At 54.0% G+C, this 115,343-nt stretch carries 104 protein-coding genes (1 of these 104 running past the window's edge); 49 read left to right on the top strand and 55 right to left on the bottom strand.

Going from position 1 to position 115,343, the window contains the following annotated elements; genetic code table 11:
• From cydD to QMZ30_RS16175, 3 genes are all read left to right on the top strand, one after another.
• On the top strand, positions 1–94 hold the final stretch of the coding sequence (gene cydD, locus QMZ30_RS16185; RefSeq protein WP_283228158.1) for a thiol reductant ABC exporter subunit CydD. 1,667 nt of this gene lie to the left of the window's left edge; 94 of the gene's 1,761 nt are visible here — the last part of the coding sequence; its start codon lies beyond the left edge, outside the window; it ends in the stop codon at positions 92–94.
• Positions 91–1,737: a thiol reductant ABC exporter subunit CydC gene (gene cydC / locus QMZ30_RS16180; RefSeq protein ID WP_283228157.1), complete on the top strand. Its 1,647-nt coding sequence runs from the start codon at positions 91–93 to the stop codon at positions 1,735–1,737. The genes cydD and cydC overlap by 4 nt, the downstream gene beginning before the upstream one ends.
• A 111-nt stretch (positions 1,738–1,848) precedes the next feature.
• Entirely contained in the window at positions 1,849–2,019 is a 171-nt protein-coding gene (locus QMZ30_RS16175) for a YlcI/YnfO family protein (protein ID WP_071885740.1), read from the top strand.
• Positions 2,020–2,559: 540 nt separating this feature from the next.
• Here QMZ30_RS16175 and QMZ30_RS16170 read toward each other — a convergent pair.
• A complete protein-coding gene (locus QMZ30_RS16170) occupies positions 2,560–2,862 on the bottom strand; it encodes a hypothetical protein (RefSeq protein WP_283228156.1) in 303 nt (100 codons plus the stop codon).
• A gap of 243 nt (positions 2,863–3,105) precedes the next feature.
• Between QMZ30_RS16170 and QMZ30_RS16165 the strand changes: the two genes are divergently transcribed.
• Positions 3,106–3,765: a DUF1345 domain-containing protein gene (locus QMZ30_RS16165; RefSeq protein WP_283228225.1), complete on the top strand. Its 660-nt coding sequence runs from the start codon at positions 3,106–3,108 to the stop codon at positions 3,763–3,765.
• On the opposite strand, the gene QMZ30_RS16160 is transcribed toward QMZ30_RS16165, so the two are convergent.
• Positions 3,762–4,070: a hypothetical protein gene (locus QMZ30_RS16160; RefSeq protein WP_058972737.1), complete on the bottom strand. Its 309-nt coding sequence runs from the start codon at positions 4,068–4,070 to the stop codon at positions 3,762–3,764. The two genes, QMZ30_RS16165 and QMZ30_RS16160, sit on opposite strands and share 4 nt — an antisense overlap.
• A 109-nt stretch (positions 4,071–4,179) precedes the next feature.
• Here QMZ30_RS16160 and QMZ30_RS16155 point away from each other — a divergent pair, with 109 nt between their 5' ends.
• Complete coding sequence (locus QMZ30_RS16155) at positions 4,180–4,458, top strand: VF530 family protein (RefSeq protein WP_058972738.1); 279 nt, start codon at positions 4,180–4,182, stop codon at positions 4,456–4,458.
• Between the two features lie 180 nt (positions 4,459–4,638).
• The gene (locus tag QMZ30_RS16150) at positions 4,639–6,069 is read left to right on the top strand and encodes a purine-cytosine permease family protein (RefSeq protein WP_283228155.1); all 1,431 of its coding nucleotides are present in this window, start codon (positions 4,639–4,641) and stop codon (positions 6,067–6,069) included.
• Positions 6,070–6,106: 37 nt separating this feature from the next.
• Here the strand turns inward: QMZ30_RS16150 and QMZ30_RS16145 are convergent, their stop codons facing one another.
• From QMZ30_RS16145 to QMZ30_RS16130, 4 genes are all read right to left on the bottom strand, one after another.
• Positions 6,107–6,658, bottom strand: coding sequence for a YbhB/YbcL family Raf kinase inhibitor-like protein (locus QMZ30_RS16145; RefSeq protein WP_283228224.1), 552 nt, complete (start codon positions 6,656–6,658; stop codon positions 6,107–6,109).
• Between the two features lie 77 nt (positions 6,659–6,735).
• Positions 6,736–8,835: an FUSC family protein gene (locus QMZ30_RS16140; protein WP_283228154.1), complete on the bottom strand. Its 2,100-nt coding sequence runs from the start codon at positions 8,833–8,835 to the stop codon at positions 6,736–6,738.
• 350 nt (positions 8,836–9,185) lie between these two features.
• The gene (locus tag QMZ30_RS16135) at positions 9,186–10,301 is read right to left on the bottom strand and encodes a lactonase family protein (protein WP_283228153.1); all 1,116 of its coding nucleotides are present in this window, start codon (positions 10,299–10,301) and stop codon (positions 9,186–9,188) included.
• 248 nt (positions 10,302–10,549) lie between these two features.
• Positions 10,550–10,789 (bottom strand): helix-turn-helix domain-containing protein, encoded by a 240-nt coding sequence (locus QMZ30_RS16130; RefSeq protein WP_283228223.1) that lies wholly within the window; start codon positions 10,787–10,789, stop codon positions 10,550–10,552.
• Positions 10,790–10,928: 139 nt separating this feature from the next.
• Here QMZ30_RS16130 and curA point away from each other — a divergent pair, with 139 nt between their 5' ends.
• Positions 10,929–11,960 (top strand): NADPH-dependent curcumin/dihydrocurcumin reductase, encoded by a 1,032-nt coding sequence (gene curA, locus QMZ30_RS16125; protein WP_283228152.1) that lies wholly within the window; start codon positions 10,929–10,931, stop codon positions 11,958–11,960.
• Between the two features lie 50 nt (positions 11,961–12,010).
• On the opposite strand, the gene QMZ30_RS16120 is transcribed toward curA, so the two are convergent.
• From QMZ30_RS16120 to QMZ30_RS16060, 13 genes are all read right to left on the bottom strand, one after another.
• Positions 12,011–12,160 (bottom strand): hypothetical protein, encoded by a 150-nt coding sequence (locus QMZ30_RS16120; protein ID WP_283228151.1) that lies wholly within the window; start codon positions 12,158–12,160, stop codon positions 12,011–12,013.
• Between the two features lie 110 nt (positions 12,161–12,270).
• Entirely contained in the window at positions 12,271–13,152 is an 882-nt protein-coding gene (gene rluF / locus QMZ30_RS16115; RefSeq protein WP_283228150.1) for a 23S rRNA pseudouridine(2604) synthase RluF, read from the bottom strand.
• 169 nt (positions 13,153–13,321) lie between these two features.
• Positions 13,322–14,227 carry a metallophosphoesterase gene (locus QMZ30_RS16110; RefSeq protein ID WP_283228149.1) on the bottom strand — a complete coding sequence of 302 codons (906 nt, stop codon included), beginning with the start codon at positions 14,225–14,227 and terminating at the stop codon, positions 13,322–13,324.
• A 12-nt stretch (positions 14,228–14,239) separates the two neighbouring features.
• Positions 14,240–15,058 carry a carbohydrate ABC transporter permease gene (locus tag QMZ30_RS16105; protein WP_283228148.1) on the bottom strand — a complete coding sequence of 273 codons (819 nt, stop codon included), beginning with the start codon at positions 15,056–15,058 and terminating at the stop codon, positions 14,240–14,242.
• Complete coding sequence (locus tag QMZ30_RS16100) at positions 15,055–15,966, bottom strand: carbohydrate ABC transporter permease (protein ID WP_283228147.1); 912 nt, start codon at positions 15,964–15,966, stop codon at positions 15,055–15,057. Before QMZ30_RS16100 ends, QMZ30_RS16105 begins: the two co-directional genes overlap by 4 nt.
• 10 nt (positions 15,967–15,976) lie before the next feature.
• The gene (locus QMZ30_RS16095) at positions 15,977–17,254 is read right to left on the bottom strand and encodes an ABC transporter substrate-binding protein (RefSeq protein WP_283228146.1); all 1,278 of its coding nucleotides are present in this window, start codon (positions 17,252–17,254) and stop codon (positions 15,977–15,979) included.
• Positions 17,255–17,281: 27 nt separating this feature from the next.
• Entirely contained in the window at positions 17,282–18,385 is a 1,104-nt protein-coding gene (locus tag QMZ30_RS16090; protein WP_283228145.1) for an ABC transporter ATP-binding protein, read from the bottom strand.
• A 202-nt stretch (positions 18,386–18,587) separates the two neighbouring features.
• Positions 18,588–19,553 (bottom strand): sugar-binding transcriptional regulator, encoded by a 966-nt coding sequence (locus QMZ30_RS16085; RefSeq protein ID WP_283228144.1) that lies wholly within the window; start codon positions 19,551–19,553, stop codon positions 18,588–18,590.
• A gap of 107 nt (positions 19,554–19,660) precedes the next feature.
• Positions 19,661–20,518, bottom strand: a complete 858-nt coding sequence (locus QMZ30_RS16080) for a phosphogluconate dehydrogenase C-terminal domain-containing protein (protein WP_039328639.1) — start codon at positions 20,516–20,518, stop codon at positions 19,661–19,663.
• Between the two features lie 5 nt (positions 20,519–20,523).
• Positions 20,524–21,333, bottom strand: coding sequence for a sugar phosphate isomerase/epimerase family protein (locus QMZ30_RS16075; protein WP_283228143.1), 810 nt, complete (start codon positions 21,331–21,333; stop codon positions 20,524–20,526).
• Positions 21,333–22,106 carry a triose-phosphate isomerase family protein gene (locus tag QMZ30_RS16070; protein ID WP_283228142.1) on the bottom strand — a complete coding sequence of 258 codons (774 nt, stop codon included), beginning with the start codon at positions 22,104–22,106 and terminating at the stop codon, positions 21,333–21,335. The genes QMZ30_RS16075 and QMZ30_RS16070 overlap by 1 nt, the downstream gene beginning before the upstream one ends.
• 2 nt (positions 22,107–22,108) lie before the next feature.
• Positions 22,109–23,854, bottom strand: a complete 1,746-nt coding sequence (locus QMZ30_RS16065) for a dihydroxyacetone kinase family protein (protein WP_283228141.1) — start codon at positions 23,852–23,854, stop codon at positions 22,109–22,111.
• Position 23,855: 1 nt separating this feature from the next.
• The gene (locus QMZ30_RS16060; protein ID WP_283228140.1) at positions 23,856–25,190 is read right to left on the bottom strand and encodes an MFS transporter; all 1,335 of its coding nucleotides are present in this window, start codon (positions 25,188–25,190) and stop codon (positions 23,856–23,858) included.
• Positions 25,191–25,632: 442 nt separating this feature from the next.
• On the opposite strand from QMZ30_RS16060, the gene QMZ30_RS16055 reads away from it, so the two are divergent.
• From QMZ30_RS16055 to lplA, 3 genes are all read left to right on the top strand, one after another.
• Positions 25,633–26,091, top strand: coding sequence for an RpiB/LacA/LacB family sugar-phosphate isomerase (locus QMZ30_RS16055; RefSeq protein ID WP_039328632.1), 459 nt, complete (start codon positions 25,633–25,635; stop codon positions 26,089–26,091).
• 30 nt (positions 26,092–26,121) lie between these two features.
• Complete coding sequence (gene tkt / locus QMZ30_RS16050; RefSeq protein WP_283228139.1) at positions 26,122–28,113, top strand: transketolase; 1,992 nt, start codon at positions 26,122–26,124, stop codon at positions 28,111–28,113.
• Positions 28,114–28,322: 209 nt separating this feature from the next.
• Positions 28,323–29,339, top strand: coding sequence for a lipoate--protein ligase (gene lplA, locus QMZ30_RS16045; protein ID WP_283228138.1), 1,017 nt, complete (start codon positions 28,323–28,325; stop codon positions 29,337–29,339).
• A gap of 24 nt (positions 29,340–29,363) precedes the next feature.
• Here the strand turns inward: lplA and QMZ30_RS16040 are convergent, their stop codons facing one another.
• The 3 genes from QMZ30_RS16040 to QMZ30_RS16030 form a co-directional block, all read right to left on the bottom strand.
• A complete protein-coding gene (locus QMZ30_RS16040; protein ID WP_283228137.1) occupies positions 29,364–29,585 on the bottom strand; it encodes a hypothetical protein in 222 nt (73 codons plus the stop codon).
• Positions 29,560–30,192: an Ssp6 family T6SS pore-forming effector gene (locus tag QMZ30_RS16035; protein WP_283228136.1), complete on the bottom strand. Its 633-nt coding sequence runs from the start codon at positions 30,190–30,192 to the stop codon at positions 29,560–29,562. Before QMZ30_RS16035 ends, QMZ30_RS16040 begins: the two co-directional genes overlap by 26 nt.
• Before the next feature lie 175 nt (positions 30,193–30,367).
• A complete protein-coding gene (locus tag QMZ30_RS16030) occupies positions 30,368–31,072 on the bottom strand; it encodes a pirin family protein (protein WP_283228135.1) in 705 nt (234 codons plus the stop codon).
• 227 nt (positions 31,073–31,299) lie between these two features.
• Between QMZ30_RS16030 and QMZ30_RS16025 the strand changes: the two genes are divergently transcribed.
• Positions 31,300–31,863: a TetR/AcrR family transcriptional regulator gene (locus QMZ30_RS16025; RefSeq protein ID WP_283228134.1), complete on the top strand. Its 564-nt coding sequence runs from the start codon at positions 31,300–31,302 to the stop codon at positions 31,861–31,863.
• Positions 31,864–31,865: 2 nt separating this feature from the next.
• On the opposite strand, the gene QMZ30_RS16020 is transcribed toward QMZ30_RS16025, so the two are convergent.
• The 4 genes from QMZ30_RS16020 to QMZ30_RS16005 all read right to left on the bottom strand — a co-directional run bounded on the left by QMZ30_RS16020 (position 31,866) and on the right by QMZ30_RS16005 (position 38,319).
• A complete protein-coding gene (locus QMZ30_RS16020; protein WP_283228133.1) occupies positions 31,866–32,459 on the bottom strand; it encodes a TetR/AcrR family transcriptional regulator in 594 nt (197 codons plus the stop codon).
• 122 nt (positions 32,460–32,581) lie between these two features.
• Positions 32,582–34,006 carry an efflux transporter outer membrane subunit gene (locus tag QMZ30_RS16015; RefSeq protein WP_283228132.1) on the bottom strand — a complete coding sequence of 475 codons (1,425 nt, stop codon included), beginning with the start codon at positions 34,004–34,006 and terminating at the stop codon, positions 32,582–32,584.
• 1 nt (position 34,007) lies between these two features.
• A complete protein-coding gene (locus tag QMZ30_RS16010; protein ID WP_283228131.1) occupies positions 34,008–37,169 on the bottom strand; it encodes an efflux RND transporter permease subunit in 3,162 nt (1,053 codons plus the stop codon).
• A 1-nt stretch (position 37,170) separates the two neighbouring features.
• Positions 37,171–38,319, bottom strand: a complete 1,149-nt coding sequence (locus tag QMZ30_RS16005; RefSeq protein WP_039328622.1) for an efflux RND transporter periplasmic adaptor subunit — start codon at positions 38,317–38,319, stop codon at positions 37,171–37,173.
• Positions 38,320–39,053: 734 nt separating this feature from the next.
• On the opposite strand from QMZ30_RS16005, the gene QMZ30_RS16000 reads away from it, so the two are divergent.
• From QMZ30_RS16000 to QMZ30_RS15890, 23 genes are all read left to right on the top strand, one after another.
• The gene (locus QMZ30_RS16000; RefSeq protein ID WP_283228130.1) at positions 39,054–41,360 is read left to right on the top strand and encodes a type VI secretion system Vgr family protein; all 2,307 of its coding nucleotides are present in this window, start codon (positions 39,054–39,056) and stop codon (positions 41,358–41,360) included.
• Entirely contained in the window at positions 41,360–43,654 is a 2,295-nt protein-coding gene (locus tag QMZ30_RS15995) for a DUF2169 family type VI secretion system accessory protein (RefSeq protein ID WP_283228129.1), read from the top strand. Before QMZ30_RS16000 ends, QMZ30_RS15995 begins: the two co-directional genes overlap by 1 nt.
• 3 nt (positions 43,655–43,657) lie before the next feature.
• Positions 43,658–44,743 carry a pentapeptide repeat-containing protein gene (locus QMZ30_RS15990; protein WP_283228128.1) on the top strand — a complete coding sequence of 362 codons (1,086 nt, stop codon included), beginning with the start codon at positions 43,658–43,660 and terminating at the stop codon, positions 44,741–44,743.
• Complete coding sequence (locus QMZ30_RS15985; RefSeq protein ID WP_283228127.1) at positions 44,730–45,338, top strand: DUF3540 domain-containing protein; 609 nt, start codon at positions 44,730–44,732, stop codon at positions 45,336–45,338. Before QMZ30_RS15990 ends, QMZ30_RS15985 begins: the two co-directional genes overlap by 14 nt.
• A gap of 12 nt (positions 45,339–45,350) precedes the next feature.
• Complete coding sequence (locus tag QMZ30_RS15980; RefSeq protein WP_283228126.1) at positions 45,351–45,731, top strand: DUF4150 domain-containing protein; 381 nt, start codon at positions 45,351–45,353, stop codon at positions 45,729–45,731.
• A 76-nt stretch (positions 45,732–45,807) separates the two neighbouring features.
• On the top strand, positions 45,808–46,311 hold the full coding sequence (locus tag QMZ30_RS15975; RefSeq protein WP_283228125.1) for an SH3 domain-containing protein: 504 nt from the start codon (positions 45,808–45,810) through the stop codon (positions 46,309–46,311).
• Positions 46,311–46,799, top strand: coding sequence for a type VI secretion system lipoprotein TssJ (gene tssJ, locus QMZ30_RS15970; RefSeq protein WP_283228222.1), 489 nt, complete (start codon positions 46,311–46,313; stop codon positions 46,797–46,799). Before QMZ30_RS15975 ends, tssJ begins: the two co-directional genes overlap by 1 nt.
• Before the next feature lie 19 nt (positions 46,800–46,818).
• Positions 46,819–48,162 (top strand): type VI secretion system baseplate subunit TssK, encoded by a 1,344-nt coding sequence (gene tssK, locus QMZ30_RS15965; RefSeq protein WP_283228124.1) that lies wholly within the window; start codon positions 46,819–46,821, stop codon positions 48,160–48,162.
• 21 nt (positions 48,163–48,183) lie between these two features.
• Positions 48,184–49,407, top strand: a complete 1,224-nt coding sequence (locus QMZ30_RS15960) for a DotU family type VI secretion system protein (RefSeq protein WP_283228221.1) — start codon at positions 48,184–48,186, stop codon at positions 49,405–49,407.
• Between the two features lie 11 nt (positions 49,408–49,418).
• On the top strand, positions 49,419–53,012 hold the full coding sequence (gene tssM / locus QMZ30_RS15955; protein ID WP_283228123.1) for a type VI secretion system membrane subunit TssM: 3,594 nt from the start codon (positions 49,419–49,421) through the stop codon (positions 53,010–53,012).
• 90 nt (positions 53,013–53,102) lie between these two features.
• Positions 53,103–53,774, top strand: coding sequence for a type VI secretion system-associated protein TagF (gene tagF / locus QMZ30_RS15950; RefSeq protein ID WP_283228122.1), 672 nt, complete (start codon positions 53,103–53,105; stop codon positions 53,772–53,774).
• 11 nt (positions 53,775–53,785) lie between these two features.
• Positions 53,786–54,820, top strand: coding sequence for a type VI secretion system protein TssA (tssA, locus tag QMZ30_RS15945; RefSeq protein WP_283228121.1), 1,035 nt, complete (start codon positions 53,786–53,788; stop codon positions 54,818–54,820).
• Positions 54,821–54,846: 26 nt separating this feature from the next.
• Positions 54,847–55,419: a type VI secretion system contractile sheath small subunit gene (tssB, locus tag QMZ30_RS15940; protein ID WP_052206217.1), complete on the top strand. Its 573-nt coding sequence runs from the start codon at positions 54,847–54,849 to the stop codon at positions 55,417–55,419.
• Positions 55,412–56,911, top strand: coding sequence for a type VI secretion system contractile sheath large subunit (tssC, locus tag QMZ30_RS15935; RefSeq protein ID WP_283228220.1), 1,500 nt, complete (start codon positions 55,412–55,414; stop codon positions 56,909–56,911). The genes tssB and tssC overlap by 8 nt, the downstream gene beginning before the upstream one ends.
• A gap of 63 nt (positions 56,912–56,974) precedes the next feature.
• Positions 56,975–57,457 carry an Hcp family type VI secretion system effector gene (locus tag QMZ30_RS15930; protein ID WP_034823617.1) on the top strand — a complete coding sequence of 161 codons (483 nt, stop codon included), beginning with the start codon at positions 56,975–56,977 and terminating at the stop codon, positions 57,455–57,457.
• Between the two features lie 178 nt (positions 57,458–57,635).
• The gene (tagH, locus tag QMZ30_RS15925; protein WP_283228120.1) at positions 57,636–59,249 is read left to right on the top strand and encodes a type VI secretion system-associated FHA domain protein TagH; all 1,614 of its coding nucleotides are present in this window, start codon (positions 57,636–57,638) and stop codon (positions 59,247–59,249) included.
• The gene (locus tag QMZ30_RS15920) at positions 59,249–60,025 is read left to right on the top strand and encodes a PP2C family protein-serine/threonine phosphatase (RefSeq protein WP_058969993.1); all 777 of its coding nucleotides are present in this window, start codon (positions 59,249–59,251) and stop codon (positions 60,023–60,025) included. Before tagH ends, QMZ30_RS15920 begins: the two co-directional genes overlap by 1 nt.
• Positions 60,026–60,035: 10 nt before the next feature.
• Positions 60,036–60,902 (top strand): hypothetical protein, encoded by an 867-nt coding sequence (locus QMZ30_RS15915; RefSeq protein WP_283228119.1) that lies wholly within the window; start codon positions 60,036–60,038, stop codon positions 60,900–60,902.
• Entirely contained in the window at positions 60,902–61,453 is a 552-nt protein-coding gene (tssE, locus tag QMZ30_RS15910) for a type VI secretion system baseplate subunit TssE (RefSeq protein ID WP_283228118.1), read from the top strand. Before QMZ30_RS15915 ends, tssE begins: the two co-directional genes overlap by 1 nt.
• The gene (tssF, locus tag QMZ30_RS15905) at positions 61,450–63,321 is read left to right on the top strand and encodes a type VI secretion system baseplate subunit TssF (RefSeq protein ID WP_283228117.1); all 1,872 of its coding nucleotides are present in this window, start codon (positions 61,450–61,452) and stop codon (positions 63,319–63,321) included. Before tssE ends, tssF begins: the two co-directional genes overlap by 4 nt.
• Complete coding sequence (gene tssG / locus QMZ30_RS15900; protein ID WP_283228116.1) at positions 63,318–64,352, top strand: type VI secretion system baseplate subunit TssG; 1,035 nt, start codon at positions 63,318–63,320, stop codon at positions 64,350–64,352. Before tssF ends, tssG begins: the two co-directional genes overlap by 4 nt.
• Positions 64,353–64,463: 111 nt before the next feature.
• A complete protein-coding gene (gene tssH, locus QMZ30_RS15895; RefSeq protein WP_283228115.1) occupies positions 64,464–67,085 on the top strand; it encodes a type VI secretion system ATPase TssH in 2,622 nt (873 codons plus the stop codon).
• Complete coding sequence (locus tag QMZ30_RS15890) at positions 67,078–68,490, top strand: serine/threonine protein kinase (protein ID WP_283228114.1); 1,413 nt, start codon at positions 67,078–67,080, stop codon at positions 68,488–68,490. Before tssH ends, QMZ30_RS15890 begins: the two co-directional genes overlap by 8 nt.
• Before the next feature lies 1 nt (position 68,491).
• Here QMZ30_RS15890 and QMZ30_RS15885 read toward each other — a convergent pair whose 3' ends face one another.
• Both QMZ30_RS15885 and QMZ30_RS15880 read right to left on the bottom strand, forming a co-directional pair.
• Positions 68,492–68,890 (bottom strand): hypothetical protein, encoded by a 399-nt coding sequence (locus QMZ30_RS15885; protein ID WP_283228113.1) that lies wholly within the window; start codon positions 68,888–68,890, stop codon positions 68,492–68,494.
• A 217-nt stretch (positions 68,891–69,107) separates the two neighbouring features.
• Entirely contained in the window at positions 69,108–69,746 is a 639-nt protein-coding gene (locus QMZ30_RS15880) for a glutamate racemase (RefSeq protein WP_283228112.1), read from the bottom strand.
• A gap of 109 nt (positions 69,747–69,855) precedes the next feature.
• Here QMZ30_RS15880 and QMZ30_RS15875 point away from each other — a divergent pair, with 109 nt between their 5' ends.
• Both QMZ30_RS15875 and QMZ30_RS15870 read left to right on the top strand, forming a co-directional pair.
• Entirely contained in the window at positions 69,856–70,488 is a 633-nt protein-coding gene (locus QMZ30_RS15875) for a LysE family translocator (RefSeq protein WP_283228111.1), read from the top strand.
• Positions 70,485–71,039 (top strand): AAA family ATPase, encoded by a 555-nt coding sequence (locus tag QMZ30_RS15870; protein WP_349306834.1) that lies wholly within the window; start codon positions 70,485–70,487, stop codon positions 71,037–71,039. Before QMZ30_RS15875 ends, QMZ30_RS15870 begins: the two co-directional genes overlap by 4 nt.
• Positions 71,040–71,118: 79 nt before the next feature.
• On the opposite strand, the gene QMZ30_RS15865 is transcribed toward QMZ30_RS15870, so the two are convergent.
• Positions 71,119–73,479 carry a membrane-bound PQQ-dependent dehydrogenase, glucose/quinate/shikimate family gene (locus QMZ30_RS15865; protein WP_283228110.1) on the bottom strand — a complete coding sequence of 787 codons (2,361 nt, stop codon included), beginning with the start codon at positions 73,477–73,479 and terminating at the stop codon, positions 71,119–71,121.
• Positions 73,480–73,826: 347 nt separating this feature from the next.
• Here QMZ30_RS15865 and QMZ30_RS15860 point away from each other — a divergent pair, with 347 nt between their 5' ends.
• Positions 73,827–74,024: a hypothetical protein gene (locus QMZ30_RS15860; RefSeq protein WP_283228109.1), complete on the top strand. Its 198-nt coding sequence runs from the start codon at positions 73,827–73,829 to the stop codon at positions 74,022–74,024.
• A 257-nt stretch (positions 74,025–74,281) separates the two neighbouring features.
• Positions 74,282–75,229 carry a GT-D fold domain-containing glycosyltransferase gene (locus QMZ30_RS15855; RefSeq protein ID WP_283228108.1) on the top strand — a complete coding sequence of 316 codons (948 nt, stop codon included), beginning with the start codon at positions 74,282–74,284 and terminating at the stop codon, positions 75,227–75,229.
• A 54-nt stretch (positions 75,230–75,283) separates the two neighbouring features.
• Here the strand turns inward: QMZ30_RS15855 and QMZ30_RS15850 are convergent, their stop codons facing one another.
• Both QMZ30_RS15850 and QMZ30_RS15845 read right to left on the bottom strand, forming a co-directional pair.
• Complete coding sequence (locus tag QMZ30_RS15850; RefSeq protein ID WP_283228107.1) at positions 75,284–76,546, bottom strand: Fic family protein; 1,263 nt, start codon at positions 76,544–76,546, stop codon at positions 75,284–75,286.
• Between the two features lie 205 nt (positions 76,547–76,751).
• Positions 76,752–77,384 (bottom strand): DapH/DapD/GlmU-related protein, encoded by a 633-nt coding sequence (locus tag QMZ30_RS15845; protein WP_283228106.1) that lies wholly within the window; start codon positions 77,382–77,384, stop codon positions 76,752–76,754.
• A 135-nt stretch (positions 77,385–77,519) separates the two neighbouring features.
• Between QMZ30_RS15845 and QMZ30_RS15840 the strand changes: the two genes are divergently transcribed.
• Positions 77,520–78,422 (top strand): ParB/Srx family N-terminal domain-containing protein, encoded by a 903-nt coding sequence (locus tag QMZ30_RS15840; RefSeq protein WP_283228105.1) that lies wholly within the window; start codon positions 77,520–77,522, stop codon positions 78,420–78,422.
• Here the strand turns inward: QMZ30_RS15840 and QMZ30_RS15835 are convergent.
• Positions 78,412–79,308, bottom strand: a complete 897-nt coding sequence (locus QMZ30_RS15835; RefSeq protein ID WP_283228104.1) for a LysR family transcriptional regulator — start codon at positions 79,306–79,308, stop codon at positions 78,412–78,414. The two genes, QMZ30_RS15840 and QMZ30_RS15835, sit on opposite strands and share 11 nt — an antisense overlap.
• A gap of 93 nt (positions 79,309–79,401) precedes the next feature.
• Between QMZ30_RS15835 and QMZ30_RS15830 the strand changes: the two genes are divergently transcribed.
• Positions 79,402–80,640, top strand: a complete 1,239-nt coding sequence (locus QMZ30_RS15830; protein WP_283228103.1) for an MFS transporter — start codon at positions 79,402–79,404, stop codon at positions 80,638–80,640.
• A 180-nt stretch (positions 80,641–80,820) separates the two neighbouring features.
• Here QMZ30_RS15830 and QMZ30_RS15825 read toward each other — a convergent pair whose 3' ends face one another.
• On the bottom strand, positions 80,821–81,915 hold the full coding sequence (locus tag QMZ30_RS15825) for an oxidoreductase (RefSeq protein ID WP_283228102.1): 1,095 nt from the start codon (positions 81,913–81,915) through the stop codon (positions 80,821–80,823).
• A gap of 105 nt (positions 81,916–82,020) precedes the next feature.
• Between QMZ30_RS15825 and QMZ30_RS15820 the strand changes: the two genes are divergently transcribed.
• Complete coding sequence (locus QMZ30_RS15820) at positions 82,021–82,902, top strand: LysR family transcriptional regulator (RefSeq protein ID WP_283228101.1); 882 nt, start codon at positions 82,021–82,023, stop codon at positions 82,900–82,902.
• A 71-nt stretch (positions 82,903–82,973) separates the two neighbouring features.
• The gene (locus QMZ30_RS15815) at positions 82,974–83,519 is read left to right on the top strand and encodes an NUDIX domain-containing protein (protein ID WP_283228100.1); all 546 of its coding nucleotides are present in this window, start codon (positions 82,974–82,976) and stop codon (positions 83,517–83,519) included.
• Positions 83,520–83,667: 148 nt separating this feature from the next.
• Here the strand turns inward: QMZ30_RS15815 and QMZ30_RS15810 are convergent, their stop codons facing one another.
• Both QMZ30_RS15810 and QMZ30_RS15805 read right to left on the bottom strand, forming a co-directional pair.
• Complete coding sequence (locus QMZ30_RS15810; protein ID WP_283228099.1) at positions 83,668–86,061, bottom strand: glycoside hydrolase family 31 protein; 2,394 nt, start codon at positions 86,059–86,061, stop codon at positions 83,668–83,670.
• Between the two features lie 15 nt (positions 86,062–86,076).
• Complete coding sequence (locus QMZ30_RS15805) at positions 86,077–87,378, bottom strand: MFS transporter (RefSeq protein ID WP_283228098.1); 1,302 nt, start codon at positions 87,376–87,378, stop codon at positions 86,077–86,079.
• A 377-nt stretch (positions 87,379–87,755) separates the two neighbouring features.
• Here QMZ30_RS15805 and uxuA point away from each other — a divergent pair, with 377 nt between their 5' ends.
• The 4 genes from uxuA to uxuR all read left to right on the top strand — a co-directional run bounded on the left by uxuA (position 87,756) and on the right by uxuR (position 92,847).
• Positions 87,756–88,934: a mannonate dehydratase gene (gene uxuA, locus QMZ30_RS15800; protein WP_283228097.1), complete on the top strand. Its 1,179-nt coding sequence runs from the start codon at positions 87,756–87,758 to the stop codon at positions 88,932–88,934.
• A gap of 148 nt (positions 88,935–89,082) precedes the next feature.
• On the top strand, positions 89,083–90,564 hold the full coding sequence (locus QMZ30_RS15795) for a fructuronate reductase (RefSeq protein WP_283228096.1): 1,482 nt from the start codon (positions 89,083–89,085) through the stop codon (positions 90,562–90,564).
• Positions 90,561–91,979, top strand: a complete 1,419-nt coding sequence (gene uxaC / locus QMZ30_RS15790) for a glucuronate isomerase (RefSeq protein ID WP_283228095.1) — start codon at positions 90,561–90,563, stop codon at positions 91,977–91,979. Before QMZ30_RS15795 ends, uxaC begins: the two co-directional genes overlap by 4 nt.
• A gap of 85 nt (positions 91,980–92,064) precedes the next feature.
• The gene (gene uxuR / locus QMZ30_RS15785; RefSeq protein ID WP_283228094.1) at positions 92,065–92,847 is read left to right on the top strand and encodes a Uxu operon transcriptional regulator; all 783 of its coding nucleotides are present in this window, start codon (positions 92,065–92,067) and stop codon (positions 92,845–92,847) included.
• Here the strand turns inward: uxuR and QMZ30_RS15780 are convergent, their stop codons facing one another.
• From QMZ30_RS15780 to QMZ30_RS15720, 13 genes are all read right to left on the bottom strand, one after another.
• Positions 92,848–94,035, bottom strand: a complete 1,188-nt coding sequence (locus QMZ30_RS15780; RefSeq protein WP_283228093.1) for an aminotransferase-like domain-containing protein — start codon at positions 94,033–94,035, stop codon at positions 92,848–92,850.
• A gap of 207 nt (positions 94,036–94,242) precedes the next feature.
• On the bottom strand, positions 94,243–95,346 hold the full coding sequence (locus QMZ30_RS15775) for an NADH:flavin oxidoreductase/NADH oxidase (protein ID WP_283228092.1): 1,104 nt from the start codon (positions 95,344–95,346) through the stop codon (positions 94,243–94,245).
• Between the two features lie 750 nt (positions 95,347–96,096).
• Positions 96,097–97,389 carry a PQQ-dependent sugar dehydrogenase gene (locus tag QMZ30_RS15770; RefSeq protein ID WP_283228091.1) on the bottom strand — a complete coding sequence of 431 codons (1,293 nt, stop codon included), beginning with the start codon at positions 97,387–97,389 and terminating at the stop codon, positions 96,097–96,099.
• On the bottom strand, positions 97,386–97,808 hold the full coding sequence (locus tag QMZ30_RS15765; RefSeq protein WP_283228090.1) for a DUF2231 domain-containing protein: 423 nt from the start codon (positions 97,806–97,808) through the stop codon (positions 97,386–97,388). The genes QMZ30_RS15770 and QMZ30_RS15765 overlap by 4 nt, the downstream gene beginning before the upstream one ends.
• A 132-nt stretch (positions 97,809–97,940) precedes the next feature.
• Positions 97,941–99,056, bottom strand: a complete 1,116-nt coding sequence (locus tag QMZ30_RS15760; RefSeq protein ID WP_283228089.1) for an ABC transporter substrate-binding protein — start codon at positions 99,054–99,056, stop codon at positions 97,941–97,943.
• A 320-nt stretch (positions 99,057–99,376) separates the two neighbouring features.
• On the bottom strand, positions 99,377–100,012 hold the full coding sequence (locus QMZ30_RS15755) for an RpiB/LacA/LacB family sugar-phosphate isomerase (RefSeq protein ID WP_283228088.1): 636 nt from the start codon (positions 100,010–100,012) through the stop codon (positions 99,377–99,379).
• Positions 100,013–100,223: 211 nt separating this feature from the next.
• The gene (locus tag QMZ30_RS15750; protein WP_283228087.1) at positions 100,224–100,727 is read right to left on the bottom strand and encodes a protein disulfide oxidoreductase; all 504 of its coding nucleotides are present in this window, start codon (positions 100,725–100,727) and stop codon (positions 100,224–100,226) included.
• Positions 100,724–101,449: a DsbA family protein gene (locus QMZ30_RS15745; RefSeq protein ID WP_283228086.1), complete on the bottom strand. Its 726-nt coding sequence runs from the start codon at positions 101,447–101,449 to the stop codon at positions 100,724–100,726. Before QMZ30_RS15745 ends, QMZ30_RS15750 begins: the two co-directional genes overlap by 4 nt.
• Positions 101,446–103,446, bottom strand: a complete 2,001-nt coding sequence (locus QMZ30_RS15740; protein WP_283228085.1) for a protein-disulfide reductase DsbD family protein — start codon at positions 103,444–103,446, stop codon at positions 101,446–101,448. The genes QMZ30_RS15745 and QMZ30_RS15740 overlap by 4 nt, the downstream gene beginning before the upstream one ends.
• Before the next feature lie 48 nt (positions 103,447–103,494).
• Complete coding sequence (locus QMZ30_RS15735) at positions 103,495–103,845, bottom strand: hypothetical protein (RefSeq protein ID WP_039329113.1); 351 nt, start codon at positions 103,843–103,845, stop codon at positions 103,495–103,497.
• 217 nt (positions 103,846–104,062) lie between these two features.
• Positions 104,063–104,857, bottom strand: a complete 795-nt coding sequence (locus tag QMZ30_RS15730; RefSeq protein WP_283228084.1) for an SDR family NAD(P)-dependent oxidoreductase — start codon at positions 104,855–104,857, stop codon at positions 104,063–104,065.
• Between the two features lie 94 nt (positions 104,858–104,951).
• Positions 104,952–106,121 carry an MFS transporter gene (locus tag QMZ30_RS15725; protein WP_283228083.1) on the bottom strand — a complete coding sequence of 390 codons (1,170 nt, stop codon included), beginning with the start codon at positions 106,119–106,121 and terminating at the stop codon, positions 104,952–104,954.
• Complete coding sequence (locus tag QMZ30_RS15720; protein ID WP_283228082.1) at positions 106,118–106,258, bottom strand: hypothetical protein; 141 nt, start codon at positions 106,256–106,258, stop codon at positions 106,118–106,120. The genes QMZ30_RS15725 and QMZ30_RS15720 overlap by 4 nt, the downstream gene beginning before the upstream one ends.
• Before the next feature lie 112 nt (positions 106,259–106,370).
• Here QMZ30_RS15720 and QMZ30_RS15715 point away from each other — a divergent pair, with 112 nt between their 5' ends.
• Together QMZ30_RS15715 and QMZ30_RS15710 are read left to right on the top strand one after the other, a co-directional pair.
• Positions 106,371–107,261 (top strand): LysR family transcriptional regulator, encoded by an 891-nt coding sequence (locus QMZ30_RS15715; RefSeq protein WP_283228081.1) that lies wholly within the window; start codon positions 106,371–106,373, stop codon positions 107,259–107,261.
• A gap of 86 nt (positions 107,262–107,347) precedes the next feature.
• Positions 107,348–108,205: an NAD(P)-dependent oxidoreductase gene (locus QMZ30_RS15710; RefSeq protein WP_283228080.1), complete on the top strand. Its 858-nt coding sequence runs from the start codon at positions 107,348–107,350 to the stop codon at positions 108,203–108,205.
• On the opposite strand, the gene QMZ30_RS15705 is transcribed toward QMZ30_RS15710, so the two are convergent.
• The 7 genes from QMZ30_RS15705 to QMZ30_RS15675 all read right to left on the bottom strand — a co-directional run bounded on the left by QMZ30_RS15705 (position 108,178) and on the right by QMZ30_RS15675 (position 113,034).
• Positions 108,178–108,762, bottom strand: a complete 585-nt coding sequence (locus QMZ30_RS15705) for a P-loop nucleotide/nucleoside kinase family protein (protein WP_283228079.1) — start codon at positions 108,760–108,762, stop codon at positions 108,178–108,180. The genes QMZ30_RS15710 and QMZ30_RS15705 overlap by 28 nt on opposite strands.
• On the bottom strand, positions 108,759–109,196 hold the full coding sequence (locus QMZ30_RS15700; protein WP_283228078.1) for a PTS sugar transporter subunit IIA: 438 nt from the start codon (positions 109,194–109,196) through the stop codon (positions 108,759–108,761). The genes QMZ30_RS15705 and QMZ30_RS15700 overlap by 4 nt, the downstream gene beginning before the upstream one ends.
• A 9-nt stretch (positions 109,197–109,205) precedes the next feature.
• Positions 109,206–109,475: a hypothetical protein gene (locus QMZ30_RS15695; RefSeq protein WP_058969957.1), complete on the bottom strand. Its 270-nt coding sequence runs from the start codon at positions 109,473–109,475 to the stop codon at positions 109,206–109,208.
• Between the two features lie 63 nt (positions 109,476–109,538).
• The gene (locus tag QMZ30_RS15690) at positions 109,539–110,381 is read right to left on the bottom strand and encodes a class II fructose-bisphosphate aldolase (RefSeq protein ID WP_039329126.1); all 843 of its coding nucleotides are present in this window, start codon (positions 110,379–110,381) and stop codon (positions 109,539–109,541) included.
• Entirely contained in the window at positions 110,368–111,735 is a 1,368-nt protein-coding gene (locus tag QMZ30_RS15685) for a PTS sugar transporter subunit IIC (RefSeq protein ID WP_283228077.1), read from the bottom strand. Before QMZ30_RS15685 ends, QMZ30_RS15690 begins: the two co-directional genes overlap by 14 nt.
• A complete protein-coding gene (locus QMZ30_RS15680) occupies positions 111,728–112,042 on the bottom strand; it encodes a PTS sugar transporter subunit IIB (RefSeq protein WP_039329129.1) in 315 nt (104 codons plus the stop codon). The genes QMZ30_RS15685 and QMZ30_RS15680 overlap by 8 nt, the downstream gene beginning before the upstream one ends.
• Positions 112,043–112,053: 11 nt before the next feature.
• Positions 112,054–113,034, bottom strand: a complete 981-nt coding sequence (locus QMZ30_RS15675) for a 6-phosphofructokinase (RefSeq protein ID WP_058969955.1) — start codon at positions 113,032–113,034, stop codon at positions 112,054–112,056.
• Positions 113,035–113,469: 435 nt separating this feature from the next.
• Between QMZ30_RS15675 and dld the strand changes: the two genes are divergently transcribed.
• Entirely contained in the window at positions 113,470–115,164 is a 1,695-nt protein-coding gene (gene dld / locus QMZ30_RS15670) for a D-lactate dehydrogenase (protein WP_283228076.1), read from the top strand.
• The last annotated feature ends 179 nt before the right edge of the window (positions 115,165–115,343 follow it).

The raw sequence follows: 115,343 nt of genomic DNA, 5'->3' as shown, positions 1-115,343 counted from the left end.
TCGAATGGTCGAATCGGGTACGCCGCAAGCATTGCTCGACCAGGCTGGCGTATTCGCTGAGCTTGAGCGGCTGCAAAAAGGAGCGCTCTCATGAATGATCTCTGGCATCTCTTGCGCCTTGCGCGGCCATGGCGTTTTCGCATGGCGATGGGCGTTTTGCTCTCAGTCATTGTAATTATTTCCAACGTTGCGCTGCTCGCTTTGTCTGGTTGGTTCATTGCTTCTATGGCGCTTGCTGGCATAGGCTCACTGGCGCTGGAGTTCTTTACTCCAGCAGCGGCGATCCGTGGTCTTGCCGTATTACGCACCTTCGCGCGATATCTGGAAAGACTGGTCACGCATGATGCCACACTGCGGCTGTTATCCGTGTTGCGCGTCTGGTTCTATCAACAAGTGGCTCCGCTGGCACCAGCACGATTACAGGATTTTCGTGAAGGGGATGTTCTTACGCGTTTCCGCTCAGATATCGATAGTCTCGATAATTTCTATCTGCGCATCTTAACGCCGGCTATCTCTGGGTTCATCTCTGCCATCATTATTCTGGCGGGGCTGTACTGGTTTTCACCCACCGTAGCCCTGATTGATGGCGTGGTGTTGAGCCTCGCCGGGGTGATTGTGCCTTATATCGTCGCTTCGTTAACCAAAAGCAGTGGCAACCAGATTGCACTGGGCCGTTCGGCAGTGCAGGCGGCTTCAACCGATTTGATGCGTGGTCTGGGAGAGTTGCAGGTTGTCGGGGCTGTCAGTCATCAAACCGGCCATTTGCGTCAACTTTCTCAGCAATTAATTGGCGCACAGCGTCAACAAGCGTGGGTCAGTGCCAGCGGCGGGGCGATCTGCGCATTGATGGGACAACTTGGGTTATTCATTGCCTTCGTGCTGTTATTCGCTCCCGGACAGGCGGGCGGTCTGACTCCCAGTGAGATCGTCATGTTGCTGTTCACGGTGCTCGCCAGCACTGAAGCGGTGGCCGGATTGCCTGCGGCCTTCGCGGCACTGGGCACGACACGTGAAGCAGCGCGCCGTTTGTTCTCGATGACGGAACTGACACCCGCGATCGCATTACCGGAAACCAGCTCGTTGCCAGAAAGCAGCGAGTTGACCTTTGCATCGGTGACCATGCGCTATGCGCCTGAGTCACCAACGGTATTGGATCAACTAAGTTTCACGGTGCCCGTTGGCCACTGTCTGGCCGTTCTTGGCCCGAGCGGCGCTGGCAAAACTACGATTCTGAATCTGGTGCAAGGATTCTGGGACACCACAGACGGTGAGGTGTTGATAGGTGGGCATCCAGTCAGGTCGCTCTCTGAAGAGACATTGCGTCAGATGATCTCCGTCGTCAGCCAGAAGACCTATCTGTTCAATGCCTCTATCCGTGACAACCTGCGACTGGTTTCGCCTGATGCGGATGATGATGCGTTGTGGGATGCACTGACTCGCGCCGCTTTAGCTGATGAAATCCGTCGATTCCCGCAGGGACTGGACGCCATGGCAGGGGAATTAGGTGTCCGTCTATCTGGCGGTCAGACTCGCAGAATGGGAATTGCCCGCGCGTATCTTTCAGATGCACCGATTGTCCTGCTGGATGAACCGACCGAAGGGCTGGACGCGGTAAATACCGAATTAGTCCTGAACAGTTTAAAAGAGTTGATTAAGGGTAAAACCACGCTGTTGGTGACCCATCAGATTCAGCCGCTGTCGCTCGCCGACAGTCGGTTACTGCTTGATATTCAATAACAAGGGCAGGGATCTGAAGTTTGTAAGATTGAATGTTTGCTCGGGGGAGACCCGAGCCATTTTCGTCAATACAACAATAAATTTTGTGAGACAACTGACAAGGGATAAATCATGGATAAAATGACCAATGCCAAAACCCGACGAAAACATATTCGTTTTCCTCATCTGCTGATTGATCAGATTGAAGAGAGTATGAAGCTGGAGAACAGCCAAAACTTTTCAGCCTGGGTGGTGGAAGCCTGCCGGCTGAAAGCACGGGAAGCCAATAGCGGAAAGAAGTAATTAAATATTTTCCCATCAGTGGCACGTCTTTATCGCGAGAGGTGTTGCTGATGGGGGGATCGTGTGAAATGTCTGCTTCAATAGGTAGCCTAAAGCGGCCAGGGTTGCCATTTCGCCCGGAGGCGTTTTCATCTGAAATTGGGTTCCCGTTGCTAAGGACGCGAATGAACCTGATGTCATCACCGATATGGTCGTCGGGAGAGGACGAGTGCCAGGGCTGCGAAGCAAATATATCAACACCAGAATGAAAGTGAAAGGCGGTTCAGCTCTTTGTTCGACATGGTCACCAGCATCAGCAGAGATCTCCCAGAAAAGGTGGCAAACGCGCCGCATCTGGGGATAACAACATAACCAGTCCAGGCAAACATCCGCATCTCCAGAACGGCCAGGTCAGCTTTGCCTCTATAATTTAAGTGCGCATAATCATGATTATGTTAAATAAGATATCTGGTACGCACTAATCATGGGCTCACGACATTCCCTGCCATCACTGACTTCCGACCTTCAGCTGTCCTCTCTTCTTTCTGACACCACTCGTCATCATCTGAACCCCTCCGTAATATCCGTCAACCACTTCCCGTAACGCCGTATTCGTTCGATGGTCGTTTCCAACACGATGGCATATCGTGGGCGTTCAACAGGTTTAACGCAATTGATCCCTCTTTCCGTTAGCGCCTTCCAGGCTGCTAATCTCACTTGAAAGACATAATCATTTTTCGCCAGATATTGTAATGCCTCAATGCTGCGTGTATCAGAGCATGTCTTTATTTCCTTTATGAGATTCAACCGCTTATGGAAATCTGTCTTATCTTTCAGAATGGTTTCCACTTCATCAAACTGCACAGCTACCTTCTCTAAAAGTCTATAAAAACAGCGTCGCTACGCCAATCCTTGCGGGTTAAGTCTCACGTTTATCTACAGAATTCACGTAGACGCGTCTCAAATGAGGCCTATTTATTTATCACTCGTTTTGTCAGATTTCGCCGTCACGTCATGTTCGCCACCAGAATCGAGCCCGCGTTAACCTGGCTAAGCCAACAATCGTCTACAGTTAAGATACTCAATCTCTGGGAAATTATGCCCTCCATGCCCTTTTCTCTTATGCCTCATCTTTTCGCGCGCCTGCGACTGCTGATCTCGGTTGCGGCCGGGATCATCTGCTATTTGTTACTCCCTGCACAATTGGGCGAAATGCAGCGACTACTGATTGGCTGGAATGTGCTAGCCTGGCTCTATTTATGGTTTCTTTGGTTTCGGATGTTGCGCACTGACTCGGGGGAAATCAAACGTATTGCCAGGATGCAGGACCAAAGTGCGACGCTGGTACTGGGCATGGTGATCTTGGCTTGTATGGTCAGTATTGTGGCCATTATGAGTGAGTTGCCCACGCTGAAAAGCCTGCATGGCACGCCCCGAGTTATGCATCTGGTGCTGACAGCAATGACGCTGATTGTTTCATGGGCGTTGCTACCCAGCTCTTTCGCCATGCATTACGCCCATCAACATTACCTAAGAAAAAGTGACAGCGTCACCCCAATAATCTTCCCTGAAAAGCCTGATGACCCTAATTACTGGGATTTTCTCTACTTCTCCTTCACCATTGCGGTCGCCTCACAAACCGCCGATGTGGCAACGGGCACCACTGAGATGCGCAAACTGGCGCTGCTTCAATCCGTGATCTCGTTTATCTTCAATCTGGCCATTCTTGGATTATCCGTGAATGTCGGCGCCGGGTTACTGAGCTAACGGCGGCCCTTAATCACCGAGGCTGACCAGTTGAAATCATTAACTTCACTCGCCGATTGTGCTTCCGGTTTTTTACGGCGAGTGGGCGTTTTCTTTGCTTTGTCTGCTTTCGCTTTCTCTTTGGCCAGTTTGAGGGTCATAACCTGTTGGCGCGCCTCTGCGGTGTACTCTTTTTCTTTCTTCGCGTCAGGCTCTTTACCGCTGCGCAGGCGATGTTTTTGCATCAGCCCTTTGAAAATCTCATCCACTTCTCCTCGCTCAGCCTCATTAAACTGATCGATTGAAATCATTTTCTTATCGCTCATCGCGTCTCTTCCTGTATAAATGGCCCGACTTCAGTTTACATCATTGCTGCACGCTCGGCTTTCTTGTAACCTTGCCCGCCAATCTCTCGCCTGTAAACAAGGATTCATCATGACCGCACACCCTTCTAAAGATCCGCTGCACGGCGTGACGCTGGAAATGATCGTGAATGCACTCGTGGCCCGCTATGGTTGGGATGAACTCGGCAAGCTAATTAATATTAACTGTTTTAAAAACGACCCCAGCGTCAAATCCAGTCTGAAATTTTTGCGCCGTACGCCGTGGGCTCGCGCGGAAGTTGAAGCGCTGTATCTCGATTCACTGGATCAGCCCGCAGACAACAATGCGGAAGCGCCAGGATTTAACCCATGGACTGAAGGACGTAAATAACGCAAGGCCATTCGATTAACAACCTTGCCAGCGTCATCACATTTTCCAATGACCCCTCGCCTTGTAACTTCACATCTCGCATGACAATATCGGTACATGTATATACATGTATCTTCAATTGCATTCACACCACACTAACAATAAAGCCCCTGTCGTGTTCATTGTTTCAGCGAGGAAACCATGTCAACCGAATCACCTGCAGCAGATTACACAGGCACTGACAAACAACGCCTGACAGAAACCCGTTCGATCGATTACATCCCGTTGCACGAACGTCATGGCCACCCTTTCAGCCAGTTCACACTCTGGTTTGGTGGTAACTTACAAATCACCGCCATCGTCACCGGTGCGCTGGCCGTGGTGCTGGGCGGCGATGTGGTGTGGTCGCTAATAGGTTTGCTGGTTGGGCAGATCGTTGGTGCAGCCATCATGTCATTGCACGCCGTTCAAGGCCCACGCCTCGGTTTACCGCAAATGATCACCAGCCGCATGCAGTTTGGCGTGTTTGGCGCAGTGATTCCGTTGGTCCTGGTGTGCATTATGTATGTGGGCTTTTCCGCTAGCGGAACCGTGTTAGCTGGGCAAGCATTAGCGAAGCTGATCAACGTCAGCAATGCGGCTGGCATGATCCTGTTTAGCGCCATTATCGTCGTGATTGCGGTGCTGGGTTATCGCGTAATTCACAAGCTGGGGAAAGTGGCCAGTGTGATTGGGGTGCTGGCTTTTGCCTACCTGTTTATCACCCTGCTTTCTTCGCATGATTTGTCAGCGGTGTGGCAGAATCAGCACTTCACCCTCGCCAATTTCCTGCTGGCCGTTTCGCTGTCATCCTCCTGGCAAATCGCCTTCTGCCCTTATGTCTCTGACTATTCGCGCTACCTTCCGGCCGATGTCTCAGCCAGGAAGCTGTTTAGCTCCGTGTTCTTGGGCACCGTATTGGGTACTCAGGCGTCCATGAGTTTGGGCGTGATTGTTGCCGCGATTGCCGGGAAGGCGTTTTCAGGTAACGAAGTGGGCTACATTGTCGGCTTGGGGAGTACGGCCACCATGGCGATGGTAATTTATTTCGCCATTTGCTTTGGCAAAATCACCTTTACCACGCTTAACGCTTACGGAAGTTTCATGTCACTCACCACCATTGTTTCTGGCTTCCGCCAGCAAACCTCGCTCAGCCGGGGGAGCCGCATACTGTTTGTGGTGCTGATGGTGACGGTGGCTTGCATCATCGCGCTGATCAGTGAACCGGCGTTCCTGAAATCCTTCACGCATTTCCTGTTGTTCCTGCTCGCTTTCTTCGTGCCATGGAGCGCGATTAGCCTGACCGATTTCTATCTCATCACCAAAGGCAAGGTCGATGTCCCCGCGTTGTCACAGCCCAATGGCCGTTACGGCCGCTGGAACTGGACGGGTATCGCGATTTACTTCCTGGGCGTGCTGGTGCAATTGCCTTTTATCGACAACCCCTTGCACCATGGTTCGTTAACCTGGATTTTTGCTGGCAATGATGTGTCGTGGATTATCGGTTGGTTTGTAACAGCACTGCTGTGGCTGGCGGCGAGTCGCTGGGACCGTCGTGGGAAATTAGTACGTTCAATCTACCCGTTTGAGTGACATTGTCACGGCCGCCCAATGTGGCGGCCGTTCTGCATTACTTATCGTTGGTAAACTTGCCAACCAGCGTTGCTCCACCTAATGCATGCCCCTTCAATTTCGCTATCAGCTCATCATGCGTCAGGCCAGCCGGTAACTGATTGACGGGCAAATCGGTCGCAACCAGCACAAAGTTGTAGTTATGCATACCGCTCCCTTCCGGTGGGCAAGGTCCATAATAGCTTGTGGTGCCGGGTGAGTTTTTACCTCCGGTATAACCCACTCCTTTGCTCAATTCACCTTGCGCAAACTGACTGCGATCGGCCGCAATGTTATAGGCTACCATGTGCGTCACCCCCAACCCTTTACCGCCTACCGGGTCCGTGAGCATCAGAGCAAAACTGCGGGTTCCCGTCGGCACATTTGACCAACTCAATGCCGGAGACACATTGTCGCCGGTGCAGGATGGATTGTTTTTGTTGTTGCCCGCGAAGGTCTTATTTAGCACCGCACTGTCATTAAAATCTGACGATTGCAGTGTAAACACCGGGGCAGCCAGCACGGCTCCCGGTAGTAGCGCCAACAATAAAATCGGTTTCAACCTAACCATCATTCACTCCTGTTGATGAAAAAATCAGTCACGGGAACAAGTATATAGCCTGGTTGTGTCGCTGCTGCGTTTATCGCTTAGTAGGCGCGCTGGCGATAGTCCTGCAGTTGCATCATCTCGATTTGGCGTGGCGTTGCCACCGGCCACGGCTGTTGCGGGAACAGATAAAGCCGGATGCTGAACAGATGGAAAAGTGGCGTCAGCAAGCTGTCATCGCGTTTCGCCAGCCTCTCCAGCAATAACAGTAGAAGATCCAATTCATCCAGCAGATCCTGGTGCGGCGGGGTTTGCAAAGATTTGAGACGACGTTTAAGAAACAGTGCCAGCTCATGAAACATCTGGCCACTGTCCAACTGGTATTTAGCCAACAGATCTTTATGGCGTGCGTAATAATCGAAACTGTTTACCCCCAACCAAACCTCGGTGAGTAACATGCCAGCAGTTGACATGTCGGGCTGCGGATCGAGTCGCAGGCGTGGTAGAACCACATTGACCTTGTCCAACATCAGGCTGATAAATCGTTGCCGTCCAAGCAGCGACGAACCATTACGTTCCAGCTCTTTAATGAAACGCAGCAGCTCGCGTAATCCCTGACGCACTGCACGTCGCGCCGTCCAGGACGGCCGTTTGTTACGCATTAGTACCGTGACAATGACAGCGAACAGTACGCCTGTTAAAGAAGCGATGGCATTGTTGACCAACAGAACCAAGTCAGGCTTAAGATGATGCCCTAAACCGATAAAGCCGGGGATTTGAATTGCCACGCTAATCCCAATCATGTTGGTTGAGGGGCGCGCAATCATCAGCCCTAACACTAATAATCCCGGCGCGAGACAAATGATCAATGCTTCAAACGAGGTCGCCTGCGGTATCAATAACGCCACGTAAATTACGCTGATAAAAATGGCGACGATGACACCCCGCACAAATAACTTCATCGAGGTTAGCGGAGTGTCCATGCTGGCGAACAGCGAACTTAAGATCGCTGCCATCACCGGTGCGGAAGCACCATCATGCCAACCCGTGCCGATCCACAGCAGGCATGATCCAAAGATGGCGCAAAAAGCCGTTAATGCAGACAGCCGTATCAGCCCTTTATCATAGAAGCGATGGGTTCGCTTGCCGCGAGCTGGCGTGGTATCTCCTGAGAGATCGCTGACTAGCCCGCCAACACTTTGATAAGCACCGGCAATGCGCACGAAATCGGCCATGCGCTCCAGTAGCCCGGTTAACAGCATGCAGTGTTCAATCGGCAATTCACCGTTGCGCCAGGCGGCGTTGATATCACTCTGGCAACGGCTGAGTTCCAGTTGAATACCGTTGGTTTCGCCCACCGCTTCACCATCGTTGAGCCAATGCAAAAACAGCCTGAAAGCCACGGCTACGTTGTCTGGGAACGCAATCTGCTGCGCCGACAACCGCTGCAGGCGCATTTCAATCGCCGTCAGGGTTGGGATCAAATAGGACAGATGCTGATACTGCACGCTAACAAGACGGATCAATCGCCTTGCTGCATCACCTTCATACACACAGTGGGTGATCAGCATTTCCACCTGCTGGGGATTAGTGGCCATGCGCGTCAGAATCTCATCGCGCTCTGGTGATTTATCGCTGGGAATTCCTGAGAACAGGTCGTTGCAGAGCTTGCGCGCATTGAGATACCACTGGCTGACGCTCTGCTCCAGCAAACTGCGCATCGAGACCGGGAACAGTAAGGCATGTACCAGGCTGCTGCACAGCGTACCCACGGCAATCTCTTCGATACGGGATAACACGGTATTAGTGATCGCCATCGGCGTCATGACTTCAGGAAAACCCATGATGGCGGCACTGTAGCCGGCCAGCATAAAGACATAGCTTTTGGGCGTGCGGTCATGCAACGACAAATAGAGACAGACACTCACCCACAGCGAAATACACAGGCTAAACAGCAGCGGATGTTCAACGGTGAGCGGGAACACAAAGAAGACAAATACACCACCCAGCAAGGTGCCAAGCATACGGAACAACGATTTAGAAATCGTCGACGCCGAGTAGAGTTGGGAGGCAATAAATACGGTGGTAATCGCCCAAGCTGGTTTATCCAGATTGAGTTCCAGTGAAAGATACAGTGCCAGAAAGGCAGCCAGACAGGTTTTTACAGCAAAAAAAACGGCGTTTTTTGAAAACCACGGCATGACAGTATTGAGACCAAACCAGCTTAAGTGCGGCGTATCCTGACAGAATAATATTTCTGCTCACGGCGATAAATATGTCAAATTATTACATCATCGAAAATGGTGTTTTAACCTTGCAATCGATATCAGGATAATTATTAAGGTTTACTTATGTTCTTCAATCTAAAAAACACTAATTATTGGAAAATCCGCTGATTTATATAGGCTTTTTAGTTCTGACTGTTATCAGAGCCATAAATGTGTTCTGGATCACACTTTTAAAAATAACCCTAGCAATAACAACGGCTCCATAAAAACATTTCGCGCAATCTGGCACGGTTTGCTGCGCCAGATCATCGCGGAATCGCCATTCAGTCACTGACTACTGTCACCCAGTTCGCATCGCCGCCTGCCGGTGCTTCACCAACGCGTTTTAGCGCCCCGCTTTCGGCATCGATGGCGTAACTGCCGGTCACCTGACTTTTCTCACCGCTGGCAACAAGCCAACGCCCATCCTGGGTAATCGCAAAGCTACGTGGCTGTTTTTCTACTGGCCAACTGCCAATCAGCGTGAGTTTTCCATCCGCGCTATTCACTCGATACCCGGTTAAGGTGCTACTGGTACGTTCGCTGACATAGAGAAAACGCCCGTTGGGAGTGAGATGAATATCCGCCGACCAAATACGTGGCTTGGTGTCACTGTATCCAGCTGGACGTTCGCGACCGTGTTGCAATTTATACTCTGCGGCCACAGCATTAGGTGTTTCACCGACTTTCGACAGCTCACCCTGCTCATTACGGCGGAACTGCGTGATGATGCCGCCCATTTCACCCACGTTATAGAGGTATCGTTGGTCCGGTGATAGCACCGAGTGACGTGGGCCGTTTTCTGCTTCAGTTTTGACGTAACCATTAGCCAGCGCGCTGAGTTCACCCTCGGCACTCAGTTTTAACTGCAGCACGCGATCGGTACCGAGATTGCCGACATAAGCGGTTTGCCCGGCATCATCAACAATCACGGAATGCGCTGCATGGCCCGTTTTATAACTGCCCACCGGTGGCGCAATGACCTTGCCATCTTTTGCCAGGCGATAGACATGCACTACATCGCCGTCATAAGAGGCACCGAGTAAAAAACGCCCTTGTTTGTCGGTGCTGATATAGGGATAGCTGGCTGCAGCAGCCACTTCGCCGGTTTTACTGAGATCGCCCGTTACGTGATCGATGTGCCAGCTCACCAGTTTTAACGGCTTACTGCGAATAGCGGCGTATAAATGCTGCTGGTCAGCGCTGAGCGCCATCGGCATGACTTTGCCCCCTGCTGGCGTACGACCAAGCAGCTGCAGTGCGCCAGTTTGTTCATTCAAGTCATAACGCGCGATAGTGCCGTCATCCGCTTCTGAAACATAGACAAAGGTTTTAGCCAGCAATGGTGTGCTGAGCGTCATCGCCGCCAATATAGTCGCGGCCTGTAAAGCTTTCTTCATTTCATCCTCTCCACGCACCGGTATTGGCACCGCAATAGGTATAGTCAGCTGATTTAAAAGCCGTTATGTGAGATTGCCTGAGACCGGCTGTGCGCTTGTACAAGCCTTGAAGTTATTCAATGAGTTATGAAATTTGGCGTAGAGAAGTTTAGTGTGGGTTTGTGCGCTGGCTCACTGGGAAGAATGATGTTTCCCAGTGTGTTCAGAGTAAGGAATCTGTCTTGCGTTTTTTTGGGCGTTTTACATCATCAGTCATCGCTAAACAACGCCTCTAGTTCATCTAACTGCGGAATGCCCGCTGACTGCACGGTAAGCTTTAACCCAAGTGTATTGAGGTATAAGGTCAATACTTTCAAAGATCCTGAGTAAAGGCCATTTTCTATCTGAGAGATAACCGTTCGGTGTATCCCCGCATAGGCTCCAGCTGTGGCTTGTGTCCAGCCGTTGGCCTTTCGCTTCTCTTGGCACTTCTTCCCGATTTCACGCATACCTGGCAACATAGGCCCTCAAATGTTGTTATATAGCAACATAAAGCCAATAATGAACCTTTTGTTATTATATGGCAACATTACGATCTGACTTTGCATCAACTACACTTGCCTTATCGAACACTACAATGAGGTTTACATGCCACAACCAACACAGGTCAGTCACGCTTGGCTACTCGCCTCACGCCCTCACGGCGAACCGACAAAAGAGAATTTCAGGCTAGTTGAACAGCCCATCCCTGCCTTAAAACAGGGTGAGATGCTGCTGCGTACCACGTATTTGTCACTTGACCCTTACATGCGTGGACGCATGGATGACAGCAAGTCTTATGCGGCTCCGGCGCAACTCGACCAACCTATGGTGGGCGGCACAGTGTCTCAGGTGACGGAATCACTGCATCCTGATTTCAACGTTGGCGATTGGGTCGTGGCAGGCAGCGGCTGGCAGAGTTATGCCGTGTCCGATGGCAGTGGCGTGAGCAAAATCGGCGACCTTCCCCATCCTTCCTGGGCGTTAGGGATTCTGGGTATGCCCGGATTTACCGCGTATATGGGGCTAATGGACATTGGACAACCCAAAGCCGGTGAAACATTGGTGGTGGCGGCGGCAACCGGACCCGTTGGCGCCACCGTTGGACAGCTTGGGAAATTAAAAGGCTGCCATGTAGTGGGTGTGGCGGGTGGTGAAGAGAAGTGCCGCTACGCAATTGAAACCCTCGGTTTCTCGGCCTGCCTTGATCATTATCGAGATGATTTCGCTGAGCAGTTGGCAGCTGCTTGTCCTGATGGCATCGATATCTATTTTGAAAACGTTGGCGGTAAAGTGTTTGATGCGGTCTTCCCGTTACTTAATACCGCTGCGCGCGTACCAGTTTGTGGGCTGGTTTCGACTTACAACACTCGTAACGCTCCGACGGAAGGCCCCGATCGCACCCCACAGATCCTCGGCAGCATATTAAAACGCCGCATCCGCCTGCAGGGATTCATCATTTTTCAGGATTACGGTGATCGATATCCGGAATTTCTACAGGCGATGACGCCTTTAGTTGAGCAGAAAAAAATTCACTATCGCGAACACATGATTGAAGGCCTGGAGAATGCGCCGCAGGCGTTTTTCGATATGCTGAAAGGTAAGAACTTCGGCAAAACGGTGATCAAGGTTGCCGGTTAGCAGCGATGAAAGCCAGTTGATCCTGAAGCAACAACTGGCTTAATCGACATTCACTGTTGTTTGGTCTGTGGCATCAGCAGTTCAGATAAGATTTTAATGCGCTGCTGGGTGGAGAGCCAAAACAGGCGTGGAACCCAAGCGGGCCGTGGTTGAACCGCGTAGAGGCATTGCATTTCTTTTAACCATTGTGCGTTATTCATTGTTTCCTCCTTTGTTATGAAAAGTATGGAGGCATAAACCCGGAACAAATAGTGAGGTGTTTATAATTACTGTTCCGGGTTTATGTATTCAATCAAATAACACTGAGAAACTAGCGCCCTTTCTTTTTACGACCAGGTTGGGTGAAGCGCTGACGTCCAGCAGGCTTGCCCGCCGCTTTCTCGCTCTGTTTAGGTCCGTTAGAGGCCGGTTTCTTCGCCGCCGTGGACGGTTTCTTCTTGGCCTGACTTTTCTGTGTTTTTTGATCTTCTGAAGAGGAGTCTTCAATCAGCTTAAATAAGTCAATCAGCTCATCATCAGTAAGATCGCGCCACTCACCCAGCGGAATCCCCTTGAGGCTGACGTTCATGATGCGCGTGCGCTCAAGTTTGGTCACTTCAAAACCAAAATGCTTGGTCATACGGCGTATCTGGCGATTTAAACCCTGTACCAAAATAATGCGGAACACAAAGGTCGACTCTTTCTTCACTTTGCATTTTTTGGTCACCGTACCCAGCATCGGCACACCGGCTGCCATCCCGGCGATAAATTCATCGGTGATAGGTTTATCAACCGTGACCACGTACTCTTTTTCGTGATTATTGCCCGCACGCAGGATTTTATTGACCAAATCACCGTGGTTGGTCAGGAAAATCAGGCCCTGCGAATCTTTGTCCAGGCGCCCAATCGGGAACACGCGTTTACTGTGGTTAACGAAATCACCAATATTATCGCGCTCGCCTTCTTCCATGGTGGTAATAATGCCCACCGGTTTGTTAAGCGCGATCAGTACCAGGTCTTCTTCGTTGCGCGGTTCGATCAACTGCCCGTTAACCTTCACCTCATCCCCGGCGAACACCTGCGCACCCACGGTGGCGCGTTTACCGTTAATAAAAACGTTGCCTTGTTCGATGTAGCGATCGGCGTCACGGCGTGAGCAGATTCCGCTCTCGCTGATATATTTGTTCAGGCGCGTGGATGAGTTGGGCAGCATGGATCCTCCGAAAAAAAACGGACTATACAGCAACCTTAGACGTTGTGTAAGCCACTGTTAACCATCAGCGCATTGATGAGGATGATTTGCAGCAGTTATTGCAGCGAGCAGAAGAGATCGCCAGACGCCGGCAGCAGCAAGGTGAATAATTGTAGGGGCCGGGCGCGCATCACGCCCGGCTGATTTCACCCCCAAATCCGCTAATACTTACCCGTTCTTCGCTTATTTCCACAACGGCAAACGGGACGTTGCTGGGGTCATCCAGCATCCCTTTCATGGTATAAAAGCCTGTCTTACCGATACGAGCAACGTTGCCGCGATGGTCATGGCCAGAGAAGCAGAAACGTATGTTGTAACTAGTCAGAAGTTCCACCAGCACACTGCTGTTCATCAGGGTATGTTTCGTCAGTGGCGCCAGCGGATAGTGGCCAAATACCCCAACATTTTCGCCCTGCAACTGCGCTTCAATGAGCTGCTGCTCAATCCACGTTAATTGCTGCTGCCCTACAGCACCATTCCACGGCTGGGCCTGCGGTTGTCGTTGCGACTGTAACTCAGCCAGCAAGGTCTCGGCTTGATAATAATCATCGCCATTCAACGCATTGCAGTAGAGACTGACATCATTTCCGTCATAAACAATAAAACGCCACCCGCTGAAGCGAAATGCGTAATAGCTTTTCGGCAAGGCCGCACGAGTGCGAAGATGCTGCGCAATGGTCTGAGCATCATGATTACCCAACACCACCGCGTGCGGGTGCTCCAGCCGATCGTACAGCGGCAAAATAGCGCTATAGCTCTCCCAACCGCGGTCCACGATATCCCCCAACGTGACGACAAAATCCAGAGGCTGTTGATTCAGTGCCGCTATCGCTTGCGGCAGCTTTTGCAGCGCGTGCCGATAGTAAAGATTTTTGGCGATATTCGGGGCCACATCGGCATACTGCGGATCGGCAATCAGGCCAAAGCGCAGCGTGCTGTTTAATGGATTAGCTCGCAAATCAGGCATGGCATAGAGTTCGGCAACATCACCCAACAGTTCGCGCTGTAATGAGGTTAATGGATGCGGATTTGTCACGGAAAGCACTCCTTAGCGAATACCGGCACGCATAAATGACTGAATAAATTGACGCTGAAAAATCAGGAACAGCACCAGCAATGGCAAGCTGGTCATCAGCGTCGCCGCACCAATTAGCGCCCACTGCACGCCCTGCTCCGGCGCGGAAAATAACTGTAATCCCACGGTCAGTGGTCGCACATTAACCGAGTCGGTAATCACTAACGGCCACAGGAAATCATTCCAGTGGAAACTGATCGACACCAGAGCAAAGGCGATATAAATAGGCTTTGCCAACGGCATATAGATTGTACGCAGAATATAAAAGCGACTCGCCCCCTCCACTATCGCCGCCTCTTCCAGCACCAGCGGGATGCCTTTGAACGTCTGACGCAGCAGAAAAATAGCAAAAGCAGAGGCAAAATACGGGAGAGCAATGCCGGTTAGCGTATCGCGTAAACCCAGCGCGCCGATGGTTTTGTAGTTATTCAGAATCAATACATCGGGGCTGATCATGAGTTGCAGCAAAATCAGCGCGAAGATAAAACCTGAGAGCTTCATTTTGAAGCGCACCAGTGCGTATGCCGCCATGGTTGCCAGAATCAGTTGCACCACCACAATCATCATTACCAGCAGCGTGGTATTGAGGAAGTAGCGCGCAAAAGGTGCGGCATGCCACGCATTGATAAAGTTATCAAATGTCAGAGGGGATAATAGCGAGAAACTGGCCTGTTCCGAGGCGGGATGAATTGCCACCCATAATGCCACCAGTATCGGCAGAAACCACAGTAGCGCGGCCAGCCAAATGACCAGGTTCAAACACTTGCCACCCAACGAATCTGTCTTCTTCATTGATAGTGAGCTCGCTTGTCCAGCAGGTTAAATTTAATCAGCGCAATCGCCGCCAGAATCACCAGTAGCACTACAGTCATCGCAGCAGCGGCTGGCATATCCCAGAAGCTGAACGCGGTGCGATAGATATAGAACAGCAGCAAACTACTGCTGTTGTTAGGCCCGCCGTTGGTCATCGCAATGACCTGATCAACAATGCGGAAGGCATTCATCGATGCATTGATCAACACAAACAGCGTGGTGGGCATCAGCAGTGGCCACTGCACGCGTCGGAAAAAATACCCGCGCGACGCCCCTTCAATCTCTGCGGCTTCACTGAGACGCGGATCGATCTGCTGCAGTGCGGCAAGATAAAAGATCATAAAGAATCCCGCCTCACGCCACACCGACACTGCCATCAAGCAATATAGAGATGTACCAGGTTCACCAAGCCAGTTCACCGCAGGCAACGAAAACAGCGCCAGCAACTTATTGAGTAATCCTAACTGAGGTGTATAGAAAAACAGCCACAGATTCGCGATGGCAATCATGGGCAGCAGCGAAGGAATAAAGAACGCAGCACGCACCAGTGAGTTGCCCGCCAGCCGCCGATTCACCGCCAGCGCCATCAGCAAGGCAAGAATGACGGCCAGAGGAATGGTGATCAGCGCATACAGCAGATTGTTCCACAGTGACTGGATGAAAATATCGTCATCCAGCAAGGCCAGGTAATTATCCAGCCCGACAAAATGGGCTGGATGGTTACTCCGCGAAGCACTGAACAGACTCTCCCAAACGGTTGCTACCGCTGGATAGTGAGTGAACAGCAGCAAAAAACACAGCGCCGGTAGAATTAACAGATATCCATAAAGTTGCATCGACCATAAACGCGGGCGATGCAGCGGCGTACTGGTGAGAGTCGTGCTCATAGCGCTTCCGTTACTGATACGATTTTAACAGGCGATCGGCTTGCTTCTGCGCACCTTCCAGCGCTTCAGCAGGGGTTTTGGCCTGCGTCACTGCGGCTTCTACTGCGTGATTGAGTGCATCCTGAATCTGCACGCTGTTATAAGTAGAGAGTTCTGGCTGGGCATATTTCAACTGTTCACGTGCTACCAGTGCCTGAGGTACCTGTTTTACGTAATCCTTCATCACAGCGGTGTCCCATGCAGCTGGAGACGTTGCGACGTAACCTGTTGCGATACTCCAACGTGCAGCCTGTTCAGGCGACGTCACCCAACGGATAAACGCCATCGCTGCTTTTTGCTGCTCAGGTGAACCATTTTTGAAGACGTAAAGGTTGCCACCCCCGGTTGGGCTGCCGCGCTGGGTTTTCTCTGGCAGCATTGCCACGCCAAACGGGAATTTAGCGTTATCACGCACGTTGGTCAGATTGCCAGTAGTCGTCACCATCATGGCGGTTTTCCCGCTGATGAAATCCTGCGGCGTTGTGCCCCAGGCGATTGCGCCTTTCGGCGAGACTTCTTCTTTCTGACCCAGGTCGGTCAGCCACTGCAGGGTCTCAATGTTGCCTGGCGTATTGAAATTGACCGCAGTGCCCTTGCCATTATCCAGGCGACCGCCATTGGTGGCAGACAATCCCTGGAAGGTCCAGTAACCAATTGGCGTTGAGGGGATTTCGATGCCCCACTGACTCACATCATTGCCATTTTTGATGGTCAGCTTCTTACCAAAATCGACCACTTGCTGCCAGTTGGCAGGCGGAGTGTCAGTATTCAGACCGGCTTTCTCAAACGCCTGCTTGTTCCAGAACATCACGATAGTCGATCGCTGGAATGGCACGCCCCAGACCTTGCCGTCAATATGACGCAGGAAAGCCGGATAGAAACCTTCGATCCACTTTTTACCCTCATCACCGGTGGCCAGATCGCTGGCGGCAACAATCGCGCCCGCATCGATCAGCGAATAGGCTTCGATGTCACCGATCACCGCCAGTTGTGGCGCATTACCGCCACGGAAGGCGGTCAGTGCTTTGGTGACTGTCGTCGAGTAGTCACCGGTGTATACCGGTTGAATGCTCACTTCCGGATGCACTTTTTCGAAATCAGCTACCAGCGCGTCAACGGTATGGCTGACTTTGCCACCCACCGCGATCGGATAGTACATCTGCAGTTTGACAGGATCGGCCGCAAAGGCCGAGGCAGTGACGCAAAGTAATACAGCAGAGGCCAGACGTGAGTAACGGATCGCAGACATGATTTTCCCTTGGGCGAAAAACAACGGTTAAACAGCGTATTTATTCTGTGAAGCAAACATGTGTTGTTCAGCGGAGGTGCTGCGTTTGCCACTGGTGGTTGAAAAAAGGTATTGGCGGGCGGCAGACCACTGCAATCCCACCTGACTGCCCTCGTCATAGCGCTGCATACCGGGCACTTTGACGGTGACCACTTCGCTCAATCCAGCCAGTTGGCAGGCCAGTAAGGTGTCAGCCCCCATATATTCGTAACTGACAACGCGCGCAGTCAGTGCCGCACTGGCGGGAGAAATAAGCTGGATATCTTCGGCACGCAGTCCGAGGCTCAGCGCGACCACATCGCAATGCTCCACCACCGGAGTCTGTAAATGGCTGAGATAGTGATGCTCACCTTTCGCATGCAGCGGCAGGATGTTCATCGGTGGCGCGCCAATAAATTGTGCCGCAAAGATGCTGGCAGGATGGTTATAGAGATCGTTCGGTGTGCCGTGCTGTTCAATCTGGCCATCATTGAGCAAGATGATGCTGTCAGCCATGCTCATCGCTTCTGTCTGGTCATGCGTGACATACAGCATGGTGAGTCCCAGCTTCTTCTGTAACGCACGGATTTCACGACGCATGCTTTGGCGCAGCTTGGCATCAAGATTGGACAGCGGTTCGTCCATCAGACACAGATTGTTATTGGCGATCACCGCCCTACCCAACGCCACGCGTTGCTGCTGCCCGCCGGAGAGTTGCGAGGGCAAGCGTTCGAGCAGTTTATCCAGTTCCATCAACTTGCTGACATCATCAAGCCGCGAGGCGAAAGTCTGCTTATCTTCGCCGCGCGCTTTCAAACCAAACAGCAGGTTCTCCCGCACGTTGAGGTGCGGAAACAGCGCATAGGATTGAAACACCATTGAGAGCTTGCGCTGTGAGGGTGGCAAATGAGTGATGTCGCTGTGTTTAAAATGGATCTGACCGCTGTCTGCGGTTTCCAGTCCCGCGATGGTGCGAAGCAGTGTCGATTTACCACAACCAGAGGGGCCAAGAAGCGCGACAAAGCTGCCTTCTGCAGCGTCAAAACTGATGTTGTCCAGGGCAATTTTTTCACCCCAGGCTTTAGTGATGTGATGAAGAGAAAGATGGCTCATGCATCCGCAGTCCTGAAAACAGAATGGCGGTAAGCTAGCGTAGGGAAATGAAGGATTTATGTAGCTGGAGTGACGATTGAGTGACTGACAAAAAATGACAGCATTCGACTGCAAGAAAAGTTTATAAAACTTGTTATTAACGGCGATGATCGCCGTTAATTTAAGATCTTATAAACCCTCTTGAGCGAACAGTGATTCTAAATTACTGCGACATACTCAAAATCGTACGGATATTCTGGGCAGTGGTCGCCACAATATCGATCGCGCCGGTGCGCAGTGCGCCGAGAATCGCCAACGCTTTGGTATTCTCTGAGGCAATGGCAATCACGCAGGGGATCTTACGTAACTCTTCGATACTGAGACCAATCACGCGGTCGTTCATCACCGTGTCCACATGTTGTCCCTGCGCATTAAAGAAGTCATAGCCAGCAACATCGCCTGTCACGCCCTGATTAACGTGCGCATCAATAATTTCGTGCGGCGTAAACCAGCCCAGTTTCACCATATAACTGTTCTCATTCATATCCCCGATGCCGACCAAGGCTACATCGGCTTTACGTGCACGGTCGAGCGTCTCTTTAATGGTGCCATTTTGCATAAAGGCATCACGCAACCCGCGGTTTTCGACGTAGGCCGGCGCATACAGGGTTTCACTGATGCCACCAAACTTCTTCGCCAGACGGCGGCTAATATGGTCCGCATTAATCGCATCACCGGGACGATGGGTACCGCCGATCCCGCTGATAAACAGGCAGTTGCGCGTAGGAACCTGACCGGGATAATCGGCGACGGCGGCAACATTACGCCCCTGTCCTACCGCGACAATTGCGTTATCCTTCAGCGATTGGGCAAGATGCGCGGAGACGAGCGCAGCCACCTGACGGCGCTGTTCTTCATCATCGGGGGAGTCCAGGGCGATCAACGCGCGTTGCAGTTGCGGGAAACGATTTTGCAGCTGTTGTTCAAGACGCGTACTAAACACCGGATGGTAGCGCACATTAATTTCGACGATGCCCTCTTCGCGCGCGCGTTTGAGCAGGCGTCCAACCTTAATGCGGGAAATCCCAAACTTACGCGCAATCTCCTCCTGGGTGATTTCGTCCTGATAGTAAGCCACTGCAATTTCTGTCAGCAGCTCGGAGTCCTGAGAAAGCGTGTTTTTTTCCATCCGTTACCTGTCTTGTATCGTGACACTTGATTTGAGGAAGGAGTTATATCATTGATACGACTCGCTTCGCCAGACAGCGACGATGCGAGTCGTTGACCACATCACGCTTAACGCTTGATCGCGTCGATTTTCAGCATGCGGGCAATCACGATATCCAGCTCTTTCTGATCGAAGATCTGCTTCCAGTCTGGCTTCACAATTTTCTCACGGCCGTACTCCATGGCGATCATGCAGGCATCAGAGAACGGGTTGGTTGCACGGAAGGCCACGGCCAGTGCGATCTGAATATGACCATACAGCATCGCTTTAGCGGCTTCTTCTGGTACACCGCTGTGTTTCACGGTCTCATCCAGCGCTTCTTTCATAAAGGCACCGACCATACAGGCCACGGTTTCTACCAGCGTTGGCTCCAGATAAGCCAGCTGCGTCACGGTGACCCAGTGCACTTCTTCCACCGGGCCGTACATCACGCTGATCACTTTGCTGAGCTCGGCTTTCTGTGCGTCGCTGCCGGTTTCATAGGAAGCCGCTACGTGCTGAACAGCCGCAATGCCGCCGAAGGCATCAGCGTGCTCTTCTTTGGTGTAGCGCTCCAGGAACACGGATGGATGGCAAGGATGCGCAACCGCATACTCAATACCCTCACGATGGGCAATCAGATTCGCGTAGGCTGCAGCCGGGTCCAGCGTCAGCAGAATCGCGCCTGCTTTCATCTGCGGTACCACACCTTCTGAAACTTTGCCCAAAACGATATCTGGCACCGCCAGAATCACCACGTCACTCAACGGCACCACTGAGGCAGCATCAGACAACTCGCGGCCTTGAGCGGTAACTTGTTCCTGTGCTTTTGGTGAGTTCTCAACGTAAAACACCTGGTAGTCGCTTTTCTGGAAGTTGGCAGAAATACGCATACCCATTTTGCCGCCCGCGCCAATCACGGTAATGGTTTTCAATGCATTGCTCATCTGTATTACTCCTGATCTTGTTTACTACGTAAGAATTCAACGGTGCGGCGAGTCCATTCGGCTTCTCGCTCGCAGGTCAACGCGGCATCGTCCTGCCACGGCAACCAGTGTTCGACGATTTGGTTAATCTCTCTTTCGACCGGGCGCACGCTGGCGATCATCCGATCGTAATCCAGTAGCCCTTCGCCCATCGGGCAACCGGCAAAGGTAAAGCCGACCCAGCCATCACGACGGGTGAAGGCGAAATCTTTAATATGCAGATTGCCGACGCGTGCCGCGGTATTGGCGATCACCTGCTCCGGCAGTTCCAGTCCGGCAACACAGTTTGCCGGGTCCAGACAGACGCACAGCCACGGTGACAGAAACTTATTGATCACCGACATCATGGCGCCGCTGTTCACCTGCTCATACGTCTCAAGGCAGAGACGCACTTGCTGGCGGGCGAAATCAGGCAACACCGCACCAATCAATTCCGCCGCTTCATCCAGTGTCGGGCGATGATCGGCGGTATAGAACATCGAACGCACCACACGCGCATCAAGGATGTTTGCCATGTGCAAATAGCGACGCAGATGGGCCGTGCCCAACCCTCGCGTTCCCAGCTCAAGCGTGATGCCCAGCGTATCAGCCTGCTGACGTAGCGCCTGCAACTGCTCGTCAGACCAACTTTCTATCGCTGGATAGTCACAAATCTGGAATACCGACACATCCATTTCTGCGGTCTGTTGCAGCATTTGCTCCAGCGTCAGGGGATGCGGCACTTTGCTGGACATACGCCAGAAAAAAGCATAAGTACTGAGTCCGATACGGCTCATTAACGGATCTCCTTTGCCAGCACGCCGGCTTCTTCAATAATTTGCGCCAGCGCATGGGGATCATGGGCAAAGCGACCGAGGAACAGACCATTCACGTCTGCCCCCAGGCGTTGAATCAGCCCCGGCCCCGCGCTGCCGCCGTAGATAATCTTCAGGGTAATGTCTTCAGGCGTTTTCAATTGCTGCAAGCCTGCGCACACTGCACGAATGTAGCTATCAGGAGCGGGTTGCGGCGCGCCAATCGCCCATTGCGGTTCATAGGCGAAGAACACTTCACCGCTTAACCCTTGTTGAGTGGCATCGGCCAGCGCTTCAGCGAGCTGCTGTTCGCACAGTGCAATCGCCTGCTCCGGCTCAGCCTGTTGCTCTTCTCCGATGCACAGCACCGGCGTCAAACCGTGGCGCAGTGACATCGCCACCTTGGCCGCGATTTGCGCTTTATCTTCATGAAAATGACGACGGCGCTCAGCATGACCAATTTCAGCCAGGGAACAGCCCAACTCTTGCAACATGCTGGCGCTGACTTCGCCAGTCCAGGCACCGTTTTCCGCCTGACAGACATCCTGTCCGCCAAAACGTATTGACGTACGGGAAAAAATCTCGGCAACCGCCGGAATTGCCGGATAGGCCGGTAAGACAAACAAACCGACGTCGCCGTTTTTGACAGCCGGAAGCTGCGCCAATCCGGCCACTTTGCGGCACCAGTCCAACGTTTGCTGGTAGCCGAAGTACATTTTCAGGCTCACGCCAAGCCAGATTTTAGGCTGAGACATCATTAGGCTCCTTGCTGAGAGGCACGGTATTCTTTTAGCAGGTCGCCGACCGTGTTGACGATCATCGCCAGCGAAATCGCACCGGCATCAGGCGTACCCACACTTTTTTCGGCTAAGGGACGCGCACGGCCCATTTTAGGCACCAGTTGCGCAGTATCCTGAGCTGCCTTGTCCGCGATTTTTGCTGCAGCCAGCCATGCCTCGGTGAGTGAAGAACCCTCAGTAACCGCGGCATTCAGGCTGTCGCTGAATGGCACCAGCACATCCACCATCGTCTTATCGCCGACTTTCGCTTTACCAAAGTGCATGATGCCCTCTTTGGCTTCGCGCACGCCCGTTGCAACGCGTTGGGCATTAGGTGATTGCTGATCGCCAATTGCCGTACCCAGCGCCGTCAAGGCTACGCCCCACAGCGCACCTGACGTACCGCCAGCTTTATCTGCCCAGGCATCTGCCGCACGGCACAGCAAGCTGCCCGCACCCGCACCACGCGCAGCCACTTCACGCGCTTTTTCTACGGCACCAAGGACACCGCGCTCCATACCAATGCCGTGGTCGCCATCTCCAGCCACCGCATCGATATCACCCAACTTGCCAGCGTTACGTTGTAACAGGTCGGCAACAGCTTCGAGTGTATGCAACACGCGCTTCGCGCTTTGCTGCGACTCAACAGAGGCCTGAGGCAACGCTTCTTCGCTATTTTCTTCACACTCTGACGCGCTCAGCGGTTCCGCAATCAGCACGCTGCCTTTACGGTATGCGGGGGCATTGGCCGGCGCGCACCACAGTTTTTCCAGCTCTTCGTCAAGCCACATCAAGGTCAGTGACACACCAGCCATATTAAAGCTGGTGACAAACTCACCCACATCCGGCTCAACCACCTGCAATCCTGCCGCATCGAGCAATTGCGCGACGCGGCGATACACCACAAACAGTTCTTCATACTTCACCGATCCCAGACCATTGAGGATCACCGCCACGCGCTGACCTTCAATTTGCTGGATATCGACAGGCAGTTCACTCAGCAGGCGCTCGACAAAGATTTCGGCCAGTTCATCTGCACGCGGTACAGCGGTTTCACTGATACCGGGTTCACCGTGAATGCCTAATCCCAACGCCATGCGCCCTTTTTCGACTTCAAACAGCGGATGGGACGCACCAGGCAGCGTGCAGCCCGAGAACGCCACACCAAAGGTGCGAGTCCGATCGTTAGCATGCTGTGATTTTTTCAGCACAGTAGCTAAATCATCACCTGCTTCTGCTGCCGCACAGGCGGCTTTGAACACGCATAAGTCTCCGGCCACGCCACGGCGCTTCGCGAGTTCGTCTTTGCTTGCACTGGAGATATCATCCGTTACCGCCAGAATCTCGCAGGCAATGCCTTCAGCACGCAGGCGTTCGCAAGCCTGGCCAAAGTGCAACACGTCACCCGCATAGTTTCCGAACATCAACAACACGCCCCCACCGTTATGCGCCGCACGTGCCACGTTGTAAATCTGCTGGGCAGATGGTGAAGCGAAGAGATTGCCCATTGCCGCGCCATGTGCCAGACCTTGTCCAACCAACCCGGCGAAGGCCGGATAATGACCGGAACCGCCGCCCACAATCACCGCTACAGTATTGGGCTGGCTGCGCGTGCTGCGCACCACACCACCGGTAACCTGACGAACTTTATCGGCGTTGGCGGCGACAAAGCCTTCAATGAGTTCAGCAGCAAAAGCTGAAGGTTGATTAAACAGGTAAGTCATTTTAGTGCTCCTGTGCGATAGAGGTCGGCTGAGACTGCGGACGGCGGCGGTTAAGTAACAACATGAGAACAGCAGACAGCAGCATGAATCCACCGACCACGAACATCGGTAAGACGTAGCTGTTGGTGGCGTCATGCAGTGCGCCGGTGATATAGCCCGCGGAGAAGCCCGCCACGTTTCCTAAGGTATTAATCAATGCAATCGCCGCCGCAGCGGATGCGCCCGTCAGGAACTGCGTAGGCAGTGTCCAGAAGTTCGGTAAGGCAGCGAAGATAGAGCTGGCTGTAATAGCAATGACCATGATGGTGGTGAACGGTGAGTCCATATACAGCGCCAGAGGCACGCTGATACCCCCCGCCAGTGCCGGGATGGCAATGTGCCAGGTTTTGCAGCCGCGACGAGTGGCATCTTTCGACCAGAAATACATCACGACAGCCGCGATAAGGTATGGCACGCCGGTAATTAAGCCTTTCTGCATCACGTTAAAGGTGGTGCCAAACTGCTGCTGGAAGCCAGAAATAATGGTTGGCAGGAAGAAGGCCAACGCATACAGACCATAGATAAAGCCGAAGTAGATCAGGCACAGCATCCACACGCGGCCATTACCCATCACTGAACGCAGGCTGTGTTTCTGTTGAGCCTGCTTCTGCTGGTGCTCGGCATCCAGTTCGTTAGTCAGCCAGGTTTTCTCTTCGGCTGTCAGCCATTTGGCCTGGCGTGGGGAATCCACCAGCCAGAACAACGCTGCAATACCGATCAGAATCGCCGGGACGGAAACCCCCAGGAACATCACGCGCCAGCCGTCCAGGCCAAACAGACCGTGCTGTTCGATCAGTCCGGCTGCCAGCGGTGCACCGAACACCACGGTCAGCGGCTGCGCCAGATAGAACAGTGACAGAATTTTGCTGCGATGACGGCCTGGCACCCACATGCTCAGGTACAGAATCGCGCCTGGGAAGAAGCCCGCTTCGGCGATACCCAGCAGCAGACGCAGCGTATAGAGCCCTTCCACACTGCTCACCCAGGTGAACAGCAATGAAACGATACCCCAGCTGATCATGATGCGTGCCAGCCAGCGACGCGCACCAAACTTATGCAGCGCCAGGTTGCTTGGCACTTCCAGCAGGATATAGCCGATAAAGAAGATGCCCGATGCCAGACCAAACTGAACGCCCGTCAGACCAAGGTCCTGGGTCATGCCATTAGGGCCAGCAAAAGAAATCGCCGTGCGGTCAAGGAAGTTGATAAAGAACATCAGCGCCACAAAGGGCACCAGACGCCAGGAGATTTTGCTGATAGCGGATTTTTCAACCGCTGTCATGTTTTGCTGACTCATAACGCACCTCCGTGACGTGCGTGGTTAAAGCTTTTGATTGGTGTTGACCAGCCGCCAAAGTGGCGCTGGGTGCAGGTGTACTGAGAGGTACGTTTTAAATGACACATGTTCGAGTCCTCGATGGGTCTTCTTGTACATTGGTATCGTTATGCGAACAAATGAACACTACACGGATAATTGTGCATCTCTCAACTGCAAATGATGAAAGTGTGAGCCTGCTCATGAGATTTGATTTTGGTGCCAAATAGGAGGAATACAGCAAATTAGCGGCAAAGTAGCGCAGAGACTGCGTTTCTGACCTGCGAGGATGGGCAATCAGCATTTAAAACATATGAACAACCATTGAACATATGATGGAATTTATGGCAGGCTGTCAGTGAACATCTTATCGCCTACGTAACAAACGTTCAGGCATAGGAACCTAACCTGCTGGAGAACGACGATGAAAACAATCGCTATTGGCGCCGATGATGCGGCTATCGAATTGAAAAACATCATTAAAAAATTGCTGGAAGAGAAAGACTTTCAGGTGACGGACTATACCAATGACGCGCAAAACGACCGTCCTATGTACCCGGATGTTGCTTTTGCTCTTGCCACCGCCATTCAGAAAAATGAGTTCGAGCGCGGCATCCTGCTGTGCGGCACCGGTATCGGTGTTGCTATTGTGGCGAATAAGGTTGAAGGCGTGCGCGCCGCTCAGTGCCACGACACCTTCTCCGCCGAGCGTGCCCGTAAAAGCAATAACGCGCAGATCATGACCATGGGCGCGCGCGTGATTGGTCCAGAGCTGGCGAAAAATATCGTTAACGCCTGGTTGGCTTCAGAATTTGAAGGCGGCGGTTCAACGGCCAAAGTCGAGAAGATCGGTTACTACGAACAAGTTTCACATACTAAATAATCGCCGACTTCTCACCTCTGGAGAATCCTTATGTCAACACGCCGGGAAAGAGCAAACGCCATTCGTGCATTGAGCATGGATGGCGTTCAGCAAGCGAATTCAGGACATCCGGGTGCCCCGATGGGCATGGCGGATATCGCGGAAGTTCTGTGGCTCGATTTTTTGCAACATAACCCTTCTCATCCTCAATGGGCCAACCGTGACCGCTTCGTGCTGTCTAATGGCCATGGCTCGATGCTGATTTATAGCCTGCTGCATCTCACCGGCTACGATCTGCCTATCGATGAACTGAAAAATTTCCGCCAGTTGCATTCTAAAACGCCGGGGCATCCGGAATACGGCTATACGCCAGGGGTGGAGACGACCACCGGGCCGCTGGGTCAGGGCATTGCTAACGCCGTAGGTTTCGCAATTGCCGAACGTACCCTGGCAGCGCAATTTAACCGCCCAGGTCATGACATCGTCGATCACCATACTTACGTGTTTATGGGTGACGGCTGCATGATGGAAGGCATCTCTCACGAAGTGTGCTCCATCGCCGGTACCCTTAAACTGGGCAAACTGGTGGCCTTCTATGATGACAATGGCATCTCTATTGATGGCCACGTGGATGGCTGGTTCACCGATGACACGGCATTGCGTTTCGAGTCTTACGGCTGGCACGTGGTGCGTGGCATCGACGGGCACGATGGCGAGGCCATTAAGCAGGCAATTGAAGAAGCCAAAGCGGTGACCGACAAACCTTCACTGCTGATGTGTAAAACGGTGATTGGTTTCGGTTCGCCGAACAAAGCGGGCACCCATGATTCGCACGGCGCCCCGCTGGGTGTTGACGAAATCGCCTTGAGCCGGAAGCAGCTAGGCTGGAACCACGCCCCGTTTGACATTCCTTCAGACATTTATGCCCAGTGGGATGCCAAAGAAGCCGGCCAGGCCAGAGAAGCGGCATGGGATGAAAAAGTAGCGGCTTACGCAGCGGCCTACCCGGATTTGGCTGCAGAGTTCAAACGCCGTGTGAATAACGCGTTGCCAGACAATTGGGCCAGTGAATCGCAGAAGTTCATCGAACAGCTACAGGCTAACCCAGCCAAAATCGCCAGTCGTAAAGCTTCTCAGAATGCTATCGAAGCCTTCGGTAAAATCCTGCCGGAATATCTTGGCGGCTCAGCTGACCTGGCGCCGAGTAACCTGACCATGTGGTCTGGCTCTAAGCCGATTAACGACGACCCAGCCGGTAACTATATCCATTACGGCGTGCGCGAATTCGGTATGACCGCTATCGCCAACGGCATTGCGCTGCACGGCGGATTCTTGCCTTATACCGCCACCTTCCTGATGTTTGTCGAATACGCCCGCAATGCTGCACGTATGGCTGCGCTAATGAAAGTGCGTCAGATCATGGTCTACACCCACGACTCTATCGGCCTGGGCGAGGACGGTCCAACCCACCAGCCGGTTGAGCAGATGGCGAGCCTGCGCGTGACACCCAACATGAGCCTGTGGCGTCCGTGCGATCAGGTTGAGTCGGCTGTGGCGTGGAAATACGCAATTGAGCGCCTGGACGGCCCAACGGTGCTGGTGTTCTCGCGTCAGAACCTGACGCAACAGGATCGTACCACTGAGCAGTTGGCTAACGTGGCACGCGGTGGTTATGTATTGAAAGACTGCGCAGGCACGCCAGAGCTGATCCTTATCGCCACCGGTTCAGAAGTGGAACTGGCTGTCGCCGCTTACGAGCAACTGACCGGCGAAGGCCGTAAAGTGCGCGTGGTGTCTATGCCGTCTACTGATGCCTTCGACAAGCAGGACGCAGCTTACCGTGAATCTGTACTGCCGAAAGCGGTGTCGGCACGTGTCGCCGTTGAAGCGGGTATCGCCGATTACTGGTTCAAATACACTGGTCTGCACGGCGCGATTGTTGGCATGACTACCTTCGGTGAGTCTGCACCGGCAGAGCTGCTGTTCAAAGAGTTCGGCTTTACCGTTGAGAACGTGGTGAAGACCGCGAAATCGATTCTGTAATCCGTGGTCGCCACAAATGGCGACCGTACTGATTGCGATATCACTAACCGTAGGGTGCGCATTTATGCGCACTTTTTTTAAGCCCGCACTTGAGCTGATACTTGTCACCCATGCGACCTCGGACGGCTTTAGCACAGGTTGCTTACCTTCGCCCCTGAATACGCGTATTCTGTCCCCCGCTTGCCCTTTCTCATGGAACCGGAGGAACGATGTCCACCTTACGCTTACTTATCTCTGACTCACACGATCCCTGGTTTAACCTCGCGGTTGAGGAATGCATCTTCCGTCAAATGCCCACCACCCAGCGCGTGCTGTTTTTATGGCAGAACGCGGAAACTGTGGTCATCGGACGCGCGCAAAATCCGTGGAAAGAGTGCAACACACGGCGCATGGCTGAGGATGGCATCAAACTGGCGCGACGTAGCAGCGGTGGCGGTGCCGTGTTTCATGACCTGGGTAACGCCTGCTTTACCTTTATGGCGGGCAAACCGGAATACGATAAAACGGTTTCAACTGCCATCATCTTGCAAGCGCTGGAAAAGCTTGGCATGCGTGCGGAAGCCTCTGGGCGCAATGATATCGTGGTCGATGTTGAAGGCGGCATGCGTAAGATTTCCGGGTCTGCCTACCGCGAAACCCCGGATCGCGGTTTCCATCACGGCACCTTTTTGATGAACGCTGACCTTTCAAGGCTGGCGGATTACCTCAATCCTGATATCAAGAAACTTCAGGCCAAAGGCATTACCTCTGTGCGCTCTCGCGTGGCCAATATGGCCGAGTTCATCCCAGATATCCGTTTTACTGATATCTGCCGTGAAGTGATTGCTGCCTATTTTGCTTACTACGGGGAAACCTGCGAACCGGAGTACATCTCACCACAGGCATTGCCGGATTTACCCGGATTTAAAGATCAGTTTGCGCGGCAGAGCAGTTGGGAATGGAATTTTGGTCAGGCACCGGATTTCTCACATGTGCTGCAAGAGCGTTTTGTCTGGGGCGGCGTGGAGATCCACTTTGATGTTGAGCGCGGCGTGATTACCCGCAGCCAGATATTTACTGACAGCCTCAATCCTGCCCCGTTAGAAACACTCGCGGTGCGCCTGCAGGGCGTGGCCTATCGCCCGGAGTCTCTGCAAGCCGAAATGCAAAAACTCATCGACGAATATCCTACACAATCGAGTGAGTTTATTGAATTCGAACGCTGGTTGATCAAAAGCATTCGATAATGGCTACGATATTAGACGGATATTCTATTCTGCCCGGCGATGTTCCCCTCGGGCTTTTCCCAACCAATAACTTGCAAAGTAAGCAATTGCAAAGGACCCTAACAAACCAGTTAGTTTCATCGGTAAGTTATCAAAAACAAAAAGTGAAGCAATTGCAGTGAAGCTCATTATCAGCATAAGGATTCCCTGTAAGGTATGAGTCAGTAACCAACCAATGGCTTTAACCAGCCAGTTTGCAGATTTCATTGCTGATCCTTTTACACATATAAGGGTGACTGTTGATATATTCGAGATAAGGTTTTAATTGATCCTCAACGACAAAATAGATCATATCCAGTCCTTGGGGTTGCACCTTCCAGTACATTCGAGAGTAGTGATTTTGCATTCTGCGACTGGCTAATGCGGCTTCCTCTATAAGTCCCTGCCACATTCCCGCACTGAATGTAAAACTTGCGCCTGCACCATATAGCGTTCTCCAAGCATAACTAGCTCGAGCGCGTTTGACTATTGTTGTAGCAATGACCTGAGAAGCGATGATTTGCCCACCAAACCTTCCAGTAAAACGACCAGCACTATAACTAAGTTGACTGTTTATAGCCTGTTTACCCTGCTCGTCGAGTTTGTGATAGAACTCAGTAATCACTAAAGTGATTAAACGCCTAATGGGTTCTTCATTTTGAATGAGTGACTTAATGACATGATAAAAACGTTCTGCCTCTCGTTCATTGCGAATCTTACGCTCAGAACCTAATGCACCCGTGCTAATATATGTGCGCTTTACGCCGTAATAGAGGCTTCTGGGCATTCCCCTAATACTATCCCAAATACCAGCCGCAATTCTTGATGCATCCATGAACTTGATCTTTGTTCGTTAAATGAGCAGTCAATGTTACACGAGATTATGTATTCCCAGCACAAAATGGGACTAATCCTGGAGAGATAGATTTTCAACTTCCTGTCTTACGCGACATGCACCGTGAATTAAAGTACGTCCCTGTAAAACACTGAAACAGCGCTTAGGATAAATATTAGCTCCCACTGACTGTCCCGCTCATCACCGCCGTTGCGGCATCGCGCACCAGAAACGCGATGAGCGTCGCGTCACGTTCGCCGCGCACCGGCGGCAGTGCGCCCTGCTCACTGATAGCATCCCCTTGCAGCAGACGCGCCTCGCCCACCTGCACGATACCATCTAGCACGGATATCCAGCTGGAATAGCCCGGCAAATGCGGAACATCCACTTCAACACCACGCGCAATTTTGAGATCGAAAATCAAAACATCCTGACGCAGGGTCATCGGCGCGTCGCTGCTTTCCGGTCCGGCCAGCAACGTCCAACTGTTCGCAGGCGCCTCGGCGGCGCGGCTGAAGGTCTGCACGCGTGGCTCCCCGCCGCTGTAAGATGGCCGAATATACACCTGCAGCATCGCTGTTTCGATAAAAGGTGCAGACTCAGCAAAACGCACGCCGCTGCCGGCACTGACCACCATGGTGCGTCTGGTATTGAGCGCCGTTTTCTCGCCGTCCTCGCTAAGATGCTGAGCCGAGCCGCGCCAGACATAGCTGAAGATTTCATCATCTTTGTGCGTATGCAGCGGGATGTGCGCATCCATTTTCAGCGTCATTTGGTCGATAACCGCCAGCGGACCTAATGCCTCAGCGGGACGTTGACGACGAATAGTAAAGGGACCGTATTCAAACAACTGATCCCGCTGAGCACGTATCAGATTCATGGTTTCTTCCTCACGAATGTCTTTCATAACCATCATGATAACGGCAGGAAAAATCCTGAACAGGTGCACATTTTGCTCACTTACATCAAATATTTTGAATATTAATAACCTGTAGTCATCATCATCGCAAGAAATCAAAACCTCAGCGTAAAGTTTTTTCATTCTGGATTAGTCAGTCAGCTTTTTTTTGCGTAAAATAAGCTTTTCTCTAGCAGGTAATAAACAACATGAATCGCAGCGAACAAATTTTGGATGCAGCCGAACAGTGCATGCGACAAAAAGGATTTCATCAAACGTCGATTCAGAATATTGCCAGCCAGGCCGATGTCAGTATTGGTCTGATATATAAATATTACACAAACAAAGAGGCGATCATCGAAGCGCTGGTGACGCACGTTGTTCAGCGTATGATTACCATGCTCAACGCAGATTTCGAGCAAATTGCCCACGCCGGTGGCATGACGCATTCAGCCAATGACATTATTCCCGCTGAAGTGGAAAACAGTATTGTATTGCTCATGGAAGTGTCATCAGAAGCGACGCGGAATACGCGCATTCGTCAGATAATGAACGATGCCTGGCAGATACTGAAAAATAACTTCATTACTCAGGAGCAGGCACTGAATCCTGGTCTGGACGCCAATAAAATCCACACGCGTTTATACATCATGTCGCTGGTGATTGACGGCATCATCATTCGCCGCTGCATGAAACAGCGAGCAGTACCGGCCAGTTTTATGTCCTTCTTTGATACCATCGCTAATGATGTTAATCAGCATAGTATCGCGTAACCTCAGCTAAACAAGTGACGGCTGAGGATACCGTTGATCCTGGTGAGCTCCTGTTGATCCACCTCTTTATCGCCAAATGCGCGACAGGCAACACCGTCCACCAGCATCAATAAAAACTGAATCCGATTCGCACGCTGTTGAGGATTGGCCTGTGGCATCTGTCGGGTAAATATGGCTTCCAGATCCGCCACCAGTAATTGTTCTTCTGCCGCCAGCACGTCGCGGACAGATTGGCTACGCGATGCCTCTGAATACATTTCAAGTAATAAACAGCGGTCCTGATAAGGCCACGCTTGCCAGAAAAGTGAATCCGTATTGATAATGTCCTCGGTCCGGGTTTCGCCCGGTAGATTACTGGTAAGAAATACACGCCAGTTAATCGCAATATTTTTAATCGTTTCGCTAACGATTAACTCTTTACTCTTAAAATAACGATATATCTGCCCTGCCCCCAATCCGGATTCACGGCTAATATCGGCCATACTGGCACCGTGAAAACCCGAGCGGCTAAAACAGATTTTCGCCGCGTCGATAATCAACTGCTGGCGTTGCTGTATTAATGTTTCATTTTCTGATTTGCTCAAAATAACTCCCACAATGACAACAGTATAATTATTTTTTCATCATCATACGCGAAGGCTTTTATCCCCGGAATGGCAGGCTCAAATCCGGTTACATTTTTACCCCAAGCCGATGCGTGACCGACTTGGGGTTTTCCTTACAGTTTCAGTTCAGATTCTTTCAATGCCGTACCGCCACCCATCACCTTGTAGAAAGTATTGAGGTTTTGGTAGTAGGCCTGCTCAACGCTCACCAGGCTGGTGCGCGCGGTATACAGCGTGCGCTGCGCAGTTAACGCATTAAGATAGGTATCGACCCCATTCTGATAGCGCAGATCGGCCAGATGGTAGTACGTCTGCGAAGCCGCAACGTTATTGCGCTGGCTGTTGAGCTGATCGTTAATGGTGCCACGCCGTGCCAGTGCGTCAGCCACTTCCTGGAACGCGGTTTGTACCGCCTTCTCGTACACCGCCACGTAATACTCTTTCTGCGCTTTGGTGTAGTTCAGGTAAGCCACGTTATAGCCGCCTTTGAAGATCGGCAGAGAGATGCTGGGCGCAAATGACCATACGCCCGCCCCGTTCTTAAACAGTGACGACAGATCAGAACTGCCCACGCCGCCGCTGGTCGTCAGCGAAATGCTCGGGAAGAAGTTGGCACGCGCCGCACCGATATTGGCATTTGCCGCTTTCAGATTGTGCTCAGCCTGCAACACGTCAGGACGGTTATTTAACGCGTCAGATGATACCCCAGCAGGCACGCTACGCAGCGCATTGCCAATCGACTCTATTCTCTCCGGCAGCAGATTATCTGGCACGCTTTTTCCCACCACCAGATCGAGCGCATTTTTATCCTGCGCCACACTGGTGGTATAGCTGGCCACATCTGCCTGCGCCGACTGATAGGTGGTTTCAGCCGAAGCGACATCCACCATCGAATCCACGCCGTTTTGCATGCGTTTGCGCGTGACCTCCAGTGACTGTCGCGCGCTTTCCGCTGTCTCTTTGGCGATGGCCAAATTGCTGCGGTCGGCGGCCAACTGCAACCAGTAATCCACGGTGTTATACAGCACCGTCAGACGGGTACTGCGCGCGCCCTCCAGCGTGCCGAGATAGGTCTCATATTGCTGGCGCGTCAGACTCTGGTTTTTACCAAACAGATCCAACTCGAAGGAGCTGACGCTGCCCTCTGCGGTATAGCTATTGCTCAGCGCGGTTTGATTGCCTTCTCCGGTCAGAGCGCGCGAGCGTGTGCCGCTCACGCCGGCACTGAGTGATGGGAACAGATCGGCTCGCTCCTCACCATACTGCGCATGCGCAGATTTCACGCTGGCCACCGCTTCGCGCAAATCACGGCTGCTGTCGAGCGCCATCGCCACTACCTGGCGCAACTTCGCATCCAGCACATAATCCTGCCAGCTGATATCGCGATAGTTCGCCGCCGTGCCCTGTAGATTACGATAGGCATCGCCGGTCGGTGTTGTGGTGCTAACCGCATCTTTAGGACGGTCGTAATGCGGGTCCAGTGACACGCAGCCCACCAGAAAGCATGGCAATATCACCATTAGAAGTTTTGCAGACATATTACTCCTCCGCCTTAACAGCAGATTCAGTTGACTGTGCATCGTCATGCGGAATCGCCGGGAACACGCGACGGACCAGAACAAAGAACAGCGGAACAAAGAAGATGGCCAGCAAAGTCGCGGTCAAGGTACCGCCGATAATGCCGGTACCGATGGCGATACGGCTGTTGGCCCCCGCGCCCGTGGAAATCGCCAGCGGCAGCACCCCTGCGGTAAATGCCAGCGAGGTCATAATGATCGGACGCAAACGCATCGACGCCGCATGAATCGCTGCTTTGACCAGGTTCTCCCCTTTGCGGTAATTCTCCTCAGCGAACTCGACTATCAAAATCGCGTTCTTCGCTGACAGCCCGATAATGGTCAGCAACGCCACCTGGAAGTAGACATCGTTTTCCAGCCCGCGCAGGCTGATCGCCAGCAACGAACCAATCACCCCTAACGGCACCACCATCATCACCGAGAACGGCACCGACCAGCTTTCATACAGCGCCGCGAGGCACAGGAACACCACAATCAGTGAGATGCCATACAGCGACATCGCCTGGTTACCCGAGAGTTTTTCCTGATAAGAGAGCCCACTCCACGCGAAGGTCGTTCCGGCCGGCAGTTTCGCCGCCAGTTTTTCCATCGCGGTGATGGCGTCACCCGAACTTTTACCGGATGCGGCCGATCCTTCAATCTCGTAGGAAGCCAAACCGTTATAACGTGACAGCACATCTGGACCGTAGGCCCATTGGGAGGTAGCAAACGACGAGAACGGCACCATGGTGGTATTACTGCTGCTGTCCGTACCGCGCACATACCATTGATCGATATCTTCAGGCTTGCTGCGGAACTGCTGATCGCCCTGCATATAGACTTTCTTCACGCGACCGCGATCGGTGAAGTCATTAACGTAACTGCCGCCAATCGCCGCACTGAGCGTGTCGTTGATATCGCTGATGGTCAGGCCCAGAGACTGTGCTTTAGCATCATCAATGCTGACATCTAACTGCGGCAGATCCGGCAGCGAGTTGGCACGCACCGCACTCAATACCGGATCCTGATTGGCTTCGGCAATCAGCTGGTTACGCATCTGCAGCAGCTGGTTACGGTCGGTTGCGCCGCGTCCCTGTAGCTCAAAGGTAAAGCCGTTGGATTGTCCCAAACCCGACACGGAAGGCGGTGACAGTACAAAGATTTGCGCATCGCGGATACTGGATAGCGCCGCCATCGCACGGCCGGCAATCGCATCGGCACTGTTTTCGCTGCCTTTGCGTTCGCTCCAGTTTTTCAAAGAGATAAAGCCGATGCCGGCGTTCTGACCGCTACCGGCAAAACTGAAGCCGTTCACCAACATGCTAACGTTGACGTTGTCCTTCTCTTGGGTGGCGAAGTACTGCTGTACCTGGCGGCGAACTTCACTGGTGCGATTTTCCGTGGCACCCGGCGCCAGCTGATACTGCACCATGATATAACCCTGGTCTTCGGTCGGCAGGAAGCCGGTCGGCAGACGCATATAGAGCACCGCGCAACCAATGAGCAGCACCGCATACAGCAGTAAATAGCGCACCGAACTGTGCACCACATGGCCAACACCTTTGTGATAGCGCGCCTGCACTTTTTCATAGCTACGGTTAAACCAACCAAAGAAACCTTTGGTGCCACTCTCGTGGTTATGCGGTTTCAGCAGTGTGGCGCACAGCGCCGGGGTCAGCGTCAGGGCGACAATCACCGACAGCACCATGGAAGAGACAATGGTGATGGAGAACTGCCGGTAGATCACACCGGTCGAGCCAATAAAGAAGGTCATCGGCAGGAATACCGCTGACAGCACCAACGCGATACCCACCAGCGCGCCGGTGATCTCCTTCATGGATTTCTCTGTCGCCTGGCGCGGCGGTAATCCCTCTTCACGCATCACACGCTCTACGTTTTCCACCACCACAATCGCATCATCGACCAGTAGCCCGATGGCGAGCACCATACCAAACATGGTGAGGGTGTTGATGGAGTAGCCAAATACGGATAGCACGCCAAAGGTGCCCAGTAACACCACCGGAACGGCAATAGCGGGGATTAACGTGGTACGAATGTTTTGCAAGAAGACGAACATCACGATGACCACCAGAATCACCGCTTCAATCAAGGTCTTAACGACCTCTTCGATTGAAATCTTGACGAAGTCGGTGCTGTCCAGTGGGTAGGCAATTTCATAACCCGCTGGCATGCTGCTGCGGAATTCATTGATGGCGGATTTAACCTGCTCGGCGGTGGAAAGGGCATTGGCACCCGATGCCAACTGCACCGCGATACCCGATGCCGGATGGCCGTTCGCCAGCACGTTCGCGCTGTAGTCCTCATCGCCCATCTCGACACGCGCCACATCACTCAGGCGTACCACCGAACCGTCGGTCTGACTTTTCAACACGATATTGCGGAACTGTTCAGGCGTTTGCAGACGCGAACGTGAACGTACGGTCGCCACCAGTTGCTGCTCTTTGCTGGCGGGTTGGGCACCCAACTGACCGGAAGAGACCTGGGTGTTCTGGCTCTCCAGTGCCGTGGTGACATCTGAAGGCATCAGTGAATAAGAGGCCAGCTTGCTCGGGTCAAGCCAGATGCGCATCGCGTATTCCGCGCCAAAAACCTGCACACTGCCCACGCCCGGCACACGCGCCAGGGTATCTTCCATGTTACTGACCATATAGTCGGCAACATCCGATGAACTGCTTTTATTGGTTTTATCATAAACCGCAAGAATCAGCAGGAAGTCGCTTTGCGCCTTTTCCACCGTGACACCTTGTGACGTCACCGCTGTCGGCAGACGACTCTCGGCTTGCTGCACCTTGTTCTGCACCTGCACTTGAGCGATGTCAGGATCGGTGCCCTGCTGGAAGGTCACATTAATTTTCACCTGACCGGTTGAGGCGGTGCTGGTGGAGTTAAAGTAGAGCAACCCATCAAGCCCGGTAAGCTGCTGCTCAATCACCTGCGTCACGCTGCTCTCCAGCGTTTCCGCCGAGGCGCCGGTATAAGTGGCCTGAATACTGATCTGAGGCGGCGCAACGTCAGGGTATTGTGCAACCGGCAAACTATTAATACTCAGCAGACCGAACATCATAATGCAGATGGCGATAACCCAGGCAAAAACCGGGCGGCGGATAAAGAACTGAGCCAACATATCAGTTGCCCTCGCTGGTCGCGGCTTTATCGTTTGGCGTCACTTCCACCGCTTTGACGCTCATGCCCGCCTGCACTTTACCGGTGCCTTCCACAATCAGTTTGTCGCCACTGTTGAGCCCCGAGGTAATCAGCCATTTGTTACCAATCACGCGATCGGCCACCACTTCACGGCTTTCTACTTTGTTCTCTTTATCTACCACCAAAGCCGTGGCATTGCCTTTGGCGTCTCGCGTAATACCCTGCTGCGGTGCCAGAATCGCATTGGTTTTTACGCCGTTCGTCACGTTGGCTCGCACATACATGCCGGGCAGCAGTTCATGCTGCGGATTGGGGAAAATCGCGCGCAGCGTGACGGTGCCGGTCGCTTCATCCACGGACACTTCCGTCAGTTCCAGTTTGCCGGGATGGTCATAGGCGCTGCCGTCTTCCAGTTTCACCGTCACCGGCACTTCATCTGTGCTCTGCTGCAGTGAGGCCTGCTGGCGTTTCAGTTTCAATAGCTGCACGCTGGATTGGGTCAGATCGACATAAATAGGATCTAAAGCGCGGATGGTTGCCAGCGCGGTGGTTTGGCTGGCGGTCACCAGTGCACCTGGCGTGACCGATGAAATACCAATACGACCGCTGATCGGTGCGGTAATACGCGTGTAGTTCAAGTTGATGCGCGCACTTTCAACGGCAGCACGATATTGATCAACAGATGCCACATTTTGCTGATAGGTAGCCAGCGCATCGTCAGCATCCTGACGCGATACGCCATTTTCTTTCACCAGCGCGGCATAACGTTCGGCTTTCAATTTGCTGCTTTTTACCAGTGCCTGCGCATTTTTCAACTGCGCCACTGCCTGGTCGTAACTGGCCTGGTAGCTGGCAGGATCGATCTGATACAGCACCTGCCCGGCTTTCACTTCATCGCCCTCAGTGAACAGGCGTTTCTGAATAATGCCCTCAACCTGAGGCCGTACTTCTGATGTCATGCTGCCCGTGACGCGCCCGGCGAGTTGGCTGTCCAGCGTGACCGATTCGCTTTGCAATGTTTTAACGCCCACTTCGGTGGCCGTATTCGGGGCTTGTTGGTTGCTATTTTGATCGCAAGCGGCTACTAACATCACCAGCCCGGCGATCACACTGCGCTGAAAATTCTTCATGAATTACCTTGTAGTGAACGTTCATTCTCAGATTGTAGTCTATCAAATCATCTACGCAGCGACTGTCAGGAAAATGAAAATTTGCCGGGGACGGGGTTCTGGAAACATGAGGAAATTTAATATTCAGAATGAAAGATAATCATGTTACGAACTGGCAATAGATATGTTCTGTGAAAAACAAAACGACAAAATTAAAATGCAGTCATTTGCATTAAAGTGCATAAATGCACTACCCTCGATTAAAGTGACTTTAGGAAAGGCCATTTTCAATAAATAACTCTCAGTTAAAGTTACTCCCGATATCTTCCCCAACAAACATCATCACCCTCTGTTTTATTAACCCCACCCGCCCCTGAATTTATTGAGCAGTCCGTCATAATAAAAAATTATTATTCACTCAAAAATAAAGTGGCAGGTGAAATACAGGTTTTTGCTACTGGCTGCCAGGCCAATATTCACAAGGGAAGCGCTATTTGTCGTACTAAAGATGACAATTTAATTTGAAGCGTTATGCTTTTGTTAGAAAAGCGTTTAGGAAGTTTCTTATCTTCACACCGGCCAGCAAATAATATAAAAACATTTCAAGATTTGTAAATTTCACTATTAGCAAAGGGCATCCGTGAAAACGGAATTAATTGCCCTCAGGTTTTTATTGCCAATTTATTTCCGGATGCAAAATGGAAGATTTTGCGGTCCGTGCGGTAGCCATGCCGAAATAAAAAGGAAGGGTCAATATGGATCGTGTCGTTGTTGCACATTCTCCACTGGGCGAGTCACTGTTGTTCAAGAGCATGACTGGCCATGAATCACTCTCCTGCATTTATCACTATGATGTTGAATTCCTGTGTAAAGACAACAGCATTGCTCTGCCTGATCTGTTGGGGAAACCCCTTACTCTGGCGCTTAATCCGCGTCCCGGCGTGACCCGTTATTTGAGCGGCATCATTACGCGCATGGCATTTCTCGGACATGAGAAACATCGGGAAGAATATTATACCTATCGTGCGGAGGTCAGACCTGAATTATGGTATCTGACGCAAAACCGCGGTTTTCGCATTTGGCAAAATCAGACGGTGAAACAAATCATCGCGGTGGTCCTGAATGATGCGGGCATTATCTTTGAAGACAAACTCACGGGCAGTTACCGGGAGTGGGAATACTGTGTGCAGTACCAAGAGACCAGCTTTGATTTCATTCAGCGACTGATGGAGCACGAAGGCATCTATTTTTATTTCGAGCATGCCATGGATAAACAAACGTTGATTCTGGCAGACGATCCTTCGGTCCACACCCCTTTTCCCGGTTACGACACCATCGAATATCATCAGGCTGCCGCAGGCGGTTATGTGAATGATGAAAGTATCAATATCTGGCAAGCGTCAGCCGCTATTTCTCCCAGCCTTTATCAGCATGATGATTACAATTATCTGGAAAGTAATGCTGATCTTTCCGCAAATGGGCAGATTAGTCAGTCACACGCCGAAAAAGTCGCTACCCAACGTGAATGGCCGGGGCAATATCCGCAGCAGGCAGACGGACAACAATACGTCACGGTGCGTCAGCAGGAGTTTGCCGCCCGTCAGTTGGAGTCCGATGGCGTGGGCGATGCGTTTGGATTAGCCCCCGGATACACCTTTGCCTTAGCGAAAGCGCCGCGCGCCAGCGATGAAGGACAATCGTTTCTGATTACCTCAGTGGATTACCAACTGGTAGAAAACAGCTACGCCAGTAACGATGAAGACTTCACGCGACATTGCTTTCAGTTTCGCGTTGTCCCGGCCACGGTGAACTGGCGCCCTGCCCGCAGCACGCGCTGGCCACGCACCAGCGGCCCGCAAACGGCGGTGGTGGTTAACGCCCCGGATGCCAGCAAAGGCGACAACAGCAGCGTTGCCACAGACCAGTATGGTCGCGTGCGGGTCAAGTTCCTATGGTTCAAACCCGACAATGAGCAAGATCTCTACTCATGCTGGTTGCGCGTCGCCAGCGGTTGGGCCGGCAGCCAGCAGGGTTACTACCAAATACCGCGCGTGGGTGAAGAAGTGGTCGTGGATTTCATCAACGGCGATCCACACATGCCAGTGATCACCGGACGCGTTTTCAACAATCTGCAAACGCAACCGGTGGGTGAAAGTCTGTTAACCATCGGCAGTGAAAGCGATGTTGCCGACAGCGACAGCATCACCGCCGAAGCGGCAGACTCCTGGTCGTGGTCCAAAAGCGGATTTTGGTCGCGTTCGGTTGGCAACAGCGATGCCAGTAACGGCAACTTCATCTCGTTCGAGGATTTATCAGGCGAAGAGTCGCTGGATATCCACGCGCAGAAAGACCTCAATCTCTCGGCCAACAACGCCATCAAAATTTACGCCGCCAAGGAGGGAGATGGCGCGCTGAAGATATGGGCACCGGGTAAAGTGACCATTCACAGCAACGACACCGTGTCTACCAGCGCCCCGACCACCTATCACACCTCACGCGGCACCTACTACACGGTAACCGGCGCTAGCTTCACCACCACCGGCATCGGGCTGACCATTAACGGCGTCAACGGCACGGTTAACGCGGTCAGTAACGTGGCGGCCAGCACCAGTGATTTTGCCGTGAAGGGTGTCAGCATGGATTACACCTACATCAAGCGCAGCAAAACGCAGGTCGAGTACAAAGCCGATTTGCAGCGTTTTGAGCAGGTACCGTTTTACACCTTGCGGACCAACATGATGTCGATCATGAGCGGCGCGGTGAGTGAAGGTCTTGGCAATACCCTGCAAGAGAAGATCAAGAAACTCACCGATGAGCGCGATGCGCGCAAAAGCATCAAACAGGACGCTGACGACAAGAAGAAAACCGACTGGGAATCACAACGCGACGAAAAGGTTACGCAGAAAAACAGCCCACAAACGCGCGAACAGGCCCAAAGAGAAAACAACAACAACAACCAGAACAACCAGAACAACCAGAACAACCAGAACAACAATAACCAGAACAACAATCCTCTTGCGGATGAAAACGACCCGACCTTTAACCCCTGGGCGGACGCGTAATGCAGCTGATCAAACCGACACGGCTCAGTCTGATCACCCGCCCCTATCGCTGGCAGCAGCAAGACTATCTCGGGGTGGCGGTCATCGCCCTAATGGATATGTCTGCCCAGCCTGAACTGCGCGACGAACAAAGGTTATGGCAGCGCGTCAGCGAAGAGTTGCAATCTCCCGACGGGGTGTTGGATTTGGCGATACCCAAACGCTGTGCTGAATTTCTCGCCAGTGGCAATGGCTATGCGGCCACCGAGGAAACCACCTGCGAAGTGGCGATTCAGGTGGAAAAGATCCGTAAACAGCAAACAGTCGCCCCACAAGAAGCGGCATCGTTTCATGCGCTCGCCATGGATCACCCCATGCGCCAGGCCTTGATGGGAAAAGAATACGACGACCACTGGTTGCAGCATGACTACCCTGGTTTTGCCCGTGATACGGACTGGCGGCTGTTCAATCAGGCCGCCTCTGACCAGTGGTGGCCGGAGCAGGATGCGTTACCTGCAGGTGCCGAATGGCGTATCGACAACATGCATCCCAGCCAGCCCGTACAACAGGGCCAACTGCCGCGATGGCAGGCCCGCGCCTTTGTTACGCGTCAACGTCAGGACACATTGCTGTTCGAAGAGCTGGCGATGCGTGCCACCACGGTTCACTTCCTGCCGCATTGCGATGAGTTGTTGATCATCTGGCACGGTTGCTGTGCCTGCAACGAAGATGATGCGTCGGATGTGCAATCGCTGATGGTGGCACTGGAGCGAGAAGAAGCTCCGCGAGACCCGCAACACTATCGCCAGGTTCATCAGTTACGCAGCACCGATGCGGATGCCGCACTACACGCTCTGCGCGACAGCGATTTGATTGATCCCACGATCCTCGCTAACGCGGCCCCTGCCACGCTGAATCGCGATCCCGGACCCTTTGTGCAAAACATTGATCGCTACGAACAGCAGCAGCGTCAGCAGTTTGATCGCCCGGTACCGGAGAGTGATCTCCAGCATTTCAGAGTGGAACAGGACATCGCGGCACAGTTGGCGCGCCAGGAAACGGAAGGCGAGCAGCACTACCAGCAGATGATGGCGCTCCACGATAACGAATCCCGGCGCAGCAATGCGGCAGATTTACCGCTGTTGGATGGTGCGGCTCAGTATCGTCAGCAGCGCGATGAATTACAGGCCAATCGCCATTTGCTCGGCCCACGAGCCAGTGACATTGCACACAGTGAACAGGCATTACTGGATAGCTATCGCCTGACCGCTCAGCAGCAAAAATCCGCCCCGCGACTGAGCCTGAGCGATTCAGAAATGCAGCGCAAGCAGCTGATGCGCTGCATGGACAGTGACAAAGATGCGCGAGGTTGGGATTTAACCGGAGCCGATCTGTCGGGTCTCGATTTGCGGGGCATCGATCTGGAAAATGCGCTGCTGGAGAACGTTGATCTGAGCCATTGCCAACTCGATGGTGCCGATCTGCGCGGCGCGATTCTGGTCCGCGCCGAATGCCACTTTACCAGCCTGATAAATTGCCTGTTGGACGGTGCTAACCTGGCGCAAGCACAGTGCTGGCACTGTAACTTTAGCGACAGCAGCCTGAGCGAAGTTGAACTGGAAGATAGCCAGCTGGAACACTGTGGCTTTGAGCGTGCGCTTCTGCGCCAGCTGTTTGTGCAACAGGCGACGCTGGCGCACTGCAATCTGCAACACGCCCTGCTCGACCGCTGCGATTTCATGGACTTGCACCTTGAGTCACTCAATTTTTCTCACGCTCAGTTTACTCAGTGCAACCTGATCCGCTGCGAACTCAGCAAGGTGCAATTTAACCAGATTGAAGCCCAGGGTCTGGCGCTGGTGACCTGTCGCTCTAGCGATCTGTGTTTCGACGATGCACAACTCAAACAGTGCATGTTCACCGCGCAGAGCCAGTTGCCACACGCCCGTTTTCGCCGTGCCACCCTGGTGGAGTGCAATCTGCGCGACATCGATTTGCACTCAGCCTGTTTTGATCAAGCAACACTGAACAGCAGCGACTTCAGTGGTGCCGATTGCCGTCACGCCAGCCTGCAACTGTTACGCACGCACATGAGTCGTTTTGTCCGCACCGATTTACGCGCGGCGCGCCTGACCGGCAGTTTGCTGCTGGGTGCCGACCTGCAAAAGAGCCAGCTTGCTAGCTGTGACTTAAGTGATTGCAACCTGTTCCGTGCCGATCTGTCGCAAACCTTCACCGATAGCGCCACCCGCTTTGACGACGCATTGATGGACAGCATGAAAACGCTGCCGCGTCGCCGTGAACCTCAGGTATAAGCCATGAAGCCACAAGACATTCAACAAGCCATAAAGCAGGGAAACGTGATTCACGCACTGTCACCTAAGCAGCGTGACTTTGCAGGTATGGATCTCTCGGGCGGCTGTTTTATCGGGGTCGATTTGCTGGGCGCAGACTTTCGCGGCTGCAACCTGCATCAAACCCAGTTCAGTGAGTGTCAGCTCTCCGCTGCACAGTTTGAGCAGGCGCAACTGCGTGAGACGCTGTTTAGCCAGTGCAGGATGGTCGCCAGCCAATTCAGCGGCTGCACGCTAACCGATTGCCTGTTCAATCAGTGCGCATTGATGGAGAGCGATTTCAGCGAAAGCATTCATATCAATAGCCAGTTCAACAAAGGCGACCTCAGCGACAGCAGCTTTTTGCTGGCATCACTTTATCAGTGCGGCTTTCTCACACTGCCCGTTCCACAGTTACTGCTGCGCCATGCCAGCCTTGAGCAGTGCACCATGATGAGTCTGGATCTTCGCCGCAGCGACTTGCACCGCAGTCGTTTTGCGCTCTGCACCTTTTATCAGTGCGATATGCGCGGCGGCGACTATCGTCAGCAGCACTTTTCCCGCAGCCAGTTCACCGCCAGCCAGCTTGATGAGGCCAGCTTTCACGACGCCGAGTTGATGCAATGCAACTTCAGCCAGGTGTCGCTGCGAGCAGTGGATCTGCGCGGCGTGCAGGCCAGCAAGGCGCTGTTCACTGGCAGCGATTTGCGTGACGCACGCTGTTCTGAAGCCGACTTTAACCAGGCCATTTTTATGCAGGCGCAGCTGGATGACACCGATTTCAGCCACAGCCAACTACAACGCGCCGTGCTGCAACAGGCCCATGCTGAACGCAGCAATTTCCGCCACAGCCAGCTGCATTACGCCGATTTCTCCTACGCCACGCTCGATCACGCCGATTTGCGTGAGGCGCAGTTTTGCCAGACCCGCTTCCATCGCGCCAGCCAGCAGCAAAGCCAATTGACGAGCCGCGACGGCATTCTTGAAAAAGATGAGGCGCTGTTTGCCGCTGAAAACTGGCAACCCCGTACCCGTCTGACACCGCACGAGGATCACCATGAACCCCGCTAACAATACTGTGGCTCTGCCGCTGGATTTACCGCTGCAGGCCGAGGGCTTGCTGTTAAGCGTTGATGATAACGGCCTGATTCAGGTGCTGATTGAGGGCCGCCGCTGGCCCTGCCAGCGCGCCGCCAGCTGCTTGCTGACGCCGCAGGTTGACGACCGTGTGTTGGTTTGCCGTGCCGGAGAACAGCTTTGGTTGTTGGCGATATTGGTCCGCGCACAACCGCAGCAGGCTGCCGAACTGCATTGCGAAGGCGAGTTGAGCCTGAGCGCCAGCCAGAAGCTCACGCTGCGTAGCCCGCAGTTTCACCTGGAAGCGGATAACGGCGAATGCCACATCGACCAACTGAGCTATCGCGGCGAGAAAATCTCAGCATGGGTCACGCTGAGCCGCCTGTTTGGCCAACGCTGTGAAAGCGTATGGGAGAACCTGACACAGATCAGTCATCACCTGCTGCGGCGCACCACACATACCGAGCAAGTCCGTGCCGGGCAACTCGACGTCAAAACCAGCCAGCTCACACGCCTGCGCGCCCCCACCACGTTGATCAGCAGCGAATCGCTGACGCGAGTGGATGGTAAACAGATTCACATGGGTTAAAGGGGGAAAACGATGTTTGCGAATTGTCAGGCGGGCGGCACCGATCAGGCAGTGGCCGATGTGTGCAAAACCCCGGCTCCGGTCACCTTCGTCAACCTGGCGCTCGGTAATACCGCCGTACCAACCGCCAGCACTGTGCTGTTTACCGGCATGCCAGCACACACCCTTTCGACCATCACACCGATAACGCAAGGCGATGAAGCCGGCGTGCTGGGCGGCGTGGTCTCTGAAACCTTTATGGGCCTGTCACGCCATCTTACCGGCTGCAACTCTCTGCTGATAAATGGCATGCCCGCAACCCGCATGGGCAGCGTGACACAGCAGAACGTAGCCAACGCACCCGGCGTGCGCATCACCCCAAGCCAGACCACGGTGGCACTGCTGGCAACCTAAAAACGCACGTGGTCTGTAGAGGCGCATTTTATCCATTTTGAAATCAAGTTTTTACTTACACAGGACGTTGATAACAATGAAAAAACACCACAGCAAACTCGCGTTTATCGCCGCCCTCTTCGCGGTGACGCTCACCGCAGGATGCAAGGCCCCACCGCCGACCGTCACGGCCGACACCCTGGAAACCAGCACCGTCAATAACGTGGCGCTGGTACACATGCACATCGTGCAGCCGCCGCAGCAGTTCACTGCCATCAACAGCGCCTATCGCACCCTCTATCCCGCCTCCTTGATGAACCGACCGGATTTCGGTGGCCTGCGCATGGAAACATTGGACGCCGGTGCCAAGCTGCAAGTGCTGGGCGAAGTGGAGAACAACTGGCTGGCGGTATCGACACAAGATAACGGCCAGCTCAGCGGCTATATCCCTTTCCGCGCAGCCGTCATCAGTGACCGCTACGATGCCACTGTCAAAGCCCAGGCCGCACGACCACGTCGTGCCCAGCAGCAATGTATTGGGGTGGGTGCCGGTGACAAAGCCTGCCGTAAAGGCAGTTCCTCCACCTGGATTATTCAGTGATGTGGCCGCGTATCGCCGGGTTGCTGGGGCTGCTGCTGCTCACCGGCTGCATGTCCTCATCCCGCCAGGTGCCGTCTGACTGGCAACTGACGCTCAACAGCGCGCCTGACGCAAACAGTGGCGCCCCACTGAAGGTGCGCGTGTTTGTGCTGCGTTCCGATGCCAACTTCCAGTCAGCCGACTTCTATTCACTGCAAAACAGCGCATCCACTGTGCTGGGCGGCGATGTGCTGGATACCCAGCAGCGTTTTCTGACCACGCAGCAGCCGCAGCAGAACATTACCGGTAATCCTTCGCTGGAAGCGCACTACCTCGGCGTGATCGCCGAATACGCCAACATCAACGGCAAAACCTGGCGCGTGGTGATTCCGCTACCCGCCCCAACCGAAACCAATTTCTACAAGTTCTGGCAGTTCTCGCCCGATGCACTGCATGGCCGCGTAACGGCCACCGCAGCCGGGCTGCATCTCACCGCCAAAGACGAATAAACCAACGCAGGAAGACGCTATGCACACCGCAGACAAGGTGATTTGGAGTGAAGGGATGTTCTTGCGTCCCCACCATTTTCAGCAGTCGGAACGTTGGCTGGAAGCTTACAGCCGCAGCTGGGGCAAGCTGCAGTGTCCGTGGCACTGGGGGTTTATGACGCTGAGCATCGACCAGGCACTGTTACGCCAGGGCAAACTGGCGATTGCGGAAGCCAGCGGCCTGCTGCCCGATGGCACACCATTCTCCATCACCGGCGCGGAAAACGCCCCAGCGCCGCTGGCGCTAAGCGAGGTCCAGGAGCCGATTGACGTGGTGCTCGCGCTTCCCGAACAGCGTCAGGGCCAGACCGAGGTCATCTTCAGTGACGCCAGTGATTCGCTGGCGCGCTATCTCAGCCAGGATCGTGAAGTCGACGATCTCAACGCATCGTCCGTAGGTCGTGCGCCAATGCAGTTCGGTCGTCTGCGCCTGTGTCTGATGCCCGCCGCAGACCTGAATGCGGAGTGGACCGCTATCGGTGTGGTACGTGTCAAAAGCAGCGGCAACGATCGTGCACTGACGCTCGACAGTGATTACATTCCGCCGCTGCTCAATGGCCACATCTCTCCTGCCATCACGGCCTTTCTCAACGATATGCACGGCCTGTTACAACAGCGTAGCGAGCAGATGGGTGAGCGCCTGCAACAGGCTGGGCGCGGCGGCAACAGCGAAATGATCGACTTTATGCTGCTCACCTTAATCAATCGTTACATCGGTCAGGTGGCACACAGCCGTCGTTTACCCCAGCTGCATCCGGAACGTTTGTTCAGTGAATGGCTGCAGTTCGCTACTGAGTTAGCCAGTTGGTCTCCGTCGCGTCGACCAGGCGAACAACTGCCGGTGTATGACCACGACAATCTTTATCTCAGTTTCAGCCGGTTGATGATCCAGCTGCGCCAGAGTCTGTCACTGGTAATGGAAGAGAACGCGCTGCAACTGACGCTCACCGAGCGCTCGCACGGGCTGTTTGTGGCGACGGTTTCTGATGTCAGCCTGATCCGCGACTACGGCTTTGTGCTGGCGGTTCGCGCCGACCTACCGGGCGAAATGCTGATCACCCACTTCCCGGCACAGATGAAAATTGCACCTGTCACGCGCATTCGCGACCTGGTCCAGCTGCAGCTTCCCGGCATAGGTCTGCGCGTGATGCCTGCCGCTCCGCGTCAGATCCCGTGGCACTCCGGCTATGTCTACTTCGAGCTGGAGCGCAGCGGTGAACTGTGGCAGCAGATGGCGAAAGCAGAAGCCTTTGCCCTGCACCTGGCCGGCGAGTTCCCCGGCCTTGACCTGCAACTATGGGCGCTGCGCCACGCGCGCGGCTAAGCACGGAGAGAAGCGATCATGATGCAGCCACAATCGCTTAATGGCGAACTGGAAGGCACCACGGCCCATGAAAATCCACTGGTGGCGATTGCCAATCCACTGATTAATTCGATTGCGCAGCTACGCCACTCCGTTTCCCACGACAACCCAGCGGGATTGCGTCAACAGTTGATCGACCTGGTGCGCCGCTTTGAAGTGGCCTGTCAGCAGGCGCAATTGCCGTATGAAACCATTGTCGGTGCACGTTACTGCCTCTGCACCTCGCTGGATGAAGCCGCCGCACTGACGCCGTGGGGCAGCCGCGACGTCTGGCCGCGCAGCGGGCTGTTGGTGACCTTCCACAATGAAACCTGGGGAGGCGAAAAGTTTTTCCAGCTATTGGCTCGTCTGTCACAACACCCACAGCAAAATATCCTGCTGCTGGAGTTGATGAACGCCTGCCTGTTACTGGGCTTTGAAGGGCGTTATCGCATCATGGAAAACGGGCGCACCCAGCTTGAAACCCTGAAGCTACGCCTGCTACAGCTGATTCGCTCGGTGCGTGGCCCCTATGCGCCGCCGCTGTCACCGCAGCCGCTGGATGAGCCGGTGCAGCAAAAGCTGTGGAAACCGCTAATCCCGTTGTGGAGCTTTGCCGCACTGCTGGCGCTGCTGGGATGTGCCGTTTATATCGCGCTCAACTGGCGTCTTAACCACTTCACCGCTCCTGTGCTCTCCGCCATTTATCAGACCGACTTGCCCAAGGTAGACATCGCACGCCCGGCCGCGCCAGCGGCACCGGCTCTAGATCTACGTCACTTCCTTGCGCCGGAAATCGCCGAGGGATTGGTGACGGTACGGGATGAAGCCACGCGAAGTGTGGTGCTGCTGCGCGGCGACGGCTTGTTTGATTCTGCCGCGACCACCATTCGCGATCGCTATCGCCCGGTGATCCGCCGGATTGCCCAGGCGATGGATAACGTCAACGGCCAGATTCGGGTCAGCGGCTACACCGACAACGTCCCCATTCGCAGCGCGCGCTTTAACTCCAACTATGCGCTCTCTCTGGCACGCGCCCAATCGGTGCAGGAGATGCTGGCACAAGACTTACAGCAACCGCAGCGCATCATCGTTGAGGGACGCGGCGACAGTAACCCACTGGCGCCGAATGACACTGCCGCGAATCGCGCCCGTAATCGCCGTGTCGAAATCACGCTGCTGGTCGCACCGAAACAGACTGAATCTGAACTTAACAGCGTGCACTAAAAGGAATAGCCATGATTCGCACTGTCTTTTCCATTGCCACCAGCCGTCTGATGTGGAGCGGTCTGGGCATCACCGCGCTCTGCTTACTGATCTGGACGGTGGGCCCACTGGTGGCGATTGGCGACTATCGTCCTTTAGAGTCGGCGCTGTATCGCTATATCGCCATCGCCGTGCTTTACACGCTGTGGATCAGCTATCGCGTGGTGCCACGCCTGTGGCGTCGCTGGCAAAACCGCCGGCTGGTGCAGAGAATGGCCCCCGCCGCCACGGAAACTGCTGAAAATGATGACATGTCAGCGGAGCATCCGCTGGCCGAGCGTTTCAGTGAAGCCACACGGCTGCTGCGCCAGGCGCGCTTCAACCGTCCAGAGAGCCGCCGCTGGCCGCAATGGATGCAGAAACTCAATCGCCAGTATCTCTACCAGTTGCCTTGGTACATGCTGATTGGCGCACCCGGTGCCGGTAAAACCACCGCCCTGGTTAACTCCGGGCTGCACTTCCCGCTGGCCGCGCAGTTTGGCAAAACCGCGTTGCGCGGAGTCGGGGGCACACGTCACTGCGACTGGTGGTTTACCGATGAAGCCATCTTGCTGGATACCGCTGGCCGCTATACCACGCAGGAGAGCGACCGCCAGCAAGATGCACAAGAGTGGCGCAGCTTTATGGGGCTGCTGAAAAAGTATCGCCCGCGTCAGCCAGTGAACGGTGCCATCATCACCATCAGCGTAGGGGATCTGCTGAGCGAGTCGGAAGAGGCGCGCTATCAGCAGGCCAGCGCCCTGCGTAAACGACTGTTGGAACTGCGCGATCAACTGGCGATCCCCTTCCCGGTTTACGTGCTGGTGACCAAAACCGATTTGCTGAAGGGCTTTACCGCCAGTTTCGGCGCGATGAATAAAGCGCAGCGCGATCAGATTTGGGGATTTACCTGGCCATGGAGCGATCAACAACTGGCGGTGGGCAGCGAGTTTGAACCGCAGTTTGATCGCCTACATCAGCGCCTTGATGCGGGTTTGGCCGACCTGATGATCAACGAACATGACAGCGTTAAGCGCGCTGAAATGTACCTGTTCCCGCAAGAGTTTCTGGCATTAAAGCCGCTGCTCAAGCACTACCTTGACGTGGTCTTTGCCACCTCAGGTTATGACGCCAAACTGATCCCTCGAGGAGTCTATTTCACCAGCGGTACGCAGGAAGGCTTACCCTTTGACCGCGTGATGGGACAGATGAGCCGCGCGTTGGGCCTACCTGCGCTGCGCGCCGCCAACGCTGAGCCTGCGCAGCCCGGTCACGGCCAGAGTTTCTTCTTGCATCAAATGCTGACGGAAGTGGTGTTTAAAGAGGCGGGCCTCGCGGGCATCAACCGTTGGTGGGCGATGCGTAACCGCATGGTGCATCTGATTGCTTATGCTGTACTGGCGTTGCTGCTGCTGCTGGCGTTAATCGGCTGGTTTACCAGCTATCACCACAACAAAGGTTACCTGGCGGAAGTGCAGCAGCGGGTGCCCGATATCGAAAAACAGAGCAAGGCACTGTCACCACTCAACGGCGAAAACCTCTTCTCACAGTTGCCGTTCCTGAACAGCCTCGCCGGATTACCCAGCAGCGACAAGCTGGCGGATGTGCAACAACCACCGCTCAGTTGGCGTGCCGGACTGTATCGCGGTGAGGAAGTATCCACCGCCTCGGACTCGCTTTACCAGCGTGCGCTGGAGCAGATGCTGCTGCCGGTCATCGCCCGCAACATCACTGACTGGCTGCGCAGTGATAACGGCAGTGATGTGGATTACAGCTACGAAGCGCTGAAGGCGTATCAGATGCTCTATCTGCCGCAGCATTACGACGGCAAATTCCTGCACGCCTGGGTGATGTTGAACGTCCAGCGCACTCAGGGTGCCAATGCGCCTCAGGCACAGTTGAAAGCGTTGGATTACCACCTGGGTCAACTGCTGGATAACAAGATCAACGCCTCACCGTTTGAGCGTGATGAACCTCTGGTGGTGCGCCAGATTGAGATGATCAGCCGTTCACCTCTCTCAACGCGTGTTTATGGTCGTCTCAAGCGTTTGTTAATGCCTCGCGTCAATCCGGGCGTGAGCCTGATCAACCTCAGTGGCGCCCAAACAGAACTGGTGTTGAGTCGCAAAAGCGGTAAACCGCTGACGGAAGCCATTCCCGGTTTCTTCACCCCCGCCGGATACTGGGGACCGTTCAATAACAACATTAAAAACGTCGCCGCCAGTCTGTTGCAGGAAGACCATTGGGTATTAACCCGCCGTGAAAGTGCCGATGATCAAAACACGCTGGAAGAGACGGTGCGCCGCCTCTACCTCGACGATTATATGCGTGTGTGGGATGCGCTGTTGCAGGATATTCAGCTGCAACCGATCAACAATCTGGGTGAGCGCATCAACACCGCCCGTTTGTTGTCAGGCCGCACCTCTCCCCTGCGCCAGTTGATGATCAATCTGGGTCGCAACCTGACGCTGACACCGCCAGAAGATGAGAAGGCAAAACAGGATCAGCCATCGTTGCTGGAACGCAGCACCCACTACGTCAACAACAACGCCACGGCCACGCTGCAAGCGTTATTCCGTGCCCGTAAAGCAGCACAAAGCGGCACTCTTGAAGCGCCAGAACAGCGCGTGATGGCGCATTTCGCCAGCATTATCGAACAGGCGCAGGTTAGCGATCCGAAAGAGAGCAGCATCCCGTTTGATGCGCAGCTGAAAGATATCGATGACCTCTACAGCTACCTCACCGCCGTACAGGACGCGAGCAACAGCGGCATGTCCCCGCCAGACAGCAGCATCATTTCACGTATGCAGGCCGATGCCGGACGTCAGCCGGAACCTTTCCGCACCTTACTGCTGGAGCTGGCCGTGGGTGCCAGCAGCGACACCCAAAAGCGCACCATGAGCAATATGCAGAAACGGGCGGGCGTGGAGGTCGGCAGTTTTTGCCGCAGCGCCATTGCCGGTCGCTATCCGTTTAACCGCAGTTCAGGCACCGATATCACACCGGACGATCTGGCACGCATGTTCGCACCGGGCACCGGGCTGATGGACAGCTTCTTCCGTGACAATCTGGCCAGCAAGGTGGATACCACGCACAGCAGTTGGCGCTACGCCCCAGGCGTGGACGGTAAAACCTTGCCCGGCGGCACCACGCTGCTCCGCCCGTTCCAGCAGGCGCAGGCAATTCGGGAAGCGCTGTTTGCCAATGGCTCCAGCACCCCCTCCTATCGCCTGACCATCACGCCGATCAGCATGGATAACAGCATTCTCAATCTGACGCTGGACGTTGATGGTCAGTTGATTCGCTACAGCCACGGTCCACAAACCCCGCAGGTGGTGAACTGGCCCGGCAGCGGCAACACCCAGCAGGTACGCATGCAGATTGGGTTAACCGATGGCACCACCAACACCCTGAACACCAGCGGCCCCTGGGCACTGAACCGCTTGTTTGATAAAGCCAGCCTGCGTCCGGGAACCAGCCAGAGCCAGCAGGCCACCTTCAACCTCGGCGGTCATCAGGTGGTGCTGGCCTACACCCCCAACAGCGTGCGCAACCCGCTGCAACTGCCGGGGTTTAGCTGCCCATGAAACGAACCGCACATTTCCGTAGCGGCGCAATTTATTGCGCACGCCCTGACACCGCTGCGGTGATTATCCATGCGCGATAAGGATCCCTCGATGCAGCCACTCTCATCATTGGGTTGGTACGGCAAGCTCCCTGGCAGCGGCGATTTCCTGCGCCGCCGACTGCCAACCCGCTTGGTCAACAGCTGGGCGCAGTGGTTTCAGAGCAGTTTGCCGCGTCTGGCACAGCAGCCCGTCACGGGCCGGGCACCGGTGTGGAATTTCATCATTCCCGCCACTCTTGGCGTACCGCTGATTCAGATGGGTTGCCTGTTACCCACGCGGGATCGCGTTGGCCGCCAGTATCCGCTCTGCGCCATGCAGCTGTTTACGCCGGAACAGTGGCACGCGATGCAGTTACACACCGCCGGAGACTGGTATTACCAACTGGGTAAGACCCTGACGCTGGCCGTGCAGAACCGCTACAGCGGTGATCAGTTCGATAGCGCGCTGAATGTCCTTCCGGCTCAGCTGGCGCGCCCGCCGCAGTCAGATGTGTTTGATGTGATCGGTTATCAGGACACGCCCTGCAACCTCAACTGGCCACAGGTGGTGCACTACTTCGATCCGGCGCAGTACAGCAGCTTTTGGTGGAGTAACCAGAGCGATGGCAGCGCGTTTTACAGCCATTCGCACAGCGGCAACTTCACCACCCAGCTGTTTTTGCGTTTGTTCAATCCGCCCCATGCCAGCCGTGGTGAACCGCCGCTGTTTGGCCCGCTTTAACGGTGAAAAAAATGAATCTCGACACCCTTCTTGAACCGCTGCGTGACGATGCGCCCTGCGGTGATGATCTGGAGTATGACGCGGCCTTTATGGCGCTGGAGCAGGCGCGCAGCGGCAAGGCCGAGCAACAGTTTGGCCAGACCATCATTCCTGCTGAGCCGCCGGACTGGCAACAGGTGGCACAACAGGCTGAACAGCTACTGACTCGCACCCGCGATATCCGCCTGCTGCTGATCCTCAGCGAGGCCTGGACGCACACCAAAGGGCTTACTGGCTGTGCGGCAGGACTGACGCTACTCAGTGAAGCGCTGACGCGATACTGGCCTTCCCTTCATCCTGCACTGGAATTTGATGGCGAGCCGGACCTGCTGATGCGCGTCAGTGCGCTGGCCGCGCTCGGGCCACAATCGGGCCTGAGCCGCGCGTTGCGCCATAGCTGGCTACTGAAAAGCGCCACCGGTGAAATCACGCTACGTGATGCCATTGCCCTGCTCGACGGCAGCAAAAGCGAAGTCGCGGATTTCCCCGGCGGCTTGCCGCGCTTACGTGAGGCACTGCAGCAACCCGATGCCGCCAACGCACAGGCCATTCGTACTCTCGCTCAGCATTTCACCACGCTGCGTCTCTGTCTGGAACAGCATCTGGAGAACGCTGATATGCCCGACCTGGCGGCCACCGAGAAAGCGCTGGCGCTGTTACTGCCGTTGCTACCGTCACCAGCAGAACCACCCGCCGAGGCTGTCCAACCCGAGGCTACTCCAGCGCAAACGCCGGGGACGTTAACCACTGCCGCGCCCGCGCCCGCGCCCGCGCCCGCGCCAACGCTCGACTGGCAGCAGGTGTCTTTGCACTCGCGCGCTGACGCCGAGTTGATGCTGGAAAAAGTGCGCCTCTACTTCCAGCAACACGAACCGAGCCACCCGGCACCGATCATGCTGGAACGGGTGCAGCGTCTGATTCAACTCGATTTTCTCGACATTATTCGTGACCTGGCGCCCGACGCCGTCACACAACTGCAGGGCCTGTTTGGCCGTGTGGGTGAATAAAACGCCTGATTTCAGGCCCATAACTGATGGAGAACACTATGGCTAATTATCCCACCATTAAACGCGCCCGTAGCGGACAGAAGTTCATTTCGCGCAACCGTGCGCCGCGCGTGCAGATTGAGTACGACGTGGAGATTTACGGTTCCGACCGCAAAGTGCAGTTGCCCTTCGTGATGGGCGTGATGGCCGACCTGGTGGGCCAGCCGGTAGAGGATCAGCCGGAGATCGCCGAGCGTAAGTTCCTTGAAGTGGATATCGATAACTTTGACGAACGCATGAAAGCGCTCAAGCCACACCTTGCCTATCACGTGGATAACACGCTGACGGGCGAAGGAAAAGTGGGCGTTGACCTCACGTTTAACAGCATGGATGACTTCCTGCCTGATGCCATTGTGCGCCGTGTTGAGCCACTGAATGAGCTGCTGGAAGCCCGCACTCAGCTCTCCAACCTGCTCTCTTACATGGATGGCAAAAACGGTGCGGAAGCCTTGATCGCCGAGATCCTGCAAAACCCCACTTTAATGCAATCACTGGCCAGCGCGCCAAAACCAGCAGCCGCATCCAACGATGACCGCGCAACGGAGAAACATGATGAGTAATGCAGCCTCTCAAACGCAACGCTTGCAGGCGGAAACCGTCAGCCAGAGCGACTTTAGCGCCTTGCTAAATAAAGAGTTCCGTCCGAACAACGACCAGGCGCGCGACGCCATTTCTCAGGCGGTGCAAACACTGGCGGCGCAGGCCCTGGAAAACAGTTTGCCGGTGTCCGACGATGCCTATCGCACCATTCAGGCGTTGATCGCCGAGATCGACGCCAAACTGTCGCAGCAGGTTAACGCCATCATGCATCACGACAGTTTCCAGCAGTTAGAGGGCGCGTGGCGCGGCCTGCATTACTTGGTGAACAACACCGAAACCGATGAAATGCTCAAGATCCGGGTGATGAGTATCAGCAAACGCGAACTGAGCCGCACCTTGAAGCGCTACAAAGGCGTGGGTTGGGATCAGAGCCCGTTGTTTAAGAAGATCTACGAAGAAGAGTACGGTCAGTTTGGTGGCGAGCCGTATGGTTGTCTGGTCGGTGACTACTACTTTGACCACAGCCCGCCGGATGTGGAACTGCTGGGTGAGCTGGCCAAAATTGGCGCGGCGGCACACTGTCCGGTGATCACCGGTGCGGCACCCAGTGCCCTGCAAATGGAATCCTGGCAGGAGCTGGCGAACCCGCGTGATATCACCAAAATCTTCACCAACACCGAGTATGCCGCCTGGCGTACCCTGCGTGAGAGCGAAGATACCCGCTACCTCGGCCTGGTGATGCCACGTTTCCTCGCGCGTTTGCCGTACGGCGTGCGCACCAATCCTGTCGATAGCTTCGACTTCACCGAAGATACCGAAGGCGCCACGCACAAAAACTACACCTGGGCTAACGCCGCCTATGCCATGGCTGCCAACATCAACCGCTCTTTCAAGCAGTTTGGCTGGAGCACGTCGATTCGCGGTGTGGAGTCTGGTGGTTCCGTCGAAAACCTGCCGTGCCACGTGTTCCCGACCGATGACGGCGGCGTCGACATGAAGTGCCCAACAGAAATCGCCATCAGTGACCGTCGTGAAGCTGAGCTGGCGAAAAACGGCTTTATTCCGCTGGTACACCGCAAAAACTCGGACTTTGCTGCCTTTATTGGCGCGCAGTCACTGCAAAAACCGGAAGACTATTACGATGCCGATGCCGCAGCCAACGCCCAACTGGCAGCGCGTTTACCGTACTTGTTCGCCTGCTGCCGCTTTGCTCACTACCTGAAATGCATCGTGCGCGACAAGATCGGCTCGTTCCAGGAGCGTGCTGATATGGAGCGCTGGCTCAACTCGTGGATTATCCGCTACGTCGATGGCGATCCGGTGAACTCCACTCAGGAGACCAAAGCGCGTAAACCGCTGGCCGACGCGCGCGTCACCGTGGAAGAGCAGGAGGACAATCCGGGCTACTACGCCGCTAAATTCTTCCTGCGCCCGCATTACCAACTTGAAGGCCTGACGGTATCCCTGCGTCTGGTCTCGAAATTACCGTCGCTGAAACAGCAGCAAGGGTAAAACCCTCTGGGCGCACGTCCCGCCCATTTATTGCTTGTTCATTACTAAAGGAGTTCGACCCGCATGACCATCGCAATGTATCTGAAGCCAGAAGGTGTTGAAGGTGAATCAAAAGACTCAGCACACACGGGCTGGATCGACATTCTCTCTTTTAACTGGGGTGCCAATCAGCCAAACAACATGAGCGTAGGTGGCGGCGGCGGTGCAGGTAAGGTGAATTATCAAGACCTGCACGTGCATGCCCGTATCGATAAAGCGACACCCACGCTGATGCTGTACTGCTCCAACGGTAAACACATCCCCACTCTGGAATTTCACGTCACCAAAGCCGGTGGCTCGCAGATTATTTACAACAAAATCAATCTGACCGAAGTGCTGGTGACCAGCGTGCAGTTCACCGGTTCACGCGACGATGACACCGTAGGGATTGAGTACTCGTTCCAGGCCGCGCAGGTGGAAGAGATTTACACCCAGCAGTCCGAAGACGGTGCTGCAGGTGCCGACACCACCTTCGGCTGGAATATCAAAACCAACACCGCGTCTTAAGCGTTTCGTTCGACTTGTGCAGGCGGCTACCCTGCCGCCTGCCTGGCCGAACCCAACCGTTGCGGCGCGATTTATCGCGCGAGTTTAACGCTTGCAATGCTTGTTATATGCGCGACAAATCGCGCCGCGACAACGTTGCCAAATTGAAGATGCAAGATCACTTTTGCAGGTAATGCCTATGCGATTCACTCTTGTTGAAAGTAAAAACGGCGTACAGCCTCCGCTGACCAGCGTCGATTTCTATCCGCCGGGCGGTACCATTGGCCGCAGTGAAGACAACAACTTTATCCTGCCCGACGACAGCCGCACCATTTCCCGACTGCAACTGCTGGTGCACACCTCCGCCGAAGGCGAGTGCCGCATCACCAATCGTGGTAACGTGATTAACGTCGATTTCAACGGTATTCCACTGGAGCACGGTCGCCAGGTTGAACTGCAAAGTGGCGATCTGCTGGGCATTGGTGATTACACGCTGGAAGTGAGCGACATCGCTGGGGAAATACCGGCGCCGCGTCAACCCACTCAACAGGCGACCCAGGCAACATCCATCAAGCGGGGCATCCCCTCTGACGTGCCCGGCGAGATTTGGGACAGCCTGTCGCGCGATTTCGCCGCGCCGAAAGTGGCCCCTGTGGCAGCGGATGCGCATCACCCGCTGACGCAGCCGGCAGCCAAAGCACTTAATCCCGTTGATCCGCTCGCGCATGAAGAACAATTCACCGAACTGGCACAGCTGGATGTGCGTGAGAGTGACCCCGCACGCTTGTTCACTGGCAGTGACCTGTTTCAGCAGCCAACGATTTTGCAGGATGCAACGCCCACCACGCTGCGCGATCAACCTCAGGTGGCACACCAGCAACCGCAAACCGAACTTGATCCGTTAGCGCTTTTTGGCAGCAGCGGTAACGCTCAGCCGGAAGATAGCGATCCTTTTGGTCTGATGAACGGTCAGGCGCAGCCCCTTACGCCGCCCGACTTGTTCCAACCTGAAGCCGCACCGGCCGCATTGCATACACCGGCTCCCGAACAGCCAATACCGCAACCCGCGGAACCGGCGCCCATACCCACACCCCGTGTGCAGCACATCAGCCCTGAACACTCCAATGCCAGCCGCGCCAGTGGGCGAATGGGTATCGACCCCGTCAGCTATAAAACCGCCGCGCAACGCCGTGCTGCCAATACGCCGGGTGTCGATGCCGATTTACTGCAGGCATTTCTTAACGGCGCGGATCTCGCAGATATTGATGCCAAACCGCATCTCGATCAGGAGCAGATGTATCTGCTGGGCCAACTGCTCAGCCTGTTTTCGCAAGGCACCGTGGCACTGCTCTCTTCGCGCACCATGCTAAAGCGCGGCGTCAACGCCGAAATGACCATGATCCTCGAACAGGCTAACAACCCCTTTAAGCTGCTGCCGTCGGGGAAAAGTGTGTTGGTGCAGATGTTCAGCAGCCAGATGCCGGGCTTTATGGAGCCGGAAAAAGCAGTACGTGATGCGCTGGTGGATTTGCAGGCGCACCAACTGGGGATGATTGCGGGTATCCGCGCCATCATCACCGCGATGCTGCAATCCTTTAATCCTGACAATTTGCAACAGGAAGAGAGCGGTCGCCACCTGTTCACAGCCTCACGTAAGGCAGCGCGCTGGGACAGCTTTGTGAAGCGCTATCAGACTATCGCCAGCGAGATCGACGACGATTTTCACACCCTATTTGGCGAAGCCTTCCTGCACGCCTACGACGTCGAAGTGAACCATTACAAAGACCTGCAAACGCAAAAAACGGAAAAATGATGAATATAACGTTCGCGTCTATCAGCCATCAGGGCAAACGTAGCAGCAATCAGGATCGACTGGCGAACGCACTGGGCGCACGTGCCGCCTGTTTTGTCATGTGTGACGGCATCGCAGGCGAACAAGGCGGCGATACCGCGGCACGTCTGGCGTGCGACACCATCATCACGCAATTTGACGGTGACAATCATCTCAATGCACAACTGATCCGCGGGTATATCGCGGCGGCGAATCAGGCCATTAAACAGCAGCAACATCATCATGACAGCTTGAAAAATATGGGCACCACGTTGGTGAGTTTGTTTATCGATCGTGATTACCAACTCGCCTATTGGGCCCATGCTGGTGACAGTCGGTTATATCACTTTCGTCGTGGCTATTTGCTGGACGTCACGCGGGATCACAGCCTGGCGCAACGCATGCAGGACGCCGGTTATCCCGCTGATGCCATTAATCACAACCTGCTCTATTTCGCGCTGGGCATGAAAGAGGATCGCGAAGCCAGTTACAGCGATGTGCTCGCGCTGGAAGATGGCGATGTATTTCTGCTGTGCACGGACGGCTTCTGGCATGAAATGAGCGTCAGCGATCTGGAGCAGTCGCTGCGGATGGTCAGCAATCCACAAGAATGGCTGGCGCTGTTGCAGCGGATGAAACCACACGACAACGGTGACAACTTTAGCGCCATGGCGGTATGGATGGGCGATCCGCAAGACTCGACCCTGCTCAGTTCGCTCAACGATGCGCAGCGCATTCTGCTGTCACAGCGGGATTGAGGAGATCGCCATGAAAACCGCTTCTGCACTGTTGTTGTCCCTGATGTTGTTGCCGTGGGCGAGTGAGGCGAAAAGCGTGCGGATCGTTTGGTCACCGACACTGCGCCTGAGTGCCTGGCTGGATAACGTGGTAGATGGCCGGGTAAAGAGCTGGTGTGACGACAGCGTGGCGCTGCATTTCGAGCCGCAGGGGGAATTGAAACAGGATGCCGTAGAGACCTTTGTGCCCCAGGTCGGAAAACTGCTGCAACGCCAGTGTTCGGCACTCACCGTGCTGCACTGGACGCTGATTGATAACAGTGGCAAGTCAGTACGTGAAGGCGATGCAACCGCAAAAGATAACTGGCGTGTCCCACCCAAACCCAAACCCGTCGTTGCCCCGGTTGATACCACCCCGTGGCAGCGTTTTCGTATCAGCGATAACTGTCAGTTACGCACCTATTGGCCAACGTCCGGTGACGCGCGCTTCACCTTCGAGGCGCATCCGCAGTGTGACAAACAGGGCTGGATTAATGGCGCAGGCGCGTTGCATCAAGGGGCGTCCGCCAGCACGCCATTGTGGTTCCTGCAGGGATATCCCCTGATTGACCTGCCTGTGGGCGCCCATGATGCCCACGTGGTGGCAGCCAACAATCAGCGCCTGATTATTGCCAGCGCAGAAGATGCACAAAGTTGGCTGCTGCTGCCCTGGGACGCCGAACATCTCGCCTGGCGCTTCCGTGGCGACGTGCTGCTGAAAGCCAGCGAAGCGCAAGCGCGTGATGACAATGCTAATGCGCAGCTTATGGCCGATGCGTTACATCGTTGGCAGATTGATGCCAGTGCCAGCCAGCTGCACTGGCAGCCGGTTGATGCGCCTGATTTTAAGGAGCTGTGATGAAACCCCATCCCGACACCTTCAATGGCTGGCAGGCGCGCAAACAATCGCGCGTCACAGCACAGGATGAGATGCGCCCCAGCCTGCTTGACCGGCTCACCGATGACCATCCTGAACAACAGAACGTCGAACTGGGGCGCCAGACCGTCAGTCATCAGACGCTGCGCAACCAGGTGCTGCGCGATTTACAGTGGCTGTTTAACTGCATCAACAATGAGAGTCAGATCGACCTGCAACCCTGGCCGGATGCCCGTATGTCGGTGATTAATTTTGGTCTCACCCCGCTGGCAGGCAAACGGATGTCGGAGATTGAGTGGGACGATGTGCGTACCGCACTGCGACGCGCCATGTTGCAATTTGAACCACGCATCATCCCGCACGACCTACAGATCCGCTGCCTGACCGACGTTAACGCACTGAATAATCACAACACCCTCGCCATCGAAATCAGCGGCAATTTGTGGTGCATCCCCTGGCCACTGGCCTTTGTGTTTCGCACCGACCTGGATCTGGAACACAGCCGATTTGACCTGAAGGATGCGGACGCATGAATCCTCAACTGCTTGATTACTACAACCGTGAACTTAATTACCTGCGCGAGATGGGGGCGGAATTTGCCGAACGCTACCCTAAAGTTGCGGGTCGCCTCGGCATGAGCGGCATTGACGTTACGGACCCCTATATCGAACGCCTGATGGAAGGCTTTGCTTTCCTCACTTCGCGCGTGCAGCTCAAAATGGACGCCGAGTTTCCGCGTTTTACCGAACAGCTGCTGGAGATGATCTACCCCAACTATCTCGCGCCTACCCCCTCGATGGCGATCGTCGAGTTTCAGCCGGATCATATGAAAGGCAAAATCAGCAGCGGCTTCTCCATTCCGCGTGGCTCGCTGATTGAGAACCAGGCGATGAAGAGTAAAGGCGTTAGCTGCAAATATCGCACTGCGCATGATGTCACGTTACTGCCGCTGCAATTGCGCGAGGTCTCGCTGGGCAGTATTCCAGCTAATCTGCCGGTTTCCGCCGCCAGTCTGGCGCAACGTGGCGCGGTACGTGCTCTGCGTATCCGGCTGCAAACCACCGGGAACATTCCATTACATCAGCTCGACATGACGGAACTGCGCTTTCATCTCAGCGGTGCCGATCTGCCCGCCAGTGGCTTAATGGCACTGCTGATGGCGCACTGCGTCGGGGTGCTCTATCGCAGCCCGGACAATACACAACATTTACTGCTGGAGGCGGACGCCCTGCACCAACAGGGATTCGCCGCCGAAGAAGCCCTGCTCCCTGACGACCAACGCAACTTCAGCGGCTACCGCTTATTGCAGGAGTACTTCGCCTTCCCTGCCCGTTTCCTGTTTTTCCGCACCAGCGGGCTGCAACCGCTGGTGAAACAGCTGCGCGGAGCGAACGAGATGGAGATCGTGTTGCTGTTAGATAAAGCCGATGACGATTTAGAGAGCGTGGTGGACGTCTCTCATTTGGCGCTGCACTGCACGCCTGCCATTAACCTGTTTCCCCGCGTGGCCGAACGCATTCAGCTCACCGAAGGCCGCAATGATTATCATCTGGTGGTCGATAACACTAACCCGCTCGATTATGAAGTGTTCAGCGTCAGCCGCCTCTACGGCAGCGGCCAGGCGTTGCATCAAGAGCAAGTGTTCCGTCCGTTCTGGCACAGTTTCGGCAGCGATCAGGGCAATTACGGGGCTTACTTTTCGCAACGGCGCGAGGCGCGTGCGCTGTCGGATCAGGCCAAAATCTACGGCACCCGCACTGGCTATAGCGGCTCGGAACTGTTTGTCACACTGGTAGATGAACAGCAATCCCCCTGGTCTGAAGATGTGCAGTACGTGATGGCCGACGTACTGTGCACCAATCGCGATTTACCTCTGCTGTTAAGGCAGCAAGGGATGGATCAGTTCACGCTTCCGACCTCCGCTCCGGTGTTGGGCATTCACCTGCGTAAAGGGCCAACTGCGCCTCGCCCCGCGCTGGCAGCGGGAGCCACCGCATGGCGTCTGATCAGTCAGTTACAGCTCAATTATCTCAGCCTGATGGAGAGCGAAGGCGATCAGGGTGCCGCTTCACTACGCCAGCTATTGGGGCTGTATGCCGACACCGCTGAAGCGGCGACATCGCGTCAGATTGAAGGTGTGCGCCATTGTGAATTACGCCCGGTGTTTCGCCGGGTACCGGAACCGGGACCGATTGTATTTGCGCGTGGGATTGCCATCACCCTGACGCTGGACGAACAGGCATTCGGCGGCGCCAGCCCCTGGCTGCTCGGCAGTGTGCTGGCAACCCTGTTTAGCCGCATGGTGGCCATCAACACCTTTACCGAACTGACGCTGAACAGTAGCCAGAGCGGAGAAATTGGCTACTGGCCTGCACAAATGGGCAAGAGGTCGCTGCTATGACTGTGCTGCAACCAGGCTGGCGCATCCCTTGTCGCCTGCCGGAGGACTTTTGGCAACAACGTCGCGCCGCGCCCTTTCAGTTCGATCTTTTCCAGCTACTGCGTCGCCTGGATGCACAGGCGGGCAGTGCATGGCAACTGGGTAGCGCGCCGCTGCCCCGTAATGAACCGTTACGGCTGGGACAGTCCCCCTCGCTGGCCTTTGCGCCCGCCACCGTTGCGGGCGTTCGTCAGCGCAATCGTGACGATTTGCATGAAGTGGACATCTGGAGCTTTGGCCTGTTTGGTCCCAACGGGCCGCTGCCGCTGCATCTGACGGAATATGCCCACGAGCGCGTCACGCATTTTGGCGATCGCAGCATGGTGGCGTTCTGCAATCTGTTCCATCACCGCCTTATTCTGCTGTTTTACCGCGCATGGGCGGATGCGCAGCCTGCGATTGCCCTGGATCGTCCCGATCGTCATCAATTTAATCACTATCTCGCCTGCCTGACTGGTGTCGGACAACCGGCATTGCAACAGCAACGCGGCAGCCTGAAAGAGCATGCGCGCTATGCGCTGGCCGGGCACTTCACGCGGCAAACCCACGATGGCGAAGGCCTGACGCGTAGCCTCAGCTGGTATTTGCAGGTGCCGGTGGCGATAAAGAACCACATTCCACAGTGGATGCGCATCGACAAACGTGAACAGGCACAGCTTCGCGCCGGTAAACATGCGCCGCGGTTGGGGGAAACCGCCTTCCTGGGAGGTGCGGTGCGCGATATTCAACACAAGTTTCGTCTGCGCTTTGGCCCACTGCGCCTCAAAGATTATCGACTGCTGCTGCCGCGGGCAGACAACGCACAGCAGGTGGTGGATTGGGTACGCCACTATCTGGGCATTGAGTACGACTGGGAAGTCCAGCTGGAGCTGCATCAGGAGGACGTCAGGGGCGTTGCGCTCGGCGGCGATCAGCCGCTGGGTTATACCAGTTGGCTCGGTGAACAACCCGAGAAACGCCATCGTGATGATTTGGTTTATCAGCCGTCATGAATATCACTTAAAAGCGCAATAAATTGCGCCGCTACGGTTTCATCGCCCTGGTAGCGGCGCGATTCATCGCGCGGGTTTCGTCTTTGTACCGATATTTAAAAAGGACTCACCATGTCAGATATCCGTCGCAATGTGTTGTTTAGCAAACTGAATCACACCCTGTTCACCTCACTTGAGAGCGCTACCGCATTCTGCAAACAGCGTGGTAACCCCTATGTCGAATTGGTGCACTGGCTGCATCAACTCTGGCAACTCCCCAACGGCGACTTACAGCTGATTGCGCGACGTTTTGAACTGGATAGCGACCTGATAAGCCAGGATCTGATCGCTGCTTTAGATCGTCTGCCACGCGGTGCCAGCGCCGTCACCGACCTCGCTGAACACATCGATAACGCCGTTGAACGCGCCTGGATCTATTGCTCACTCAGCATCGGAGAATCAAAAATTCGCGGAGGGCATCTGTTAATGGCCCTGCTGAAAACTGCGGCGTTAAAACACGTCACCGTCGCGATTTCCGGTGAGTTTGCACGAATTAGTGCCGATCGCTTGCTGGACGGTTTTAACGACTATGTTCAAAGCAGTGACGAGCAGCAGCAGATTTTGAGTGACAACGTCACTCAATCATCTGCTTCGCCAGCAGGTGAAAACGTGTTGGCAAAGTATGGACGCGATCTCACGGCTGAAGCGCGTGCCGGGAATATCGACCCGGTGGTAGGACGTGATGAGGAGATCCGTCAAATGGTGGATATTCTGCTGCGTCGGCGGCAGAACAACCCGCTGCTGACCGGTGAAGCAGGCGTGGGGAAAACCGCCCTGGCAGAAGGTTTGGCGCAGTGCATCGCCAGTGGCAGTGTGCCGCCGCCGCTGCAGCAAGTGCAACTTTGGTTGTTGGATATCGGCCTGCTACAAGCTGGCGCATCGGTGAAAGGGGAATTTGAAGCACGCCTGCAAGCGGTGATCAATCAGGTGCAAGCCAGTCCACAGCCGATAGTGCTGTTTATTGATGAGATCCACACGCTGGTGGGTGCAGGCGGCCAGCAAGGCACCGGTGATGCCGCCAACCTGTTAAAACCCGCGCTGGCGCGCGGACAACTGCGCACCGTCGGGGCGACCACTTGGGCGGAATACAAAAAATATATTGAAAAAGACCCTGCACTGACCCGACGTTTTCAGCCCGTTCAGGTGGCCGAACCGGACGAGCAGACAGCCATTCTGATGCTGCGCCATCTGGCACAACCGCTATCCCAGCACCATCAGGTATTGTTGCTCGATGAAGCGTTACAGAGCGCCGTACGCCTTTCTCAGCGCTATATCCCTGCCCGTCAGTTGCCAGACAAAGCCATTGCTTTGATGGATACCGCCTGCGCCCGCGTTGCGGTGAGTTTGCACCATCAGCCGCCAGAACTGGCCTTTTGCCGACAACAGCTGGCTGCGCTGCAACTGGAGATCGAGATTGCGCAACGTGAAGATCGCCTCGGTTTTGACTCCGCGCCAGCGCGCATCATGGCCGCACAGCAGCAACAACTTCTCTTGCGCAGTGAAGAGAAGATGTTAGATCAACGCTGGCAGCAAGCGTTGGCGCTGACACAGCAAATGAGTGCGCTACAAGCCGAACTGCAGATCGAACAGGATGCCGAACGCACCGCACGCTATCAGGCATTACAGCAGCAGCTGGATGCACTGCAAGGCGATACGCCGCTGACCTTCCCAGCGGTAGACAGCGGCGTGGTCGCCACCGTGGTCGCGGACTGGACCGGTATCCCCCTCGGCCGGATGCTACAGAGCGAACGCGATGCCGTGCTCAATCTCGGCCAAACCCTGGCAAATCGGGTAATTGGTCAACCCTCGGCGCTTCATGCTATTGCCCAACGTATTCAGACTTCACGCGCGGGACTGGACGATCCGGGTAAACCGATTGGCGTGTTTATGCTGTGTGGCCCTTCCGGCACCGGTAAAACAGAAACCGCGCTGGCGCTGGCGGAAACCCTGTATGGCGGCGAGCAGAATCTCATCACCATCAACATGAGTGAATTCCAGGAAGCGCACAGCGTGTCAACATTGAAAGGCGCACCGCCAGGCTACGTTGGATACGGTGAAGGCGGTGTATTGACCGAAGCGGTGCGCCGTCGTCCCTACAGCGTGGTGCTGCTGGATGAGATTGAAAAAGCCCATCCCGACGTACACGAGATCTTTTTCCAGGTGTTTGACAAGGGCTGGATGGAGGATGGCGAAGGCCGCCGTATCGACTTCCGTAATACGGTGATTATTCTGACCTCCAATATCGGCAGTGACGAACTGGCTCAGGCCTGTTCAGGTCATGCACCTCATCCAGACAGCGCGGCGCTCAATATCCTGCTGCGTGCGCCACTGCGTGAAGTCTTCCCGGCTGCACTCCTGGGAAGACTGGCGGTGGTTCCGTATCTGCCACTCAGTGATGAGATGCTGATCCGCATCATCGATTTGCGTCTGACAAAAATTCAGCAGCGCTTACGCGATCGCCACGAGATAACGGCAGAGTTCTCCCCCTCGGTGGCCCAGCAGATTATGCAACGCTGCACCGAAGGCGAATCCGGCGGGCGTATGGTGGACGCGGTACTGTCACAAACCTTACTGCCACAAATCAGCTGTCATTTGTTGAGTGAAGTCCCGACCACAACCCCAAGACATTTAAACATCGACTATCAGGATGCGGCATTCCAGCTCACTTTCAGCGCGGAGACAGCCCATGAGTGAAGCCAGCAGCAAATCGGTGTCACAGGCGCTGCCTGTCGGTTACCGCTTTAACGAATATGAAATTCAACAGGTAATTGGTGAAGGTGGCTTTGGCATTGTCTACCGCGCCTGGGACAGCGAGTTGGACCGCACCGTGGCAATCAAAGAGTTTATGCCGTCTTCGATTGCGCTGCGCGATGAGGATCACCATCTGCTGTTGCGCAGCGAGCGCTTTATGCGCCTCTATCAGGCTGGTTTAAACAGCTTTATTCAGGAAGCCAAAACGCTGGGGCGCTTTAATCATCCCCATTTACTGCACGTGCTGCGCTTCTGGCAGGCGAATGATACGGCCTATATGGTGACGCAGTTTTATCAGGGTGAAACACTCAAAAGCCGCTACCTGCGCGATTTTACACCCTGCAGCGAAACGGACCTGCGTGCCATGCTGTCGCCGTTGTTCAGTGCGTTGCAAACCCTGCACGATCATGACTATCTGCATCGCGATATCGCACCCGATAATATCCTGATCCAGCAAGATGGTGCCCCGGTACTGCTCGACTTTGGCTCCGCCTGTAAGACCATCGGTCACCTGACCGATAAAACCGAGATCATGCTCAAACCAGGCTACGCGCCGATTGAGCAGTACAGCGAAGGACGCGATGGGGATCAGGGACCCTGGACCGATATCTATGCGTTAGGCGCAGTACTGCACACGTTGATTTGCGGTGAAGCGCCACCGGTCAGCGTGGTGCGGTCGTTGAGTGACAACTATCTGCCGCTGGCAGAGCGGGGTCTTAGTGACTATTCCAGTGGTTTACTGCGCACCATCGACCAGATGCTGGCCTGCGAACCCGATCAACGTCCGCAGTCGATTGCTGAATTGCGTGACAGACTGATAGAAAACGACCGTGGCACAGAGGCTGGTGCGCCGCTGCTTACGCCCGCACAAGAAGAGCGATTTTTACCGGTGGTGGCGCCAGAGCAGACGGATTCGGTCCCCGCTGCCGTATCACCGCGCAAAAGTCGCACTGCGATCATCGGCGGTGGCATCGCTGCGGCGGCCCTGCTGGTGCTAGTCGGTATGCATCTATTCACGGCTGAACGCACACCTGATGTGGCCGTGGTTCCGGTAAAGGCTACAGGCAATAAAGTGACACCGTCACCCAAACCCACCCCGGCGCCTGCCCCAATGACACCGGCTGAAATCTACTTGCGTGCCTCGGATGCAACGCAACTTAGCCAGATTGAGATCAATGGCAAACCACAGGATACCGTGGATCAGGATGGCATGAAGCGACTCAGTTTAGCGCCCGGAGATTATCAGTTGCAGATTACACGTAAAGAAGGTGGGGTCTGGCAGCACTCACTGCATATTGATGACGGGAGCGGCACCTGGCTGATTAATGTGCCTACCCCCAGTAGCTGATTTACTCGACGACGTTACCATTCTCGCTAAACAGCACCTTGTCACCCTGCGCGTGGTGCTGTGACACCTGTAACGTCCAGATGTGGTTATCATCGTTGCCCGCACCGGCCGCCGGTGACAACACGTAGCTGTAGTCACCGTTACGGAAGATGTAGCCACGAAAATCGTGCGAAGGCCCGATGTTTAAGGTCGAGCCCTTCAAGGTTAATTCGTGGTGGTTCTTTTTATTGATCGAGTGGTAGACAATCCCGTCGCACTCCACGTCGCCTTCCACGCATTTACTGGTATCAAGAAAGACCTGATAGCTTTTACTGTCGAAAAACGGCTTTTTCACAGCAGGCGTCTGCGCCATCGCGTGGAGTGAAAAACAGACCAGTGATAAGGCAAGTAGCTTTTTCATAGTTTGATATAAATTCCTTTATGATAAACGTTCAACTCGCTTTTTCTGCGATTCACCAATCCCTTCATACGTACCCTACGCGGTAAGGGGAATATATGGCGTTATACGCAGAAGATAAATATTTCTGTTAATGATTGGGCTAATTCAGGACCATAAATGCGTGTCGTCTTACATCATTGCGCCACGCATAAGTGACGGGCGGCCTGAAGGCCGCACTCTACAAAGAAGTAACGACTTTGAGTGCCAGTTGCGGAATCGTTAAGGGACGTACTTCTGCGCGCATGCTGTCGGCCGCTGCCGCCATGGAGACCTGTGCTAACGCAACCTGCTGAGCGCCCTTCATGCGTCCCTGCTCTACGGCCTCACCAATCAACGCATGGTAACGCTGATGTTCACCGGCTTTGAAGGCGGTCCAGGCGTGTGGGATCAGTTCAACCTGTGGCTGTCTCTCTGCTGCTAGTCCAGGTGGGCAGAACAACGCGCGGGTCGCCGCCAGCGTGGATTCCGCTGCGCACAGCACCAAAGATGGCCCCGTCATTTGATGTAGGTGATCGGCCAACATCCGGTCGGTGCGATACACTGGGCAGCGATGGTCATCCGCGATAAAGCTGTCGGCTACCGGGCCAAGGGTGGAACAGGTGATGAGAATGGCGTCAAACCACGGCGTCAGGCTGTGCAGCAACTGATCCAAACGCTGCTGCTGTGCGGCTGCCATCCCTCCGCTCAGTTCCGCCTCGGCGAGCAAGTGTGGCATCACAATATGGCTGAGAGCGGTGGCGGGCAATCCCAGTGTCTTTGCTGCCTCATCGAACAGAGCGATATTACTGGCGGCCGTATGCAGGCAGGCGATGGTCATGATAATCCTTTAAGTTATTTCATGGGTTTAGGCGAAAGCTTCCGCAACCATATTGCTTTACACCATAATCATATTCAAAATTATTAAACATTTTTTCGCTGTTAAGCCGATGAATCTGCACCTGCTGGCCTTTATCATTGCAATCTTACCGGTGGCCCTGTCACCGGGGGCGAGTTTTACTCTGGCGATGAATAACACCCTGGTTGCTGGCTCTCGCGGGCTGGCGTCGATCATCATCGGTACTGCGCTCGGCATCTATACGCACGCGCTGTTGATCGGCCTTGGCATCAGCGCCCTGCTGCTACGCTCACCGATCATTTTTAATCTGCTGAGCGTGGCCGGCGCGGTGTATTTACTGTGGCTGGGTCTTCAGTTGTTGCGGCGCGGGGGCCACATTGCCCGGCCCGTAGCTTCACATCACAGTACACGCATCGGAATCAAAGATGCCTGGCTGGCAAATGTGCTCAATCCAAAAGCCGTGATGCTTTATCTCACCGTGGTGTCGCAATTTGCCGGTCGTGAACATGCCTTGGCGCACTACCTGTTATTGGCATCCATTCATGTCGCCATTATGAGCCTGTGGCTGATGATTATCTGTTTTACGCTGATGACGTCGGCACGCTTGATCAATATGCGCAAACTCGCCATCGCCATTAATCTTGGCGGCGGCATCGTGCTGATTTTCTTCGCCATCAGTAATTTGGTGCAACTGGCCATGACCCTAAAAGGATTTTCATCATGATTTCATTAAATGAATTGGGCCCACGCATTTGTATTCTTGGACCTTCAAACAGCGGAAAATCGACACTGGCCCAAGCTATTGCCAGCAAAGTGAAGCGGCCGATCATTCACCTTGATCAGCTTTATCACTTTCCTGATACGCAGTGGCAAGCGCGCGAAGAGGCTGAATTTCGCGAGTTGCATCTTAACGCTATCTCCGGAGAAAGCTGGGTAATGGACGGGAATTATGTTCGTACCCTACCCGATCGATTAACCCGTGCCAGCGGCCTTATTCTGCTTGACCTCCCACCAACCCAGCGATTTGTGCGCTACCTGCGTCGCACTTTGTTTGATGCCCAACGCATCGGTGGCGTTGTGCCCGCTAACCAGCGTGAGCATTTGACTTGGGAAATGACGCGATACCTGCTGCTGACTGCACGCAGTCATCGTTTACGCAATCAACAGATGTTCAACGAATGGACGCTGCCTAAGCTGTTGCTGAGCTCCTCATTGGAGATCACGCGAGCCTGTAGAGATTGGGAACTTCCCGACACACACAGTTCATCACGCTGAAATTAACCACCGTCCCTCGCGCAAAACGTTAAACAAAAAAAGGGCGCACCGGAGTGCGCCCTGTTTCAATGCTGCTTTATTACTTCAGACGGAACGCGACCACGCTGTCACCCGCTTGGGTACCGAGCGAGCCGTGACCACCTGCTGCAATCACCACATACTGCTTACCATCTTTACCCATAAAGGTAGATGGCGTGGCTTGTGCGCCAGCGCTGAGTTCGGTCTGCCACAACAGCTCACCGGTGGTGCTGTCGTAAGCGCGGAAGAAGTTATCCGCGGTGGCGCCATGGAACACCAGATCACCGGCGGTCAGCAGTGGACCACCGTGTGCAACCATCCCCATTGGGAAGCCAATTGGGAAACGGCCCGGCAGGAAGCTGGTTTTCAGGTTTTTGGTAACGCCAACACGACGTAACCACTCGGTTTTACCGGTTTTCAGATCCACACCCACCATACGACCCCAAGGTGGCGCGATGCATGGAATGCCGAGGCCAGAAGCCAACTGCTGAATGTGAATGGCGTAATCACCCTGGAAGTTTTCGTTCCAGTAAGGCTGGCCATCTTTGGTGAATAGGCGCTGAGTTTCGGTCTGCGGCGTACGTTTGATCAGGTTGTATTTGTAGGCCAAACGTACCGGTGCAGCAATCAACATCTGGCGCTGCGGATCAACCGCAACTGAACCCCAGTTGAACACACCAATGTTGCCAGGGAAGATCAGCGAACCGGCTTCGGTTGCTGGCGTCCACGGGTTGCCATCATAACGCAGCGAACGGAAGTCCATGCGGCATGACATCTGGTCAAACGGTGTAATGCCCCACATGGATTTCTCAGTCAGCGCATCAGGAATGAAGTTCAGGCTGGACACCGGCTGCGTGGCGGCAAATTTCTCACCGGGTACACCACCTTCGGTCGACACCTTAACTTGATTCACCGGATACACCGGCTGCCCTGTCAAACGGTTCAGCACAAACAGGTTGCCGGTTTTGGTCGGCAGGATCACCACAGGCTGTTTTTGGCCTTGGTAATCAATATCCAGCAAGGACGGCTGTGACGGGTTATCACGGTCCCACAGATCGTGATTAGAACTCTGATAACGCCATTTGAACGCACCGGTTTGCAGATCCAGTGCCACTAAGGCATCACGGAATTTCTCGGTGTTGCTGTTGGCATCACGCTCGATACCCACTTCATCCGGAGACGCGTTACCAAATGGTACATAGACCAGACCATTTTTCAGGTCTGCACTCAGCGTACCCCAGGCAACGGGCGTATCCTGCGGATAGTTCTGTCCTGCCGCAACAGGCGCCGTATTCTCCGGGTTGGCCGGATCGAAGTTCCAGACCAAACGCCCAGTTTCAGCGTCATAAGCACGGATCACGCCTGAAGGGTTACCACTGTTGAAGCCGTTGTCCATCACGGATCCACCGACAATCACCAGCTTACCGGCCACGAGCGGTGCTGCAGTTTGCATCAGCGCATGTGGACGCACTTCACCCATGTTGGCATGCAGATCAACAACGCCATTAGCGCCAAAATCAGCGCAAGGCTTGCCAGTATCAGCATCCAGCGCAATCAGCTGTGCATCCGTGGTGGCATTGAAGATACGCTTACGGCAAATTGCCGGTGTCGCAGCGGAATCTTGTGCTGCAACCGGGCTTTGCTCGTAATAGCTCACGCCACGGCAGGTTTGGTGCTGCTGCAGATAAGAACGATCTTTGTTAGGGATGTATTTCCACTTCACGGCGCCAGTTTCTGGGTCAAGCGCGTGAACCTCATTGTGCGGGGTGCAGAAATAGAGCATGCCATTGGCTTTCACCGGCGTGGCTTCGAAGGTGTACTCCGTCGCATCCGCATCCTGACGTAAATCACCGGTGTGATAAGTCCAGGCTACCTCAAGGTCTTTCACGTTGTCTTTAGTGATTTGATTCAGCGACGAGAAGCGCTGGCCATCTGTGGTGCCACCGTATGCGCTCCAGTCATTGGCTGCTCCCTGCTCGCTGGTCTGCTCACGCGCATTCGTGATAGTGCCTGCCTGCGGCAGCGGGTCGTAGAAGCAAAGGCCGATCACGACGACAATCATCACGATCACCGTGCCACCCAGGAAGGTGTGGAAACGGCGCTGACCTTGATACAGCGGTTTGACCACCCACGGCATAGCCAGCCACAGGCCGATGACACCAAACAGATCGCCACGCGGGATCCATTGCCATTTATCAAAGCCCACTTCCCAGATAATCCAGGCCAGTGTAATCCACATCAGCACCGCGTACAGTGCCAACGCGCTGCGCTGGTTTCTGAACAGTAAAATCGCGGTAATCAGTAAACCCACCGCCATCAGCGCATAGAACGCACTCCCGCCTAACATCAGCAATTTCCCACCCATATAGAGCAGCGCTAATGCCAGAATCGCAAGCACGATGCTGGTTAGTTTGTTAACCATGCCAATCCCTCAACGTTTTTCATCAATAACTACCCAAAATAAACCCACACAGTTTCAACAAAATTTTAACGTACGTTATCGAACAGTAAAAACCCGTTGCTGAGTGTGTCGTTAGCTCCGCTTATGAATGTAGCCTGGCTTATCACTGATGAATCGCGCTGCGGCTATAGTGTGACTGAAATCACGTTTTAGTTTTCGTAGAGAGAATTAATCATTAGTGAGGATAAATCGCATTTTTTGATAACGCCGCACGGTCAGTTTCGCAACAACCCCGGTTTTTGCGTGTTACGCATATCGATGTGCGGAATTGTTACTACGCCTGCTTTAGCACAAAAAAAGCGCAACAGATGATTGACTGGTATCAACAGCAAGCCTGTGATGGCTTCGTTATTCTCCCGACTTACATTGATGAAAACGAGGACCTGTTCCTCAGCGAAGTGGTACCGCGTTTACAGGATGCCGGGGTGTTCAGACAGGATTATTCCGCAGGCACATTGCGCGATCGTTTGGGATTGGCTAAACCGGCCAATCGCTTTCATCAATAAGATCTAATGAAATGATTTAACCTTTAACTAGATCGCCACTGCGATTATTCCTGGCAAAAATCGACGCAGTGGCGCTAATAACGCGCTTTTAATAACATTTTCATTTTACACCCATTCATTTCATTACCCTCAAATTGATTAGCAACTGCCAACTCGATTTATTTTAAGACTTTACCCAGCCTGATATTGCCAATAGAGCGTGATATAAATCACGCGACTGCACTGCGGCAAGGCCGCTAATAACAAGAAGGCTTATTATGATCAGCGCAGAATATTTTTATCAAAAATTACGCTTCACTTTCAAACTCTCACATGCAGCATTGATGTTTCCAGCCGCCAATGCACGGGCTAAGCAGTATAAGGTCTTATCCGCGGAACAGACCATTGACCTGCTGCTCAGCAATAACAAACTCTCATTAAGCCGCTATGGCGCAGGGGAACTGGAGATGACGCTATTTAACAGCCAAAGTTATCAACCCTGGGATGAAAGATTGTCAATTCGCCTGAAAGAGATACTGCGTCGGGCAACGCAACCGAATAATCCTTGTTTAGTTTGTTTACCGGATGCGTTCCGTAGTTCGGATAATATCGGCTTTGGTTCGGCCCTGTTTTGGTTTTTCCATAAAGCCTTTTTCTTCCGCCACTATGAAAACTTATTAAAAAAAGAATACCAATACGGTAATACCTCGGTAACAGGTCCATATACCTTGCTTCAAGGTCAAGACCAAAACCCGATATTCAATAAGTTTAAAAAGCTATTCAAAAATAAGAAAATACTGATCGTTGAAGGCAAACATTCGCATTTGGAACCCGGAAACGAATTACTGGCAGATGCGCTGGAAGTCAAACGCATTACCACGCTGAATCGTCATGCCTTCTCTGTGTATAACGATCTCTATTGTTCCGTGCTATCCCATGCGCGTGATTTCGATATGGTGTTGATGTCACTGGGCCCAACGGCGACGGTATTGGCCTACGATCTTAGCCAGCATGGCATCCGCTGTATCGATATGGGTCAAATGGAGGGTGAGCACGACACGATGCGTCTTTCATCGCTCAATAACCTGACTTACGTGGACAAAAATAGTGATTTAGTGGGGCAGCAGGAACCCGACGCACTGTATCGAAGCCAGGTATTGCTGCACGTCGGTTTGCCCGTCGAAGCAGAACTGAGTGCCCCTATGCTCCAACAGCCTTTGATGTAAGTCAGATCGCAAGCAATCGCAAAAATACATATTTTTGCGATTGCTTGCGTTATCTCAGCGTTTATTCAGCCACTCTTTGAGTTTTCTCAGTGAAACGGGGGCTTGATACACCGTCCCTTTTCCCTCTTTGATTGGCCTCAACAGCCCTTGCTCGGCGAGACTTTTCAACCGACTGCGCGCGGTGTTATCAGCAATACCTAACCGTGATTTCACCGCCGCTGCACTCAATAACGAACCTGGCGCGTGCAATGCAATCGCCATAATATCCAGTTCGCCCTTGGCCAAGGCTTTGTTTTCTTCTACCCATTTCACCAGCAGAGCACGTTCCTGATGCAGTGTGGTGATTTGCTCAGTAAAGGCCTTAACCGCACGCATCACCACATCACACTGGAATTGCACAAAATAGGTGAGATCAAGTTCATCCGTTTCGCTGTAAAGGTAGGACATCCCGTATTTAATCGCTGCCGCTTTAAGCAGTTTACTGATCGATATATAGCGAAAAGCATGATACCCACGGCGAATGAGATAGTGGTAGAACAAGCCGCGCGCGGTGCGCCCATTGCCATCATTGAAAGGATGAATGTAACCAATGGCAAAATGCATAATACAGGCGACCAGCAAGGGATGGGTGCCCTGCTGTTCAAGAAATTCAACTTCAGCACAGAGGGCATGCAGCATGCCATCGACCAAAGAGTAATCCGGTGGTTGATGGATGATTTCACCGTCCCGACCGGCGACAAAAATATCGTTGTTTCTGCGCACCTCCCCAGGCCGATATTTTTCATCATTGATGCCCGCGCACGCGATATGGTGCATGTTCAAAATATCATCGCGCGTTAATGGCCCATCCCCCATGGCCGTAATGTGCTGCATGAGACGCCAGTTGCCCATGATCATGCTTTCGTCTTCATTGCGCGGTTCACGCCCCACCGCCAGCAGTTCCATCGCAACCCGGGAAGTCGTAGCAGCCCCCTCTAGCTGACTGGAGGAGATCGCCTCCTCCATGATTAATTGCGACATTAAGTAGGACGCCGCATCCTCATCCGTAGGCTCTCCGTTACGTGCAAACGTCGTGCGATCGACCAACGAGATTGCCGCGTTAATACGCGTGGTGAAATTGACGCTCACTTCCTGAGAGGCAATCACAAAATGGTGAGCCGTACTGCGCCGTTTGAACTTCAACGCACTCCACAGCGCCAGCCGTTCATCCGCATCACTGATACGGCGGTATAACTCATCAAAGTGAAGGTAGCGTGCATCCCACTCGCTGTATCGGCTGAGCAGATCAGCTATATCATTGCTGCTCTGTTGTTTCATGAGTTGTGTCGGCGGGCGGCGCAGTTTCATCGCAAGCAATCTCAAAAATGATGTTTTTTGAGTTTACTTGAGATTCATTCGGGTGACAAACTTCATGATAAATAAATTAACTATATGAATTAATTGATTTATATAGATGCTGCCGCAGCCAAAAAACGCCTGCAAGCCGATACCCCTGCGGTGGCGGCACAGCAGGCAATGTAAGCTATACCGCGTGCCGCTGGCAGAACGCCGCAATATCGGGTGACTGAAAATCAGCCAGATGCGCCATCAGCTTCTCCAGCGGCCAGTTCCACCACGCAATCGCCTGCAGTTGCAGAGCGATATCCGGCGTAAAACGACCGCGAATCACTTTCGCCGGGATGCCGCCAACGATGGTATAGGGTGCCACATCTTTCGTGACCACCGCGCCTGCCGCCAGCACCGCACCATCCCCCACGGTTACGCCAGGCAGCACAATCACGCCGTGGCCAATCCACACATCGTTGCCGATGATGACGCGGTCGGCACGGCGGTCGGCAAAAAATCCTGCATCCCGTTCTGCCTGGTTGTCGTAATATTCCGGGCAGTAGGTAAAACGGTGCTGGGAAGCGCGGTCCATCGGATGATTCGGCGCACCGATACGCACCTGATTGGCGATAGCGGTAAAACGGCCAATCTGCGCATCGGCAACGCAGCAGTGCTCACCGAGGTAGGAAAAATCACCCAGTTCGCTGTATTCCAGATAACTCTCTGCCAGGATTTCACATTGCTGACCAATGTGGGTTTCGCGCATACGCACGCTGGGATCGATAACAGTGTGTTGCAGTTTTGCCGGTTGAACAGCAGCGAGTGCCATAGAGAGCTCCAATGTGGTCAGATGTCTGGATAACGGGTTGTACCAGGTCAACCGCGAAGCACAACACTAAAGCGGGAAGATGACAGAAATGCTATCGTAACGCCTCTGATGCAGGCGATGGATAAAGGAAAGGGAATGAGAACACCGTGGTCACTGCTGGCACTGTTGTGGTCAGCCGGGCAGGCAACTGCCGCCCTGCCCGCTGATATTAAAGCGGGCGATATTGTGCAGGTCCAGTTATCACAATTGCATCCCACTCAGGCGGCGATTGGTTATCGGCAGTTGGATTATAAACTGCACCGCTATCAAGCCGATCCCAAAAAGCTGTTTGATGATTTCTGTGAAAGTATGGGACAGAAAGGCGTAGATAAATTCAGCAGTAAATCGCGCATCTCTGACCTCAACAGTTTCACCTGTAAAGCGTCAGTCGGTTCGCATCCTGGCCCGATGAAGACAGCAGTTATTGCACCGGATAATGCGCTCTATCTCACCGATGGTCATCATACCTTCAGTAACTTTGCCGACATTGGCGGTTTGAAAACGCATGTACAAGTGCGCATCACCAATGACTTCCGTAACCTGGCCAGCATGAAAGCATTCTGGCAACAGATGGAAGCCGCGCATCTCGTCTGGTTAGATACACCAAAAGGGAAAATCACGCCGGATGCCTTACCAAAAGAGTTAGGCCGCAAGCATATGCAGGATGATGAATACCGTTCGCTGGTGTACTTCGTGCGCGATATTGGCTTCGAGAAAGAAGAAAACCCGCCGCCTTTCCTGGAATTCTACTGGGGACAATGGCTGGAAACCCAGCTACCGCTGACTTCCTTCGATTTGCATGACCGTAAAGGCTATGGCGCCGCCATCACCACGATTGCCGAGAAAATCACTGATGTGCCGAAAGACACGGTGATTGCCCAGAGCGATGCCGGCCCGCTCACCGCTGAAAAACTGGGTGCCATGAAGAAAGTGAACGAGAAAAAACTCGATAAGCTGATCTCTGCCGAAGGCAAATTAGGCTGGGCTTTTAAACAATAACTTCGCTGGTTTTCACCAGCGCCAGAAAGTTCTGCGCCGTTGCCGTAAACGCATGGTCATTCCATGCCACCGCTAATCCGGTGGTGGGTATCGGCGCTTTAATCTGCTTAAACACCACGCCCGCCAGGCTGAATTGCCGCATCGATTCGGGTACCAGTGACACCCCTAACCCCGCCGCAACCACCGATAATATCGAGACAATGTGCGGCGCGGGTTGCCCCTCCATCGGCGTAAAACCTTGCTGACGACAGGCTTGCAGTACTGACTCACGCAAACTGGTGCCACTCTCTTTCGGCGTAAGAATAAAGTGTTCCTCACGCAGTGAAGGCAGGGCAATCTTACCGCGCAGACGTGCCTGTGGATGGCTAGCAGGCAGTGCAGCCACCAGCGGCTCCTGTAACAATAGTTGCATCGTCACGTTATTGGGGATGGCATTTTCCTGCCGCAACAGCGCAATATCCAATTGCTGATTCGCCAGCGCCTGCAACAGCACAATCGAGTTGGCTTCCATGACGTTAAGAAACACGGCGGGATGCGCCTGACGAAAGGCGCGAATGCAGCCTGGGATCAGTGGATTCATGCCAGCCGTTCCGGTAAAACCCAAACGCAACGTTCCGGTGTCACCTTGTGCCGCGCGACGCGCCGACGCAATGGCTTCTCCGGCGAGAGCAGGCAGCGGTTGGATGGCCTGTAAAAAAGCGTGCCCGGCTTCAGTGAGTTCCACACCCTGTGCAGTGCGGTTAAACAGTGCGTAACCCACTTCAGCTTCCAGATCTTTAATCTGCATACTGAGCGGCGGTTGTCCGATCCCCAGTCTGGCTGCCGCGCGTGTGAAGTTACGCTCGGTGGCGACCGCGAGGAAATAGCGAATATGGCGTAGTTCCATCTGTTTTATAGATACCATTATGCAGTGCTATATATTGGACAGATAATAAGTGGCGCGGTAGCGTTGTGCAATCTTCGTTACGCTGGAATCACCATGAGTCGCTCGTTAGAAACTGCTTTACCCGCCACCTCCGTGCCCCCTGCCACCTATAGCATTGCCCGCGGCAGCAGCGAATATCGCCGCGCAGGCATCGCCTTTTTCATGTTGGGACTGGCGAGTTTTTCGCTAATCTATTGTGTACAACCGCTGCTGCCCGCATTTACTCATTCGTTTGGTGTGACCCCAGCGCAGAGCTCGCTGGCACTGTCACTCACCACCGGATTATTGGCGATCTCTATTCTGTTGGCGGGGGCATTTTCTCAAGCGGTGGGGCGCCGTGGATTGATGTTCACCTCGATGGCGCTGGCCTCGATCTGTAATTTTATCGCGGCGGTGCTACCTGACTGGCACATGTTGCTGGTGGCACGAGCGGTGGAAGGCGTGGTGTTGGGCGGTGTGCCTGCCGTGGCAATGGCATGGCTCGCTGAAGAGATCGACAAAAAAGATCTCGGTAAAACCATGGGATTGTATGTTGGCGGCACGGCCTTTGGTGCCATGGTAGGCCGCGTCGGCATGGGCTTGCTGACGGAATTCACCTCCTGGCGCATTGCCATGGGCGTGCTCGGTTTGCTGGGCATGGCCGCAGCGATTGCGTTTGTGCTTTTGCTACCTGAGTCGCGTAATTTTGAGCGGAAACCGGGGCTCAATCTTCACTTTCACCTCAGAGCCTGGTTCAGCCACCTCGGCAATAAGGGCTTGATTCGCCTATATGCCACCGGCTTCTTCCTCACCAGCGTGTTTGTCACGCTCTTCAACTACGCCACATTTCGCCTCTCTGACGCGCCATTTAATTTCAGCCAGACACAAGTGAGCCTGATCTTTTGCGCCTATGCGATTGGCATTGTCTCCTCTTCACTGTCAGGCAGTCTGGCGGATCGCTTTGGCCGTAAACCGCTGTTGATTACCGGGTTCCTGCTGTTACTGGCGGGTATCTTACTGACGGTGCCAGATAGCCTGCTGTGCTTGATTGGCGGCATTATCCTGATCACCAGCGGTTTCTTTGTCGCGCACGCAGCCGCCAGCGGATCGGTTGGGCCCTTGGCGGGCAACAATCGCGGCCATGCGTCTTCACTTTATCTGCTGTTCTACTACATGGGTTCCAGCATCACCGGTTCATTCGGCGGCTGGTTTTGGCTCCACGGTGGCTGGAATGCGGTGGTGGGTTTGACCGTGGTGATGGCGCTGGCGGGACTGGCATTGAGCGGGTTGTCACGGCAGAAAAGCGCAGGATGAAACGGCCATGGTGCACTACGACCTTGGGGTTAATGCCATTCATCATGAATTTGTATGCAGGTGCGCATCAATGCGCACCCTGCGAAAACAGTATCAACTCTTGTAGAGTCGCCATTCATGGCGACCAACAAACGCTCAACTGACAAACCGACCAGAGGCTAAGTTGTTTGCAAAGCGAAATTAAACCAGTTCGCAGTTTTTAACATCTGCCGAAGGCGCCAGCAGGTTTTTATCAAACTCACGTAACGGCGCTGCGTCACGGATGCGCATTGGCCAGTCGGGATTCGCCAGCGCGCTTTTACCCAAGGCCACATAATCAGCCCCCTGCTCCAGCGCCTGTGAAGCACTGCGGTTGTCGGAAAGCGAACCGTTAGCGACAATCGTCAGATTGGGTGCGGCTTGCCGGGCGATCTGCACCAGAGAAAACAGAGTGTCAGCGAATGCGGGCTGCAGCGCGTCGTATTCAGTGAGGTGCAGATAATCAATTCCCGACTCAGCCAGTAAAGTAAACACCTGCCTCGCCCCCGCTTCGCCTTCCTGCCACTGATGGTGGAAATCATTCACTTTGCCCTGAGAGATACGCACGCCCAAGGTCACATCATGGCCCACGCGCTGACGTACGGCTCGAATCACCGCCAGCGTTAGTGACAAGCGTGCAGCAATATCGCCGCCCCAGCGGTCACTGCGCTGATTGGTGTAATCCGTGAAGAATTGATCGAGCAGATAACCATTGGCCCCGTGGATTTCAATGCCATCAAAACCGGCTACGCCAATGGCACGCGCGGCAGTCTCAGCAAAGCTTTCAATCACCTGCTGGATCTGCTCCTCACTCATCTCTGCCGGCAACGCATATTTGCCGTGACCATGATAAAAGCCCAACTGTTCTCCGCGCGGTTGCACGGCAGAGGGGGCCAGCGTATCGCTACGGTAGATATTGCCTTGGGAAATCGCGCCAGCATGCATCAATTGCGCGATGATCTTCCCACCCTGCTGATGCACACCGTCCGTGATGGCTCGCCAGCCAGCAACCTGTTGGCTGTTAACCAATCCGGCCTGAAAGGCATAGGTTTGTGACCAGGCTTCATCAATGTAAAGCCCTTCGGTGATGATGGTGCCAAAACCACCACGTGCGAAGCGTTCGTAGTAGTGCTTCATCCGCTCACCCGGTACGCCATCCACTGTCGCAGAAATACGCGTCATAGGCGCGACCATGATGCGGTTCTTCAGGGCGAGACGATTTAACGTGCCGCTCTGAAATAAATGTTTATCGGCCATGTGCTACTTAATGTTCCCTGATTAACGTCAGCACGCATTATAGTGTGGCGTCATAGCAGCAAAAATGACCAAAGTTGATACGTCTGTATAACGGAAATCGTTAAAATGAACTCCAAAGATATTGAGGTCTTCCTGATGGTATCGCAAACGCGCAGCCTGACGCAGGCGGCACGGCGGCTAAATACCACAACGATGACCGTGTCGCGTCGGCTGGCTTCGCTTGAGGAAGACCTGGGTGTACGCCTGATGCATCGCACCACACGTGCCATCGCGTTAACCGATGAAGGTGAAGAGTTTCTGCCCTTCGCAAAATCGCTGGCGGAAACCGAGCAGAGCGCGCGCAATCTGTTCTCACCTCATCAACAAGGCGCGACAGGACAGCTACGGATCACCGCACCCTCTGGCTTTGGTCGACGCACCATTATTCCGCTGTTACCCGCACTGATGGAGGCCAACCCTGAACTGCGTATTGAATTTCAGCTCAGCGATGACGTTACTGATTTGGTTGGCTTAGGCTTCGATGTTGCTATTCGTATTGCGCCACTGCGTGATTCCCGCCTGGTGGCACATCGCCTGGCAGATAACCCACGCATGCTCTGTGCATCACCCGATTATCTGCATCGCTTTGGGACGCCCCAGACGCTTAATGACTTGCACAAACATAACTGCCTGCGACTCTCCAGCGTGGTGCAGTGGAGTTTTATCGTGGATGGGCACATCTCCAGTCTCAGCGTGGAAGGCCGTTTTAGCGGCAGTAACGTAGAGGGCGTGCGCACCTTATGTGTGGCGGGCAGCGGTATCGCGCAGTTATCGGAATGGGACATCCGCGAGGAGTTGGCGGCAGGCGAACTGGTTGCTATCGAGTTGCTGGATGCACAACCACAGATGCTCGGCGTCTGGGCACTGTTTCCCACCACGCGCCAGTTGCCCGCGCGAGTAACGGTATTTCTCAATGCCTTAAAGCAGGTGATGGAAAAAAACAGATAAGTTACCTGTTCACGTCGGGGGAATGTACGCTTAAATCAATGACTCACCGATTCGCTTCGTGGAGACCCATTTTGAAACCTGAAATTCATACCCTCGCTTCAACAGAAATCTATCGCAATCGCTGGATGACCTTAAAAGAAGACAAAATTCAACGTGCTGACGGCAGCGAAGGCATCTATTCGGTAATCGAAAAAGACGATTTTGTGGTGATCCTCCCTGTGGATCAGGACAGCATTTTTGTTGTGGAACAGTATCGCTATCCAGTAAGTGAACGTACGCTGGAACTGCCACAAGGCAGTTGGGAACTGGATCCTGGCGCCTCACCTGAAGCCCTGGCGGCGGGAGAGTTACAAGAAGAAACCGGCCTGATTGCCGACCGCTGGCAATATGTCGGTTATCAGAAGTTAGCCCAGGGGTACTCTTCGCAGGGATATCACATCTACCTCGCCAGCGAGTTGCATTATCAGGGACAGAATCTGGATGCGGAAGAAGTTGGACTGACGGCGCGTAAAGTGAAAATCAGTGAGTTTTTACAGTGGGTGCTGGAAGGCAAAGTGACGGATGCCACCTCAGTGACCGCGTTTTTACTGGCGCGGGCAAAAGGGTTGATTGCGTAAGCAGCCCTTCGTCAGAAGGCATATTGAGGGCCGCCTCACACTGATGATGCAAGGGTACGCTTTTGGTCGCCATAAATGGCGACCCAACGAGCGTATCAGCGGGTTTCGTAGGGTGCGCATTGATGCGCACCTCAACACCAAACGCAGCTTAGCAGCGTTTGATGTCCGCCAACACAGCCTGCGCACCTGCCGCATCCACCGGGACGCCATCAATATACAACTGACGCGACTCTCCTACTGGCAAGGCAATCTGCAGGGTTTTCCACGCGGGCTGATAGTCGCCTTTGCGCTGGAAACTCAAGTGAATCGCCTCGGCATCGCTGCGCATTTCCCAGTTGAGCCACAGCGCATTGCCCTGCTGATAACCCCAAGACTCACCGTCATCCTCAAACACCAGTCCATCGGACACGCCTTTGCCTTGAAGAGGATAGAGTTGCAAGGTGCGGCGGTCATCCGCTTGTGCATCCACATGGCGCAGACGCTGGCTCCGCGGCAGTGCGGCACCTGCGCGCACCAACATCGGCTGCGTTTCCAGTGGTGCTGGCAGCGTAATCCACTGACCGCCGCTGTACCACTGCTGCGTGGCGAAATCATACCAACCGGTTTGGTTGTCGGGCAGCCACAAACTGCGTTCGCGCTGGCCCGCTTCGACCACGCTGGCCACTAAAATGTCGCGCCCCAGCATAAACTCATCACACTCGGCAAACGTCTGCGCATCCTGCTCATGATCGAGGAAGGTAGGACGCAGCATCGGTTCGTCATCTGCGTGCGCTTGCCAAAGCAGGGTGTAGAGATATGGCAACAGGCGATAACGCAGTTCGATAGCCGCACGGATCGCTGGGGTCACTGACGGATACATCCACGGCTCATTCACCGTGTGATCATCATTCCATGAGTGAATGGTGAAACGCGGATGCATCACGCCGTTCTGCACCCAACGCACAAACAATTCAGCATCGGGTTTATCACCGGAGAAGCCACCCACATCGTGACCGACGTTGTAGAGGCCAGACAAGCTCATCCCCAAGCCCATGCGGATGTTATAACGCAGCGAGGTCCAGTTGGTGCGGTTATCGCCACTCCAGGTTTGCACATAGCGCTGCATGCCGGCACAGCCTGAACGAGAAATCAGGAACGGACGTTTCTCCGGCGCAAAGCGCTGTTGCGCTTCCATCGAGGCACGCATCATCAGCAACGGCATCACCGGGCGAATGTGCTTGATGGCGATTGGCTGACCAAACCCGTGGCAGCGGGCTTCACCGTCCCACACTTCATATTCGTTGTTGTCATTCCAGGTTGAATCGATGCCTTTCTCCAACAACTGTTTGGTGACATTCTCCTGCCACCAGGCCACCGCCTGCGGATGGGTAAAATCAAGGTGCGAGCCTTCGTCGTCCCAGAACACCGAGCGCTCTGGCGCATCCTCTTCTGAATCGCGGATAAACAGTCCCTGCGCCGCCACTTCTTCATAGCGCGGGTGATCCTGCAACAGGCAAGGCTTGATATTGGCGGCGAGGCGCAGACCGGCGTCATGGAACGCCTGACTCATCACTTCCGGCTGCGGCACTTTGTCGTAGTTCCAGTTGAACACATAGCGCTTGTTATTGATCGAGGTATAACCCGATGACAGTTGGAAGGAGTCGCACGGAATATCATGCTCTTCACACAAACTAATGAAGTTCATCAGCTGATTCTGTGCGTCTGGGGCATCGGTGTAATGCATGGTCGAGCCGCTGTAACCCAGGCTCCATTTCGGACCAAACAGGGTTTTACCCGTCAGCCGCACAAAGGCTTTAGTGACATCCAATACTTTGCTGCCAACGAACAGGTAGTAGTCGATATCACCGCTTTCGGCCTGCCAGCGGCGATACGGTTGGTGGTAGTTATCCAGCTCGTTACCGAGATCGAACCAGCTGCTGCTGAGGTTATCGTAATAGAGACCAAAGCTGACATCACTGCGGCGGGTGATGGTGAACGGCACATGCTTGTAGAGCGGATCGGTTGATGAAGCGTTGTAGCCCATCGCATCCAGGTTGCGCATCTCGTAGCGCTTACCGTTACGTTGCAAATCACCCGCTTTTTCACCCAAACCGTAGTAGGCGTCATCATTCATGCGGCGCTGATAGTGCGCCACGCCATCGCCATGGGCGTTGATCAGGTAGGCGCTGGTTGGACGGTCACAGGTCAGCAGTTGCCAATTACCAGCGCTGTCACGGTACTGCCATTCTAGCGCCAGCGGCTGATGGACGATGACACGCAGCACATCGGTGGAGACCACCAGTGTGTCACCCTCTTCTTCCAGCGTGAACCCTGGCAGAGTAAAGCCCGCCAGACTGTCACGTGATCGCCCTTCCCACGGCACATCGCTCTCAGGCGCAATGCTCCAGGTACGGTCCAGCGCATAGCCGCCCTGACGTTTAATGGCAACGCGGAACATGCCGGATTCCAGTACATACAGGTTCAGCGTGTGTTTGCCATCCACGGTTAACGCAACATGGTGTTGATCAGAATGTGAGAGTGACCAATTCTTTAACGTTTTCATTGTTACCTACTTTATTCAGGCGCGTTGAGCGCGACGTTCAGCAATAAAAGCAATCAGGAAGACCGCACCAATCAGGTCAAAGAACCCCATGGCGACAAATAAGGGGTTGAAACCAATTTTGTCGGCAGTAACGCCAATGATCAGCGAGAACAGGAAACTGGAGATCCACGCGAAAGAGCCGCGCATACCGTTGACTGTCGCCATCTGGCCTTTATCAAATTTCTCTACCACCAGCGCACTCAACATGCAGGAGATGATCTGGTGACCAAAGCCGCCAATCGAGATCAGCGCGATGGCCACATACGGATTCTTGGTCATCGCCACCAGCGCCAGCGACAACATCAGGAAAGCGCCGGTAACCGAACTGGCCACCACCGAGTTCACCTGTTTGAAGCCAAACAGTTTGGTATAAACACGCGTCAGATAACCGCTGGCCACGCTGCCTAAGTCAGCAGCCAGGAACGGTAACCATGCGAACATAGCGATTTGTTTCAGGTCCATGCCGAGTTCTTTCGCCAGATAAAGCGGCACCCAAAAACTCAATACGCCCCACGCGGGTTCGGCCATAAAGGCGGGAATGGCGATGCCATAAAAGCGCTTATTTTTCGACACGCTTTTTAAGGCCTTAAAGAATGGCAGTTTGACGGCCGCCGGTTCGTTATCCTGACGAATAAACTCCAGTTCCGACGAGGTAAGATTTGGATGGCGTTCCGGATCGCGATAGAACAGTGCCCACAGCACTACCCACGCCAGTGCCAGACAGCCGGTAAACAGGAATGCGCCCTGCCAGCCAAATGAGGCATGTGCGAAATAAATAATCGGCGGGGCCAGCATGGCTCCAATCGAAAACCCGACACCGGCCCAGCCAGCCGCGACCGGACGCTCTTTTTTCGGGAACCATTCACCCAACACTTTGGCGTTGGCTGGGGTTGCAGCTGCTTCTGCGCCGCCCATCACAAAACGCAGGATAGCAAGATGGACCCAGCTCCCCGCGCCTGCATGGAACAGGCAAGCTACCGCCCAGATTGAGGCACAAATCATAAAGCCGACTTTCAGACCGATAACGTCGATCAACCAGCCGCAAAGGGGTTGGAAGAAGGTATACGCCAGCTGAAACGCGCCAACGATCCATGAATATTGTTCGGTCGTAATACCCAGGCTGGTTTTCAGCTCAGGGGCCAGAATGCCTAATGAGTTACGCGTGATGTAATTGACGGTAACGCCCGCTAAGAACAACACCAATACCCACCAGCGTAAATGACGGAAGGTGCGTTTGCTGCTTGCTGCAGCGATCCCTGGATTCAAACTGCGGTTCATCTGGTTCTCCATTCTTTATTAACATCATGAGCTTACAAGTTCTGCTGTTGATGCACGGGCTACCGATAAACCGGAAATATCGTTGGCTGCCGCCCAGAATTTGTCGCTTGTTGTTGAGGAGCGACTTCAGTGAGTCATCTCTAACCATCCGCCAGGAGTGAAACACAGATGTTTGAAGTGGTCGCCACTCAGATGCCGCATTTGTGATCTGGTTAACCAAAATTAGCAGCGAGGTTGACATCAAGCGCTAAAGAGTCGAATTTTAGCCCCTGAGAGCGCATTCTCTGGTTTTTGACAGTGCGCTAACCGATAAATAGGTCAACCAATATAAGAATTGTCTTGGGATTTATCTTCAGGACCCTAACTGAGGTAACAACATGAAGCAGACCTGGCGCTGGTATGGCCCTAATGACCCCGTTTCTCTCGCCGATGCACGACAAGCTGGCGCAACCGGCATCGTCACGGCTCTGCATCACATCCCAAATGGCGTCGTGTGGTCCGTTGAGGAGATCATGCAGCGCAAAGCTATCGTGGAAGCCGCAGGACTGGTGTGGTCGGTGGTGGAGAGCGTGCCGATTCATGAAGAGATTAAAACCGGCAGCGGTGAGTATCAGAAGTGGATCAGCAATTATCAGCAGTCACTGCGAAACCTGGCGCAATGCGGCATTAAAACCGTGTGCTACAACTTTATGCCCATCCTGGACTGGACGCGCACCGATCTCGAATATCTGTTACCGGACGGCGCCAAGGCACTCCGTTTTGATCAAATCGAGTTTGCGGTGTTTGAACTGCACATCCTCCAGCGCGCTGGTGCAGAAAAAGATTATACCGCCACCGAAATTGCTCAAGCGGCTGACCGCTTCGCCACCATGAGTGATGAACACAAAACCCGCCTGACGCGCAATATCATTGCCGGCTTGCCGGGTGCTGAAGAGGGCTACACGCTGGACCAGTTCCGTGCGCAATTGGCTCGCTATGACGGTATTGATAAAACAAAATTACGCGAAAACTTCGCCACCTTCTTACGCGCTATCATTCCTGTGGCAGAAGAAGCGGGCATTCGCATGGCGGTGCACCCGGACGATCCACCGCGTGCCATTCTCGGTCTGCCACGCATTGTTTCCAACGCCGACGATCTGCAGTGGATGATGGATACCGTGCCGAGTCCTGCCAACGGCTTCACCATGTGTACCGGTTCTTATGGCGTGCTGCCAGAAAACGATCTGGCAGGTATGGTGAAACGCTTTGGTCCGCGCATTTACTTCGCCCATTTGCGGTCGACCAAACGTGAAGAGAATCCCAATACCTTCCATGAGGCAGCACATCTTGGCGGCGACGTGGATATGTTCGCGGTCATCAAAGCGATTGCCGAAGAAGAACATCGCCGCAAACTGGCCGGGGAGGAAGATTTGATTCCGATGCGCCCAGACCACGGCCATCAGATGCTGGACGATCTGCACAAAAAAACCAATCCAGGCTATTCCGCGATTGGTCGCCTGAAAGGTTTGGCAGAGATTCGTGGCGTAGAGCTGGCGATTCATCGCGCTTATTTCTAGCACCGGTTAAATCATTGCACCCATTGTAGCGGCGCAATTCATTGCGCATGAGCAGCACTGCCGCTTCAGACCGCGCGATTAATCGCGCCGCTACGTCAGGTGCATGAAGTGGGCTGAATGCCAACTGTTTGGTCAAAGCGGAGTTTACATGGAACACAACCTTGCCAGCGGGGATTTAAACGTCGCCCGCCCTGCCTGGAATCATCAACGTCTGGTGCCACGGATAGTGCACATTGGCTGCGGCGCATTTCATCGCGCCCATCAGGCGCTTTATCTGCATCACTTACTCGCCACCAGCGACTGTGACTGGGGGATTTGTGAGGTCAACCTGATGTCAGCGAGCGGCAAACTGCTGGTGGAACAATTACGCCAACAAGATTTGCTCTATAGCGTGACGGAAAAAGGGGCTGAGCAAAATGACGTTCATATCATTGCGGCGATTAAAGAAGCACGGCACCCGGCATTGGATGGCCATGCGGCGATTATCGAAGCACTGGCTCGCCCCGAAACGGCTATCGTCTCTTTGACTGTCACCGAAAAAGGTTACTGCACTCAAGGTGCCAATGGCGCACTGGATGCCGACCATCCCCTGATTCAGCACGATTTGGCGCATCCTGCCACGCCGAAATCCGCCATTGGATTTATTGTTGAAGCGCTACGCTTGCGCCACCAACGCGGGCTTGGGCCTTTTAGCGTGCTGTCCTGCGATAACCTGAGTGATAACGGTCACGTTGCTCGTGCGGCCGTGGTTGGGCTGGCTCAACTGCGCGATCCCGCGCTGGCAAAATGGATTGCCGCCAACGTAACTTTCCCCAGCAGCATGGTTGACCGCATTGTTCCCGCGGTGACGGATGAGACCCAGCAAGAAATTAGCGCACTGCTGGGCGTTAACGATCCTTGCGGCGTGGCCTGCGAGCCGTTCCGCCAATGGGTGATTGAAGACAACTTTGTCAACGGCCGCCCTGACTGGGATCGTGTTGGGGCACAGTTTGTCACTGACGTTGCCCCCTTTGAAATGATGAAGTTGCGTATGCTCAACGGCAGCCATTCGTTTCTCGCCTATCTCGGGTATCTGGGCCAATGTGAAACCATTGCTGACACCATGCGGTTACCTGAGTATCGCCAGGCAGCCATCAACCTGATGATGCACGAGCAGGTGCCTACGCTATCGATGCCTGAAGGCATTGATTTGCAGGCGTATGCCGAACAACTGATCGCGCGCTTTAGCAACCCAGCGTTACGCCATCGCACGCAACAGATCGCCATGGACGGGAGCCAAAAGCTGCCACAGCGCTGGCTGGATTCCGTACGCCATCACCTGCGTCATGGCAGCGATTATCGCCATCTGGCGTTAGGGATTGCCGGATGGATGCGCTATGTGTTGGGTCAGGATGATCGCGGTGACGCCTATGACGTGGTTGACCCATTATCTAGCACGCTGCAGCAAGTCAATCAGCACTACCCCGAGGGCGATGCACGCGTCACTGCCCTGCTCGCGGTAAAAAGCCTGTTTGGTGATGACCTGCCCGCCAATGATGGCTTTGTCGCCACCTTACAACAGTGTTACGCGCAGCTATGCCAGCGTGGTGCCCGCGCTGCCGTTGCATCGCTTAATCAGGAGTCAAAATGAAGCGCTTTATGGATGACGATTTTCTGTTGCAGAGCGACATCGCCCGTCGCCTGTACCATGACTACGCTGCAGAAATGCCAATCTACGATTATCACTGCCATCTCAACCCACAAGAGATTGCCGAGGATCGCCAGTTTGCCAACCTCGGTCAGATTTGGCTGGAGGGCGACCACTACAAATGGCGTGCGCTGCGTGCCGCAGGCGTGGATGAGTCATTGATCACCGGTAAAACCACCAGCGATTTTGACAAGTACCTTGCCTGGGCCCACACCGTGCCTAAAACCTTGGGCAATCCGCTTTATCACTGGACGCATCTTGAACTGCGCCGCCCGTTTGGCATCACCGATACGCTGTTCGGGCCGGATACGGCACAGCGCGTGTGGGAAGAATGCGCGGAGAAACTGGCAACGCCGGCGTTTTCTGCACGTGGCATCATGCAGCAGATGAATGTGCGTATGGTGGGAACCACGGACGATCCGGTGGATTCCTTGCGGTACCACCGTCAGATTGCTGAAGACAGCAGCTTTGATATTGATGTGGCACCCAGCTGGCGCCCGGACAAAGTGTTCAAGATTGAGCTGGCGGGTTTTGTCGAGTATCTGGGCCGCCTGGAAGCCGCCGCGGATGTGGCGATCACCAGTTTTGATGCGTTGCGCCAGGCGCTATTGCGTCGTCTCGATCACTTCTCGGCACACGGCTGCCGTGCCTCAGACCATGGCATAGAGATTCTGCGCTTTGCACCAGTTCCCGACGATAGCGTGCTGGACCAGATTCTGGCGAAACGTCGCAATGGCGATGTGTTGAGCGAGCTGGAAATTGCACAGTTCAGCAGCGCAGTGCTGGTGTGGCTGGGCGCCGAATATGCCCGACGCGATTGGGTGATGCAGTTGCATATCGGGGCGATTCGCAATAACAGCACCCGTCTGTTCCGCTTACTGGGCGCTGACAGCGGTTTTGATTCCATCGGCGATAACAATATCGCTCTGCCGCTTTCACGCCTGCTTGATGCGATGGATCTCAACGATCAGCTGCCTAAAACGATTCTTTACTGCCTCAATCCACGTGATAACGAAGTGCTGGCGACCATGGCCGGTAATTTTCAGGGCACAGGCATTGCCGGAAAAGTGCAGTTTGGTTCCGGTTGGTGGTTCAACGACCAGCGCGATGGCATGTTGCGCCAGTTAGAGCAGCTGTCACAGATTGGTTTGCTTAGCCAGTTTGTCGGCATGCTGACAGATTCACGCAGCTTCCTGTCGTATACACGCCATGAATACTTCCGCCGCATTCTGTGTAATTTGCTTGGGCAGTGGGTGCAGGATGGCATTGTGCCACACGATGAAACCGTGCTCGGCAGCATGTTGCAGGACATTTGTTTCAACAATGCGCAGCGCTACTTCACCCTCAATCCAAGGTGAAAATCACGCCCTGTGCTATAGTGCAGGGCGCGAAGAATGGCCGCCGCTGTCGTGGTAAATTCCTTAATCAGCAGAAAAGAGCTCTATGAAAACACAAGCTTCAGCACAGCGCCCTTATCAGGAAGTCGGGGAAATGCTGCGTAACATGATTACGCAAAAGCAGTATGCCGTGGGTGAACGACTGCCCCCGGAACGTGAACTGGCTGCGCTGCTGGATGTCACCCGCACGCTGGTGCGTGAGGCCCTGATCATGTTGGAGCTGGAAGGTTTAATTGAGGTACGTCGTGGTGCAGGGATTTATGTGGTCAACGACAGTCCGGCACCCCGTCCCGGTGTGCAAACCACCTGCAATGACGCCGGTCCGTTTGAAATGCTGCAGGCGCGTCAGTTGCTGGAGAGTAATATTGCCGAATTCGCCGCCTTGCAGGCCACGCGTGAAGACATTATTAAAATGCGTCAGGCGCTAGAGCTGGAAGAGAAAGAGCTGGCATCGGGCGCGGTGAATGAGAGCGAGAACGGCGACCGCAACTTCCATTTAGCCATTGCCGAGGCCACCCACAACAGTATGTTGGTGGAGCTGTTTAAACAATCCTGGCAGTGGCGTGAAGACAATGTGATGTGGAGCCAGCTGCATCGGCATCTGGTGAACACCCACTACCGCAAAGAGTGGCTTGACGATCACAAGAAGATCCTCGCCACCTTAATCAAGAAAGATGCAAGAGCCGCCAAACAAGCGATGTGGCAGCATCTGGAAAATGTAAAACAGCGACTGCTGGAGTTTTCCGATGTCGATGACATCTATTTTGATGGCTACCTGTTTGAATCCTGGCCGCTGGACAGCGCCAACGGCCAGGATCGCGTCAGGTAATTACTGCGGTAAGGACGCTTTCAGACGTTGCGCAGCCAGGGCCAGGTTGGTTTCTGACACTGAAGCATAAGAGATGCGCAGCGTTGAAGTGTCCGGATTGTCACAATAGAAAAACTCACCCGGCACGTACACCACGCCATTGCTTAACGTTGTTTTAAGCCATTCGGTGGTGTTGAACGCTTCTTTGAAGGTTGCCCACAGGAACATCCCCCCCAGCGGACGATAGAAGTGCAGGCGATCGCCTAACTCCGTTTCCAGCGCCACACAGAGTGCATCACATTTCTGCTTGTAGGCTGCGCGGATCAATTTAATCTGCTCTGGCAGACGACCAGTATCCAGATAATGACGCGTCAGGGATTGCGACAACGCGCTGGTGTGCAAATCCGTTGCCTGCTTCAGATTCACCACCGATGACTTCAACCAACTCGGCATGGTGATCCAGCCCACACGTGCGCCTGGCGCAAGAATTTTCGAGAAGGTTGAGGTATAAATCACCTGATCGCTGGCCCCCATCGCTTGCGCATGAGATTTAAGCGGGCGGAAAGTCTGGCTGGTGAAATTGATTTCGCTGTAAGGGTCGTCTTCAAAAATCAGGAAGTCATACTGTTTGGCCAACGCGACCAGTTGCTGACGACGTGCATCAGATAAGGTCACACCGCTTGGATTGCCAAAGGTCGGTACGATATACACGGCTTTGATGGCGGTCTGTTTTACCAACTCTTCCAGCTCATCCACAATCATGCCTTCGCCATCAGTTCCTACTGACTTGAACTGTGCTTCGGCCAACTGGAACACCTGCAGGGCGGCGAGGTAAGTAGGACGCTCAACCACCACCACATCACCCGGATTGATCAATGCACGGGCGATAATGTCCAGTGACTGCTGTGAACCCGAAGTGATGACCACGTCATCCGGCGTGCAATCAATGCCACGCTCAGCGGAAATGCGGCAGATAGCTTCGCGTAACAGCGGATCACCTTCACTCAAGCCATATTGAAAGGCGTTGTGCCCATCCTGGGTTAACGCACGATCCATGGCGATCCGCAGACCTTCAGTGTCAAACAGATCGGGATTCGGGATTCCACCACCCAGCGAAATCACCCCTTCCATTTTGCTGTGTTTTAATAAATCTCGAATTGCAGATGACTGGATGCGCTGAACGCTATTGGATAATTTTTGCGACGACATAAAACCTTACCTGATTATTTTTTTCTAAGGCTAAATTCATAACATAAGTTAGCTATGCTGATAATCACATTTTCACCCTCTGGCAAAGAGAATGTCGTGAAAGGGAGAATTCAAAGGAATCGGCAATCCTGGAGGGGGAACAATTCAGCCTAAACGGGTAAAAAACAGGCAGCGGGCAGATAAATAGTTTCTGCCCGAAAGGTATTATCACCGTGAGGAATGTTTCAGGGTTCCTTTGACGCCATGCGGCTCTGAGCGTAAATATTGCGCCGGTGATTCAACCTGCGCATTGAGTGCCGCTGCCGCTTGCCACGGCCAGTGCGGGTTATAGAGCACAGCGCGACCCAGTGCGACCAAATCGGCATCCCCTTCTTGCAATACGGCTTCCGCCTGATGTGCTTCGGTGATCAAACCCACGCCCATCACGGGAATGTTCACCTGCTGGCGAATAGCTCGCGCGAACGGCAACTGGTAACCGGGCCCAACCGCGATCGCCTGTAAAGGTGATAAACCGCCACTTGAAACATGCAGGTAATCACAGCCAAGCGCTTCCAGCTGCTGGCTAAACACGATGGACTGTTCAACATCCCAACCGCCGTCGACCCAATCTGTAGCAGAGAGACGCACGCCAACCGGAATGCTGGCTGGTACCGCCGCGCGTACCGCCGTAAAGACTTCCAGTGGGAAACGCAGACGGTTTTCCAGTGAACCGCCGTACTGATCCTGACGCTGATTACTCAAGGGTGACAGGAACTGATGCAGCAAATAACCGTGTGCCGCATGCAGTTCAATCAGTTCTATTCCCAAACGCACAGCACGCTGCGCACTGTCGACAAACGCCTGCTTAATCCGTTCCAGGCCTGTCAGATCCAGTGCTGCGGGCGCGTCATCGTTTTCAGCAAATCCCAGCGCGGAAGGTGCGACCGTTTGCCAGCCGCCCTGGCTTTCCGGCACTTGATGACCACCCTGCCATGGCGCGCTGCACGAGGCTTTACGGCCTGCATGCCCTAGCTGAATGCCGAGACGAATCGGTGACCATGCGCGAATATCCGTCAGGACGCTCTGCAGCGCCGCTTCTGTCTTATCGTCCCACAGGCCCAAATCACCGGCAGAAATACGGCCAATCGCTTCCACCGCGGTGGCTTCCAGGATTAACAGCCCCGCTCCCGACAGCGCGAGCGACCCTAAGTGAATGCGGTGCCAGCTCGTGGCTTGCCCCGCTTCGGCGGAATATTGGCACATCGGAGCGATAACAAGGCGGTTTTCCAGTTTCAATCCGCCGATGTGGGTCGCGCTAAAAAGTTGGCTCATTTTTATCCCTTAAACTCGGTTATCGATGATGTTTTCGTCAGTTATGTGTTTAGCAGCGGGCAGTGATGAGGTGCAAACGCTGCGATTAAAAACACATTCAGACCCTGACCTTAGATAGCCATCATAACCAACTCAAAAATGGCCGTTTAAAACAAAGTGCTGTGGAGGGGATTGAGTCAATCGGTAAGTCAGGTCGAGGCCGGCACAGCGTGAAGACGGGAATATATACGCACGAAAAAAGGCGGAGGGGTAAGCTCCGCCTTATTTCAAGTTCCGATCAGTGCACCTGACCGGTCAGTTGCAAAAGGGCAACGATGATTTGCAGGACGACCCGGACCAGGTCCAGGAGTAACCGTACAAGTTCCATCACTTTCCTTCTCCTCTGACAGGAGCGCGCCTTTCAGCTATCGAGGCTTTGACTCCACCCGCCGATGGCCTGAGCACATCTGTGAGGAGTGCTGAGCGCCACTCATTGTGGAAGCCACAGGCCAGCACCACCTGAAACCTGCCGGGATTTGACTATCCGCGCCCCTGGGAGTCATCAGAAAACAATGAGACTGCGCCCGCCACTCAACACCTGTATAACCATACAGTATTTTAGCTAAACTTGAAATATTACCCCGCACATTTTATGATTTGCCTTGTGAGGAGTGCTGAGCACCCCGTTCGCAGCGCGGTTACCAGCCGGTTTGCGAACATAAAAAAAGGATTTGGCCATTTAGCCAAATCCTTTTTTATTTTCTGCCTTAATCAGTTTGCCGAGCTGACCCGCCAGATTGCATTTCCGGCATCGTCGGCGATCAACACCCCACCTTGCTGATCGACAGCTAATCCCACTGGTAATCCTCTTACCTGTTTTTGATCATCCGTCAGGAATCCGGTGACCACCGGCTGCGGTTCGCCTGTAGGTTTTCCATTCTCAAATTTCACCCACACCACCTGATAACCATTCAACGGCGTACGGTTCCAACTGCCATGTTCGCTGATAAAGGCACCGCCGCGATACTGCGGCATATTGTCGGCACCATAAAACAGTAAACCGAGCGGTGCCACATGAGAACTCAGTGCGTAATCCGGCTTGATGGCTTTTTCGACCAAGTCAGGTCGCTGGGGCTGCGCTCGTACGTCCACGTGCTGACCATAATAACTGTAGGGCCAACCATAAAACCCCTTATCCTGTACCGACGTCATGTAATCCGGCACCAGGTCAGAGCCGATTTCGTCCCGTTCGTTAACGATCGCCCATAACTTGCCACTTTGCGGCTCCCATTGCAGACCGGTGGGATTTCGCAGCCCGCTTGCGTAGATGCGGCTGGCACCGCTGGCGGCATCCACTTCCAGAACAGCAGCACGACGATACTCTTCACCAATGCCATTCTCGCTAACATTGCTGTTAGAGCCTACGCCGACGTACAACTTGCTACCATCAGGACTGGCCACCAACGATTTGGTCCAGTGATGGTTGATAGGCCCCCCGGGTAGCTCCGTCACCTCCACGGGTGGTGTGCGAATCTCGGTTTGTCCGGTTTCATAAGGGAATTTCACCAGACTGTCCGCATTGGCAACATACAGCGTGTTACCCACCAGTTGCATACCAAAGGGCGCCGTCAGATTATCGATAAAGCGATGTTGCTGCCACTTGCCATTCACATTTCGCAGCAGGGTAATACGGTTACCACCTGGTCCGCCTTTGCCCGATGCGTTCTTCACGAGTCCGGTGATGAGGTCTTTCGGAGCCGTGGTGGGTTTGGGTGTGCCGTTCGATTCCGCGACTAACACATCATTATTAGGCAGCACTAAAACCTGTCGAGGATGCTGCAAATTGTCGGCAATCTTTTCTATCTTCAGCCCATCCGTCACCTTTGGCATTTCACCTGCTTTCCAGGGTGTAGCTTGCGGCACCTGCATGGGTGGCATAAAGAAGTTTTGCGCTTGCGGCAGTTCAGGATTGGGACCAACCTGCTTTTGTGGATCAATTAACGCACCGTCATCGCAAGCACTGAGTACCATTGCCAGCGTCACTGCACCAAGAATTTGCTTCATGCTCGGCCTCCTGGTGTGGTATGCCCACGTAGTGCGAGTTGTACATTAGCGAGTAACAGCAGCGCGACAACTATTGTGGATAATGTCACGCCCAGAGGGACAACCGCGTAAGCATCGCGGCTGTGAATGAACGCATTGATGATGGCCAGCACGATGGCAAATAGTGAAAGCCAAAAGTGCGTCTTTTCGCTGGCGTAAGCGCCACGGAATAAGTAAATAAGACTGATCAATCTAGGCAGGATGGCCATGACTAAGCCAATGGCGATTAGCCAACTGGCAGATTTAGTCCACATGATGACAAAGGTTTGTAGATAGATGATGTCGAATAGCCAGGCTGCCACAAAAAAGCCCAGCGGTAGCGGTTCCAGAAGCGCATAAAGCCCCACTGCAAACGCTGAACGTCCCGAGGTATACAACATTTCACTCTCCCTAATACGTGTATTATTCAGGCTATGGCTGCGTTTCGCTTCCCCGAAACAGCAGCCAAGCACCTGTAAAATATTAGTAAAGATGAAGAGTTGTGCGCATTAATAACGCAAAATGTCTAAAGGTTACGACTTATCCGCTGGCAACGTCACCCAGTAGCCTGGCTGATAAGGCAGTGGCAGAAACTTCTCATGGAACGCACGGAAAGTGGCATCAGGATCGAGATCTTTAAACAGATCCGGATGCAGCCACTTCGCTAACGCCTGAATCGCGACAAACTGATACGGGCTGTCATAGAACTGGTGCCAGATGGCGTGCGCATGACCGTTATGTGCCACCGGCAACGTTTTGAAGGCATCGCGCATCATCAGCAATTTCAGACGTGCCGTGGCCTCTTGCGTATCTGCGCCTGGACCGACGCCCACCCATTTACCGACCGTGTTGTAATTTTTCCAGTTAGCACCGGTCACCACCACCACATCTGGACGACTGGCAATAATTTGCTCTGGGTTCAAGGTGCCAAAGGTGCCCGGAATCAGGTCTTTCGCGATATTACTTCCGCCCGCTATCTCGACCATCTGCCCAAAGTTTTCATTACCAAACGACATACAGCATTCGTCGGTGTATCCGCCAGCACGGTCAATCATCACTTTCGGACGTGTCCCCGAGAAGTTTTTCAGACGATCGGTGACTTTTGCGATTTCTGCACGACGAAAGGCGATAATGTCTTCAGCACGCTTTGGGTTGTTGACCAGTTCACCCATGATGCGGATGCTTTTCTCTGCGTGCTCCATCGGCTTCTCGCGGAAGTCGATAAACACCACCGGCACACCGACTGCTTGCAACTTTTCAATCAGCTTGCCTTCGTCGGTCGCGGCTTTGGACTCTAAATTCATCAGCACCAAATCAGGTTTCAACGTCAGCGCTTGCTCAACGTTAAAAGTGCCGTCTTTTGCCCCGCCAAAGGTCGGCAGCTTTTTAATCTCTGGGTACTTTTTCTCATACGCCATATATCCGTCATAATCGGCTTTTGGGAAGTCATCGCGCCAGCCGACTACGCGCTGGAAAGGCGCTGCGGTATCGAATGCGGCCAGCAGATACATCTGACGCCCTTCGCCCAGAATGATGCGCTTTGACTCCTCTTTGACTTCCACCTGACGCCCTGCAATGTCAGTGATGACTTTTGCCGAAGCGGAACTCGTTACCGCCAGTAACCCCAGTGCTAACAGCCATTTTTTCATTTTGCCTACCCGTACAAATGATAATGATTATTATTAAAATTTCGCGGCGTCACTATTACCTGGCAGACACAAAATGAAAAGCCCCTGAGACACATTTTTTTACATCCATTCACGATTTCTGTCGCTGTGGGATTGCATTTATTAAGGGCGGCAAATTATTGGAAACAGGGGATGGGAGGTATTGATGGCTAATCGTGTGCAGTTACAGGCAGGTTAAAAATGGGTGTAGCGGCGCGATTCAACGCGCGCACCCGTCAGCAATACCAATGCTCGAGGTTCGCGCGGTGAATTGCGACGCTACAAGGATAGAAGTGAAGTGTTTAGATAAGCTCTCGCACGAAGCGCACGATTTCCTGATTCTGCCCGTGTTCGAACAGGCACTGCTGGAAGCGTGAGCCGGTTACAGCCGCTTTCACCAGTTCAGGGTCCAGCGCGCGCAGTGAATCCAGGTAATCCTCTTTCAACAGCGTGGCTTTAACTTGATTAAGAATACCCGCATTACGCACCTGCGGCTCTTTGCGCTCCGGCGGATAACCCAGACCTTTTTCACCGGTGAAGGCTTTCTCAAAGATAAAGCGCAGGTTCAACTCTGCACCCCAGCCAAAACCTTTGGCGAACGGCAGAGAGAGCGCATTGCCGTTGTTAATCTGGGCAAACAAATAGGCATCAGCGGGATCGATACAGTAGCCACACACCACACCGGGATGCAGGTTGAGCGACACCAGTGCCCCTTGGCCCGTGCCGCAACCTGCCACCACGAAGTCCACGGCTTTGCTGTTCAGTAATAGTCCAGCCATGATACCGAGGTGAATGTAAGTCAGATGATGATCTTGCTCGTCGCTCATGCCGACGTTAAACACCTGATGGCCGAGCGGTTGCGCGACAGTTTGCAGTTCATTCCATACGGTTGCGTTCTTGGCGGCCTGGCTATTTTCCATCATCAAAGCGATTTTCATGATCCATCCTCAGATTAAATTGAAACACCGTTTCATTTTAATCAAAGCGAGCAAAAATGCAGCCCTGAAATGCCGTTTGTGGTGTGAGAGGCATCACATTTTAATGATGTTATCTGAGCGAAGTGAAACCTGGCGCGCATTAATGCGCGCCCTAAAGAACCCGAAAATTTTGTAGGGTGCCATTCATGGCGACCGGTTTTAAATCAGAGAGTTAGCTGAATTGTCCCGCCCACCACAAACGGAGTTTCAGCCCCCAGCCGCTGCTCCAGCCGGTGGTGGTGCTCACCACTTTCCCCTGCTGAAGCACAATGAAGGTTGGCGTGACATTGATATCCCAGCGTTGACTGATCGCGCCATTTTCATCGTTTACCGCGATGCCTTGAACTCCCTTCTTCTCCAGCCAGGTGGCGATGCGCTGGTCATCCCCGGAACGCAACGCCACACTTACTACCTGCGTGCCCTGCTGGCTCATCGCGGCCACCGTTGGCGTAGTGAGTTTGCACACGCCACACCAGGTCGCCCAGACATACACCAGCACCGGGCGATCCTGACTCAGTGCGGCCAAATCGACCTCACCCTGAAGTGCAGTCAGTGGCTGATGGGCCAAATCGGCGGGCAGCTGAGGGGCACGCAACCAATCCATGCCCCAAATCACCGCACCGGCAATCAACACCAACCAGAGCGCTTCCCGCAGCCAGCGTTTCAGTCGCCTCATGGTTTCGCCTGCAATGCGCCCTTCACTGCCGCTTCCAGCTGCGCGTAAGGCACCGCACCGCTTATCAGCTCATTACCTACCAGCGTGGCAGGCGTGCCCTGCACGCCCAATTGCTGGGCCAATGTCAGGTTCAGGTTGATGGTGTCCAGGCTGGCTTTGCTGGGTTCCTTAAGCTTAATGCCGGTTTTATCCAGCGCAGCCGCGATGCTCGCTTCGTCATGGTTGCCTTTTTTCGCCATCAAACGTTCGTGCAGTTTGGGGAAGTTTTTCGGCTGCTGCTCCCACACGGTCAGGGCCAGACGGGCCGAGGTCAATGATGTCTCAGCGCGATAAGGGAGCGGTTTCAATACTACCGCCACTTGTGGATAGCTTTTCAGCAGCTTCTCGATATCCGCATCGAACTTTTTGCAGAACACACAGTTGTAGTCGGTGAAGTAAACCAGCGTCAGCGCCGGTTTTTCCGCCCCAATACGCGGTGAACCGGCATCATTAAATAAAGCATCGTGGTTCTTCGCCACCACCTGCGCGACAACGTTTTGCTGCTGGCGAGAGGCCTCTTTATCGAACGCATCGGCCGCTTCTGCCAGAATTGCCGGGTTCTGCACCAGGGTTTCACGGATCAGTTCTTTGATGCGCGCCTCCTGCTCAGGGGTAAAAGGAGCCGCCGCCAGTGCGGGAAGAGAAAGGAACATCAATGTCAGTAACAGGGATTTGTTGATCATTTTTTTGCCTCAGAGAGTGTTGAGATCACCGCTTCACGACTCAGCAACGGTGACAAAATTTGGCCATTCGGCAGTGCCGGACCATAAATTTGGTTAAATGGGATGGCGACGCGGTCACGGCGGCGCAGGAACTCGCCGATGGCGGGGTCGGGCTGCGTCCAGTCGCCGCGCAGCAGCACCACATCATCGGCCTTCAGCGCGGCGCGCACGTCAGGTTGATTTAGTACGCGGGATTTATTCACTTTGCAGGTGATACACCAGTCGGCGGTCACATCCACAAATACCCGCTTATCCTGCTCCAGCGCCTGATTGATAGCGGCTTCGGTGAGCGGCTGCCAGTAGAGTGTTTCCTCTTCAGGTGCGATGCGCGTCATTAGAAAGATCGCGCCTGCCAGCGTCAGTGTGATAAACACCACTCCCGCTTGTTGAAGTGCGCGACGCTGAACCAACCAAGCGCAAAGTGCGACCAACAGCACTCCGCCCAGCACCAGCGCGTACGTCTCTCCCCAGTGAGGGATCAATAGCGTGACCAGCCAGAACGTTGCGAGCAGCATAAACAGACCGAGAATAGTGCGCAGGTGCACCATCCAGCGCCCAGGGCGAGGCAGGCATCGCGCCAGTCCCGGCAATGCCGCCACCAGCAGCCAAGGCAGGCTCATGCCCACACCCAATGCGGCAAATAACAGCCACAGTTGAGGCAGCGGCGCGGTCAAGGCATAGGCTACGGCGGTGCCGAGGAAAGGTGCACTGCAAGGCGTCGCCAACAAAGTGGCAAATGCTCCTTGCCCAAAGTGTCCGAGCAGCCCCTCACCGCCCTGCGTGGCCAGCCGGGTGTTAAGGGTTGACGGTAAGCGAAAATGCAGCAGATCAAACAGGCTAGCGGTGAACAGGAACATCACCAACACCATCGCCAACAGGAAACCGCTACTCTGGAACTGGATGCCCCAACCCAGTGCCTGGCCGCTCATTCGCAAGCCGGTCATTAATGCGGCTAACAGCAGGAAAGAGAACAGGATGCCTGCGCTTGAGGCGAGAAACTGCTGTCGCGTCTGACGGCGTGTTTGCCCCTGTTGCTGGACCAGGCTACTGAGTTTTATCGCCAGTACCGGCAGCACGCAGGGCATCAGATTGAGGATCAAACCACCTAACAGCGCCAGTAACAGCACTGACCACAGCGTTTGCGATCCGCTATCTGTCGCCAGTGGCTGTGACCCAATAGTTAATGCACTCTGCTGGGCAATCCCGCCATCCGCCAGCACCAATGAAAGGGTTTTACCCTGCAGATCGGGTGCCGTTTCACCCCATTCATCCGTGACCACAACACGTGCCGTCAGCGTATCGCCCTGAACCCTGATTTTCGGCGCAGCCAGCATGCTGCCTTGCGGATAGTCGAAGAACAGCGCCGGTTGCGTCCAGCCCTCGTGACGCTGTGCACGAATCTGCAACTCGCCATTGATATAGCTGGCGTCCAGTTGATCGGTCAGGCCGCTTTCCGCGGGGATCTGCCCCATCGCCTGGGCATAATCACGCGCAAAATCGCCATCAGCCGGTTGCGTGAGATCAAGGCTGAACGGGAAATCGGTCAGAATACAGACATCGCTACAGGTGGAGAGCGTGAGCGTGCCTGCCAGTTTCTCGCCCGGCACGTGACTCATCTCAATGGGGAGCGTGATATCGCCTTTGTAGCCTTGCGTGGTGAGCCCGCTGACGTCAAAACGTGCCGGCGTTGGCCAGTGCCACTGCGCGTTAACGTCGGGCATTTGCCAGCGAATTTCCGGGGCGACGCCGCCTTCGCCAGGCGTGCGCCAATAGGTTTTCCAACCCGGTTGCAGGCGAATATCCAGTAATAACTGTTGTTCCTCACCCAAATCGGCGCTGCGCAGTCGCACTTCAGCGTGGCTGTTTTGCGCATTACGCAGCCAACCCGTATCGGCGGCTTGCACCAGGCTTGCGCAGCACATCAGCAGGAGCATCAAACTCCTGATAAAAATCTTCATCAATGTTTCTCCAGTCAATAACAGGGTTACGCGATCGAACGCGTAGCGTTATTCCCGGAAGACGCAGAAGGTGAGATGCCGTCGTTGAATGGGGGGGAAATGGGTTTCACGCTGATAGCCTGTCGCCGTTTGGGACGGGAACAGCGTGACGAGTAAGGCCATCACCATCAGCAGGAACGGCATGGTGCTGTCCAGCATGGGTGTCGCGGCGTGGAGTGATTTAGCACTGATCGAACAGAGTTTGTCGCCACCCACATCCTCAACATGATTGATGGACGAGGCACTGATCGCGGTCTGAGGGGCGGAGGGCAAATTGAAGCTACGCTGGGCGAGACAAAACGCCAGCACCAGACAAAGCAGTGCCAGAATCCATTTTGCGCGTTGTACCGATTTGGTCATGCCATCGCCCCAAAGAAAAGTGCGGGCATTTTATGCATAGGGAGCAGAAACACCAAGCGTTGCTGTGTAAACTTTTGTCTTATTTTCCATGTTGATGCTTTGGGTACCTGTGTCGTAGGGGCGTGCCCGATTGCGACAACGGGCGGCCTAAAGGCCGCACCCTACAAAACCCTGACGTGTAAAATGGCCGCTACGGTAATCTTCTGCTTATTAGTGTTTAAACGATGTCATCCACCACACCACCATCGACGCGCAGTGCCGCGCCAGAAGTGGCAGAGGCTTGTTGAGAGCAGACATACACCACCATATTGGCCACCTCTTCCACCGTGGCGGCACGCTGGATGACGGAACTGGGTCGTTGCGCCATCACAAACTCTTTTGCCAGCACCTCTAATGACTTACCGGTGCGCTTAACCTCCTCTTCCATCATCGCGGCAAAGCCATCGGAAATTGTCGGACCGGGCAACACACTGTTCACCGTCACGCCGCTGCCCGCCGCAACTTTGGCCAAGCCACGTGCCAGCGACAACTGCGCCGTTTTGGTCACCCCGTAATGCACCATATCAGCAGGAATGTTGCGCGCCGATTCCGAAGAGATAAACACCACGCGGCCCCAGCCGCGCTTCACCATGTCGGGTAACAGCGCACGCGACAAGCGCACACCGGACATCACGTTGGTTTGCCAGTAGGCTTCCCAGGTTTCATCATCAGTGGCGTAGAAATCTTGCGGACCGTAAATGCCCGCGTTATTGACCAGAATATCGATCGGCGGCAAGCCATGAAGTAACTGCTTCACCCCCTGCGCACTGCCGAGATCGGCAATAAACGTATGAATTTTGGCGCCCACCACTAATCCATTTAGCTTCTCACGCGCGCGGCTCACCGACGCTTCGCTGCGACCATTTAGCACCACCTCTGCGCCACTCTCTGCCAGCCCTTGCGCAATCGCAAAACCAATGCCGCCGGTGGATGCGGTAACCAAGGCCGTTTTGCCGTGCAAATCGATTTTCATAATGCTCTCCTGGATGGGTGCCGATTAACCTGTTGAACAGGCTCAAGCCTGGCTTACGCTGCGCAAGATGCCTTGTCGAATCATGCGGTTATTATCACGGCTGGGAAGTAAGACCCTTCCTTACAGGGTGCTGTCTCGCCCGCCAGACAATCCACAGCGCCACCGCTAACAGCCCTAAACAGACTGGGGCAAAGCTTGCCACCCCTGGCCCATCCAACAATACGCCGCCCAGCATGCCACCTGCGGCAATCGCCAGATTCCAAACGGTGACCAGCATCGATTGCGCGACATCGACGGCCTGCCCGGCGCGCACCACCATCGCCGTTTGAAACAGAGTGGCAGCCCCACCAAATGCCAGTCCCCAGATGATCACCGCCAGCCAGACTGCCCATCCATAGGTGGGTAACAGTTGCAGCAGCGCCGCAGCGGCGATAAACAGTGCAACGCAGATGCTCAGCATTGCCTGTAAATAGCGGTCCACCCACAATCCGGTGATGAAAATGCTGACCAAGGCGCTGATGCCAAACAACAGCAGTACCGCATCGGCTCGCTCAGCCAGCCCGGCAGGCTGTAACAGTGGCACGATATAGGTGTAGAGGACGTTGTGCGCCAGCACGAAGCAGAGCACCAAGACTAAGACGCTGCCTACGCCAGGCAATTTCAGTACATCACGCAATGGCAACCGCTGCCGGGCTGATTGTCCCGGCTGCTCAGGGGCCGTCAGTCGCAATATCAGCATCAATAACAGCGATAAGCCACTTAGTGCGGCAAAACACAAACGCCAGCCGATCAGGTTGCCAATGAACGTTCCCAAAGGTACACCAATCGCCAGCGCCAACGGCGTACCCGCCATCGCGATAGCGATCGCTTTGCCCTTATGCTGCGCAGGGGCCATAGCAGCGGCATAACCTGCCAGTAGCGCCCACAGCAAACCCGCAGCAATACCGGCGATGGCCCGTGCCACCAGCATCAGCGGATAATTGCCAATCAGCGCGGTAGCGCCGTTCGCCAGAGTAAATCCTGCCAGCGCACACAGCAGCAAGCGCCGTCGCGGCATCCCCTGTAACAGGGACATAAGCGGAATAGCCGCAACGAAAGAGCCCACCGCATACACCGAGACGCTTTGCCCGGCAACCGCCACTGAAACCTGTAAATCCTGTGCCATCGGCGCGAGCAGACCAGCAGGCAGCGCTTCGGTGACAATAGTCACGAATGCCGCCATGCTCAACGTGAATAAAGGGATGAAGGGTAAACGCGTGCTCATCGTACCTCCCGTAAACCCTGATAAACCGCATCACGCAGGTCATTGACAAACTGCCCGGACATCCTTTCGTCTAGCGCGTTGGTAGACGCCACCGCCCTCTGCGCCTGTTCCATTAACTGCTCAATCAATTTCTGCATTTTTTATCGCTCCTGAATAATGACCTCCTAAATTAGTCATTTCACCATTGCGGATAAACCAGGGTACATTTCAGGACTAACAGGACATTTATGTCCGCAATTGTGAGGCGCTATGGACAGTCTCAATGGCTTTATGGTGTTTGTGCAGGTCGCCGAAACCCGGAGTTTTGTTGCCGCTGGGCGTCAACTCGGCATCTCCGCATCAGCGGTGGGCAAAAGTATTGCCCGACTGGAAGATAAACTGGATGTGAGCTTATTTCATCGCAGCACGCGCAGTATCACATTGACCGCAGAGGGTGAGCTATTTCTGGAACGCAGTCGGCGCATTTTGGCGGAGATCGAAGCTGCCGAAAGCGAACTGTCGCAGGCGGCACAGCGTCCTACCGGGCGGTTGAAACTGAGCCTGCCGATTGTCAGCTCGCTTATTCTGCCTGCACTGGGTGACTTTATGGCGGCCTATCCTGATATTCAGCTTGACCTCGATTTTAGCGACCGCGTGGTCGACGTGATTGCTGAAGGCTATGACGCCGTGATGCGCGGCGGCCCGCCTGGTGATTCTCGCCTTACCGCACGTAAACTCGGATACGCCTACTCGATTGCCGTTGCCTCTCCCGACTATCTGGCGCGCCACGGTACACCTCAGACACCAGAAGCACTCCAACAGCACGCCTGTCTGCACTACCGATTTAACACCACAGGGAAGCTTGAGCGCTGGGTGCTGCGCGGTTACGAAGATGAGAATGAGTTGGTATTGCCCACCACCATGGTGTGTAACAACATTGAGACGCGGGTCTGCTTTGCGATGCGCGGATTAGGCATTGCCATGCTCCCCGATTTCTCGGTGCGTGATGCCCTGGCGCAAGGCACGCTCTGTGAAGTGCTCAGTGACTATGCCTGCCACCGTAATGTGTTCCATTTGTTGTGGCCAGCCAGTAAACACCCTTCCCCCAAAGTGCGCGCGTTGATTGACTTCCTCAGCACGCGCGTGTTCACGCAAGCGTAAAACGGTTGTATTTGCTTGCACTTTCCTCCACGCACTCTCAGCCGGGCGTTCCATACTGACATCTCACCGCTTGAGGAGATGCCGTTATGATAACCATCGCGATTGCCGCACCGGGTGCCATGGGAGCCGCCGTAGGCGGCGTGCTGGCGCAGCACGGTGCGCGCGTGATTACCCCACTGAGCCAGCGCTCTGCGATTTCGCAACAGCGCGCGCATGATGCGCACATCGCTGACGCCAGTATCGAAGCGTTATGTGAAGCCGATATCATCCTGTCGATCCTGCCACCTGAATCCGCGCTGAGTTGGGCGCAGCAGATGGCGCCGTTGCTGCAATCCGCCGTGCGCAAACCGCTGTATGTAGATTGCAACGCCATCAGCCCAGAAACACTTAAGCAGGTCGCGCACGTCATCGAGACCACCGGCACCCCCTTTGCCGATGCTGCCATCATTGGTTTACCGCCTGGCACACAGAATCCACAGGGGCCGCGTTTCTGGTTTGCTGGTCCCCATGCGGCAAAACTGGCGCTGTTAAGCGAAGTCGGCCTGCGTGTTCGGGTAATGAGTGCCGAAAACGGCGCGGCATCAGCGCTGAAAATGGCCTACGCGGGGATCAATAAAGGCATCACGTTACTCACCTCGGCGATGCTGATTAATGCCAGCAGAGTGGGCGCTGCCGATGCGTTGCGTGAAGAGATGCAGGATAGCCAACAGGCGTTGTTGCAGAGGATGACCAAAGCCACCCCAGATATGTTGCCAAAAGCCTGGCGTTGGGCGGCGGAGATGGATGAGATTGCGACGCTCAATCAGGGCGAACTTGCCACCGATCGCTTGTATCAGGCTTTGGGGGAAATTTGCCGCCAGCTGGCTGAAGATCGTCAGCACGATCAACAGTTCAGTGCGCTGCTGGCGGCGTTCTTTCACCCTGACGCCGACAGTGCGGGTTGAGCACTGACCGGTAAACACAGTTGGCGTTGCAGCCAGGCACACGCGGCGGCGGTATCCGGATCGCTGGCATCAAGTTGCAGTACGGGCCCGAGCGCCATCGGCTGTGCGGTTTCCGCCAGCTTACGCAACTCGGGTAGATACTCCGCACCGGGATGGCCCGGCATGCGCTGCGCCAGCCGAGACTGATAGCGCGCCACCGCTTCATCCGGCGTGATCGCCAGCCACATCTCCAGCACGCGCGTGACGCCCGCCTGCTGCAATCCCTGCTGCAACACCTCTTTCGGCTGGAAGCCAAACCAGGCATCAATCAGGTAGACACAACGCGTCGGTGCCTGCCCAACCACTTTCCATATCGCCTGATAGGCTGCACAGCCCAGCTGGCGATTACGCAAACGGTCAACCGGCGCAAAACTGGCCATAAACGGCTCTTTCAGGCTATCCAACGTCAGCACCGGGAAGCCAAACTGCTCTGCCAGTGCACGCGTCAGGGTGCTTTTGCCCGATGCCGGAATACCGTTGACCAGCACCACGCATTTCTCTTCAGTGGAGGAAGTCATAGGATTTCTATCACCTCCGCGACGCTGCTGGCCTTGCGCAGACGCACCAGCGTTTCTTCATCCTCTAACAGTGACACAATGGCGCGAATGCCCTCTTCAATGTGAGCGTTGCTGTCGCGCGCACCAAACATGATCACGATGTCGGCTTTGTCGCTGCCCTCAAAGGAAATCGGCTCATCCAGCACGATCATGCTGAAACAATCTTTCAGCACCCCGGTTTCCGGGCGCGCGTGCGGAATGGCAATCCCTTCTTCAAACACGTAATACGCCCCGTGGGTCAGGGTATTGGCGATCACCGCCTGTGGGTAAGAATCTTTCACGTAACCACCGTTGACCAGCGGTTGTGCCGCCAGGGCGATCACCTCACGCCAGTCCTTAGCGGTGATCCCTACCTGAATCGCATTCGCTTCTTGCAGCAGTCGCTTAATACTCATACTGCCTCCTTAAATCGATTTGCGGATGGTATTGCGCAGCTCATCAATTTTAATGAACAGCGGATCAATTTCCTGACGAAAGCGGCGGCTTTTGGCAAAGATACTTAATGCGCGATTGTATTCCAGCATTAATTGTTTTTGCGTATCGACCGCCTGCGGGTTAATAGCGAGCTGTTGCTCCAGCTCGCTTATTTTACCGCTGATCGTTTCTGCCTGAAGATCTATTTCTTGTGAATCCTGGCTCTTATTATCAGAACCTTTTTTCAAGAATCCAAACATAGCGTCTCCTGCCCCGAATGGCGCCAGGGCACCTCAGGTTATTACGTCATGAGAGAGTCGTGATTAGCGGAACAGTGAAATTTTCTCTACCAGCACATTCGTGACGGCATCGTTAGCGGGCACAAGGAAATTACGCACGCTGTCATTCACTTTGCCTTTTTCAAACGTCTGTTTGCAGTTTGCCACCCATTGCACATTCATTTCTGTGCCCACGTTCACTTTCTCAATCCCACTGCGCACAGCCAGACGCATGTCTTCATCACTGACACCGGTACCACCATGCAGCACCAGAGGCGTTTTGGTGGCATCGGTAATGTCAGCCAGACGTTGATGCTGGATATGCGCTTTGCCGGTATACAAACCGTGTACTGTCCCGATTGAGATGGCCAGCATATCCACACCGGTTTCATCAACAAAGCGTTTGGCATCATCCACGGTGGTAAATGACGCCGCATTCATCTCCACTTCTTTTCCGTCTTCAGATCCGCCAATCGCCCCCAGTTCCGCTTCAACCGAGACATGCACGGGGCGCGCCATATCAATAACGCGACGTGTGTTGGCAATATTTTCTTCAATCGGTAAATGCGAGCCGTCATACATAACTGAGCTGAAACCGGCATCAATCGCCGTTTGGATCGCATTTAAATCTGAACAGTGATCGAGATGCAAACAGGCCGGTACATTACGACTTTCTGATAATGAGCGAATCGCATCGACAATTAATTTATGTCCTAAATATTTCGCCGTACCGGTGGAAATCTGAATCATCAATGGACTATTGGTTTTTTCTGCCGCAGTAAAGAAAGCCGGTAACATTTCCAGACAGTGTAAATTAAAAGAGCCGAGCGCTTTAAATTCACGTTGTTTAGCCACCTGTAACAGATCGGTAAAGTTATAAAGTTTCATGGAGTTTTTCCTCATGGGATTTAGTGGATTTTCCGTTAACAAACCAGGCGATAAGCGTAATAAAGAGAATAAACAATGCGACGAACATCCAGTTGCCCTGGAACGCGTGGCCCAAGACCAGGCCAGTACTGATGACGTCGGAATCACTGAAGGTCACGCCGGTAAAACCGTAGCTTTCGAGCATCGGCACCAGAATGGCAGGCAAGAAGGTGATGAACAGGCCATGGACAAAGCCCCCGATCATCGCACCGCGACGTCCGCCCAGCGCATTACCAAATACCCCTGCGGTGCCACCAGCAAAAAAGTTGGTCAGCAGTCCTGGCAGGATCATCGCCAGGCCAAACATCGGAAACACCAACATGCCGACTACCGAACCCAGCGTCGTGGCCAGGAAGCCGACGATCACCGCATTAGGGGCATAAGGGAACATCACTGGGCAGTCGAGTGCGGGTTTTGCGTCTGGCACCAGTCGCATCGCGATACCACGGAATGCAGGTACCAGCTCATTCAGCAGCAAGCGCACGCCGCTATACAGCACGAACACACCAGCGACAAACTGAATCGATTGCATAAAGGCATACATCAGATAGTTCATGCCGTTGCTGTACTGACCGATAAATTCCGGGCCCGCCGCGAGCGCAGGGATCAGGTACATCGGCACCATCACCACCGCCATCGACAGATAGGTGTCCTGCAGGAATTTGAAGTTGTCTGGCAGCTTGAGATCTTCGGTCGAGCGTGACCCCTTACCCACTACCTTAGCGACGGCCGCCGTCAGCAGATAACCAATGGTGCAGAAGTGGCCGAGCGCAACGTCATCCGAATCCGTGATGCGACGTACCACAGGTTGTGCCAGAGCCGGCATAACCACCGCCATGACGCCACCAAATATGCCGCCGGTAAGGATCAGAGGTAAACCTGTCAGCCCCGCTTTATAGCCAATCACCGCACCGATAGTCGCCATCCATAACAGCGCCTGTCCGGTCAGGAAGATGTATTTGAACGGTGTCAGACGCGCGATGATGATGTTGACGATAAAGATGACCAGCAGCGTCAGCGCCACTTCTGAACCCAGCTCGCGGCTCGCTAACCCGGCAATGGCAGCCACATCGGTGATGTAGCCCTTCATGCCAAAACCATGTGTGAATATGGTATTCAGGAAGGTCAGAGTACCGACAATAATATTGATACCCGCCATCATAATTAAGAAGCCCAGAAGGGTTTTAAAGGTGCCTTCCATCACCTTTCCTGCGGATTTTTTCTGCAGTAGCAGACCAATCAGGGCAATAAAGGCGATCAGAATTGACGCCTGCCCTAATAAGTCTTTTACCAGGAAGTTGATCACACTATTCATGGTTAGCAACCTTTAAGTTACGTTCTTTCATAAATGCCACGATTTTCTCTTCAATTTCCGCTTTGTCGGTCAGCCTGTTCAGAATAATCACCCGCTTAATTTGCTCTGGGGTGGCATCCGCATTCAGGACATCCGCAAAGGCTTTCTGCGTTAAAATCATGTCGGACTTGAAAGCATTGGCTTCCGAAATCGTGGTGTGATCGATATCAGCTTCAATTTCGAGTTTCTTTAATACGGATTTGGCGCTCATTTCAATTGCGAAACTTGAACCCAGACCACATCCACACACACATAGTATTTTCAGCATGGCTTATTTCCTCACAGAATATGCAGTTGTTTAGCAAGTTTATAATGGTGCCCTTCGGTATCCACCAGGCGTTTTTTCATGCTTATGAGATCTATCGGTATCGGTCTATTACTGCCATTAATAATGACCGCCTTATTGCGCATCCCCGATTGAATACAACGCGCGACTTCACTGGCCATAATGGTGCCCTGATAAATTTCTTCACAGGTGGGATCACCACTACGCAAGCCATAACCGATAATCGTTTTACGAATTCGCACCCCTATTAACGGTTCAATTTGTTTAATCAGCGTATCGATTGCCCCCTGGAAACCCGGTGAATATTCACGCGTGTAACCTTCAGAGCAGAGAATCACCACGCTGTTCTGCGTGGACAGGCGCTGTGTGATGCGCTCTGCCAGCTCTTGCGGCGGAATCTGGCATTCCGGAATCAGCGCGAAATCAGCATTAGACTTGATCGCCGATTGTAGTGTTAACTCTCCGCAGTAGCCGCCGAGTAATTCGACCATAAATACACGCCCTGTTAAGGCACGCCCGGTATTTCTCAGCTTCGACACTTCTTTAAGGACTTGCTCACAGGCAGTAGAAAAACCGATGGTGTAATCACTGCCGAATACATCGTTATCAATCGTCATGCCCACGCCGAAACAATTCACGCCGAATTCGCTTAACGTGTGCAGAAATTGTAATGACCCATCGCCACCGGCCATAATTAATACATCAATACGCAGCGATTTAAGATGTTTAGCAATCAATTCGTATTCAGGTCTGATTAATTTTCGCGTGGTTCTTCCTGATTGCATCACAGGTATAGATGTGATGGCATAATCCACCAGATCGCGCTGAGATATTTCCTGATGCCGATTTTCCAGTAAGCCGGGAATACCACCATTAAATAACACCATGTCTGCTTGTGTCATACGTGACATTTGAAACACAAAGTTATTTATCCCGGTTACATCGCCACCGCTGATCACCATGCCAATTCTCATTGTCATCACTCCCTAAGCTGCGCGTCTGGCATTCATTCTTCCGGTGAACGACTTTTCTATTTGCAACGGAGATCACACTTTCAGCATGAATTTAATCCCCATCAAGATTGACAGCGAGGTTCAATACTCTTTTTTTGTGACTTAAATCACATAGCTATTTTTACCATAGGAGTGAAATTAACTTAATAATCATCGGGTTATATTAATTTTGCGCAGTAAAATAGTGCGCGTTTTTAATCGGCATTCAGCCTTAATCTCTTTCGATCTAAATTGTGATTGCCCGCGCATTTTTATCGGTACGCAGGCTTTTTCCCGCGAAGGATAAAGGGATAATGATTCCGTGCGTTATTTCCTTAATAGTGCCGCTGAATGATTGACGCCATGCTGATCAGGTTGTCCAATAACGCGGCAGATAAATGACGAAGAAGAGAAAACATGACCACCCCGCAGGAGATGTTGCGTCAGTTGGCTGACGCAGTGGGCGACAAGCAGGTATTGACCCACGCCGATGATAAAGCCTGGTACACCAAAGGATTTCGTGTTGGTCGCGGTGATGCGTTGGCCGTAGTGCTACCGCAAACCTTGCAGCAGTTGTGGCAAACACTGCAGATTTGTGTGGCTCAGAACGCCATTATTTTGATGCAGGCCTCCAATACCGGCGTCACCGGGGGTTCGACCCCTGATGGCAACGATTACGATCGCGACGTGGTGATTGTGAGTACGCGCCAGCTCAAAGGTGTGCAGGTGATCGATCAGGCACGCCAGGTGATCGCTTTCCCTGGCACCAGCCTGACCGAACTGGAACAAACGCTGCAACCGCTAGGACGTGAACCGCACTCGGTGATCGGTTCGAGTTGCATTGGTGCTTCTGTGGTTGGTGGCATTTGTAATAACTCCGGCGGTTCATTGATTCGTCGCGGCCCGGCGTTTACCGAAAAGTCTCTGTTTGCCCGCATCCATGACGATGGCCGCCTGGAGATGGTCAATCATCTGGGAATCGATTTGGGTGCCACACCGGAAGTGATGCTGAAAAATCTGACCGAGCAGCAGTATCAAACAGGCGAACAGCCAGACTGGCAAGGCAAAATCTGGGCCGATGACTATGCCGATCGTTTGCGTGACCTCAGCGCTGACTCCCCTGCACGCTTTAATGGCGACCTGCGCTATCTGCATGAGAGTTCAGGCAGCGCAGGAAAAGTGGTGGTTTTTGCCGTGCGCTTACCCACGTTTGAAGCCAGTACCGGCAGTGACACTTTTTACATTGGCACCAACGATGAGCGTGAACTGGTCGCACTGCGCCGTTTCCTGCTTACCGAGATGAGCGAATTACCGTTGCAGGCTGAATACATTCATCGCAATGCCTTCGATTTAACCGTGCGTTACGCAAAACATATGTATCTGGCGATTCGTAAACTCGGCCCGCAGGCGATCCCCAAAATGATGACCAACAAAGCGAAATGGGATGTACGCGTTGGTCATGTGCCGTTTTTACCGCGCAATTTTGTTGATCGTGCATTGCAATGTTTTAACCAACTGACACCCAGTTTTGTCGCCTCGCGTATCATGAAGTACCGCGACGAGTATGAGCACCATTTGATGATCAAAGTGGATGCACAGCAGACCACGGAGCTACAGGGGTTATTGCAGCAATTTTTTGCCGAGCAAAAGGGCGACTTTTTCCACTGTGATGCACGCGAAGCGGCCGATGCCTTTTTAGTGCGTTTTGGCGTGGGCGGTTGCACCATTTCGTACTGTGATGCACTGGGTTATAACCCGAATGAGCGGCTGGTGGCCTTTGATGTGGCGCTGCGCCGCAATGATGACGCATGGCGCTTAACGCTGCCCGCGAATCTGGCGGCGCAGGTTCAGGTCGACTCCTGTTGCGGACATTTCTTCTGTTATGTGAACCATCAGGATTACGTGTTGAAGGAAGGCGTTGATGCGAAGGCATTCAAGGAAGCGGTGAAAGTCTATCTGGCGCAGCGCGGTGCTAAGTACCCTGCCGAGCATAACGTGGGGCATCTGTATCAAGCTTCCTGCGAACATGTCGCGCACTGGAAGCAGTTGGATCCCACCAACAGTTGCAATCCCGGCGTGGGTAAGACCAGTAAGAAGAAGAATTGGGGTTAAACCGCGCGATAACGCAGTCTGGAGCCGCATCGGGGCTGGCGGTCCTCGCGCCGCTTCGCGGTACCTTCACTTCAATCGTCTGCCTTAACGGACCGGTGCCGATGAACTGAACCCATAATGTTGGACTGTAAAACGACATAATGGGGATAAATCATGAAGCCAAAGTATTCCACTCAGTT

This window comes from Pantoea sp. EA-12 (assembly GCF_030053355.1).
GTDB classification, from domain to species: Bacteria; Pseudomonadota; Gammaproteobacteria; order Enterobacterales; family Enterobacteriaceae; genus Pantoea; species Pantoea vagans_C.
Note: the sequence above shows the minus strand (reverse complement) of the source record. Positions and strands in the feature narration are given on the sequence as shown.

Excerpts from the sequence above, each read along its gene's own strand:
- QMZ30_RS15845 (WP_283228106.1), bottom strand. The coding sequence starts at position 77,384 with ATGGCACTCGCTGCTGTTCAACCGGCAAAACTGCAACACACTGTTATC.
- QMZ30_RS15915 (WP_283228119.1), top strand. The coding sequence starts at position 60,036 with ATGAAAACCGCTTCTGCACTGTTGTTGTCCCTGATGTTGTTGCCGTGG.
- QMZ30_RS15870 (WP_349306834.1), top strand. The coding sequence starts at position 70,485 with ATGATTTCATTAAATGAATTGGGCCCACGCATTTGTATTCTTGGACCT.
- QMZ30_RS15765 (WP_283228090.1), bottom strand. The coding sequence starts at position 97,808 with ATGTTGTATACCTCGGGACGTTCAGCGTTTGCAGTGGGGCTTTATGCG.
- lplA (WP_283228138.1), top strand. The coding sequence starts at position 28,323 with ATGTCCACCTTACGCTTACTTATCTCTGACTCACACGATCCCTGGTTT.
- uxuA (WP_283228097.1), top strand. The coding sequence starts at position 87,756 with ATGAAGCAGACCTGGCGCTGGTATGGCCCTAATGACCCCGTTTCTCTC.
- QMZ30_RS16085 (WP_283228144.1), bottom strand. The coding sequence starts at position 19,553 with ATGGAAAAAAACACGCTTTCTCAGGACTCCGAGCTGCTGACAGAAATT.
- QMZ30_RS15850 (WP_283228107.1), bottom strand. The coding sequence starts at position 76,546 with ATGAAACAACAGAGCAGCAATGATATAGCTGATCTGCTCAGCCGATAC.
- dld (WP_283228076.1), top strand. The coding sequence starts at position 113,470 with ATGACCACCCCGCAGGAGATGTTGCGTCAGTTGGCTGACGCAGTGGGC.
- tagH (WP_283228120.1), top strand. The coding sequence starts at position 57,636 with ATGCGATTCACTCTTGTTGAAAGTAAAAACGGCGTACAGCCTCCGCTG.
- tkt (WP_283228139.1), top strand. The coding sequence starts at position 26,122 with ATGTCAACACGCCGGGAAAGAGCAAACGCCATTCGTGCATTGAGCATG.
- QMZ30_RS15725 (WP_283228083.1), bottom strand. The coding sequence starts at position 106,121 with ATGAGCACGCGTTTACCCTTCATCCCTTTATTCACGTTGAGCATGGCG.
- QMZ30_RS15700 (WP_283228078.1), bottom strand. The coding sequence starts at position 109,196 with ATGAGTATTAAGCGACTGCTGCAAGAAGCGAATGCGATTCAGGTAGGG.
- QMZ30_RS16140 (WP_283228154.1), bottom strand. The coding sequence starts at position 8,835 with ATGCCGTGGTTTTCAAAAAACGCCGTTTTTTTTGCTGTAAAAACCTGT.
- QMZ30_RS16060 (WP_283228140.1), bottom strand. The coding sequence starts at position 25,190 with ATGAGTCAGCAAAACATGACAGCGGTTGAAAAATCCGCTATCAGCAAA.
- QMZ30_RS15795 (WP_283228096.1), top strand. The coding sequence starts at position 89,083 with ATGGAACACAACCTTGCCAGCGGGGATTTAAACGTCGCCCGCCCTGCC.
- QMZ30_RS15985 (WP_283228127.1), top strand. The coding sequence starts at position 44,730 with ATGAACCCCGCTAACAATACTGTGGCTCTGCCGCTGGATTTACCGCTG.
- QMZ30_RS15810 (WP_283228099.1), bottom strand. The coding sequence starts at position 86,061 with ATGAAAACGTTAAAGAATTGGTCACTCTCACATTCTGATCAACACCAT.
- QMZ30_RS15740 (WP_283228085.1), bottom strand. The coding sequence starts at position 103,446 with ATGAAGATTTTTATCAGGAGTTTGATGCTCCTGCTGATGTGCTGCGCA.
- QMZ30_RS15980 (WP_283228126.1), top strand. The coding sequence starts at position 45,351 with ATGTTTGCGAATTGTCAGGCGGGCGGCACCGATCAGGCAGTGGCCGAT.
- QMZ30_RS15775 (WP_283228092.1), bottom strand. The coding sequence starts at position 95,346 with ATGAGCCAACTTTTTAGCGCGACCCACATCGGCGGATTGAAACTGGAA.
- QMZ30_RS15835 (WP_283228104.1), bottom strand. The coding sequence starts at position 79,308 with ATGGAACTACGCCATATTCGCTATTTCCTCGCGGTCGCCACCGAGCGT.
- tssK (WP_283228124.1), top strand. The coding sequence starts at position 46,819 with ATGCACACCGCAGACAAGGTGATTTGGAGTGAAGGGATGTTCTTGCGT.
- QMZ30_RS15720 (WP_283228082.1), bottom strand. The coding sequence starts at position 106,258 with ATGCAGAAATTGATTGAGCAGTTAATGGAACAGGCGCAGAGGGCGGTG.
- tssB (WP_052206217.1), top strand. The coding sequence starts at position 54,847 with ATGGAGAACACTATGGCTAATTATCCCACCATTAAACGCGCCCGTAGC.
- QMZ30_RS16090 (WP_283228145.1), bottom strand. The coding sequence starts at position 18,385 with ATGAGCCATCTTTCTCTTCATCACATCACTAAAGCCTGGGGTGAAAAA.
- QMZ30_RS15675 (WP_058969955.1), bottom strand. The coding sequence starts at position 113,034 with ATGAGAATTGGCATGGTGATCAGCGGTGGCGATGTAACCGGGATAAAT.
- QMZ30_RS16015 (WP_283228132.1), bottom strand. The coding sequence starts at position 34,006 with ATGTCTGCAAAACTTCTAATGGTGATATTGCCATGCTTTCTGGTGGGC.
- QMZ30_RS15930 (WP_034823617.1), top strand. The coding sequence starts at position 56,975 with ATGACCATCGCAATGTATCTGAAGCCAGAAGGTGTTGAAGGTGAATCA.
- QMZ30_RS16120 (WP_283228151.1), bottom strand. The coding sequence starts at position 12,160 with ATGAATAACGCACAATGGTTAAAAGAAATGCAATGCCTCTACGCGGTT.
- QMZ30_RS15770 (WP_283228091.1), bottom strand. The coding sequence starts at position 97,389 with ATGAAGCAAATTCTTGGTGCAGTGACGCTGGCAATGGTACTCAGTGCT.
- rluF (WP_283228150.1), bottom strand. The coding sequence starts at position 13,152 with ATGCTGCCCAACTCATCCACGCGCCTGAACAAATATATCAGCGAGAGC.
- uxaC (WP_283228095.1), top strand. The coding sequence starts at position 90,561 with ATGAAGCGCTTTATGGATGACGATTTTCTGTTGCAGAGCGACATCGCC.
- QMZ30_RS15890 (WP_283228114.1), top strand. The coding sequence starts at position 67,078 with ATGAGTGAAGCCAGCAGCAAATCGGTGTCACAGGCGCTGCCTGTCGGT.
- QMZ30_RS15920 (WP_058969993.1), top strand. The coding sequence starts at position 59,249 with ATGAATATAACGTTCGCGTCTATCAGCCATCAGGGCAAACGTAGCAGC.
- QMZ30_RS16000 (WP_283228130.1), top strand. The coding sequence starts at position 39,054 with ATGGATCGTGTCGTTGTTGCACATTCTCCACTGGGCGAGTCACTGTTG.
- cydC (WP_283228157.1), top strand. The coding sequence starts at position 91 with ATGAATGATCTCTGGCATCTCTTGCGCCTTGCGCGGCCATGGCGTTTT.
- QMZ30_RS16160 (WP_058972737.1), bottom strand. The coding sequence starts at position 4,070 with ATGAGCGATAAGAAAATGATTTCAATCGATCAGTTTAATGAGGCTGAG.
- tssJ (WP_283228222.1), top strand. The coding sequence starts at position 46,311 with ATGTGGCCGCGTATCGCCGGGTTGCTGGGGCTGCTGCTGCTCACCGGC.
- QMZ30_RS16010 (WP_283228131.1), bottom strand. The coding sequence starts at position 37,169 with ATGTTGGCTCAGTTCTTTATCCGCCGCCCGGTTTTTGCCTGGGTTATC.
- QMZ30_RS15840 (WP_283228105.1), top strand. The coding sequence starts at position 77,520 with ATGAGAACACCGTGGTCACTGCTGGCACTGTTGTGGTCAGCCGGGCAG.
- QMZ30_RS16155 (WP_058972738.1), top strand. The coding sequence starts at position 4,180 with ATGACCGCACACCCTTCTAAAGATCCGCTGCACGGCGTGACGCTGGAA.
- QMZ30_RS15760 (WP_283228089.1), bottom strand. The coding sequence starts at position 99,056 with ATGAAAAAATGGCTGTTAGCACTGGGGTTACTGGCGGTAACGAGTTCC.
- QMZ30_RS15875 (WP_283228111.1), top strand. The coding sequence starts at position 69,856 with ATGAATCTGCACCTGCTGGCCTTTATCATTGCAATCTTACCGGTGGCC.
- QMZ30_RS15680 (WP_039329129.1), bottom strand. The coding sequence starts at position 112,042 with ATGCTGAAAATACTATGTGTGTGTGGATGTGGTCTGGGTTCAAGTTTC.
- QMZ30_RS15885 (WP_283228113.1), bottom strand. The coding sequence starts at position 68,890 with ATGAAAAAGCTACTTGCCTTATCACTGGTCTGTTTTTCACTCCACGCG.
- QMZ30_RS16070 (WP_283228142.1), bottom strand. The coding sequence starts at position 22,106 with ATGTCTCAGCCTAAAATCTGGCTTGGCGTGAGCCTGAAAATGTACTTC.
- QMZ30_RS16005 (WP_039328622.1), bottom strand. The coding sequence starts at position 38,319 with ATGAAGAATTTTCAGCGCAGTGTGATCGCCGGGCTGGTGATGTTAGTA.
- QMZ30_RS16055 (WP_039328632.1), top strand. The coding sequence starts at position 25,633 with ATGAAAACAATCGCTATTGGCGCCGATGATGCGGCTATCGAATTGAAA.
- QMZ30_RS15975 (WP_283228125.1), top strand. The coding sequence starts at position 45,808 with ATGAAAAAACACCACAGCAAACTCGCGTTTATCGCCGCCCTCTTCGCG.
- curA (WP_283228152.1), top strand. The coding sequence starts at position 10,929 with ATGCCACAACCAACACAGGTCAGTCACGCTTGGCTACTCGCCTCACGC.
- QMZ30_RS15990 (WP_283228128.1), top strand. The coding sequence starts at position 43,658 with ATGAAGCCACAAGACATTCAACAAGCCATAAAGCAGGGAAACGTGATT.
- QMZ30_RS16080 (WP_039328639.1), bottom strand. The coding sequence starts at position 20,518 with ATGAGCAATGCATTGAAAACCATTACCGTGATTGGCGCGGGCGGCAAA.
- QMZ30_RS16130 (WP_283228223.1), bottom strand. The coding sequence starts at position 10,789 with ATGCGTGAAATCGGGAAGAAGTGCCAAGAGAAGCGAAAGGCCAACGGC.
- tagF (WP_283228122.1), top strand. The coding sequence starts at position 53,103 with ATGCAGCCACTCTCATCATTGGGTTGGTACGGCAAGCTCCCTGGCAGC.
- QMZ30_RS16135 (WP_283228153.1), bottom strand. The coding sequence starts at position 10,301 with ATGAAGAAAGCTTTACAGGCCGCGACTATATTGGCGGCGATGACGCTC.
- tssF (WP_283228117.1), top strand. The coding sequence starts at position 61,450 with ATGAATCCTCAACTGCTTGATTACTACAACCGTGAACTTAATTACCTG.
- QMZ30_RS16100 (WP_283228147.1), bottom strand. The coding sequence starts at position 15,966 with ATGAGCACGACTCTCACCAGTACGCCGCTGCATCGCCCGCGTTTATGG.
- QMZ30_RS16095 (WP_283228146.1), bottom strand. The coding sequence starts at position 17,254 with ATGTCTGCGATCCGTTACTCACGTCTGGCCTCTGCTGTATTACTTTGC.
- QMZ30_RS15705 (WP_283228079.1), bottom strand. The coding sequence starts at position 108,762 with ATGACTTCCTCCACTGAAGAGAAATGCGTGGTGCTGGTCAACGGTATT.
- QMZ30_RS15690 (WP_039329126.1), bottom strand. The coding sequence starts at position 110,381 with ATGAAACTTTATAACTTTACCGATCTGTTACAGGTGGCTAAACAACGT.
- QMZ30_RS15805 (WP_283228098.1), bottom strand. The coding sequence starts at position 87,378 with ATGAACCGCAGTTTGAATCCAGGGATCGCTGCAGCAAGCAGCAAACGC.
- QMZ30_RS16025 (WP_283228134.1), top strand. The coding sequence starts at position 31,300 with ATGAATCGCAGCGAACAAATTTTGGATGCAGCCGAACAGTGCATGCGA.
- QMZ30_RS15830 (WP_283228103.1), top strand. The coding sequence starts at position 79,402 with ATGAGTCGCTCGTTAGAAACTGCTTTACCCGCCACCTCCGTGCCCCCT.
- QMZ30_RS15750 (WP_283228087.1), bottom strand. The coding sequence starts at position 100,727 with ATGAGGCGACTGAAACGCTGGCTGCGGGAAGCGCTCTGGTTGGTGTTG.
- tssA (WP_283228121.1), top strand. The coding sequence starts at position 53,786 with ATGAATCTCGACACCCTTCTTGAACCGCTGCGTGACGATGCGCCCTGC.
- uxuR (WP_283228094.1), top strand. The coding sequence starts at position 92,065 with ATGAAAACACAAGCTTCAGCACAGCGCCCTTATCAGGAAGTCGGGGAA.
- QMZ30_RS16150 (WP_283228155.1), top strand. The coding sequence starts at position 4,639 with ATGTCAACCGAATCACCTGCAGCAGATTACACAGGCACTGACAAACAA.
- QMZ30_RS15780 (WP_283228093.1), bottom strand. The coding sequence starts at position 94,035 with ATGTCGTCGCAAAAATTATCCAATAGCGTTCAGCGCATCCAGTCATCT.
- QMZ30_RS16035 (WP_283228136.1), bottom strand. The coding sequence starts at position 30,192 with ATGGATGCATCAAGAATTGCGGCTGGTATTTGGGATAGTATTAGGGGA.
- tssM (WP_283228123.1), top strand. The coding sequence starts at position 49,419 with ATGATTCGCACTGTCTTTTCCATTGCCACCAGCCGTCTGATGTGGAGC.
- QMZ30_RS16075 (WP_283228143.1), bottom strand. The coding sequence starts at position 21,333 with ATGAGCCGTATCGGACTCAGTACTTATGCTTTTTTCTGGCGTATGTCC.
- QMZ30_RS15735 (WP_039329113.1), bottom strand. The coding sequence starts at position 103,845 with ATGACCAAATCGGTACAACGCGCAAAATGGATTCTGGCACTGCTTTGT.
- tssG (WP_283228116.1), top strand. The coding sequence starts at position 63,318 with ATGACTGTGCTGCAACCAGGCTGGCGCATCCCTTGTCGCCTGCCGGAG.
- QMZ30_RS15855 (WP_283228108.1), top strand. The coding sequence starts at position 74,282 with ATGATCAGCGCAGAATATTTTTATCAAAAATTACGCTTCACTTTCAAA.
- QMZ30_RS16165 (WP_283228225.1), top strand. The coding sequence starts at position 3,106 with ATGCCCTTTTCTCTTATGCCTCATCTTTTCGCGCGCCTGCGACTGCTG.
- tssC (WP_283228220.1), top strand. The coding sequence starts at position 55,412 with ATGAGTAATGCAGCCTCTCAAACGCAACGCTTGCAGGCGGAAACCGTC.
- QMZ30_RS15880 (WP_283228112.1), bottom strand. The coding sequence starts at position 69,746 with ATGACCATCGCCTGCCTGCATACGGCCGCCAGTAATATCGCTCTGTTC.
- QMZ30_RS15745 (WP_283228086.1), bottom strand. The coding sequence starts at position 101,449 with ATGATCAACAAATCCCTGTTACTGACATTGATGTTCCTTTCTCTTCCC.
- QMZ30_RS15685 (WP_283228077.1), bottom strand. The coding sequence starts at position 111,735 with ATGAATAGTGTGATCAACTTCCTGGTAAAAGACTTATTAGGGCAGGCG.
- QMZ30_RS15860 (WP_283228109.1), top strand. The coding sequence starts at position 73,827 with ATGATTGACTGGTATCAACAGCAAGCCTGTGATGGCTTCGTTATTCTC.
- QMZ30_RS16040 (WP_283228137.1), bottom strand. The coding sequence starts at position 29,585 with ATGAAATCTGCAAACTGGCTGGTTAAAGCCATTGGTTGGTTACTGACT.
- QMZ30_RS16105 (WP_283228148.1), bottom strand. The coding sequence starts at position 15,058 with ATGAAGAAGACAGATTCGTTGGGTGGCAAGTGTTTGAACCTGGTCATT.
- QMZ30_RS15825 (WP_283228102.1), bottom strand. The coding sequence starts at position 81,915 with ATGGCCGATAAACATTTATTTCAGAGCGGCACGTTAAATCGTCTCGCC.
- QMZ30_RS15995 (WP_283228129.1), top strand. The coding sequence starts at position 41,360 with ATGCAGCTGATCAAACCGACACGGCTCAGTCTGATCACCCGCCCCTAT.
- tssE (WP_283228118.1), top strand. The coding sequence starts at position 60,902 with ATGAAACCCCATCCCGACACCTTCAATGGCTGGCAGGCGCGCAAACAA.
- QMZ30_RS16030 (WP_283228135.1), bottom strand. The coding sequence starts at position 31,072 with ATGAATCTGATACGTGCTCAGCGGGATCAGTTGTTTGAATACGGTCCC.
- tssH (WP_283228115.1), top strand. The coding sequence starts at position 64,464 with ATGTCAGATATCCGTCGCAATGTGTTGTTTAGCAAACTGAATCACACC.
- QMZ30_RS16065 (WP_283228141.1), bottom strand. The coding sequence starts at position 23,854 with ATGACTTACCTGTTTAATCAACCTTCAGCTTTTGCTGCTGAACTCATT.
- QMZ30_RS15820 (WP_283228101.1), top strand. The coding sequence starts at position 82,021 with ATGAACTCCAAAGATATTGAGGTCTTCCTGATGGTATCGCAAACGCGC.
- QMZ30_RS15710 (WP_283228080.1), top strand. The coding sequence starts at position 107,348 with ATGATAACCATCGCGATTGCCGCACCGGGTGCCATGGGAGCCGCCGTA.
- QMZ30_RS15730 (WP_283228084.1), bottom strand. The coding sequence starts at position 104,857 with ATGAAAATCGATTTGCACGGCAAAACGGCCTTGGTTACCGCATCCACC.
- QMZ30_RS15960 (WP_283228221.1), top strand. The coding sequence starts at position 48,184 with ATGCAGCCACAATCGCTTAATGGCGAACTGGAAGGCACCACGGCCCAT.
- QMZ30_RS15695 (WP_058969957.1), bottom strand. The coding sequence starts at position 109,475 with ATGTTTGGATTCTTGAAAAAAGGTTCTGATAATAAGAGCCAGGATTCA.
- QMZ30_RS16145 (WP_283228224.1), bottom strand. The coding sequence starts at position 6,658 with ATGGTTAGGTTGAAACCGATTTTATTGTTGGCGCTACTACCGGGAGCC.
- QMZ30_RS15715 (WP_283228081.1), top strand. The coding sequence starts at position 106,371 with ATGGACAGTCTCAATGGCTTTATGGTGTTTGTGCAGGTCGCCGAAACC.
- QMZ30_RS15865 (WP_283228110.1), bottom strand. The coding sequence starts at position 73,479 with ATGGTTAACAAACTAACCAGCATCGTGCTTGCGATTCTGGCATTAGCG.
- QMZ30_RS15755 (WP_283228088.1), bottom strand. The coding sequence starts at position 100,012 with ATGAAAATCGCTTTGATGATGGAAAATAGCCAGGCCGCCAAGAACGCA.
- QMZ30_RS16175 (WP_071885740.1), top strand. The coding sequence starts at position 1,849 with ATGGATAAAATGACCAATGCCAAAACCCGACGAAAACATATTCGTTTT.